Source organism: Hydrogenophaga luteola, from assembly GCF_042648585.1.
In the GTDB taxonomy this organism is placed as follows: domain Bacteria; phylum Pseudomonadota; class Gammaproteobacteria; order Burkholderiales; family Burkholderiaceae_C; genus Hydrogenophaga; species Hydrogenophaga luteola.
Window position 1 is genome coordinate 1 of the sequence record NZ_JBHRXX010000009.1, and the last position, 109292, is coordinate 109292.

At 68.1% G+C, this 109292-nt stretch carries 115 protein-coding genes and 1 riboswitch (1 of these 116 running past the window's edge); of the genes, 62 read left to right on the top strand and 53 right to left on the bottom strand.

From position 1 onward, the window contains the following. Window positions 1–133 precede the first annotated feature (133 nt). From ACFOPI_RS18750 to ACFOPI_RS18770, 5 genes are all read right to left on the bottom strand, one after another. On the bottom strand, window positions 134–514 hold the full coding sequence (locus ACFOPI_RS18750) for a DUF2314 domain-containing protein (RefSeq protein ID WP_382177246.1): 381 nt from the start codon (window positions 512–514) through the stop codon (window positions 134–136). Between the two features lie 108 nt (window positions 515–622). Next, on the bottom strand, window positions 623–949 hold the full coding sequence (locus ACFOPI_RS18755) for a hypothetical protein (protein WP_382177249.1): 327 nt from the start codon (window positions 947–949) through the stop codon (window positions 623–625). A 522-nt stretch (window positions 950–1471) separates the two neighbouring features. Further along, window positions 1472–1813 carry a hypothetical protein gene (locus ACFOPI_RS18760; protein ID WP_382177252.1) on the bottom strand — a complete coding sequence of 114 codons (342 nt, stop codon included), beginning with the start codon at window positions 1811–1813 and terminating at the stop codon, window positions 1472–1474. Window positions 1814–1904: 91 nt separating this feature from the next. Continuing rightward, complete coding sequence (locus tag ACFOPI_RS18765) at window positions 1905–2339, bottom strand: GNAT family N-acetyltransferase (protein ID WP_382177254.1); 435 nt, start codon at window positions 2337–2339, stop codon at window positions 1905–1907. A gap of 109 nt (window positions 2340–2448) precedes the next feature. Further along, a complete protein-coding gene (locus ACFOPI_RS18770) occupies window positions 2449–3024 on the bottom strand; it encodes a DUF3885 domain-containing protein (RefSeq protein WP_449272026.1) in 576 nt (191 codons plus the stop codon). A gap of 127 nt (window positions 3025–3151) precedes the next feature. On the opposite strand from ACFOPI_RS18770, the gene ACFOPI_RS18775 reads away from it, so the two are divergent. After that, window positions 3152–4189, top strand: coding sequence for an integron integrase (locus ACFOPI_RS18775; protein ID WP_382177260.1), 1038 nt, complete (start codon window positions 3152–3154; stop codon window positions 4187–4189). Window positions 4190–4478: 289 nt separating this feature from the next. Here the strand turns inward: ACFOPI_RS18775 and ACFOPI_RS18780 are convergent, their stop codons facing one another. The 6 genes from ACFOPI_RS18780 to ACFOPI_RS18805 are packed head-to-tail and all read right to left on the bottom strand — an operon-like array spanning window position 4479 to window position 8328. After that, window positions 4479–5204, bottom strand: a complete 726-nt coding sequence (locus ACFOPI_RS18780; protein WP_382177263.1) for a YkgJ family cysteine cluster protein — start codon at window positions 5202–5204, stop codon at window positions 4479–4481. Between the two features lie 13 nt (window positions 5205–5217). Beyond that, a complete protein-coding gene (locus ACFOPI_RS18785) occupies window positions 5218–5466 on the bottom strand; it encodes an FmdB family zinc ribbon protein (protein WP_382177265.1) in 249 nt (82 codons plus the stop codon). After that, window positions 5453–5896, bottom strand: coding sequence for an ArsC/Spx/MgsR family protein (locus ACFOPI_RS18790; RefSeq protein ID WP_382177268.1), 444 nt, complete (start codon window positions 5894–5896; stop codon window positions 5453–5455). Before ACFOPI_RS18790 ends, ACFOPI_RS18785 begins: the two co-directional genes overlap by 14 nt. Continuing rightward, a complete protein-coding gene (draG, locus tag ACFOPI_RS18795; protein ID WP_382177270.1) occupies window positions 5893–6864 on the bottom strand; it encodes an ADP-ribosyl-[dinitrogen reductase] hydrolase in 972 nt (323 codons plus the stop codon). The genes ACFOPI_RS18790 and draG overlap by 4 nt, the downstream gene beginning before the upstream one ends. After that, the gene (locus ACFOPI_RS18800; RefSeq protein WP_382177273.1) at window positions 6857–7702 is read right to left on the bottom strand and encodes an NAD(+)--dinitrogen-reductase ADP-D-ribosyltransferase; all 846 of its coding nucleotides are present in this window, start codon (window positions 7700–7702) and stop codon (window positions 6857–6859) included. The genes draG and ACFOPI_RS18800 overlap by 8 nt, the downstream gene beginning before the upstream one ends. A 17-nt stretch (window positions 7703–7719) precedes the next feature. Next, on the bottom strand, window positions 7720–8328 hold the full coding sequence (locus tag ACFOPI_RS18805) for a hypothetical protein (RefSeq protein ID WP_382177275.1): 609 nt from the start codon (window positions 8326–8328) through the stop codon (window positions 7720–7722). A 437-nt stretch (window positions 8329–8765) separates the two neighbouring features. Between ACFOPI_RS18805 and nifH the strand changes: the two genes are divergently transcribed. The 15 genes from nifH to ACFOPI_RS18880 all read left to right on the top strand — a co-directional run bounded on the left by nifH (window position 8766) and on the right by ACFOPI_RS18880 (window position 19996). Then, entirely contained in the window at window positions 8766–9647 is an 882-nt protein-coding gene (gene nifH, locus ACFOPI_RS18810; RefSeq protein WP_382177278.1) for a nitrogenase iron protein, read from the top strand. A gap of 94 nt (window positions 9648–9741) precedes the next feature. Beyond that, the gene (nifD, locus tag ACFOPI_RS18815) at window positions 9742–11205 is read left to right on the top strand and encodes a nitrogenase molybdenum-iron protein alpha chain (RefSeq protein WP_382177280.1); all 1464 of its coding nucleotides are present in this window, start codon (window positions 9742–9744) and stop codon (window positions 11203–11205) included. Window positions 11206–11238: 33 nt separating this feature from the next. Beyond that, entirely contained in the window at window positions 11239–12798 is a 1560-nt protein-coding gene (nifK, locus tag ACFOPI_RS18820; protein ID WP_382177283.1) for a nitrogenase molybdenum-iron protein subunit beta, read from the top strand. A 146-nt stretch (window positions 12799–12944) separates the two neighbouring features. After that, window positions 12945–13292 carry a 2Fe-2S iron-sulfur cluster-binding protein gene (locus ACFOPI_RS18825; RefSeq protein ID WP_382177286.1) on the top strand — a complete coding sequence of 116 codons (348 nt, stop codon included), beginning with the start codon at window positions 12945–12947 and terminating at the stop codon, window positions 13290–13292. A gap of 2 nt (window positions 13293–13294) precedes the next feature. After that, window positions 13295–13612, top strand: coding sequence for a hypothetical protein (locus ACFOPI_RS18830; RefSeq protein ID WP_382177288.1), 318 nt, complete (start codon window positions 13295–13297; stop codon window positions 13610–13612). Between the two features lie 10 nt (window positions 13613–13622). Beyond that, window positions 13623–14108, top strand: coding sequence for a hypothetical protein (locus tag ACFOPI_RS18835; RefSeq protein WP_382177290.1), 486 nt, complete (start codon window positions 13623–13625; stop codon window positions 14106–14108). Between the two features lie 10 nt (window positions 14109–14118). Beyond that, entirely contained in the window at window positions 14119–14475 is a 357-nt protein-coding gene (locus tag ACFOPI_RS18840) for a hypothetical protein (RefSeq protein WP_382177293.1), read from the top strand. Window positions 14476–14487: 12 nt separating this feature from the next. Next, window positions 14488–14967 (top strand): ferritin-like domain-containing protein, encoded by a 480-nt coding sequence (locus ACFOPI_RS18845; RefSeq protein WP_382177295.1) that lies wholly within the window; start codon window positions 14488–14490, stop codon window positions 14965–14967. 143 nt (window positions 14968–15110) lie between these two features. After that, window positions 15111–16604, top strand: coding sequence for a nitrogenase iron-molybdenum cofactor biosynthesis protein NifE (nifE, locus tag ACFOPI_RS18850; RefSeq protein ID WP_382177297.1), 1494 nt, complete (start codon window positions 15111–15113; stop codon window positions 16602–16604). A gap of 14 nt (window positions 16605–16618) precedes the next feature. Next, window positions 16619–18019 (top strand): nitrogenase iron-molybdenum cofactor biosynthesis protein NifN, encoded by a 1401-nt coding sequence (nifN, locus tag ACFOPI_RS18855; RefSeq protein WP_382177304.1) that lies wholly within the window; start codon window positions 16619–16621, stop codon window positions 18017–18019. A gap of 14 nt (window positions 18020–18033) precedes the next feature. Then, window positions 18034–18447 carry a nitrogen fixation protein NifX gene (nifX, locus tag ACFOPI_RS18860; RefSeq protein ID WP_382177306.1) on the top strand — a complete coding sequence of 138 codons (414 nt, stop codon included), beginning with the start codon at window positions 18034–18036 and terminating at the stop codon, window positions 18445–18447. Then, the gene (locus tag ACFOPI_RS18865) at window positions 18440–18937 is read left to right on the top strand and encodes a NifX-associated nitrogen fixation protein (protein ID WP_382177308.1); all 498 of its coding nucleotides are present in this window, start codon (window positions 18440–18442) and stop codon (window positions 18935–18937) included. The genes nifX and ACFOPI_RS18865 overlap by 8 nt, the downstream gene beginning before the upstream one ends. 2 nt (window positions 18938–18939) lie before the next feature. Further along, window positions 18940–19140, top strand: a complete 201-nt coding sequence (locus tag ACFOPI_RS18870; protein ID WP_382177311.1) for a CCE_0567 family metalloprotein — start codon at window positions 18940–18942, stop codon at window positions 19138–19140. A gap of 114 nt (window positions 19141–19254) precedes the next feature. Beyond that, complete coding sequence (gene fdxB, locus ACFOPI_RS18875; RefSeq protein WP_382177313.1) at window positions 19255–19560, top strand: ferredoxin III, nif-specific; 306 nt, start codon at window positions 19255–19257, stop codon at window positions 19558–19560. 10 nt (window positions 19561–19570) lie between these two features. Continuing rightward, window positions 19571–19996, top strand: a complete 426-nt coding sequence (locus tag ACFOPI_RS18880) for a nitrogen fixation protein NifQ (protein WP_382177316.1) — start codon at window positions 19571–19573, stop codon at window positions 19994–19996. Window positions 19997–20025: 29 nt separating this feature from the next. Here ACFOPI_RS18880 and ACFOPI_RS18885 read toward each other — a convergent pair whose 3' ends face one another. From ACFOPI_RS18885 to ACFOPI_RS18940, 12 genes are all read right to left on the bottom strand, one after another. Further along, on the bottom strand, window positions 20026–20376 hold the full coding sequence (locus ACFOPI_RS18885; protein WP_382177319.1) for a (2Fe-2S) ferredoxin domain-containing protein: 351 nt from the start codon (window positions 20374–20376) through the stop codon (window positions 20026–20028). Beyond that, window positions 20373–21401, bottom strand: a complete 1029-nt coding sequence (gene cobJ / locus ACFOPI_RS18890) for a precorrin-3B C(17)-methyltransferase (protein WP_382177321.1) — start codon at window positions 21399–21401, stop codon at window positions 20373–20375. The genes ACFOPI_RS18885 and cobJ overlap by 4 nt, the downstream gene beginning before the upstream one ends. A 40-nt stretch (window positions 21402–21441) precedes the next feature. After that, window positions 21442–22566, bottom strand: coding sequence for a 5,6-dimethylbenzimidazole synthase (gene bluB, locus ACFOPI_RS18895; RefSeq protein WP_382177323.1), 1125 nt, complete (start codon window positions 22564–22566; stop codon window positions 21442–21444). Further along, the gene (locus ACFOPI_RS18900; protein ID WP_382177326.1) at window positions 22563–23345 is read right to left on the bottom strand and encodes a cobalamin biosynthesis central domain-containing protein; all 783 of its coding nucleotides are present in this window, start codon (window positions 23343–23345) and stop codon (window positions 22563–22565) included. Before ACFOPI_RS18900 ends, bluB begins: the two co-directional genes overlap by 4 nt. After that, window positions 23342–24136: a precorrin-2 C(20)-methyltransferase gene (cobI, locus tag ACFOPI_RS18905; protein ID WP_382177328.1), complete on the bottom strand. Its 795-nt coding sequence runs from the start codon at window positions 24134–24136 to the stop codon at window positions 23342–23344. The genes ACFOPI_RS18900 and cobI overlap by 4 nt, the downstream gene beginning before the upstream one ends. Next, the gene (cbiE, locus tag ACFOPI_RS18910; RefSeq protein ID WP_382177330.1) at window positions 24129–25481 is read right to left on the bottom strand and encodes a precorrin-6y C5,15-methyltransferase (decarboxylating) subunit CbiE; all 1353 of its coding nucleotides are present in this window, start codon (window positions 25479–25481) and stop codon (window positions 24129–24131) included. The genes cobI and cbiE overlap by 8 nt, the downstream gene beginning before the upstream one ends. After that, window positions 25478–26677, bottom strand: a complete 1200-nt coding sequence (locus tag ACFOPI_RS18915) for a cobalt-precorrin-5B (C(1))-methyltransferase (RefSeq protein ID WP_382177333.1) — start codon at window positions 26675–26677, stop codon at window positions 25478–25480. Before ACFOPI_RS18915 ends, cbiE begins: the two co-directional genes overlap by 4 nt. Continuing rightward, complete coding sequence (locus ACFOPI_RS18920; RefSeq protein WP_382177335.1) at window positions 26678–27358, bottom strand: precorrin-8X methylmutase; 681 nt, start codon at window positions 27356–27358, stop codon at window positions 26678–26680. Continuing rightward, window positions 27355–28245: a sirohydrochlorin chelatase gene (locus tag ACFOPI_RS18925; protein WP_382177338.1), complete on the bottom strand. Its 891-nt coding sequence runs from the start codon at window positions 28243–28245 to the stop codon at window positions 27355–27357. The genes ACFOPI_RS18920 and ACFOPI_RS18925 overlap by 4 nt, the downstream gene beginning before the upstream one ends. Continuing rightward, the gene (gene cobM, locus ACFOPI_RS18930) at window positions 28242–29024 is read right to left on the bottom strand and encodes a precorrin-4 C(11)-methyltransferase (RefSeq protein ID WP_382177340.1); all 783 of its coding nucleotides are present in this window, start codon (window positions 29022–29024) and stop codon (window positions 28242–28244) included. The genes ACFOPI_RS18925 and cobM overlap by 4 nt, the downstream gene beginning before the upstream one ends. Window positions 29025–29037: 13 nt before the next feature. After that, window positions 29038–29715 carry an energy-coupling factor ABC transporter permease gene (locus tag ACFOPI_RS18935; RefSeq protein WP_382177342.1) on the bottom strand — a complete coding sequence of 226 codons (678 nt, stop codon included), beginning with the start codon at window positions 29713–29715 and terminating at the stop codon, window positions 29038–29040. A gap of 230 nt (window positions 29716–29945) precedes the next feature. Continuing rightward, window positions 29946–30186, bottom strand: a riboswitch (cobalamin riboswitch). Window positions 30187–30237: 51 nt separating this feature from the next. Further along, complete coding sequence (locus tag ACFOPI_RS18940) at window positions 30238–31989, bottom strand: phospholipase D-like domain-containing protein (RefSeq protein WP_382177345.1); 1752 nt, start codon at window positions 31987–31989, stop codon at window positions 30238–30240. 446 nt (window positions 31990–32435) lie between these two features. On the opposite strand from ACFOPI_RS18940, the gene ACFOPI_RS18945 reads away from it, so the two are divergent. After that, complete coding sequence (locus ACFOPI_RS18945; RefSeq protein WP_382177346.1) at window positions 32436–32696, top strand: hypothetical protein; 261 nt, start codon at window positions 32436–32438, stop codon at window positions 32694–32696. Between the two features lie 309 nt (window positions 32697–33005). On the opposite strand, the gene ACFOPI_RS18950 is transcribed toward ACFOPI_RS18945, so the two are convergent. After that, entirely contained in the window at window positions 33006–34088 is a 1083-nt protein-coding gene (locus ACFOPI_RS18950) for an IS110 family transposase (protein ID WP_382177349.1), read from the bottom strand. A 566-nt stretch (window positions 34089–34654) separates the two neighbouring features. Here ACFOPI_RS18950 and atzF point away from each other — a divergent pair. Genes atzF through ACFOPI_RS19030 form a run of 16 tightly spaced genes read left to right on the top strand, consistent with a single transcriptional unit; the run spans window position 34655 to window position 49869 of the window. Further along, complete coding sequence (atzF, locus tag ACFOPI_RS18955; protein WP_382177352.1) at window positions 34655–36352, top strand: allophanate hydrolase; 1698 nt, start codon at window positions 34655–34657, stop codon at window positions 36350–36352. 46 nt (window positions 36353–36398) lie between these two features. Beyond that, the gene (locus tag ACFOPI_RS18960) at window positions 36399–37412 is read left to right on the top strand and encodes an ABC transporter substrate-binding protein (protein WP_382177355.1); all 1014 of its coding nucleotides are present in this window, start codon (window positions 36399–36401) and stop codon (window positions 37410–37412) included. Window positions 37413–37417: 5 nt separating this feature from the next. Then, window positions 37418–38233, top strand: coding sequence for an ABC transporter permease (locus ACFOPI_RS18965; protein ID WP_382177358.1), 816 nt, complete (start codon window positions 37418–37420; stop codon window positions 38231–38233). Then, on the top strand, window positions 38230–39051 hold the full coding sequence (locus ACFOPI_RS18970) for an ABC transporter ATP-binding protein (protein ID WP_300232984.1): 822 nt from the start codon (window positions 38230–38232) through the stop codon (window positions 39049–39051). Before ACFOPI_RS18965 ends, ACFOPI_RS18970 begins: the two co-directional genes overlap by 4 nt. Beyond that, window positions 39048–39251, top strand: a complete 204-nt coding sequence (locus tag ACFOPI_RS18975) for a DUF4089 domain-containing protein (protein WP_300232986.1) — start codon at window positions 39048–39050, stop codon at window positions 39249–39251. Before ACFOPI_RS18970 ends, ACFOPI_RS18975 begins: the two co-directional genes overlap by 4 nt. An 8-nt stretch (window positions 39252–39259) precedes the next feature. Further along, window positions 39260–40663, top strand: coding sequence for an AtzE family amidohydrolase (locus tag ACFOPI_RS18980; RefSeq protein WP_382177362.1), 1404 nt, complete (start codon window positions 39260–39262; stop codon window positions 40661–40663). Then, a complete protein-coding gene (gene hpxZ, locus ACFOPI_RS18985; RefSeq protein ID WP_382177364.1) occupies window positions 40660–41034 on the top strand; it encodes an oxalurate catabolism protein HpxZ in 375 nt (124 codons plus the stop codon). The genes ACFOPI_RS18980 and hpxZ overlap by 4 nt, the downstream gene beginning before the upstream one ends. Before the next feature lie 47 nt (window positions 41035–41081). Then, the gene (locus tag ACFOPI_RS18990) at window positions 41082–42188 is read left to right on the top strand and encodes a BMP family ABC transporter substrate-binding protein (protein ID WP_382177366.1); all 1107 of its coding nucleotides are present in this window, start codon (window positions 41082–41084) and stop codon (window positions 42186–42188) included. Window positions 42189–42201: 13 nt separating this feature from the next. Beyond that, window positions 42202–43272, top strand: a complete 1071-nt coding sequence (locus ACFOPI_RS18995) for an ABC transporter permease (RefSeq protein ID WP_382177368.1) — start codon at window positions 42202–42204, stop codon at window positions 43270–43272. Continuing rightward, the gene (locus ACFOPI_RS19000; RefSeq protein WP_382177370.1) at window positions 43269–44189 is read left to right on the top strand and encodes an ABC transporter permease; all 921 of its coding nucleotides are present in this window, start codon (window positions 43269–43271) and stop codon (window positions 44187–44189) included. The genes ACFOPI_RS18995 and ACFOPI_RS19000 overlap by 4 nt, the downstream gene beginning before the upstream one ends. A gap of 10 nt (window positions 44190–44199) precedes the next feature. After that, on the top strand, window positions 44200–45243 hold the full coding sequence (locus ACFOPI_RS19005) for a formamidase (protein WP_382177372.1): 1044 nt from the start codon (window positions 44200–44202) through the stop codon (window positions 45241–45243). A 3-nt stretch (window positions 45244–45246) separates the two neighbouring features. Beyond that, window positions 45247–45936 (top strand): biuret amidohydrolase, encoded by a 690-nt coding sequence (gene biuH, locus ACFOPI_RS19010; RefSeq protein ID WP_382177375.1) that lies wholly within the window; start codon window positions 45247–45249, stop codon window positions 45934–45936. Continuing rightward, the gene (locus ACFOPI_RS19015; RefSeq protein WP_382177378.1) at window positions 45933–47501 is read left to right on the top strand and encodes an ABC transporter ATP-binding protein; all 1569 of its coding nucleotides are present in this window, start codon (window positions 45933–45935) and stop codon (window positions 47499–47501) included. The genes biuH and ACFOPI_RS19015 overlap by 4 nt, the downstream gene beginning before the upstream one ends. Before the next feature lies 1 nt (window position 47502). Then, entirely contained in the window at window positions 47503–48195 is a 693-nt protein-coding gene (locus ACFOPI_RS19020) for a cysteine hydrolase family protein (RefSeq protein WP_382177380.1), read from the top strand. Next, the gene (locus ACFOPI_RS19025) at window positions 48192–48914 is read left to right on the top strand and encodes a GntR family transcriptional regulator (RefSeq protein ID WP_382177382.1); all 723 of its coding nucleotides are present in this window, start codon (window positions 48192–48194) and stop codon (window positions 48912–48914) included. The genes ACFOPI_RS19020 and ACFOPI_RS19025 overlap by 4 nt, the downstream gene beginning before the upstream one ends. Before the next feature lie 46 nt (window positions 48915–48960). Continuing rightward, window positions 48961–49869, top strand: a complete 909-nt coding sequence (locus tag ACFOPI_RS19030; RefSeq protein ID WP_382177384.1) for an EamA family transporter — start codon at window positions 48961–48963, stop codon at window positions 49867–49869. An 18-nt stretch (window positions 49870–49887) separates the two neighbouring features. On the opposite strand, the gene ACFOPI_RS19035 is transcribed toward ACFOPI_RS19030, so the two are convergent. Genes ACFOPI_RS19035 through ACFOPI_RS19050 form a run of 4 tightly spaced genes read right to left on the bottom strand, consistent with a single transcriptional unit; the run spans window position 49888 to window position 54548 of the window. After that, window positions 49888–50343 carry an RNA-binding S4 domain-containing protein gene (locus tag ACFOPI_RS19035; protein WP_382177387.1) on the bottom strand — a complete coding sequence of 152 codons (456 nt, stop codon included), beginning with the start codon at window positions 50341–50343 and terminating at the stop codon, window positions 49888–49890. Then, window positions 50333–51772 carry a sensor histidine kinase gene (locus tag ACFOPI_RS19040; RefSeq protein ID WP_382177389.1) on the bottom strand — a complete coding sequence of 480 codons (1440 nt, stop codon included), beginning with the start codon at window positions 51770–51772 and terminating at the stop codon, window positions 50333–50335. The genes ACFOPI_RS19035 and ACFOPI_RS19040 overlap by 11 nt, the downstream gene beginning before the upstream one ends. A gap of 10 nt (window positions 51773–51782) precedes the next feature. Then, the gene (locus tag ACFOPI_RS19045; RefSeq protein ID WP_382177392.1) at window positions 51783–52472 is read right to left on the bottom strand and encodes a response regulator transcription factor; all 690 of its coding nucleotides are present in this window, start codon (window positions 52470–52472) and stop codon (window positions 51783–51785) included. 21 nt (window positions 52473–52493) lie between these two features. Then, complete coding sequence (locus ACFOPI_RS19050; RefSeq protein WP_382177395.1) at window positions 52494–54548, bottom strand: DUF1631 family protein; 2055 nt, start codon at window positions 54546–54548, stop codon at window positions 52494–52496. 177 nt (window positions 54549–54725) lie between these two features. Here ACFOPI_RS19050 and ACFOPI_RS19055 point away from each other — a divergent pair, with 177 nt between their 5' ends. The 3 genes from ACFOPI_RS19055 to ACFOPI_RS19065 all read left to right on the top strand — a co-directional run bounded on the left by ACFOPI_RS19055 (window position 54726) and on the right by ACFOPI_RS19065 (window position 57815). Continuing rightward, window positions 54726–55691: a Bug family tripartite tricarboxylate transporter substrate binding protein gene (locus ACFOPI_RS19055; RefSeq protein ID WP_382177398.1), complete on the top strand. Its 966-nt coding sequence runs from the start codon at window positions 54726–54728 to the stop codon at window positions 55689–55691. A gap of 78 nt (window positions 55692–55769) precedes the next feature. Continuing rightward, window positions 55770–56306 (top strand): tripartite tricarboxylate transporter TctB family protein, encoded by a 537-nt coding sequence (locus ACFOPI_RS19060; RefSeq protein WP_382177401.1) that lies wholly within the window; start codon window positions 55770–55772, stop codon window positions 56304–56306. Between the two features lie 18 nt (window positions 56307–56324). Further along, entirely contained in the window at window positions 56325–57815 is a 1491-nt protein-coding gene (locus tag ACFOPI_RS19065) for a tripartite tricarboxylate transporter permease (RefSeq protein WP_382178749.1), read from the top strand. A gap of 99 nt (window positions 57816–57914) precedes the next feature. Here ACFOPI_RS19065 and nfsB read toward each other — a convergent pair whose 3' ends face one another. From nfsB to ACFOPI_RS19090, 5 genes are all read right to left on the bottom strand, one after another. Beyond that, window positions 57915–58568: an oxygen-insensitive NAD(P)H nitroreductase gene (gene nfsB, locus ACFOPI_RS19070; RefSeq protein WP_382177404.1), complete on the bottom strand. Its 654-nt coding sequence runs from the start codon at window positions 58566–58568 to the stop codon at window positions 57915–57917. Window positions 58569–58600: 32 nt separating this feature from the next. Beyond that, window positions 58601–58978, bottom strand: a complete 378-nt coding sequence (locus ACFOPI_RS19075) for a hypothetical protein (RefSeq protein WP_382177406.1) — start codon at window positions 58976–58978, stop codon at window positions 58601–58603. 67 nt (window positions 58979–59045) lie between these two features. Next, window positions 59046–60062 (bottom strand): zinc-binding alcohol dehydrogenase family protein, encoded by a 1017-nt coding sequence (locus ACFOPI_RS19080; protein WP_382177409.1) that lies wholly within the window; start codon window positions 60060–60062, stop codon window positions 59046–59048. A 28-nt stretch (window positions 60063–60090) separates the two neighbouring features. Continuing rightward, window positions 60091–61185, bottom strand: coding sequence for an alkene reductase (locus tag ACFOPI_RS19085; RefSeq protein ID WP_382177412.1), 1095 nt, complete (start codon window positions 61183–61185; stop codon window positions 60091–60093). A gap of 28 nt (window positions 61186–61213) precedes the next feature. Beyond that, complete coding sequence (locus ACFOPI_RS19090; RefSeq protein WP_382177415.1) at window positions 61214–61396, bottom strand: hypothetical protein; 183 nt, start codon at window positions 61394–61396, stop codon at window positions 61214–61216. A 136-nt stretch (window positions 61397–61532) separates the two neighbouring features. Between ACFOPI_RS19090 and ACFOPI_RS19095 the strand changes: the two genes are divergently transcribed. Further along, window positions 61533–62444: a LysR family transcriptional regulator gene (locus ACFOPI_RS19095; protein ID WP_382177417.1), complete on the top strand. Its 912-nt coding sequence runs from the start codon at window positions 61533–61535 to the stop codon at window positions 62442–62444. Here ACFOPI_RS19095 and ACFOPI_RS24250 read toward each other — a convergent pair. Next, on the bottom strand, window positions 62383–62748 hold the full coding sequence (locus ACFOPI_RS24250; protein ID WP_449272027.1) for a hypothetical protein: 366 nt from the start codon (window positions 62746–62748) through the stop codon (window positions 62383–62385). The genes ACFOPI_RS19095 and ACFOPI_RS24250 overlap by 62 nt on opposite strands. Here ACFOPI_RS24250 and ACFOPI_RS19105 point away from each other — a divergent pair. From ACFOPI_RS19105 to ACFOPI_RS19135, 7 genes are all read left to right on the top strand, one after another. Continuing rightward, window positions 62651–64126: a sigma-54 interaction domain-containing protein gene (locus ACFOPI_RS19105; RefSeq protein ID WP_382177420.1), complete on the top strand. Its 1476-nt coding sequence runs from the start codon at window positions 62651–62653 to the stop codon at window positions 64124–64126. The genes ACFOPI_RS24250 and ACFOPI_RS19105 overlap by 98 nt on opposite strands. A gap of 163 nt (window positions 64127–64289) precedes the next feature. Continuing rightward, window positions 64290–65477 carry a substrate-binding domain-containing protein gene (locus ACFOPI_RS19110; RefSeq protein ID WP_382177422.1) on the top strand — a complete coding sequence of 396 codons (1188 nt, stop codon included), beginning with the start codon at window positions 64290–64292 and terminating at the stop codon, window positions 65475–65477. A gap of 36 nt (window positions 65478–65513) precedes the next feature. Continuing rightward, on the top strand, window positions 65514–66281 hold the full coding sequence (locus tag ACFOPI_RS19115; protein ID WP_382177425.1) for an ABC transporter ATP-binding protein: 768 nt from the start codon (window positions 65514–65516) through the stop codon (window positions 66279–66281). Then, window positions 66278–67015, top strand: coding sequence for an ABC transporter ATP-binding protein (locus ACFOPI_RS19120; RefSeq protein WP_382177428.1), 738 nt, complete (start codon window positions 66278–66280; stop codon window positions 67013–67015). Before ACFOPI_RS19115 ends, ACFOPI_RS19120 begins: the two co-directional genes overlap by 4 nt. Further along, on the top strand, window positions 67012–67998 hold the full coding sequence (locus ACFOPI_RS19125; protein WP_382177431.1) for a branched-chain amino acid ABC transporter permease: 987 nt from the start codon (window positions 67012–67014) through the stop codon (window positions 67996–67998). Before ACFOPI_RS19120 ends, ACFOPI_RS19125 begins: the two co-directional genes overlap by 4 nt. Before the next feature lie 10 nt (window positions 67999–68008). Next, window positions 68009–69109 (top strand): branched-chain amino acid ABC transporter permease, encoded by a 1101-nt coding sequence (locus ACFOPI_RS19130; RefSeq protein WP_382177433.1) that lies wholly within the window; start codon window positions 68009–68011, stop codon window positions 69107–69109. Beyond that, on the top strand, window positions 69106–69975 hold the full coding sequence (locus tag ACFOPI_RS19135) for an alpha/beta fold hydrolase (RefSeq protein WP_382177436.1): 870 nt from the start codon (window positions 69106–69108) through the stop codon (window positions 69973–69975). The genes ACFOPI_RS19130 and ACFOPI_RS19135 overlap by 4 nt, the downstream gene beginning before the upstream one ends. Here the strand turns inward: ACFOPI_RS19135 and ACFOPI_RS19140 are convergent. Next, window positions 69950–70240: a hypothetical protein gene (locus tag ACFOPI_RS19140; protein WP_382177438.1), complete on the bottom strand. Its 291-nt coding sequence runs from the start codon at window positions 70238–70240 to the stop codon at window positions 69950–69952. The genes ACFOPI_RS19135 and ACFOPI_RS19140 overlap by 26 nt on opposite strands. Before the next feature lie 835 nt (window positions 70241–71075). After that, window positions 71076–72167 carry a ferrochelatase gene (hemH, locus tag ACFOPI_RS19145; RefSeq protein WP_382177441.1) on the bottom strand — a complete coding sequence of 364 codons (1092 nt, stop codon included), beginning with the start codon at window positions 72165–72167 and terminating at the stop codon, window positions 71076–71078. Between the two features lie 19 nt (window positions 72168–72186). Between hemH and ACFOPI_RS19150 the strand changes: the two genes are divergently transcribed. Further along, complete coding sequence (locus tag ACFOPI_RS19150) at window positions 72187–72927, top strand: HAD family hydrolase (protein WP_382178751.1); 741 nt, start codon at window positions 72187–72189, stop codon at window positions 72925–72927. Between the two features lie 2 nt (window positions 72928–72929). Then, window positions 72930–73583, top strand: coding sequence for a glutathione S-transferase family protein (locus tag ACFOPI_RS19155; RefSeq protein ID WP_382177444.1), 654 nt, complete (start codon window positions 72930–72932; stop codon window positions 73581–73583). 16 nt (window positions 73584–73599) lie between these two features. Here the strand turns inward: ACFOPI_RS19155 and hpnE are convergent, their stop codons facing one another. Together hpnE and hpnD are read right to left on the bottom strand one after the other, a co-directional pair. Next, a complete protein-coding gene (gene hpnE, locus ACFOPI_RS19160; RefSeq protein ID WP_382177446.1) occupies window positions 73600–74928 on the bottom strand; it encodes a hydroxysqualene dehydroxylase HpnE in 1329 nt (442 codons plus the stop codon). Next, a complete protein-coding gene (gene hpnD / locus ACFOPI_RS19165; RefSeq protein ID WP_382177449.1) occupies window positions 74925–75791 on the bottom strand; it encodes a presqualene diphosphate synthase HpnD in 867 nt (288 codons plus the stop codon). Before hpnD ends, hpnE begins: the two co-directional genes overlap by 4 nt. A gap of 204 nt (window positions 75792–75995) precedes the next feature. On the opposite strand from hpnD, the gene ACFOPI_RS19170 reads away from it, so the two are divergent. After that, on the top strand, window positions 75996–76595 hold the full coding sequence (locus ACFOPI_RS19170) for a glycoside hydrolase family 25 protein (protein WP_382177452.1): 600 nt from the start codon (window positions 75996–75998) through the stop codon (window positions 76593–76595). Between the two features lie 78 nt (window positions 76596–76673). Next, the gene (locus ACFOPI_RS19175) at window positions 76674–76988 is read left to right on the top strand and encodes a high-potential iron-sulfur protein (protein WP_382177455.1); all 315 of its coding nucleotides are present in this window, start codon (window positions 76674–76676) and stop codon (window positions 76986–76988) included. Here ACFOPI_RS19175 and ACFOPI_RS19180 read toward each other — a convergent pair. From ACFOPI_RS19180 to ACFOPI_RS19205, 6 genes are all read right to left on the bottom strand, one after another. After that, a complete protein-coding gene (locus ACFOPI_RS19180; protein ID WP_382177458.1) occupies window positions 76970–77266 on the bottom strand; it encodes a hypothetical protein in 297 nt (98 codons plus the stop codon). The genes ACFOPI_RS19175 and ACFOPI_RS19180 overlap by 19 nt on opposite strands. 40 nt (window positions 77267–77306) lie before the next feature. Beyond that, window positions 77307–78518 carry a geranylgeranyl diphosphate reductase gene (locus ACFOPI_RS19185; protein WP_382177461.1) on the bottom strand — a complete coding sequence of 404 codons (1212 nt, stop codon included), beginning with the start codon at window positions 78516–78518 and terminating at the stop codon, window positions 77307–77309. Continuing rightward, window positions 78515–79945, bottom strand: coding sequence for a BCD family MFS transporter (locus ACFOPI_RS19190; protein ID WP_382177464.1), 1431 nt, complete (start codon window positions 79943–79945; stop codon window positions 78515–78517). Before ACFOPI_RS19190 ends, ACFOPI_RS19185 begins: the two co-directional genes overlap by 4 nt. Next, window positions 79942–80868, bottom strand: coding sequence for a chlorophyll synthase ChlG (gene chlG, locus ACFOPI_RS19195; protein ID WP_382177467.1), 927 nt, complete (start codon window positions 80866–80868; stop codon window positions 79942–79944). The genes ACFOPI_RS19190 and chlG overlap by 4 nt, the downstream gene beginning before the upstream one ends. Before the next feature lie 116 nt (window positions 80869–80984). Beyond that, window positions 80985–82433: a transcriptional regulator PpsR gene (gene ppsR, locus ACFOPI_RS19200; RefSeq protein ID WP_382177470.1), complete on the bottom strand. Its 1449-nt coding sequence runs from the start codon at window positions 82431–82433 to the stop codon at window positions 80985–80987. A 51-nt stretch (window positions 82434–82484) separates the two neighbouring features. Next, entirely contained in the window at window positions 82485–83426 is a 942-nt protein-coding gene (locus ACFOPI_RS19205) for a cobalamin B12-binding domain-containing protein (protein WP_382177472.1), read from the bottom strand. Between the two features lie 320 nt (window positions 83427–83746). On the opposite strand from ACFOPI_RS19205, the gene bchF reads away from it, so the two are divergent. Genes bchF through ACFOPI_RS19275 form a run of 14 tightly spaced genes read left to right on the top strand, consistent with a single transcriptional unit; the run spans window position 83747 to window position 100727 of the window. Then, on the top strand, window positions 83747–84259 hold the full coding sequence (gene bchF, locus ACFOPI_RS19210) for a 2-vinyl bacteriochlorophyllide hydratase (protein ID WP_382177475.1): 513 nt from the start codon (window positions 83747–83749) through the stop codon (window positions 84257–84259). Then, window positions 84256–85584 (top strand): ferredoxin:protochlorophyllide reductase (ATP-dependent) subunit N, encoded by a 1329-nt coding sequence (locus ACFOPI_RS19215; RefSeq protein WP_382177477.1) that lies wholly within the window; start codon window positions 84256–84258, stop codon window positions 85582–85584. Before bchF ends, ACFOPI_RS19215 begins: the two co-directional genes overlap by 4 nt. Then, the gene (gene bchB, locus ACFOPI_RS19220) at window positions 85585–87201 is read left to right on the top strand and encodes a ferredoxin:protochlorophyllide reductase (ATP-dependent) subunit B (RefSeq protein ID WP_382177480.1); all 1617 of its coding nucleotides are present in this window, start codon (window positions 85585–85587) and stop codon (window positions 87199–87201) included. It abuts the gene before it with no gap. After that, a complete protein-coding gene (locus ACFOPI_RS19225) occupies window positions 87176–91027 on the top strand; it encodes a magnesium chelatase subunit H (protein WP_382177483.1) in 3852 nt (1283 codons plus the stop codon). The genes bchB and ACFOPI_RS19225 overlap by 26 nt, the downstream gene beginning before the upstream one ends. Continuing rightward, window positions 91024–91947: a ferredoxin:protochlorophyllide reductase (ATP-dependent) iron-sulfur ATP-binding protein gene (bchL, locus tag ACFOPI_RS19230; RefSeq protein WP_382177486.1), complete on the top strand. Its 924-nt coding sequence runs from the start codon at window positions 91024–91026 to the stop codon at window positions 91945–91947. The genes ACFOPI_RS19225 and bchL overlap by 4 nt, the downstream gene beginning before the upstream one ends. Before the next feature lie 13 nt (window positions 91948–91960). Beyond that, window positions 91961–92662 carry a magnesium protoporphyrin IX methyltransferase gene (bchM, locus tag ACFOPI_RS19235; protein WP_382177488.1) on the top strand — a complete coding sequence of 234 codons (702 nt, stop codon included), beginning with the start codon at window positions 91961–91963 and terminating at the stop codon, window positions 92660–92662. Continuing rightward, window positions 92659–94095, top strand: coding sequence for a BCD family MFS transporter (locus tag ACFOPI_RS19240; protein WP_382177491.1), 1437 nt, complete (start codon window positions 92659–92661; stop codon window positions 94093–94095). The genes bchM and ACFOPI_RS19240 overlap by 4 nt, the downstream gene beginning before the upstream one ends. A gap of 30 nt (window positions 94096–94125) precedes the next feature. Continuing rightward, the gene (gene puhA / locus ACFOPI_RS19245) at window positions 94126–94887 is read left to right on the top strand and encodes a photosynthetic reaction center subunit H (protein WP_382177493.1); all 762 of its coding nucleotides are present in this window, start codon (window positions 94126–94128) and stop codon (window positions 94885–94887) included. Beyond that, window positions 94884–95579 carry a photosynthetic complex putative assembly protein PuhB gene (gene puhB, locus ACFOPI_RS19250; protein WP_382177495.1) on the top strand — a complete coding sequence of 232 codons (696 nt, stop codon included), beginning with the start codon at window positions 94884–94886 and terminating at the stop codon, window positions 95577–95579. The genes puhA and puhB overlap by 4 nt, the downstream gene beginning before the upstream one ends. A gap of 22 nt (window positions 95580–95601) precedes the next feature. Further along, window positions 95602–96051: a photosynthetic complex assembly protein PuhC gene (gene puhC, locus ACFOPI_RS19255; RefSeq protein ID WP_382177497.1), complete on the top strand. Its 450-nt coding sequence runs from the start codon at window positions 95602–95604 to the stop codon at window positions 96049–96051. Between the two features lie 31 nt (window positions 96052–96082). After that, complete coding sequence (gene acsF, locus ACFOPI_RS19260; RefSeq protein WP_382177500.1) at window positions 96083–97219, top strand: magnesium-protoporphyrin IX monomethyl ester (oxidative) cyclase; 1137 nt, start codon at window positions 96083–96085, stop codon at window positions 97217–97219. A 10-nt stretch (window positions 97220–97229) separates the two neighbouring features. Continuing rightward, a complete protein-coding gene (puhE, locus tag ACFOPI_RS19265) occupies window positions 97230–98018 on the top strand; it encodes a putative photosynthetic complex assembly protein PuhE (RefSeq protein ID WP_382177503.1) in 789 nt (262 codons plus the stop codon). Then, entirely contained in the window at window positions 98015–99625 is a 1611-nt protein-coding gene (locus ACFOPI_RS19270; protein WP_382177505.1) for a phytoene desaturase, read from the top strand. Before puhE ends, ACFOPI_RS19270 begins: the two co-directional genes overlap by 4 nt. Further along, window positions 99615–100727, top strand: coding sequence for a phytoene/squalene synthase family protein (locus ACFOPI_RS19275; RefSeq protein WP_382177508.1), 1113 nt, complete (start codon window positions 99615–99617; stop codon window positions 100725–100727). Before ACFOPI_RS19270 ends, ACFOPI_RS19275 begins: the two co-directional genes overlap by 11 nt. A gap of 10 nt (window positions 100728–100737) precedes the next feature. Here the strand turns inward: ACFOPI_RS19275 and ACFOPI_RS19280 are convergent, their stop codons facing one another. The 9 genes in view from ACFOPI_RS19280 to pufL are tightly spaced (at most 48 nt apart) and all read right to left on the bottom strand, a layout consistent with a single transcriptional unit that may run on beyond the window. Continuing rightward, window positions 100738–101118 carry a RidA family protein gene (locus ACFOPI_RS19280; protein WP_382177511.1) on the bottom strand — a complete coding sequence of 127 codons (381 nt, stop codon included), beginning with the start codon at window positions 101116–101118 and terminating at the stop codon, window positions 100738–100740. A 24-nt stretch (window positions 101119–101142) separates the two neighbouring features. Further along, a complete protein-coding gene (locus ACFOPI_RS19285; RefSeq protein ID WP_382177514.1) occupies window positions 101143–101859 on the bottom strand; it encodes a formylglycine-generating enzyme family protein in 717 nt (238 codons plus the stop codon). 48 nt (window positions 101860–101907) lie between these two features. Further along, window positions 101908–102699 (bottom strand): carotenoid 1,2-hydratase, encoded by a 792-nt coding sequence (locus tag ACFOPI_RS19290; RefSeq protein ID WP_382177517.1) that lies wholly within the window; start codon window positions 102697–102699, stop codon window positions 101908–101910. A gap of 44 nt (window positions 102700–102743) precedes the next feature. Continuing rightward, complete coding sequence (gene crtD / locus ACFOPI_RS19295; protein ID WP_382177519.1) at window positions 102744–104321, bottom strand: 1-hydroxycarotenoid 3,4-desaturase CrtD; 1578 nt, start codon at window positions 104319–104321, stop codon at window positions 102744–102746. Then, entirely contained in the window at window positions 104318–105127 is an 810-nt protein-coding gene (locus ACFOPI_RS19300) for a hypothetical protein (RefSeq protein WP_382177521.1), read from the bottom strand. The genes crtD and ACFOPI_RS19300 overlap by 4 nt, the downstream gene beginning before the upstream one ends. A gap of 1 nt (window position 105128) precedes the next feature. Continuing rightward, window positions 105129–106073: a 4-hydroxy-3-methylbut-2-enyl diphosphate reductase gene (gene ispH / locus ACFOPI_RS19305; protein ID WP_382177523.1), complete on the bottom strand. Its 945-nt coding sequence runs from the start codon at window positions 106071–106073 to the stop codon at window positions 105129–105131. A gap of 35 nt (window positions 106074–106108) precedes the next feature. Beyond that, on the bottom strand, window positions 106109–107551 hold the full coding sequence (gene pufC / locus ACFOPI_RS19310) for a photosynthetic reaction center cytochrome PufC (protein WP_382177526.1): 1443 nt from the start codon (window positions 107549–107551) through the stop codon (window positions 106109–106111). Next, a complete protein-coding gene (gene pufM, locus ACFOPI_RS19315; protein WP_382177529.1) occupies window positions 107551–108528 on the bottom strand; it encodes a photosynthetic reaction center subunit M in 978 nt (325 codons plus the stop codon). The genes pufC and pufM overlap by 1 nt, the downstream gene beginning before the upstream one ends. A gap of 23 nt (window positions 108529–108551) precedes the next feature. After that, on the bottom strand, window positions 108552–109292 hold the 3' portion of the coding sequence (pufL, locus tag ACFOPI_RS19320; RefSeq protein WP_066258978.1) for a photosynthetic reaction center subunit L. It continues 99 nt past the right edge of the window; the window shows 741 of its 840 coding nt (coding positions 100–840); its start codon lies off the right edge, out of view — the gene reads right to left on this strand; the stop codon is at window positions 108552–108554.

The window sequence follows — 109292 nt, forward strand, 5'->3', positions numbered from 1 at the left end:
ATCGCTTCGCGATGCATCACGAATGGATCGGTGTTTGACTTTCGGGGGGAAGCCCTTGTAGTTTGAGCTCAGGCCGCCCCCCCGTCAGGGCGGTCGCGCCTGCAGCGAATGGTTAGGTGTGCGACATCTCGAATCATTTCTTCTTGCCGGCCTTTTTCACGTAGACCTGAGCCACATGATTCCACTTGAACTCGATAACATCACCCGGCTCCAGGGACTCTATAAAGACGGGTTGGTTTGTAAGGTGCCCCAAGAAAACCCCGTCTTGCTCCAACCGGCAAACTTCAACCCACATTCTTTCTGCACGCGGGTTCTCCGGATCAGCTTTAACCTCCGGATCAGTGATAACAAAATGCAAGCGCAGGTTGTCGCCGATCTCGACTAGCGGGGCCTCCTTTGCCGAAGGAACCTTAAACGTTTTTGGACTTTCCTTGGCAGCGGCAACGCAGTCTTCCAGCTCCCAGCCGTCCCCATGAAATCCTTTTCTTACTGGATATCCGTCGAATTCTTCCATAGCACACCTAACGTTTGACGTGAGGGGCGGCCGGAGCCGCAGACGGAGGGAACCCAAAGCGAAGCTTTGGGCCGTCCCTCTTGACGGATTTGTTAGCCCGCTCTTCGCTCATGGCGCCCATTTTGCAGCCAGGGAATGAAGCGGATCAACGAGTGCTGCCACAAGCAAACAAACTCCCACCAACCAGCCTGCAGCCACCCGGTTTTCCCGCGGTCCACGAACCGCGAGTGCAAGTGCAGCAACGAGAGACGTGCCAAGCACGCACATAAGCCCCAACCCAAGGAGTAACTCAATTACGTCCGAAATTCCATGTGGTTCGTTTGGCGCGATGTACATGTGGCGGTACACGGCGAAGCGAAACAAAAGGAAAACGCCCAGCGCCGCAATTGTGGAGGTGCCGAGAAGCTTGGCGAGACGTGGGCGTAGGAAATTCATGCGGGCTAACGTCGAACGTGAATGGACCGCAACGGCGCACTCAGCATTGAAGAATGGCGACAACTATGGCCGCCGTTGTGGGGCCATTCGACGGCCCTGTTAGATGCGCCATCAGTAGATACACAGAGACTTAGAAACACTGCTGACTACCCCATCTTTCGTTTCCACACCGCATCGGCAAATTAAGTTCCAACCACTTGCGCCAACTCTACCCCGGTCTTTATTGGAAGCCCGATACCAGCCACCACCCTCGGTCGCAAATTGTTCAAGTTGTTGTGTTGTCATTCCGACACGTACGGCACTGCATATCTTTTCGGATTTCGAAGATGCGGCCGCATCAGTCACAGCCCCAAAAATGAAATAGCCTACGCCGATAGCGCAAAGGGCTATTGCGACGCGGATGATCGACTTTTTCATCAACATCTAACGACTAAGGCCAGCGGAGGCTCAAGGCCGTCCGTGCTGGGCCGACTTGTTAAGCCGCAGTGCTTGAGAGTGATACACCTGCATTTGCCTTGACCTCTACCTCTGGGCATCGACGTCTTTGCGATTATCGAAACTCGGTCTGTGCTTCAGAGCTGTTTCGCTTTCTATAACAAGCTCGACCCCGCGCTTGAAATCAAGAAACCGATAGTTCTCCGGGTTCGCGTTCTGTTCTTTCAGATAGCGAAGGGCTGATTTTTCACTATAGAAGCTCTCTCCCACGAGACGAAGACGCTCCGGAACTCGCGTATCTACCAGTGCAATAGCGTAGACGGGATCAAGCTCATCGAACGCTTTCGGGACGGCAATGCTGTGTTGCTCACAGTAGGCAAGTATTCGCTTGCGGATACTCACTATGCGCTGACCACTTGTGACGCTCATCTGATATGCGGCTTAACGTAGAGCTAACCGGCGCAGCGCGGCTTTATCGCGCAGCGTCCAGCAACCGTAGGGAGCGAGGTTGAGCGCCGGGTTAGCCCAGCTGCATGTGATAGGTAGCATCGTCCTCCCCCACAACCCTAAATCCTTGCCTATCGTAGAGGCTTTTGGCCGGATTGATCTTTATGACTTTGAGTGCCAACAATTTTTGAGCATTTCTCGCACGGGTAGCTTCTTGCGCAAGCAGTGCCGAGCCTACACCTAAACCTTGAAACCTTGGTTGTAGAAATACCGTCCGAATGAAGTGACACTTCTCGCTCTCTTCAATATACAACGCACCGGCTTTCGAGCCTGCGACATAAACCAACTTGAAGTTTTGCACAGGTAGGTGAGTCCAGAAACCGTTGCGCTGAAACTCTTCGTCCCACCCCCAAGCCCACGCCACATACTCGCGCATAGTGGTTTTGAATACCTCGAAGATGAATTCTTTGTCATCTTCAAAAGCAGCAAGAAGCGAAAATTCAACCATATGGGCTAACGCCCAAGTTCACCGGCGACCATGCGAAGCATGGGCGTCCGTGTGCAACGACCAGTTAGGCCGGTGAGCGAAGGCGTGATGTGTTTGAAAGACTTGACCATTACATCTTGTCCTCTCTGCTCGACATCCACGAGGAAAACTTGGCCTCAAGAGTGCTTGGACTGTTCGTGTGTGGGAAAACGTCCATGCCGCCGTCATATGGGCAGTAAATGTTCTTGGTGGACGGCGATACGAACGTGACGCCTGTCTCTTCCCAATCCGCTATTTTTTTAGTGAGCGCGCTGAAGAAGGTTGGAGCCCATGAAGTCACTAAAGCTCGTACGAAGTAGTAGCCGTCATCCTCTTCGCTAACGCTCAGCCCGCTAGGTAGCCTGACCATCTTTTCCCGTAGCTGGTTGCCGACGAGCATGTGTTTCAGCTTGCCTTTAAGCCTCCGTTCCATAAGGCGGCACCTGTAAACATAGATTGGCTCCCCGACCTCAAAGAGTTCACTTGCTACTGCAACGTGGCGCGTTTGGAGTTCCTGATGCTCAGCATCGCTTTCGGCGTATCGCTTGGATTCCGGCAAAGAGTGGAAGCGGGTCCATCTATCGTACATGTGCCTTCGAAGTACATGCCCGATCGGCGCGAATTCGGAGACTTCAGATGTCCACCAAGAGAGAGGGTCAATGTGCATTCTGTGAGGCCTAACTTTGATGTAGTTCGTGCTTCACCGAATACCCACAGTACCCGCGAGATAACATGGTTCGAAACATCCCAAAAATGTGTTTGATGTCATACAGTTACCTTGCAATACTGTATGAATGAACAGGTATAACAGATCCGACAAAGTCCGTGAGCCGGCGGCCGTCCCGTTGGTATCCAAACGCTTGCTGGATCAGGTCCGCGAGCGCATTCGGTACTTGCACTATAGCCTTCAGACAGAGAAGGCATATGTCTATTGGGTGCGCTTTTTCGTGCGCTGGTCCGGCATCCATGGCGGCATGCGGCACCCCCGGGAACTGGGCTCAGCGGAGGTGGAAGCATTTCTGACCATGTTGGCCGATGAGCGTCAAGTGTCACCGGCCACCCATCGGCAGGCGCTCAATGCCTTGTTGTTCCTGTATCGCCAGGTGCTGGGTATGGATTTGCCCTGGATGCAACAGATCGGTCGACCACCGGAGCGCAAGCGCATTCCGGTGGTGCTGACCCAGGACGAGATTCAGCGGGTGCTGAGCATGATGGCCGGTGAGGAGGCTGTGCTGGCCAGGCTGTTGTATGGTGCAGTTTTGCGCCTGAATGAAGGCCTGTCTCTGCGGGTGAAGGACTTGGACTTCGACCGCCATGCGGTGGTGGTGCGCAGCGGCAAGGGCGACAAGGACCGGGTGGTGATGTTGCCCCGATCACTGGTGGCACCGCTGCGCGAACAGTTGGCTCGGTCGAAGGCGCTTTGGACCCGTGATCGGGCAACGGAAGTGGCGGGAGTCTTTCTGCCCCATGCACTGGAGCGCAAATATCCGCGGGCCGGGCAAAGCTGGGCCTGGCACTGGGTTTTCCCCTCGCCCACTCTCTCGGTAGATCCTCAAACCGGGGTGGTGAGGCGCCACCACCTGTTTCCTGAGCGGATCTCCAAGCGACTCAAGCAGGCATGTGTGGCTGCCAGCATTGCAAAACCGGTGTCGGTTCACACCCTGCGCCATTCGTTTGCCACGCATTTGCTTCAAGCGGGCACCGACATTCGCACGGTGCAGGAGCTGTTGGGTCACTCGGATGTGTCCACCACCATGATTTACACCCATGTGCTCAAGGTGGCAGCAGGTGGCACGACCAGTCCACTGGATGCCTTGGCTCTGGGGTGTTGAGTGACCGGTTTTCGGAATGCGCGACCGACCGCAACGGGTCGAAACCACCAGTCCAGGTGAAGGGGAAGCGGTCAATCGCGCCTCGCCAGCGGGGTTGATGATGCCCTATGTCCGCTGTACCCCGTACAGCCAACATTCGAAATTTGGCGTGCGACCATGTCCCACGACTGCTCTGGTCGAATCAGCAAAGAAACACCCGCAGCCAGCGACCGGCTTCAACCGCTGCAGAACGGCTTTTCAACGCAACGCATTGACCTGCTCCAGGGGGCGGCGTCCGCAGCCCCAACCCTCAGTGCCGCATCTCATCAAACCCCGCCGCCATCGCCTCGCGCAGCTCCAGATCCGCCGCCGCATCGGCCAGCGGGTCTTCGCCCTGTTGCCACGCGGCCTGCGCGTCGGGCCGGTCCAGCGCCAGCACCAGGGCGTGGTTGAGTTCGTAGGCGCCCCAGGCTTTGCCCTGGTCGCGCAGCGCGGCCTGCAGGGCGGCCTGCAGCAGCAGGCGCACCAGGCGGTGCGGGCCGGAGAAGGGCACTTCGTCCACGCAGCCGGCCGCGGCGTCGGCGCAGGCGCGCCGGTCGTATGAGGCGTGGCCGCGGCAGGCCAGGGGCCGCGCGCGGTGGATGAGGCAAACGCCTTTGACGACGAAGGCACAGCGGCGGCGCGCGGCGACGCGCGCCGTTTCGTCCAGGCCGCGGGTGGCGGCGTCGGCGTCGCGCACGGCGGCAATCAGGTCGATGCCGTGGCGCTGCAGGGCGGGGGCGGTGGCGCGCAGGTAGTCGGCCAGCACAAAAACTTCGGGTGCCAGCGCGGTGACGCGCAGGGTGCAGCAGCTGGCGCAGCCTTTGGCGCAGTCCACCGAGGGCTGGCCTTCGCACTGGATGGCAAGGTTGCCGTCGAAACTGTCCCAGGCCTGCAGCAGCGCGGCTTCGCTGCCCTGGGTGGCCAGGGTGTGCGTGAAGGCGTCGCGCTGTTCGCGGAAGAAGGCGTCGGCGCCGTGCTCGGTGGTGTCGCTCATGGCGCCTCCCGGGTCAGACGCTCTTGCCCTTGAGCAGCCGCGCGCGTTCGGACGCGCTGTAGTGGTTGAAGTGGCCGGCCGCGTCGGCCGCGCGCCGGTGGGACATGCGGATCGCTTCGATCTTGCCGGCCGGGGCGATGCGGGAGACGCACTTGTCCAGCTCGGTGCTGGCGCAGTGTGGGCAGGTGGGCACAGTGCTGGCGCGCACCAGCAGCTCGAAGTCGGCGTTGCAGGCTTTGCAGTGGTAGTCAAACAGCGGCATGGTGGTCTCCGGTGCGGCAGGCGTGGGTGGGGGAGCTGCAGCCTTCGAGCGAGGCCGGGCGCTGGGCCGAGGGTTCGAGCCCGACCCAGGCGCTGACGGCGTCGGTGTCGAAGCCCACGTGGCGGCTGCCGTCGGTGGTGTTCTGCATGAGCGGGCGGCGGATGAGCAGGGGCTCGGCGATCAGCAGGGCCAGGGCGGCGTCGGCGTCCAGCGCTTCGGGCACCACCTCGCCGCTTTTGATGCGCGGGGCGGCGCGGTTGAACCAGTCGGCCATGGGCAGCGGTGCCAGGAAGGCCAGCAGGGTGTCGCGTGTCCACGGCGCGGTCAGCAGGTTGCGCCGCTCCAGCGTGTGGCCGGCGGCTTGCAGCGCGGCGCGCTGGCGGGCGTTGCCGCCGCAGCCGGGTTTTTCGAAGAAGACGAGGTGGGTCATGCGGGGGCTCCGGTGCAGACGGCGGGATCGGTCAGCTGGTCGGCCAGGGCCAGCAGTCCGCTGGTCTGGTCGGTGATGGCGCGCACGGTGGCCGGCTGCAGGCGGCTGAGCCAGCGCCAGGGCAGGCGCGCCGCGCCGCAGCGCGCGCCGGCCAGCATGCCGGCCAGTGCGCCGGTGGTGTCGGCGTCGTCGCCCTGGTTGACGGTGGCGACCAGGGCGTCTTCGAAGTCCTCGTGTTCGCTCACGAAGTGCAGCACGGTCTGCACCGTGTCCACCACATAGGCGGTGGCGCGGCCACGGTAGGGCGTGTGGCGGAAAGCCGGTTCTTCGTTCACCCAGCGGGCGATGCGTGCGCAGAGGGCAGCGTGGTCGTCGCCCGCCAGCAGGCCGCGCAGCAGACGGCCCAGGCCCAGCGTGGCGGCGTCGGACAGCGGGTGGTGGTGGGTCAGGCGGGCCTGCGCGAGCGACAGGCGCTCGAAGGCTGCGCGGTCGCCCAGGGTGGCCAGCACGGCGGGCAGGTTGCGCATGGCCGCGCCGTTGCCGCCGTCGCCATCGTTGGGCGGACCACTGAGGCTGCCCTGGTGCAGAAAACGCAGGATGCCGCGGCGGCAGGTGTTGCCGCAGTCTACGGGCCCGCCGCGCCACCAGGCCACATAGGCCTCGCCGATGCCGCGCACCAGGGTGTCGTCGGCCTGGTCGCGCAGGCGCGCAATGCCGTCGGCGCCACCGAGCAGCAGCGCCTCGCCCAGCGCCAGGCTCATGGTGGTGTCGTCGGTGACCTGGCCGCGCGCGAGTTTGAGCCAGCCACCGCCGACGATGTCGCGGTGGGTGCCGTGTTGCAGCAGGATCTCGCGCGGGCGCATGAACTCGACGGTGGCGCCCAATGCGTCGCCGATGGCCAGGCCCAGGTAGGCGCCCAGGGCCTTGTCGAAGCGGGCGTGGAAGCCCTTGGCGTGGGGCTCAGGCATAGCGCGCCACCACCTCGTAGTCGCCGCCGAGCGCCAGCACCTCCTGCTCGCCCTGCAGCACCTGGCCGGGCAGCAGGCCGGGGAAGACCAGCACCTTGCAGGCGGGCACCCGGGCCTCGAACACCCAGTCGCCAAAGCAGCCAGCGTCGTCGGCCGAGACACTGAACGAGACCAGGTTGTTCAGGCGCACGGTGCAGTGGCGCGCTTTCAGGCTGCCGGCCACCAGCTGTTCGTCGCAGCGGGTGCTGCCGCGCCACAGGCGCAGGTGCGTGGCCGGCGCTGCGGCGACGCCGGGCACACCCAAGCGCTGCAGCGCCCACTGGCAGAACTCGTACAGCAGGTCCAGCTGCTGGTGGATGTTGTTGTTGTGCAGGCGGCTGAAGGTCTTCTCTTCGAGGTAGGCGATCCAGCCCGGCGAGGGGAAGCGCTGCAGCGGCTGGCGGTGGTGCGTGGGCACCAGGCCGAACCGGCTCTCGACCCAGCCCTTGAGCACCGCGCCAGCCGGACCGCCGCTGTCCATGCCCCAGCCCTGCAGCAGCTTGCGCCAGCTGCTTCGCCAGCGTCGGCGTTCGGCCGGGTCGAGCGCCGCGGCCTCGTGGGCGGCCGGGGCGCGCAGGCCGAAGGCGATGTCCAGGTAGTGCACGAACACCTCCGACGCGTCGCTCAGGTGCTCGCAGCGTGCGAGCAGGCCGAACAGGCCGGGGTGCGTCTCGCGCGTGCCGGCGATGGACAAGGGAACCGGGTGCGCGTTGAACGCGGTGCCGGCCAGCACCCGGGACGGCACGCCGACCAGGTTGGTGCTGTACCAGCGGTGCGGCTGGACCGGTTCATCGTTCATCGGGTCCGGTCAGGCGTTCAGACCGGCCGGTTCTCGTTGACGTTGCGCACCGGCCCCATCAGTGCCAGGCCTTCGTCGTAGGTGATGGTGTCGAAGGTCACGTCGTACTTGAGCGCAGCGTCGGCCACGGCGTCGAGCTTGCCCGCGGTGTCCTTCTTCTTGAGGTCGCCCTTCTCCAGGTAGAGCAGCTCGAGCATCTCGTTGTAGACCGTGTTCTCCAGGATGGGCAGCACGTAGAACATGGCGCCCTTGTAAGGCACCTGGTACTTCTTGGAGAGGTCCATGTTGTCGCAGAACAGGAAGTACTTGCCACCGGCGCTGAGCGTGTCGCCCAGCGTCTCGGCCACGTCCTTGAGCGATTCGAAGGACAGCAGCCAGCCGCAGAAGAAGGGCAGGTGCTTCTCGCCGGCGCGGGCCACGGCCATGACCTGGTCGCAGGTGAGTTCGGGCGGGCGGGCCTCGTCGGCCATCTTGGCCGCAAAGCGCAGCGCCAGTTCGCCACGGAAGCCGAAACGGCCCTCGACGTGGGTCGGCGCCTTGAGCACCGGGTTGAGCATGCGGCCTTCCTGCTGAAGGCGGGCAAAGGCGGTGTCTTCAATCGCGACGGGGGCGGTCAGGGTGGTCATCACAGGTTCCTGGTGGGTTGGGAAAGAAAGTTCTCACCGGCCCTGTCTGCAATGAACGTACCAGCCCCTGCATGGCCCACGCGCGCGGTACGCGCGCGCGAAAGCGCATCAAACCCGACACAAACCCGTCGGCACCGGCCCCGCCCGGCGTGCCGTTTGCGACGCGCCAGGCGGGCTTTGTCGCATTCGGAACAAAGCCCGATGGCGCTGTTCAAGGGTCACAAAAAATGCCGGTTTTCCCTATGAAGAACAGGCACTTGCGGTGTGTTTGAAGCGGGCTGGAAAGGCATGGCACGGAAGGTGCAAAGGAGTGGCTGCGCGGACACAAGTCCGGCCGATGCGTGATCCAGATAAGAAGACCTATAGGCACGTCAGGCTGACCTGGTCGCGGTGTATCGCAACCTTGGTTTCAACCCTTCCTTGATTGGAGTACTGACATGGCTTCCCTACGTCAAATCGCCTTCTACGGCAAAGGTGGCATCGGCAAATCGACCACTTCCCAAAACACCCTGGCCGCCCTCGCCGAGATGGGCCAGAAGATCCTCATCGTCGGCTGCGACCCCAAGGCCGACTCGACCCGCCTGATCCTGCACGCCAAGGCCCAGGACACCATCCTCTCGCTGGCCGCAGAAGCCGGTTCGGTGGAGGACCTGGAGCTGGAAGACGTCATGAAGATCGGTTACCGCGACATCCGTTGCGTGGAGTCCGGTGGTCCCGAGCCGGGCGTGGGCTGCGCCGGCCGCGGCGTGATCACCTCGATCAACTTCCTGGAAGAAAACGGCGCCTACGACGGCGTGGACTACGTGTCCTACGACGTGCTGGGCGACGTGGTGTGCGGCGGCTTCGCCATGCCCATCCGCGAGAACAAGGCGCAGGAAATCTACATCGTGATGTCGGGCGAGATGATGGCCATGTACGCGGCCAACAACATCTCCAAGGGCATCCTGAAGTACGCCAACAGCGGCGGTGTGCGCCTGGGCGGCCTGGTGTGCAACGAGCGCCAGACCGACAAGGAACTGGAGCTGGCCGAGTCGCTGGCCAAGATGCTGGGTTCGCGCCTGATCCACTTCGTGCCGCGCGACAACATCGTGCAGCACGCCGAGCTGCGCCGCATGACGGTTCTCGAATACGCGCCGGACTCCAAGCAGGCCCAGGAGTACCGCACCCTGGCCCAGAAGGTCCACGGCAACGCCGGCAACGGCACCATCCCCACCCCCATCACCATGGACCAGCTGGAAGACCTGCTGATGGAGCACGGGATCATGAAGACCATCGACGAGTCCGAAGTCGGCAAGACCGCTGCCGAACTGGCCGCCTGAGCGCCAACTGAAAGAAGCGACGCTTCCACCCGACGCCTGCGTGGCGCCGGGGTGGGGCCCGCCCCCCCGATCCCCACATCCAATGGAGTGACCCATGACCGCCACCGTTGAAGAGCGCAAGGCCGCGAACAAGGCCCTGATCGATGAAGTGCTCAAGGCCTATCCCGAAAAGATGGCCAAGCGCCGTGCCAAGCACCTGAACACGTACGAAGAGGGCAAACCCGACTGCGGCGTGAAGTCCAACATCAAGTCGCTGCCCGGCGTGATGACGATCCGCGGCTGCGCCTACGCAGGCTCCAAGGGTGTGGTCTGGGGTCCCATCAAGGACATGATCCACATCTCCCACGGTCCCGTGGGATGCGGCCAGTACAGCTGGGCTGCGCGCCGCAACTACTACATCGGCATGACCGGTGTGGACACCTTCGTGACGATGCAGTTCACCTCCGACTTCCAGGAGAAGGACATCGTCTTCGGCGGCGACAAGAAGCTCGACAAGATCATCGACGAGATCCAGGAGCTGTTCCCGCTGAACAAGGGCATCTCGATCCAGTCGGAGTGCCCGATCGGCCTGATCGGCGACGACATCGAAGCCGTGTCCAAGAAGAAGAGCAAGGAGTACGAAGGCAAGACCATCGTGCCCGTGCGCTGCGAAGGCTTCCGCGGCGTGAGCCAGTCGCTGGGCCACCACCTGGCCAACGACGCCATCCGCGACTGGGTGTTCGACAAGACCGACCCGAACAAGCGCCCTGATTTCGTCTCGACCCCGTACGACGTGGCCATCATCGGTGACTACAACATCGGTGGTGACGCCTGGTCCAGCCGCATCCTGCTCGAAGAAATGGGCCTGCGCGTGATCGCCCAGTGGTCCGGCGACGGCACGATTGCCGAGCTGGAAAACACCCCTAAGGCCAAGCTCAACGTGCTGCACTGCTACCGCTCGATGAACTACATCAGCCGGCACATGGAAGAGAAGTACGGCATCCCATGGTGCGAGTACAACTTCTTCGGCCCGACCCAGATCGAGAAGAGCCTGCGCGAGATCGCCAGCCACTTCGACGACGCCATCAAGGCCAAGGCCGAAGAGGTGATCGCCAAATACAAGCCGCTGATGCAGGCCGTCATCGACAAGTACAAGCCGCGCCTGCAGGGCAAGAAGGTCATGTTGTACGTGGGCGGTCTGCGTCCGCGCCACGTGATCGGCGCCTACGAGGACCTGGGCATGGAAGTGGTCGGCACCGGCTACGAGTTCGGCCACAACGACGACTACCAGCGCACCACGCACTACATCAAGGACAGCACGCTGATCTATGACGACGTGACCGGCTACGAGTTCGAGCACTTCGTCGACAAGATCAAGCCCGACCTGATCGGCTCCGGCATCAAGGAAAAGTACGTGTTCCAGAAGATGGGCGTGCCCTTCCGCCAGATGCACAGCTGGGACTACAGCGGCCCTTACCACGGCTACGACGGCTTCGCCATCTTCGCCCGTGACATGGACATGGCGATCAGCTCGCCGATCTGGGGCCTGACCAAGGCGCCCTGGAAAAAAGCCGCCTGAGCCCACGCAACACCATTTGTTTAGGAGAGCGTCATGCCCCAATCAGCCGACAAGATCCTCGACCACGAACTGCTGTTCCGTGAGCCCGAGTACCAGGAACTGTTCAAGAACAAGAAGGAACAGTTCGAATACAACCACAGCGACGAGAAAATCGGCCAGGTCATCGAGTGGACCAAGACCGAGGACTACAAGCAGAAGAACTTTGCCCGCGATTCGCTGACCGTGAACCCGGCCAAGGCCTGCCAGCCGCTGGGCGCCGTCTACGTCGCCAACGGTTTCCACAAGACCCTGAGCTTCGTGCACGGTTCGCAGGGCTGCGTGGCCTACTACCGCTCGCACTTCTCGCGCCACTTCAAGGAACCGACGTCCTGCGTGTCCTCGTCCATGACGGAAGACGCGGCGGTGTTCGGTGGCCTGAACAACATGGTCGACGGCCTGGCCAACGCCTACAACCTGTACAAGCCCGACATGATCGCGGTCAGCACGACCTGCATGGCCGAGGTGATCGGTGACGACCTGAACGCCTTCATCAAGACGTCCAAGGAAAAGGGCTCGGTCCCGGCCGAGTTCGACGTGCCCTTCGCCCACACCCCGGCCTTCGTCGGCAGCCACATCACCGGCTACGACAACGCACTGCTGGGCGTGCTGCAGCACTTCTGGGACGGCAAGGCCGGCACCGCCGAGAAGCTTGAGCGCGTGCCCGACGACAGCATCAACTTCATCGCCGGCTTCGACGGTTTCGTCGTCGGCAACATGAAGGAGATGCGCCGCATCTTCAGCCTGTTTGGCGTGAAGGTGAACGTGCTGTGCGACCCGTCGGGTTCGTGGAGCACCCCGACCGATGGCGAGTTCCGCATGTACGAAGGCGGCACCACCAAGGAAGAGGTGATCGCCGGCCTGCACGCCAAGGCCACCATCGTGTTCCAGGAGTACTGCTGCGAGAAGACCAGCAAGTACATCGCCGAGAAGGGCCAGGAAGTGGTCGTGCTCAACGCGCCCGTGGGCGTGGCCGGCACCGACGAGTTCCTGATGGCCATCAGCCGCCTGACGGGCAAGCCGATCCCGGCCGAGCTGGAGCTTGAGCGTGGCCTGCTGGTGGACGCCATGGCCGACAGCCAGGCCCACCTGCACGGCAAGCGCTACGCCCTGTACGGCGACCCGGACCAGATGCTGGGCTACGCACAGTTCCTGCTGGAGCTCGGTGCCGAGCCGGCCCACGTGCTGGCCACCAACGGCAACGAAGCCTGGGCCGCGAAGGTGCAGGCCCTGTTCGACTCGTCGCCCTACGGCGCCGGCTGCAAGGTCTATCCCAAGCGCGACCTGTGGCACATGCGCAGCCTGCTGTTCACGGAGCCGGTGGACTTCCTGATCGGCAACACCTACGGCAAGTACCTGGAGCGCGACACCGGCACGCCGCTGGTGCGCATGGTGTTCCCGATCTTCGACCGTCACCACTACCACCGTTTCCCCACCTGGGGCTACGAGGGCGGCATGCGTGTCCTGGTGAACCTGCTGGATGAGTTCTTCGAGACCCTGGATGCGAACACCATCGTGCCGGGCAAGACGGACTACTCGTACGACATCATCAGATAAGGCCCCCCCGCGCCGCCTTCGGCGTCACCCCCCGGGGGGCGCCGCTGGCGGCCCGGCAAAGCCGGTTCCGCGGCGGCACTGGACGAGCTTCCCCTTGCTCGCTTGGGTCGCTGCGGTCTGCGGTCATTTCATTCAGTGAGGCTCTCATGGCCAATGTGACTTTCAGTTCGCCGCGCATGAAGAAGGACTTGACGGTCTATGCGGTGGCGGGTGACACGCGGACTTTGCTGGCGGTGGCGAAGGCGAACAACATTCCGGTGGACTTCGAGTGCGAGAACGGCGAGTGCGGTTCCTGCCAGCTCAAGGTGACGGTGCTGTCAGACAAGACGCCGATCGGTGTCGCGCTGACCGAGAAGGAAAAAACCGTGTTGCGCTTTGCCGGCAAGATCACGCAGCAGCAGATCGAGGACGCCGAGACCAAGGACCTGCCGCCGCCCTGGCGCCTGGCCTGCCAGTTCGTGGTGCGCAGCGAAGACATCCTGGTGGAGTTCTGATCATGACCAAGACCCTCGTCAAGACCACGCAGGACGGCCGACCGGTCGAAGTGATTGACGGTTGGGTCTGCCTGGCCGGCCTGAAAGAGGCCGACACCCTGGTGCCGGTGATCGAGCACCCGAACCGCCAGGCCATCCTCGCGGCCGTGCCCGGTGCCACGCACATGGCCGGACGCCTGCCGCTGACGCACGAGGAAGCCGCGATCGCGCAGGGCGCGATGACGGCCGAGCAGCGCACCATCGACACCAGCCCGATGGCGATTGCGCAGCGCCTGCGCCGTGCCATGTGGGCCAAGGCCGTCGCCGAGGGCGTGGAGTGAGCGCACGGCCATGATCTACGTGCTGCAGTGCCCGCCCGATGCCGAACCCCTGGCCTGGTTCGCCTACCACCCGGACGACCTGCTGCACAAGCTGGCGGCAGATGATCCGCTGGAGGCCTGGGAGATCCACGACGAGGTGACGCCGCGAGCGCTGCTGGAGGCACTGGGCCACGACACGGTGGACGCCGCCGCCCGGGCGGCCTTTCCGGCCGTCTGCGCGCTGGGTGACCAGTACGGCTGGGACACCACGCTGTACCGTGCAGACCACCTGCTCGGCCGTGGCGTGCTCAGCCCCGATCCGGTGGACGTGCGTGCGGCCACCGTGGCGACGCTGGCCGTGCGGCCGGGCGAATTCCGCGTCTACTGGAGCGACCAGGACGCCGTGCTCGCCACCGAAGGCGGGGATGAATGGCTCTGCGCCAAGGAGCGCTGGCGCGCCCGCCACGCGCTGCACCAGCAACTGCTGTCGCTGGAAGTCCTGGCCGACAACCTCTGAGGAGATCGCGATGTTGCATCGCATGCAGTGCGACATCGTGCGGACCGCGGGCCAGACGATCCAGACACTGCTGGCGGATCTGCAGAACGAAGACGAGCTGTTCGCCAGCACCGCCACGCTGCACGCCGTGGAGGCGCAGCTGCTGGTGATGTCGCAGACCCTGGCGCACCTGGCACCCGAGCTGCATGCCCGGCTGCACCGCATCGACTGGCAGGGCTGGGGGCAGCTGCACCACCTGCTGGAAACCGGTGGCCAGCCGCGGCGCGAAGCGGTCTGGTACGGCGTGCGCGCGCTGGTGCCAGCCACGCTGGAACTGATCGCCGAGTTGCGAAGAAGAGAACCTGCCTGGTTTGGCATTGACTACTGAAGAAAGCACACCATGGAATCCGTCGAAGCCTTTCTGGCCCACGCCATCCGCATCGAACAGGAGGCCGCCCTGCGCTTCGGCCAGCTGGCCGATGCCATGACCACCCAGGGCAACCGTGAGGTGGGGCGCCTGTTCCGCCAGCTCGCGGACTACTCGCGGCTGCACCTCGCCGACGCCCGTGAACGCGCCGGCTACCGTGAGCTGCCGCCGCTGCGGCCCGAGGACTACACCTGGCCCGACATCGAGAGCCCTGAGGCCGCGGCCATCTGGGCGGCCGACCCGATGCTGGGGCGCGAGCAGGCCCTGCAGGTCGCGCTGGAAGCAGAGCAGGGTGGCCTGGACTACTACAGCGAGGTCATGAAGAACACCATCGACCCCGAGCTGCGTGCGCTGGCGAAAGAGTTCGCCGACGAAGAGGCCGGGCACGTGGCCGAACTCCAGCGCTGGATCGAGCTGCACCGGGAAGGCAAGCCGCTGCCCACCGATGTCTGATCTCCCACGACCCGTCGCAAACCATCCGTCGCGATTGCTTCAAACCCTTCACAGAAGCGGCGCCAATCGGCCAAAAGCACCACCAAATCGCCTGGCATCAAACCTGCAAAGAGCCCCTCAACCCACGTTGACAGGAGCTCGCCATGTCGGTATCTCTGAAGGCCAAGATCGCTGAAGTGTTCGAAGAGCCCGGCTGCGACATCAACCAGGGCAAGAGCGAGAAGGAACGCAAGAAGGGCTGCACCAGGCAGCTCTCGCCCGGCGCAGCCGCCGGGGGCTGTGCGTTTGATGGCGCCAAGATCGCGCTGCAGCCGGTGGCCGATGTGGCCCACTTGGTGCACGGGCCCATCGCCTGCGAGGGCAACAGCTGGGACAACCGCCACAGCGCGTCCTCGCACTCGCAGATCTACCGCACCGGCTTCACCACCGACATCAACGAACTCGACGTGATCTACGGCGGCGAGAAGCGGCTGTTCAAGTCGATCCGGGAAATCATCGAGAAGTACGACCCGCCCGCGGTCTTCGTCTACCAGACCTGCGTGACCGCGCTGACCGGGGACGACATCGAGGCGGTGTGCAAACGCGCGGCCGAGAAGTTCGGCAAGCCGGTGATCCCGGTCAATGCGCCGGGCTTTGCCGGGCCCAAGAACCTGGGCAACAAGCTGGGCGCCGAGGCCATCCTGGATTACGTCATCGGCACCGTGGAACCCGAGTTCACGACGCCGTACGACATCAACATCATCGGCGAGTACAACCTGGTGGGCGAGCTCTGGCAGGTCAAGCCGCTGCTGGACGCACTGGGCATCCGCATCCTCTCGTGCATCAGCGGCGACGGCAAGTACAACGAGATCGCCTCGGCCCACCGCGCCAGGGTCAACATGATGGTCTGCAGCAAGTCGATGATCAACATCGCGACCAAGATGCAGCAGCGCTACGGCATCCCGTATTTCGAGGGTTCGTTCTACGGCATCAGCGACATGAGCGAGACGCTGCGCCAGATCGCGAAGCTGCTGGTGCAGCAGGGCGCCGACGCCGAACTGCTGGAGCGCACCGAGCGCCTGATCGAGGTGGAAGAGGCGCGGGCCTACAAGCGCATCGCCGAGTACAAGGCGCGCCTGGCCGGCAAGCGCGTGCTGCTGATCACCGGCGGCGTGAAGTCCTGGTCGGTGGTGGCGGCGCTGCAGGAAGGCGGCATGGAGATCGTCGGCACCAGCGTCAAGAAGAGCACCAAGGAAGACAAGGACAAGATCAAGGAGATCATGGGCGAGGGCGCCGACGCCCACATGATCGACGACATGACGCCACGCGAGATGTACGCGATGCTGCGCGACGCACGCGCCGACATCATGCTCAGTGGCGGCCGCTCGCAGTTCGTGGCGCTGAAGGCGCGCATGCCCTGGCTGGACATCAACCAGGAGCGCTACTACGCCTATGCCGGTTACGAGGGCATGGTCGAACTGGTGCACCAGATCGACCGCACGATCTCCAACCCGGTGTGGCAGCGCGTGCGCATCGCCGCGCCCTGGGGCGACGACGGCGAGACCCTGGGGGCGGTGGCCCCGACCGCATCGACGGCGCATCTGAGCGCAGTCGCGGCGCACGCCATGGGTCTTGAGCCCGAAGAGATCCCGGTCTGAGCAGGAGACACGACATGGCAAACGTTGTCGAGTCCAAGAAAGCCTGCACGGTCAACCCGCTCAAGATGAGCCAGCCGCTGGGCGCGAGCCTCGCTTTTCTGGGGCTGGACAGCTGCATGCCGGTGATGCACGGCTCGCAGGGCTGCACCTCGTTCGGCCTGGTGCTGCTGGTGCGGCACTTCAAGGAAGCCATCCCGCTGCAGACCACGGCGATGAACGAGGTGACCACCATCCTCGGGGGCTACGAGAACATCGAGGCGGCGCTGCTCAACATCCGCAAACGTGCGTCGCCCAAGCTGATCGCGATCTGCTCCACCGGCCTGACCGAGACCAAGGGCGACGACGTGAACGGCTTTCTGGCGCTGGCGCGCCAGAAGCACCCTGAACTGGCCGACACCGAGATCATCTACGTGTCGACGCCCGACTACGTCGGCGCGTTTGAAGACGGGTTCAAGCACGCCATCACCGGCATCGTGAAGTCGCTGGTGAAGCCGCTGCCGCCGGTGCAGGACCAGGTCACGCTGCTGCCGGGCAGCCACCTGTCGCCCGGCGACATCGACGAACTGCGCGAGACCATCGAGGCCTTCGGTCTCAAGGCCATCGTACTGCCCGACGTGTCGGGTTCGCTGGACGGTCACATCCCGCCCGACTGGCGCGGCACCACGCTGGGCGGCACCTCGCTCGACGAGATTCGCGCGGCCGGTGCGTCGTCGTGGACCATTGGCGTGGGTGAGCAGACCCGTGAAGGCGCGGAGGCGCTGCAGGCCATCAGCGGCGCGCCGTTCGAGATCTTCGAGCGGCTGACCGGCATCGAGGCCAACGACCGGCTGTTGATGCGGCTGTCGCAGCACAGCGGCCGCCCGGTGCCCGCCAAGTACCGCCGCCAGCGCAGCCAACTGCTGGACGCCATGCTCGACGGCCATTTCTACACCGGCGGCATGACGGTGGCCATCGGCGCCGAGCCCGACCTGTTGCTGGCCATCGGCGCGCTGCTGCACGAGATGGGCGCCGAACTGCGCTGCTGCATCAGCACCACCCAGTCCGCGTCGCACGCGCTGCTGCCGGCCGAGGCCGTGCTGCTCGGTGACCTGGAAGACCTGGAGCAGGGCGCGAAGGACTGCGACCTGATCGTGACCCACGCGCACGGCCGCCAGGCGGCGCAGCGCTTGGGCAAGCCGCTGCTGCGCATGGGCTTTCCGGTGTTCGACCGCATTGGCAACGCGCACCGCGTGCAGGTGGGTTACCGCGGGACGATGAACCTGATCTTCGAGATCGCCAACCTGATGATCGAACAGATCCCGCACCACCACGAAGGCGACTGGCCGCTCACACCCGAGGCGCGCCGTGCCGCCATGACGCGCAGCGGCACCGCCCAGGCCACACCCCCCAACCCGCTGGCCGAGGCCAGTGCCTGAAACAGGAGTCCACCATGAAGATCGCATTCGCCACCCAGGACAAGGAAAGCGTGAACGCGCATTTCGGCTGGGCCAAACACATCCTGGTCTACGAGATGGACGCCGACGGCTACCGCTTCGTGCAGAGCTTCGACTTCGGCGACAAGCTGCAGGAAGACGGTGACGAGGACAAGCTCGCACCCAAGCTGGACGCCATCCACGACTGCGCCATCCTGTACGTGGCGGCCATCGGCGGTTCCGGTGCGGCGCGGGTGGTGGCGCTGAAGATCCACCCGATCAAGGTGCCACAACCCGAATCCATCTCCGAGATCCTGGAGAAATTGCAGGTCGTGCTCAACGGCACGCCGCCCCCCTGGTTGCGCAAGGCCCTGCAGAAGGACAGCGCCCCCTCCTTTGACTTTGAAGACGACGAGGTGACCCATGGCTGAAACCGCCACCCCAGAGACAGAGACCACCGACGCCCCCAGCGACGAGGCCATGCTGGCCACGCCCTTCGTGCAGCAGCTGGTCAAGCAGATGCGCGCGCAGGACACCCACGGCCAGTGGGAAGGCAAGAGCGATCTGAAGATCCTCAAGCCCTTCATCCTCACCGCCGAAGAGCGGCGCGCGATTCCGATCATGGGCGACCCGGACCCCGAGACGCTGTGGCACCTGGAGATCTTCTACAACGCCATCGCCGTGGCCATCGAGCGCGAGACCGGCCAGATGGTCTCGCCCATGATGAAGATGAGCCACGAAGGCTTTGGCCGCATGGTGCTGATCGCCGGCCGCCTGGTGGTGGTCAACAAGCAGCTGCGCGATGTGCACCGCTTCGGCTTCCCGTCGCTGGCCAAGCTGGCCGAGGCCGGTGGCAAGTTCCTCACCGAGGCCGTGACCATGATCCGCACCTACCCCGACGTCGCGAACTACGGAGCCTGACCATGAGTGAATCCGCCGACGAACTCAAGCTGCGCCTGAAGAAGCTCAACGCCCAGGCGACGCAGGCCAAGATGGACCTGCACGACCTGTCCGAAGAGCTGCCCACCAACTGGGAAAACATCCTGTCGGTCGCGCAGCGCTGCCACGACGCCCACGCCGCGCTGATGGAAGCCCGAAAAGCAGCCGCAGCGGCAACAACGTAACCCCCCTGCGCCGCTTCGCGTCTTCCCCCCAGGGGGACGCACCTGGTGGCCCGGCAAAGCCGGTTCCACGGGTGCCCTGACCGATGCCGCTCACACCGCCAAGGAGTTTGTTTCATGAGCGCGTTTTCCGTCACCCTGCCCAGCGGCGCGACCTGGACGCCGACCTTTGTCGCGTCGCTGGATGAAGAGAAATGCATCGGCTGCGGCCGCTGCTTCAAGGTCTGCCCGCGCGGCGTGCTCGAACTCGTCGGCCTGAACGACGAGGGCGAGCGCATCACTGTCGACCTGGACGGTGATGACGACGACGAGTACGAAAAGAAGGTGATGACGATTGCGCACCAGGAGCTGTGCATCGGCTGCACCGCCTGCTCGCGCATCTGTCCCAAGAAGTGCTACACGCACGCCCCGGCCAACGCCTGAGGAGTCCGCCATGCTGCAGCCCGTCGCACCCCGCCTCGACTGGGCCACCCTCGAAGGGCGCATGCGCTCGCGCAGCGACGAGATCGACGACCTGATGGCGCTGCTGCTGGAACACGCCGAGCCGTCGGCCGGCCCCAAGGCCGACCGCTACCACGTGGCCTGGCTCATCGCCTGCGCCAGCCTCGGCGATCAGCACCTCTGGCAGGACCTGGGTTTGCCGTCCCGCGACGCGCTGTCCGCCTTGATGGCTCGCTGGTTCCCGGCGCTCAAGGCGCTGAACGTGGGTGACATGAAGTGGAAGAAGTTCTTCTACCGCCAGCTGTGCCTGAAGGAAGAGATCCTGATCTGCAAGTCGCCGACGTGCGATGACTGCGGCGACCGTGGCGCCTGCTTTGAGCAGCCCTCGCTGGAACACACCAGGGAGCGTGGCGTGTGATGGGCAGGCGGCCCGGGTTCGCTGAGCGGTCAATCCGCTTCGCAGGTCCCCGGCCCCTGGTGGAACACCAGATCGGCGACCACCTGTCCGCCCACCAGGTGCTGCCCGATGATGCGGTCCATGTTGTCGGGGGTCACGCCGTGGTACCAGGTGCCGTCGGGCTGCACGCACAGGATGGGACCACCCTTGCAGGCAGCAAAACAGCTCACGCGGCTGCGCTTGACGCGCAGCGCGCCTTCGTTCAGCCCGGCGGCCTTGAACTTCTCGCCCAGGCTGTCGAACAGCGCCTGCGCCGCGCCGTCCTGCGTGCAGCGCGTGCCGGTGCAGACCAGCAGGTGCCGGCGGTAGTCGCCGATGCGGGGTTTTTCCGTGCTGCTCATGCCTCGGTCTCCTCGGTGCCGGCCTCGGCCGGTGCGTGTTCGTCGGGTGCCGCCAGCACCTGTGCGATGTAGTCGGCGGGCAGGCGGTGTCGGCTGGCGAGTTCGGCCAGGCCCGCGCCGGCCGCTTGCTCGGCCCGCAGCCCCTCGATCCAGCCCAGCAGACCGCTGGAGAGCGAGCGGCCAGCCTTCTCGCCTTCGCGGGTCTCGAAGCCCTGGTCCACGTCGTACTTGTTGGCGTAGCCACGCGGGGTGACCATCAGCCCCTCGCGCAGGAAGGTGCTGCTGTTGCCGATCAGCACGGTGCTGAGCATGCCGATCTCCTGTTCGGCCATCTGGTCCAGGGTGGTGTGCACGATGTGCTGGCGGCGCCGGTAGGCGCTCTTGACGATCGCCACCGGCGTGTCTGCGCGGCGGTGGCGCAGGAAGAGGCGCTGCGCTTCGACGATCTGGCGCGTGCGGCGCCCGCTCTTGGGGTTGTAGAGCGCCACCACGAAGTCGGCCGCGGCGGCGGCGTCCAGGCGCCTGGCGATCACCGGCCAGGGCGTGAGCAGGTCGGACAGCGAGATGGAACAGAAGTCGTGCGTCAGGGGCGCACCGACCAGGGCGGCGCAGGCGTTGATCGCCGACGCACCGGGCACGATCTCCACCGCCACGTCGTCCTCCGGCGTCCAGCCGGCCTGGAACAGCACCTCGTAGGTCGGGCCGGCCATGCCGTAGACGCCGGCGTCGCCCGACGAGATCAGCGCCACCTTCTTGCCCGCGCGGGCCGCTTCCAGCGCATGCACGGCGCGGTCCAGCTCTTCGGTCATGCCCTTGCGCACGACTTCCTTGCCCTCCAGCAGGTCGGCCACCAGCTTGATGTAAGTGACATAGCCCACCACCACATCGGCCTCGGCGATGGCGGCCCGCGCACGCGCGGTCATGTGGTCGGTGTGGCCGGGGCCGATGCCCACCAGGCTGATGCGGCCGGCCGTGCCGGTGATGCCCGCGTCGTGCGGGGGGGGGACAGAGGTGTCGGTGGTCATTTCGTTCCTTGTGACAAGCGAGCGTTGAATGGCAAGGCGATCAGCCCTGCGGCAGGTGTTCCGGTGTGGCGCAACCGCCGGTGGTCCAGGACGGGTCCCAGGCGTTCTCGGTGAACACGGCCGGCGCCGGACGCGCCTGGCGCCACTGTTGCTGGATGAGCATGGGTGCTTCGTAGAAGCGGTCCACCGGGCCGATGCACAGCAGGCCCAGTGGCGCCGCTCCTTCGGGCAGCGCCAGCAGCCTGTGCAGGTCAGCGGGTTCGAACAGCGACACCCAACCAAGACCGAGGTTCTCTGCGCGCGCGGCCAGCCAGAGGTTCTGGACGGCAGCGCCGGCCGAGCACCACGCCATTTCGCTCGCCAGATTGCGGCGACCGAACACCGTGCCGTCGTCGGGCGCCAGCACCAGCGCCCACAGCTCGGCACATTCGCGCAGGCCTTCCACCTTCAGCGCCAGGAACTCGGCCGCACGGGGCCCCAGGGCCTGCGCGGTGCGCATGCGCTCCTCGTCCACGGTGGAGGCCAGCCGCTCGCGCAATGCGGGGTCGGTGATGCGCAGCACCCGCAGCGGCTGCATCAGGCCCACCGATGGCGCGGCGAGCAGCGCCGACTGCAGGCGGGCCCGGACGTCGTCGCCCATCTGCGCGCCTGGGCTGAAGTGGCGCATGTCGCGCCGCACCTGCATCAGCGACTGCACGGCTTCGCGTTCGCTGGCCGTGAAACGGCGCGCCGGATCGGGGTTGGCGACACAGGGCGGGATGGCTGTGCGCGGCATCACCCGCGCCACCGACACCGTGGCGTTGCGCCCGTCGCCGCCGCGCAGCCGGTGCTTCTCCACCCACAGGGCTGAGGCCTCGGTGGTGCCGGCGGCGAGCAAGGCGGCGGCTTCGGACACCGAGGGTGTGCCGGTGTGTCGGCGCACGGTCTCCGACGGGTGGGGCACCACCACCTCGGCCAGCTGGGTGGCGGGGTAGAAGTGCAGCGGCCAGCCGGCCTGCGCGGCCAGCGCCAGCAGCGCGGGTTCGTCGGCCTTGAGCGTGATGCTGCCCACGCCGGTCACCTGTCCGCGTTGAAGGCCGGCCACGGCCAGGGCTTCGTCGACCGCTCGCGCCAGCGTGACCAGCGGTGTGCCGCGGTCGCAGCCGATGCCCAGGGCCACCTTCATGCCGCGGCCCCGGTGGTGGCGTCGTTGCCCGCCGGCAGCGGCGGGCGGTACACCACCAGCCGCTCGTGCAGCGTCTGCCAGAGCGTGTCGTCCACCGGGCGGTGGGTGATCCACAGCACCGCGCGGTAGCGGGCCAGATCCACATCCTCCAGGCGCGTGTGGCGGTGGATGTTCGGCGGCAGCGGGGTGGGGCGGGTCCACCAGTGCGGGCTGCCGGCCTCCTGCACCACGGCCACCGGTTCCTCGTTGACCACCGCGGCCGAGACGCGGGTGATGTTGAGTTTGGGCGCCTCAACCTGCCAGCCCAGCTCACGGCCCAGGATGTCCACGGGAATGGTCTTGCCCACGTCCGACGCGGTGGTGAGCACCGCCGTGGCGCCCAACAGCGCGGCCACGGTCTCGGCCATGGCGTTGGCGCCGCCCACATGGCCCGAGAGCACGGGAATGACGAACTGGCCGGCGTCGTCCACCACCAGCACGCCGGGGTCTTCGTCCTTGCTCTTCAGGTGCGGCGCGATCAGGCGCACCACCGCGCCCAGCGAGACGAAGAACACGATCTGGTCGAACTGCGCGAACAGCTCGCCGATCCGGTCTTTGAATGCGCCCTCGTAGGTCTGCAGCGGGTTTGGCAGGCCGGCGCAGGCGTCGGCGAACCTGGCGGCGACACAGAGCGACGCCTGCGGCAGCTGCCGAGCCAGCGTGGCGGCCTGCGCGGCGCCGTGTTTGGTGATGGCGACGAGGACGGTGCGGGGAAGCGAAGGGGGATGGTCGGGGCTCATGCAACAGGTTCCGGGGTTTTCTTGAGGCAGCCCTTGATGCGCTCGCCGCGCACGCGGTGGGGGTTTTTCACGATCAGCAGCGAGAGGTAGCTGACCTTGCTACCGCGCAGCGTGAGCAGTTCGGGGCCGGACAGCCGGCGCTCGTCCTGCGCGCCCACACGCTCTACGAAATGCGCGCCGGCCAGCAGCTCGCGCGTCTGCAGCCAGTCCAGCAGGTCCTCGATCAGCGGCTTGATCTTCATCAGCACCAGGGTGTCGAAGTCGGGCAGCAACCGGTCGACCGCGCCCACGCCGTAGGCGGCCGGCACGATGGCCACGGTGTCGTCCTGTTCGGCGAAGGGTTCGCCCACGTCGGCGCAGGCGGCGGTGAAGGAATTCACGCCCGCCGTCACCCGCACCGGCACCTGCTCATCGAGCCCGCGCACGGTGCGCGCCAGGTGGCCGAAGGTGGCGTAGGTGGAGGCATCGCCCTCGACGAGGAACAGCACGTCGCGCCCGGCCTGCAACCAGGGTAGCACCGTGTGCGCGGCCTTCAGCCAGGCGCGCGCCAGCTTCTCACCGTCGTGCGTCATCGGGAACACCAGCGGGGTATGGGTCTCTGGCAGCGGCAACCCGGCGCGCTGCACGATGTCCAGCGCGTAGCTTGGCGTCTTGCCGCTGCGCACGGGGTAGACCCAGACCGCGTCGCGCCGCTGCAGCGCGGCCCAGGCCGCACGGGTGATCAGGCCAGGGTCGCCCGGGCCCAGCGAGATGCCGTGCAGCGTGCCCATGGGGGTGGCGGGTTCAGCCATGCGCCGTCTCCTCCGCCACCAGCGGCTCGGTCTGGCGGTGGCCCATGGGGCCCACACCGGCGCACACCAGCCACACCGGGTTCTCGGCCGCCATGCGGTGCATGTGCAGGATGGGCCGGCTGCGCGCGGCCTGCAGCTGCAGCACGTCCCAGTCGGCGTTCAGCGACTGCAGCGCCTGGGTGGCGGTGGCCAGGTTCTCCAGTGTCACGAAGTTCATCACCAGCCGGCCGCCGGGCCGCAGGCGCTCCAGCACCTGCTCGATCAGCCTGGCCAGCTCGCCGCCCGAGCCACCGATGAACACCGCATCGGGTTCGGGCCAGTCCTCCAGGCCCTCGGGCGCCTTGCCGTGCTGCAGCGTGTAGTTGCTGACGCCGAAAGCTGCATGGTTGCGCCGGGCGATGGCGTGGTCGGCCTCGTTCTTCTCGATGGCGAACACATGGCCCTGCGGGCACAGGCGGGCGGCCTCCAGGCCCACCGAACCGCTGCCGGCGCCGATGTCCCAGACCACGCTGTCGGCGCGCAGCTGCAGCCGCGCCAGGCTGACGGCGCGCACCTCCTGCTTGGTGATCAGGCCCTTCTCCGGCTGGCGCTGCTCGAAGGCGCTGTCGGCCAGGCCGAAGCGCACCGGGTGCGGTCGCGGCCGGGTGCGCCACAGCAGCACCACGTTCAGCTCGGCAAAGCGCATGCTGGCCGCCTCGGTGGGACTGAGCTGCGCATGCACCTGTTCGTCGGCCTGCAGCAGGTTTTCGGCCACGGCCATGTGGAAGTCGCTGCCCAGGCCTTCGGCCAGCAGCAGGCGGGCGATGCGGTCGGGGCTGTTGGCCGGGCTGGTCAGCAGCAGCAGGCGCTGCTCAGCGCGCAGCGCCTGGGCCAGGGCGTACAGGCCGTGCGAGGGCGGGGCGCCGCGCAGCCACTCGCCCGCGTCAGCGGCGTGCACGGAGACGATGCGTGCGTCCTGCCAGGCCAGGCCCACGCGGGCGCAGGCCAGTTGCAGGGTCGACAGGTTGGGCAGGATCTCCAGCGCGTCCAGGCACAGGTGCTGGGCCAGGTAGGGCGCGATGCCGTGGCAAAGCGGGTCGCCGGTGGCCAGCACCACGCAGGCCTGGTGGGCCTCGCGCGCGGCGCGCACCCAGCCGGGCACGGCCTTGAGCTGGCCTGTCAGGTCGTGGGTGAAGGCGCCGGGCTTGAGCGTGTGCCGCAGCAGCGCCAGCGTGCGTGCGCCGCCGATCACCACGTCGGCCGTGCGCAGGTGGGCCAGCGCGGTGGCGCCCAGGCTGGCCACGCCGTCGTCGAGCACGCCGATGACGCGGCAGCGGTTGGGATCGTGGGAGGGCAGGTCGTTCATTCGGTGTCGAAGTCGGAGTGGTGGGTGTGGCCGATGCCGGTGCGGCCGGCGGTGGCGGGGCGGGGGCGCGCCTCGGCGGGGGCCGAGCGCACGTCGGCCACCGGCTGGCCGCTGAAGTCGCACACCAGCACGCGCAGCGCAAACGCGTGGCCGTAGCGCTCGGGCGCGGTGAGGGTGTCGATGGCGCGCTGTGCGAGCGCCTGGTGAAAGGCCGGGCCCAGGCCGCGTTCGACCATCAGCTCGGCGCCGAAGCGCGCGGTCTCGGCGGCGGCGATGGCGGCGCAGTCTTCGTCCGTGGCGCCGATCTGCCGGGCGATGTCGGCGACCAGGTCGGTGTCCACCACGTTGCGGTTGGCGTGGGTGATGGTCTCGCCCTGGGCGATCTTGGTCAGCTTGCCCACCATCACACCCAGCACCACCTCGGGCAGGCCCTGGGCCACCACCTCATCCAACGCGTAGCGCAGGAAGTCGCCCATCTGCACGAAGCAGGCGGCGGGCAGGCCAGGGCGTTCCGCACGCAGCGTCTGCATGGCAAAGGTCTCGGTGCGGCCGCCGGTGGTCAGCGCCACCACACCGTGGTCCAGCGTGGCCGCCACCTGGATGCCCTGCACCACGCTGGCCCGCCAGGCGGCGGTGGAATAGGGTTTGACGATGCCGGTGGTGCCCAGGATGCTGATGCCGCCCAGGATGCCCAGCCGCGCGTTGGTGGTCTTCTTCGCCATCTCCTGGCCGCCGGGCACGCTCACGGTGACCTCCAGCCCGTGCTGCGCGAGCAGCCTCGGCGCGGCCTCGCGCAGGTTGTCGGCGATGTTCTGGCGCGGCACCGGATTGATGGCCGGACCGCCCACCGCCAGCCCGAGGCCAGGCAGCGTCACCGTGCCCACGCCGTCGCCGGCCACGAACGTGATCTCGCCCGCCTGGCCGGGTAGCAGGCGCAGGTCCACCGTGAGGTGGGCGCCGTCGGTGCAGTCCGGGTCGTCGCCCGCGAACTTCACCACCATGGCGTGGGCGCTGTGCGCATCGCAGCGCCCGTCGTGCACGTCAAAACGCACCCGCTGGCCGTTGGGCAGCAGGCTCTCCATGGCGTCGGGCACCTGCCCGGCTTCCAGCCCCTGCGCTGCGGCGCGAGCGGCCGCGGCAGCGCAGGCGCCGGTGGTGAAGCCGGTGCGGGTGCCGCGCGGGGAGGTGCTTTCCATTCAGGCGCCCTCGGCGCGTTGCTGTGCCTCGGCCAGCGCCAGCAGCGCGTGCAGGGCGGCGACCACCAGGGTGGAGCCGCCCTTGCGGCCGCGGATGACGATCCAGGGCACGTCGGCGATCTGCGCCATCAGGTCTTTCGACTCTGCGGCCGACACGAAACCCACCGGCATGCCCACCACCAGGGCCGGGCGCACGCCGTCCTCCATGATCAGCTGCACGAGTTCGATCAGCGCGGTGGGTGCGTTGCCAATGCCGACGATGGCGCCCTGCAGCAGGCCCAGGCGGTGCGCCTTGCGCATGGCCTGCACGGCGCGGGTGGTGTTCTGTGCCTGCGCCTGCGCAATCACGTCGGCGTCGCTGATGAACTGGTGCGTGGCCATGCCGAAATGCGCCAGGCGCGGCCGCGACAGGCCCGAGCAGATCATCTCCACATCGGCTACCACGGGGGAGCCTCCGCGCAGCATCGCGGCCACGCCCGCGCGCACCGCTTCGGGGTGGAAGTCGGTCAGGCCGTTGAACTCGAAGTCGGCGTTGGCGTGGATCATGCGCCGCACGATGGGCCACTGCTCGGCCGAATAGCCGTGCGGGCCGGCCTCGGCGTCGATGATGGCGAAGCTGTCGTGCTCGATGGCCTGGCCGGCGGCGGTGAGCTGCTCGGTGACGGTGTTGACCGTGCTCATGCGATAGCACCCTCGTGCGTATGGCTGTGCACATGCACCGGGGCGTGCGTGTGCTCGTGCGAATGTCCATGGCCCAGGTCGTGTGCAATCTCGCGGTAGCTGCAGCCGTCGCAGGGCAACTTGCTGTCGGGCACACCGGCCAGCAGGTCGAGCACGCGCTGTTCCACCAGTTCGAAGATTTCTTTCTCGAACCCGAAGTGCGTGCCGCAGGCAAAGCGGATCTGCGGGTACTGCGCCCGCAGGTGGTCCACCTGGCGGTGGATGCGCTGCATCAGCGTGCCGGTGTAGAGGTAGTAGGGCAGAACCACGATCTGGCGCAGACCGATCAGCACCTGCCGCTGCACCACGCGCTCCAGCCGCGGAAAGGTGATGCCGGTGAAGGCCAGGTCCACCAGCTCGTGGTCGCTTTCTTCCTGCAGCCAGCGCGCCATCTTGGCCATGTCGCCGTTGGCGCCACGGTCGGACGAGCCCCGGCCCAGCAGCACCACGCCGGTGGTGGTGGGGTCGGGCATGTCCAGCGTGGCCATGGCCTGGCGCAGGCGGCGCTTGAGGATGGCGAGGATGGGGTCGCAGGCGCTCAGGTGCGGGCCGTAGAGGAACTCGACGCCGGGTGCGTGCTCGCGGGCGTGTTCGATGGCCTCGGGAATCTCCATCTTGGCGTGACCGGCCGCGTTCAGGATCAGCGGCAGCACCAGCACGCGGCTCGACGACTGCGCCGCGGCCAGCAGGCCATCGTGCAGCGAGGGCGCGGCGAATTCGATGAAGCAGACCTCGATGCGCCAGGCCGGCTGGCGCGCGCGCCACTGGTCGACGAAGTCGCGGATTTCCTGGTTGCCGGTGTCCTCGCGCGAGCCGTGGCCCACCAGCAGGATCGTGGTGTGGTTCATGTCGTGGCTTTCCTGAAGCGGTGTGTGAAGCCCGGGTCGTAGAGCCGGGACCTGGTCAGCTCGGGCCAGTGGCGCGCGCCCAGCGTGGGGCTGGCGATCACCATGGCCTGGCTGACGATGCCGGCGTCGCGGCACTGTTGTTTGATGGTGGCCAGCGTGCCGCGCACGATGCGCTCTTCGCCGGGCCAGCTGGCCTTGTGCACCACCAGCACCGGCGCGTCGTCGGGCCAGCCGGCCTCGCGCAGGCCGGCTTCCACCTTGTGCAGCAGCGTGATGGACAGAAAGATGCACAAGGTCGTGCGGTGTGCCGCCAGCGCGGCGAGGTCCTCCCCGTCGGGCATGGGCGTGCGGCCCTCCACCCGCGTGAAGATGGTGGTCTGCGTGACCTCGGGCAAGGTGAAGCTCTCGACCGCAGCCGCCGCCGAGGCCATGGCCGAAGACACGCCCGGCACCACCGCCACCGGCACGCCCGCGGCGTCCAGCGGCTGCACCAGTTCGATGAGCGTGCCGTAGAGGGCCGGGTCGCCGGTTTGCAGGCGCACCACGGTGTCGCAGCGCGCCGCGTTTGCGATCAGCCAGGCCGACATCTGCTCCAGCGTCATGTCCTTGCTGTCAGCGATGAGGCAACCCGGCGGTGCCCAGCGGGTGGCCGCCTCGTTCACCAGCGAACCGGCGAACAGGATGGCCCCCGCGCGCGCGATCAGGTCACGCCCCTTGACCGTGACCAGGTCCGGGTCGCCAGGACCCGCCCCCACAAACCAGACCGTTCCGAGGCCCATGGTGTGCCCCCGGTCAGGCGGCCTGGTGCAGACGGCGCTCCACCACCGCGCTGCCCTGCAGGCCACGCAGCGTCTTGGCCAGTGCGAGCACGGCCAGATCGATCAGCGGCTCGGCCAGCACCACGCTCATGTAGGCGGCGCCGAAGCTGCCGATGCTCACCAGGTTCTCGGCGCCCAGGCCACGTCCATAGAGCGCCCAGAAACCCACCCACAGCACGATGCCGCCCTGGTAGGCCAGGGACAGCTTCAGGGCCTGGCCGTAGCGCAGATCCACGTAGGCCATTTGGTCGGGAATGACGCGCCGCGCCAGCGCCGCAGTGGCGAACAGCGGCACCAGCAGCGTGGTCACGTTCATGCCGTACTGCGGCAGGTCAAAAGGTGCAAAGAACAGGCCCTGGATCAGCAGGCCGCCCGCCAGCCCGACGGCCGCGGGCGCCGCGCCGAACAGCAGCATCAGCGTGGTGCCCAGGATCAGGTGCACCTCGGACACGCCCACCGGGTGGTGCGGCAGCACCTCGAAAAAGCAGAACACCAGCGCCGTGGCCAGCAGGGCCCGCAGCAGCAGGGCTGCCGCGCCGTCCTTTTTGAGCATGTCGGCCGACAGCTTGAGCGTGTAGCCGCCACAGGCGGCCGCTGTGGCGTAGCTCAGTGCGAGCTTGGCCCCGTCCACCAGACCTGGTTCGATGTGCATGAAGTGACTCCTTGGGTTGGGTGCGTTGGACACAACGCGGTTGAAAAGTCGGCAAAGACCCAAGGGGAAAGCGAGCACAGGTTCCAGCGGCGAACGGACAGCCCCCTGCGAGCGCACGCGCAGGCGCTGGCACAGACTCGCAAAGCAATGCGAAGGGACGACATGAGGACACCGACAAAGACCCCTCACCGCCTTCCCCGACGGTGTTTGGGTAATGCGGCTGCGCCTGGGGCGCAGCCTCCTTGTTGGCCGGTATCCGGGCTGACAGAACGTTTCTCAAAGCCTTCCCGGTGTGACCCAGTGGCGAAATTTTGAGAAATGGGGGCCTTGGCAATGCCTTGGACCACCCGTCTGCTTACCGTTGCGGGGGCAGCGCAGGTTAGGTTCGTCCGTGTGGGACTCTCCCTCCTGCTTCCCGTTGAACTGCAATGCCTGAACAGCACTGCGAGCACCAACAGCGGACCATTCTATACGCGCAAAAAAAGCCGCCCGAAGCCCGGGCGGCCATGTCGAGCCACCGCCTCAGCGCGCCCAGAACGCCAGCTCGGGCGCGGCCGAGGCCAGCCGGCGGCCCAGCCAGGCGCCGGTGGTGGCGAGGTAGCCGGTCTGTGAGCTGGTGCTCTGTTTGGCCTGCTGATCGCCCAGCAGCGACAGCCAGCGGTAGTGGTCGTACACGCCCATGATGTGCGCCGCGTAACTCGCCGCCAGCTGCGGGTTGTCGCGCACGATGACGAAGTTCTCGTCGTTCGCCGTGCTGGCGTTGCCCGAGAAGTTGTGGCTGCCGGTGATGACCACCGGGTTCGTGAATGGGTCGACCACGATGACCTTGGAATGCACGATGGCGAACCCGATCACGCCGCCTTGCATGGTCAGGAACTCGTTGCGCGCCACCGTGGCCGCCCAGTTCGCCATGGCGTGCACACCGCGCGGCTGCACCACGTCCAGCGCCATCCGTTTCTTCTTCGCGTCCATCTGCAGATCCACCTCCACCGCGCGCTCGTCGGCGGCCTCGGATGGAAGCGTGCTGACCACGCCGCGCACGTACAGCGCCGGGTTCGCCTTGGACAGGTCGCGGATGGTTTTCAGCGCGCCGCTGCCGCCCGGCTGGAACATCAGGAACAGCACGCCGTCCTGCGCCGCATTGATCGCCTCGTCGATGGCCTGCAGGTCGACCTTGCCCCGGGTGCGGGTGAACCAGATGTCCGCCGACGACTGGCGGGTCTTCACCACCAGGGCGCTGCTGTTGCTGTCCACCAGCGCTGGTGGGAACGCGCTGCCGGCATCGCGCAGCCGTTCCCACTGGTCCATGAACGCGCGGGCGAACCCGCGGTGGGTCACGCGCAGGCCGTTGTTGGTCTGGGTGCATAGGCCCGTGCTGGTCCAGTTGGTGCTGCCGGTCCACACGGTCTCCGGCTGGCCGGCCGGGTTGCTCACCACCAGGAACTTGTTGTGGCCGAGCGCGCCGGGCGACGTGAAGCGGTCGTGCACCACCACACCGGCGGCCTTCAGCGCCGCGCGGGCGCTCTCGTTCTCGTCGCGCTGGCGGGCCTGTGCCGTGGTCTCGGTGGGCTTCTTGGTGATCGAGCCATTGGCCAGCACCACATGCGCCTGTCCGCCCAGCGCGCACAGCGCGTCCACCAGCTCCTGGTCGGCCAGCTCGTACAGCGCGGCGTGGACCGGCTTGCCGTGGTCCTTCGCGTCCTGCAGCAGCGCCAGCATCTCGTCGCGCAGCGCACCCGAGAGGAACTTGCGGATCGGCAGCTCGTGGTCGCCCAGGCTGTCCTTGAACGCCTTCAGCGCCTGCTTGAGTGTGGACAGGCCCTGGTCCTTGCGCAACTGCTCCAGGTAACGGGCCATGAACTGGGAGATCACCAGGCCACGGTTGAAGAACGCCGCGTAGCCATCGCGTGTGCCGCCGCTGAGCGTGGCCCAGGGTGTCCAGCGGCTGCGTTCGGAATTCAGCGGCCGAAGGGCCGCACCGTCTTTGACCATCGGCGTCACGCGGTAGCGCACCGTGTCGCCGAGGTTCACGCCATGGTCGGTCCACCACAGTCGCTGCAGGGGCCACTCCGTCGACGGCCGGTGCTCACCGGGCTTGGGCTGGTCGGCCTTGAACCCCATGCGGTTCTCGAGCACGTCCGAATGAATCGATCCGTCGCTGCGCCTGCGCTGCCGTTCGACTGCGAAGCCCAGGCAGTCCGTGATCGGCCCGTCCACGGTCCAGAACAGCAGGGCATCGTCGCAATTGACGATGAGGTTCGTCTTGACGGTCATGCTCGTCCTCCCTGCGGGCCGGTGTTGGCGCGCGTGGCGGATTCTTGCCCAGTTGCCGGGGAGGCGCAATCGTGGGGCGGTGCCGTTTGTCTGGGGGCGGGTTGCGTGATGACTGCTAAAGGCTTGCAGCCGCCTCTCCACGACGTTTGCCCGGGCGGAAGCTTTCGACCCGGAGGCGTCATTCGCGACGGTGCGAAAGCCCGGCGGCCCTGCGACCGCCTGTAGCCGGGAGGTTCCATGGCAGAGTGGGCGGCACGCCGCTAGACTGCCTTGCGATGGCGACCGTGTGTTGCCGGAATTGCCGATTCTGTTATACCTGCACATACATACAGTAATGCGCGATATGTGCATGACATTAAACACATTTTTTGGATGTGCCGAGCCATGGTATCTCGCGGGCACTGTGGGTATCCGGTGAAACACGAACTACATCAAAGTTAGGCGTCATGGCCACGACCGTATTCCTCGTCGAGCACCTTCACTTGCTGTCGCATGGTGAGGAAGACATAAAGCGTATCGGTGTCTACACCTCACGGGCACTTGCTGTCGCCGCAACCGAGCGTCTGGCAAAGCAGCCAGGGTTTTGCGACTTTCCGACCATCGTCGACCCAGCAGTGAGCGTGAGCAATGCTCAAGGCTTCTACATCAGCGAGACCGTCCTCGACCTTGACTACTGGAGCGAGGGTTATGTCACCACCACCGAGTAGTCGTGCTAGCGGTCCACGCATGCCGCCTAACCCTTCGTATATGGACTCCCCCTCAACAGTAAGAGCCTGACCGATTGGGGACCGTGGGGTAGAGCACCTGCAGTCGTATATCCGGCATCTGAAGTGGGATCGTCAATGTCCCGTGCCGACATGGAATCTGCGTCACTGCATCGCCACACGCTGCAAGCGGCAGGCAAGCTGCCGGAAGAGTTATCGGCGTATAGCGGTGTGGGAGGAACCCGGTTGGCCATGATGGTCGATCAGACCCGTCGCAAGGTGAGATGGGGTGGGTGAAGAGATCGGGTGGAATCAGGCCGGCATGACGAAGCTCTGCCGGCTTTGTTTTTTGTTCAGCCGGGCGGCCTCGTCAAACGGGGCGTGGTCGCGCAGCGTGGCGTAGCAGATGCGCGCGAGCTTGTTAGCCAGGGCGCAGGTGGCTTTGTTGTGGTTGGAGCGACCCTGCACATCCAGCGCCCAGCGGCGGATGCCGCAGACGTCTTTGCCCGCGCCCTCGGCCACCTTGGCCGCTCGTAGCACGCTGCGCGCGCCGTGGGTGAGCAGCATGCGCAGGTAGCGGTCGCCCTTCTTGGAGATGCGCCCCAGGTACCGGCTCGATCCCGAGCTGTATTCGCGCGGTGTCAGACCGAACCAACTGGAGAAGTGGCGCGCGTCCTGGAAGTGCGTCACATCGCCCGAGGTGGCCGCCACCAGGGCGGTGGCGGTGAGCAGGCCAATGCCAGGGACTGAGAGCAGCAGCGTGCAGGCCGAGCTGTGGCGGGCCACGCTGGCCAGTTCGCGCTCGACCTGGGCGATGCGCGCTTCGAGCAGGCGAATCTCTTCGAGCAGCATGCCGGCGGTGTGGCGGATCAGATCGGGCACGGCCGAGCGCGGGTCGGCCAGCACTCGGCCGATCGCCTCCACGCCGGTGCGTGCGCCTTGCGGGATGGTGATGCCGAACTCGCGACAGAAGCCGCGCAAGGCGTTGATGCGCGAAGTGCGCGTGCCCATCCAGAGCGAGCGGATGCGGTGCAGACCCTGTAGAGCTTGCTGCTCCACCGACTTCACGCGCACCGGGCGAATGTCAGAGGCGCGTGCGGCTTCGAGCAACGCGGCAGCGTCGGTGGCGTCCGTCTTGTTGCGCCGGACGTAGGCGCGCACGTACTGGGCGGGCAGCAGGCGAACGGAGATGCCCAGGCCATTGAGCCAGCGCGCCCAGTGGTGGGCCGAGCCGCAGGCCTCCATGATGACCAGGGATACAGATCGGTTGGCAAACCAGCGCTCGAACTGGGTGCGCGTCAGGCGCTGGGTTTCAACGATGCGCCATTGATCGTCGGCAACAGCGATCTGGAAAACGGATTTGGCCAAGTCGACGGCCACGGTAGTAGCATGCATCTCGGACTCCTTTCGTTTGGATGAAGACCTGATCCCCACGCCAATGAAGACCAGTGCGCGTTTCTCGCGCAAACAAACGGGGGAGTCCATCCCATCACTGCGCCTGACGTTCGCCAGCCGGCTACGCCGTCTGTCGCCCGCAGGTGAGCTCAAAAGTTGAGCGTCAGCTCCCGGCCGTGGAGGGGCGGTGAAGGGCTTGCCCTCGGGAGGCCGCTCTCGCTGCACAGCCGCCATCCGTTCTCCAACAGCCCGCTACATACATATATATATGTGTAGCGAGGGCCCTGGCCGAGACTGCCTCTGGCCACTCAAGGCGGTCCCTCCATCACAGCGATCCCCGGTCAGCCCTAGCGGCCCAAAGCTAGCCACCGCGGTTTTGACGCTCTGAAGTTGCACCCAGCCGCAGGGGGTAAGCCTGTGGATATCTCCCGGACACCTGCGCCAAGTCGGCGCCGCACAAGGCTTGCGGCAGCTTTGCCTGCTTTTTGGGCAGGGCGGGTAGGGCGCGCCTGGCATCTGGCATTCATCTTGCATCACAACTTGTATCCAAGATGGGATGAATCGAAATGGTGCAAGACCTCGACCGATCCGCAGCCTGGCTTTTCCAGCCGCCCCAGCCCGTTCAGACGACGGTGGCCGGGCCGTTGGGTGGGCTGACGTTTGCTGTCAAGGACAACATCGACGTGGGCGGCTGGCCCACCACCGCCGCCTGTCCCGCGTTCACCTACACCGCCGCCGCTCACGCTGCCGTGGTGCAGACGCTGCTCGATGCTGGTGCGTCGCTGCACGGCAAGACCAATCTGGACCAGTTCGCCTGCGGCCTGAACGGCACGCGCTCGCCCTACGGCGCGGTGCCCAACGCGATCAACCCGCTGCATGTGTCGGGCGGTTCCAGCTCGGGCTCGGCCTATGTGGTGGCCACCGGCCAGGTGGACTTCGCGCTCGGCACCGACACGGCGGGCTCGGGCCGCGTGCCGGCGGGGCTGAACAACATCGTGGGCCTGAAGCCTTCGCGCGGACTGATCAGCGCCCGGGGCGTGGTGCCGGCTGCGCAGGCGGTGGATTGCGTGTCCATCTTCGCCACCACGGTGGCGCGCGCCGCACAGGTGCTGGCCGCCGCGCTGGGGCACGATGCGGCGGATCCTTACTCGCGCACGCTGTCGCTGGCCAGCACGCCGTTCGGCGCGCGCTTCCGCTTCGGCCTGCCGGCCTCGCCCGAGTTCTTCGGCGACGAGAACGCTCGCGCCGCATTTGACGAGGCGGTTCAGCGCCTGCAGGACCTGGGCGGCGAGGCGGTGCCCGTCGACTTCGGCGTGTTCACGGCCTGCGCCGACATGCTCTACGGCAGCGCGCTGGTGGCCCAGCGCTACGAAGCCATTCGCGGCTTCTTCGATGCGCACGAGGCCGAGGTGATCGAGCCTGTGCGCAGCATCGTCGGCGCCGGCCGCCCCTACAGCGCGGCCGATCTGGTGGCGGCGCAGACCCGCCTGGCCGCCCTGGCCCAGCAGGCGGAGCCGCTGTGGCGCGGCCTGGACCTGATGGTGGTGCCGACCGCGCCCACGCACCCGACCATCGAAGCGATGCGGGCCGACCCGGTGGCGCTGAACCGCCAGCTCGGGGCCTACACCAACTTCGTCAACCTGCTGGACTACGCCGCGCTGTCGGTGCCCAGCAGCTTCCGACCGGACGGCCTGCCGTTCGGCATCACGCTGATCGGCCGCTGCGGCAGCGACTGGCAGCTCGCCGAGCTGGGCCAGCGCTACCACCACGCCACCGGCCTCACCCAGGGTGCCACCGGTCAGTCGCTGCCCGAGCCGCAGCCCATCGCAGGCCTGACGCAGGCCGCGCCGCCGCGCGTGCGCGTGGCCGTGGTCGGTGCCCACCTTTCCGGCATGCCGCTCAACGGCCAGCTCACCGAACGCGGCGCCACGCTGGTCAGCCGCACCCACACCGCGCCGGTCTACCGCCTCTACGCGCTGCCCAACACCACGCCGCCCAAACCCGGCCTGCTGCGCGTGGCGCCGGGGGAGGGCGGGCGCATCGAGATCGAGGTCTGGGAGATGCCGCTCTCCGAATATGGCAGCTTTGTCGCGCTGGTGCCCGCGCCCCTGTCCATCGGCAGCCTGCAGCTGGACGACGGCAGCAGCGTGCAGGGCTTTCTGTGCGAGCCGCTGGCGCTGCAGGGCGCGGCCGACATCACCCACCTGGGCGGCTGGCGCGCCTACCTGGCTTCCACCGCGCCGGCGCGCCTGGCCTTTCCCTGAACCCCACCCAACCACCGGTCATCTTTCAACCCGCAGGAGTCTTCCGATGAAACACCAACCCGCCGCCCCCACCGCCTCGCCCCAGCGCCGCCAGCTGCTGCAACTCGGTGCAGCCGGCGCCGCCCTGGGCCTGCTGGGTGCGCCCGCCGTGTTGCGCGCACAGACCGGCCCCAAGATCCGCATCGGGTACTGGCCCATCGCGGCGGGCCTGCCGTTCTATTCGGCGATCGAACTGGGCTACTTCAAGGAAGCCGGCCTCGATGTTGAGCCGCTCAAGTTCGCTGGTGCCCAGCAGGTGATGGAGGCCGTGCTCTCGGGCCGCGCCGACGGCACCGCCAACGGCACGGGTTCGGCCAACATCGCCATCGGCGAGATCGCCCAGCCCGGCACCTTCAAGATCTTCTGCTCCAACCCGAGCAATGTGAAGAACGTGCTCGACGAGGTGATCGTGCCCGCGGCCAGCCCGGCCAAGGTGATGGCCGACCTCAAGGGCAAGCGCATCGGCTCCGGCCCCGGCATCCAGAACGTGACCCTGGCCAAGACCGTGCTGGAGCGCGGCGGCGCCACCGGTGCCACCGTGGTCGAGCTGCCCATCGGCCAGCACGTGGCCGCGCTCGCGGCGGGCCAGATCGATGGCGCCTACACGCTCGAACCCACGGGCACCATCGGCCGCATGAACGGCACAACCAGGGTGCTCGAAGCCGGCGTGATTGCGAAATACGTGCTGGGCGACCCGATGGCACCGTGGTTCGGTGGCTCGGCCTCGCTGTCCTCGGAGTTCATCCAGAAGAACCCGGAGGCCGCAAAGAAATTCGTCGCCGCCTACGGCAAGGGCGTGGCTTATGTGCGCAGCAGGTCAGTGGAGGCGCGCCAGTACCTCAAGGGCTACACCGCCATCGAAGGCGCGCTCACCGGCGAAGTGCCTCTGGCCGCGTACACCATGTACAACGAGTTCACGCCCGCCGACGTGGCGCACTTCCAGAAGTTCTTCGACCTGTTCGCTGAGAAGGGGATCTTCTCCAAGCGCCTGATGGTCGACTCGATGCTCTACAAGGGTTGAGCGCGATGGAAGCGACCAAGCCCTGGAGTCCGCCGGCCTCGGCCGGCGCGCCCACGCCACCGAAGAAGGCCGACTGGGGCAAGGCCCTGCCGTTCGTGGGCCCGGTGGTGCTGTTCATCATCTGGGACCTGGTGGTGCGGCTGGGCTTCATCAAGCCCATCCTGCTGCCGCCGCCCATCGACGCGCTGGGCGCGCTGATCGGTGGTCTGGCTGGTGGCCCGCTGATGACGGACTTCCTGGTCACGGTGTGGCGCACGGTGCAGGCCTTCCTGATCGCCGCCATGCTCGGCATGCCGCTGGGCGTGCTGCTGGGCAGCAACGAGAAGGCCTACCGAAGCGTGGAGTTCCTGATCGACTTCTTCCGCTCCACGCCTTCGTCGGCGCTGATCCCGCTGTTCCTCATGATCTTCGGCGTGAGCGACATCAACAAGGTCGCCATCGCCGCCTTCGGCGCGCTGCTGATCGTGGTGTTCAACAGCGCCTACGGCGTGATCAATGCGCGCAAGCAGCGCGTGATGGCGGCCAAGGTGATGGGCGCCACGCGCTGGCAGGTGTTCAAGGACGTGCTTATCTGGGAAAGCCTGCAGCCCAGTTTCGTCGGCCTGCGCTCGGCCGTGTCCATGGCGCTGGTGATCGTGATCGTGGCCGAGATGTTCATCGGTGCCGACAGCGGGCTGGGCAACCGCATCATCAACTCGCAGCAGGTGATGAACGTGAAGGACATGTACGCGTCCATCCTCGCGGCCGGTGCGCTGGGGTATGCGCTGAACGTGTTGTTCCTTCTCATCGAACGAAAGATCGTTCACTGGAGCGGCCGATGACCACTGTTCTGAATGCCCCTGTGTTCGCCGACGTGCCAGTGCCCGAATTCAGGCCCGGGCCGGCGGGCACGCACATCACCATCCGCGGCCTCACCAAGTACTTCGCGGGCTGGCCGCTGTATGAGAACTTCGACCTGGACATTCCGAAGCACAAGATCGTTTCGGTGTTCGGCCCCAACGGCTGCGGCAAGAGCACGCTGATCAACATGATCGCGGGGCTCATCCCCATCGACAGCGGCGAGATCCTGTTCGACGGCAAGTCGCTCAAGGACACCAAGATTGGCTACGTGTTCCAGAACTACCGCGAAGCGATGTTCCCGTGGATGCGCACCATCGACAACATCGCCTACCCGCTCAAGCTCGAAGGCAAGAGCAAGGCCGAGGTGGACCGCCGCATGGCCGAGCTGGTGGCCTCTTTCGACGTGAAGTTCGACCTCAACCGTTACCCCTATGAGCTTTCGGGCGGACAGCAGCAGACGGCGTCGATCATGCGCGCGCTGGCGCCCAACCCGGAGGTGCTGTTCCTCGACGAACCCTTCTCGGCGCTGGACTTCGAGATGACGCTGTTCATCCGCGAAAAGCTGCAGGAGGTCTTCATGCAGACCGGCACCACCATGATGCTGGTCTCGCACGATCTGGAAGAGGCCGTGTACCTGGCCGACCAGGTGCTGCTGCTGACCAAGCGGCCGACGAAAGTGGCCGAGATCCTGCCCTACGACGACCCGCGCCCGCGCACCACGGCCACGCTGTCCGAACCCAGCTTCGTCAGCGCCAAGAAGCGCAGCCTGGAGATTTTTCAGCGCGAGGTGCGGCGATGACCGACGAGCAGACCCTGGCCTATGTGAAGGCCGTCGCCGTGGTGGTGGGCCTGCCGCTGGACGAGGCGCAGATCGCGCGCGTGGCGGTGCACCTGCAGCGCACGGCCGGTCTCGCGGCCACGCTGGAAGACATCCCGCTGACCCCGCACGACGAGCCGGCCGAGCTGTTCTGCCCGGCGCCTTTTGACTCGCCCCGTTGAGCCGCGCCATGCCCGTGCTTTCACTTTCTCAAACCGTGCAGGCCATCGCCAGCGGCGAGCGCAGCGCCGCCGAGGTGCTGGAGACCTGCATCGCCCGCATCGAGGCCACCGACGCCCGCGTGAACGCCTTCACCGGCACGCGCTTCGACGCCGCCCGCGCGCAAGCGGCGCAGGTGGACGCCCGGCGCGCGCGCGGCGAAGCCCTGGGGCCGCTGGCCGGTGTGCCGTTCGCGGTGAAGAACCTGTTCGACATCGCCGGCGAGGTGACGCTGGCCGGATCCAAGGTGAACCGGTCCCGCCCGCCCGCGACCGACGACGCGGTGCTGGTGCAGCGCCTGCAGGCCGCGGGCGCGGTGCTGGTGGGCTCGCTCAACATGGACGAGTTCGCCTACGGCTTCACCACCGAAAACACCCACTACGGCCCGACGCGCAACCCGCACAACCTGGACTGCACGGCCGGCGGGTCTTCGGGCGGTTCGGGCGCGGCGGTGGCCGCCGGCCAGGTGCCGCTGACGCTGGGTTCGGACACCAACGGCTCGATCCGCGTGCCTTCGTCGTTCTGTGGCATCTGGGGCCTCAAGCCCACCTTTGGGCGGCTCTCGCGGCGCGGCAGCTTCCCCTTCGTGCACAGCATCGACCACCTCGGCCCCTTCGCCGACGACCTGCCGGGCCTGGCCCTGGCCTACGACGCTCTGCAGGGCCCCGACCCGCTGGACCCGGGCTGCTTCGCGACCGCGTTGGAGCCCACCACCGGCTCGCTCGCCCAGGGCGTGGAGGGCCTGCGCGTGGGCGTGCTCGGGGGCTACTTCGAAGCGATGGCCACGCCCGCGGCGCGCGAAGCAGTGGCCCTGGCGGCCGACGCGCTGGGCGCTCACACCGCCGTGCAACGCGGTGTCGAATGGCCCGACGCCGCCGCTGCGCGTGCCGCGGCCTTCATCGTCACCGCCAGCGAAGGCGGGCAACTGCACATGGACAGCCTGCGCACGCGGGCCGAAGACCACGAGCCGCTGTCGGTGGACCGCCTCATCGCGGGTGCGCTGCAACCGGCGGCCTGGTATGTGCGCGCCCAGCGCTTCCGCCGCCGCTACCGCGACCAGGTCAATGCCCTGTTCCGCGACTGGGACGTGCTGATCGCGCCCGCCACGCCGTTGGCCGCGCCGGCCATCGGCAGCGAGTGGGTCTACATCAACGGCCAGCGCCTGCCGTGTCGGCCCTCCATCGGGCTGCTCACGCAACCGGTGTCGTTCTCCGGCTGCCCGGTGGTGACAGCGCCCCTGTGGCCCGGCGGCACCGGCGGCCTGCCGATTGGCGTGCAACTGATTGCCGCGCCCTGGCGCGAAGACCTGGTGCTGCGCGCCGGCTGGGCGCTGGCGCAGTCGGGCGTGGCCCAAGTGAAGGAGACCTCCCTGTGATCATCAATGAGCCTGATGTGTTGGCCGAAGTGACGGCCGTCTTCGAGCGCTACGAAACCGCCCTGGTGGGCAACGACGTGGCCGTGCTCGATGAGCTGTTCTGGAACAGCCCGCACACGCTGCGCTATGGCGCCACCGAAAACCTGTACGGCTACGACGCCATCCGCGACTTCCGCGCCGGCCGTCCCTCGGCCGGGCTGGCGCGCACGCTGGGCAAGACCGTCATCACCACCTACGGCCGCGACTTCGCCACCGCCAACACCGAGTTCTTCCGCGCCGGCAGCGACCGCACCGGCCGTCAGAGCCAGACCTGGATGCGCACGCCGGAGGGCTGGCGCGTGGTCGCTGCCCACGTGAGCCTGCTGGCTTGATTTTTTTGTTCCCCACCCACTCCCACCACCCCAACAGGAGCCTTCCCATGAGCCACTTCATCTCCAATCGCCGCGATTCGATCAAGACCCTGGCCGCGCTCGGCGCCGCGGCCAGCAGCCCCTTCGCCTTCGCGCAGAAGCCCATCACCGTGGGCGTGATCTACGTGGGCCCGCGCGACGACTACGGCTACAACCAGGCCCAGGCCGAAGCCGCGGCCATGCTCAAGAAGATGCCGGGCGTGAAGGTGGTGGAGGAGGAGAACGTGCCCGAGACCGCGGCCGTGCAGCGCACCATGACCGGCATGATCGCGCAGGACGGGGCGAGCCTGGTCTTCCCCACGTCCTTCGGCTACTTCGATCCGCACATGCTGGCGGTGGCCGCCAAGCACCCCGATGTGCGCTTCGCCCATTGCGGTGGCATGTGGACCGAAGGCAAGCACCCGAAGAACACCGCCAGCTTCTTCGGCTACATCGACGAGTGCCAGTACCTCAACGGTGTCATTGCCGGGCACATGAGCAAGAGCAAGAAGATCGGCTTCATCGCCGCCAAGCCGATTCCGCAGGTGCTGCGCAACATCAACGCCTTCACCATGGGCGCGCGCTCGGTCGACCCGAAGATCACCTGCAGCGTGATCTTCACCGGCGACTGGTCGATGCCGGTCAAGGAGGCTGAGGCCACCAACAGCCTGGCCGACCAGGGCGTGGACGTGTTCACCATGCACGTGGACGGCCCCAAGGTGATCGTGGAGACCGCGGCCAAGCGCGGCAAGATGGTCTGTGGCTACCACGCCAGCCAGGCCAAGCTCGCGCCCCAGGCCTACCTCACGGGCGCCGAGTGGAACTGGCTGACCGCCTACACCACCTTCATCGAGGCGGCGCGCAGCGGCAAGCCGCACCCCAACTTCGTGCGCGGCGGGCTGAAGGACGGCTTCGTGAAGATGTCGGCCTACGGCCCCGCGGTCACCGACGCGGCCAAAAAGCAGGCCGACGGCGTGAAGGCGCAGATGATGGCCGGCAGCTTCGACATCTTCAAGGGCCCGCTCAAGGACAACAAGGGCGCCACCATCATCCCGGCCGGCAAGGCGTTCAAGCAGACCGACCTGGAGCTGGAGAAGATGAACTACCTGGTCGAAGGCGTGATCGGCTCCGTCTGAAGGCTCCGTGGCCATGCGCAACGTTCTCCTTCCCGTCGGCGCCATCGCCGTGGCCCTGCTGCTGTTCGGCTTCATCGTCTCGTTTGCGGGGGTGAGCCCGGTCGAGGTCTGGGTGCTGCTGTTCAAGGGGGCCTTCGGCGACTGGTACTCGTGGCAGAACACGCTGCAGCGCGCCGCGCCGCTGATGTTGGCCGCGTTGTGCGTGGCGATTCCGGCGCGCGCCGGGCTGGTGGTGATCGGCGGCGAGGGCGCGCTGGTGCTGGGCGGCCTGGCCTGCGCGGCGCTGGCGCACGCGGTGCCGCTGCCGTCCAGTCTGCCGGGCACGGTGGCGATCTGCATGGCCGGGGCGCTGGCCGGCGGGCTGTGGGTGGCGCTCGCGGGCTGGCTGCGCCAGTACCGCGGCATCAACGAGACCATCAGCAGCCTGCTGCTGGCCTACGTGGCCATCGGCCTGTTCAAGCACCTCGTGGAAGGGCCGCTGCGCGACCCGGCCAGCCTGAACAAGCCGTCCACGCCCGCCCTCGATGAGGGCCTGCTCATCGGCACCATCGCCGGCTCCGACGTGCACTGGGGCCTGGTGATTGGGGTGGTGGTGTGCGTGGTGGCGGGGCTGTGGCTGCGCCTGACACCTTCGGGTTTTGCGGTGCGCGTGGTCGGCGGCAACCCGCGCGCGGCTCAGCTGGTGGGCCTGCCCGCCACGCGGCTGGTGGTGCTGGCCTGCGCGCTCGGCGGCGCGGCCGCCGGACTGGCCGGGGCCATCGAAGTGGCTGCCGTGCACACCAGCGCCAACGCCGCGCTGATCGCGGGTTACGGCTACGCCGGCATCCTGGTCTCGTTCATGGCGCGGCACCACCCGCTGGCGGTGATCCCGGTGGCCATCCTGTTCGGTGGTTTCGGTGCCGCCGGCAGCCTGCTGCAGCGCCGCCTGGGCCTGCCCGATGCGTCGGTGCTGTTGCTGCAGGGCATCGCCTTCGTGCTGATCCTGGCCAGCGAAGCGCTGCGCGACACCGACTGGAAGGCCTGGTTCGCCAAGCTCACCCGTGTCCCCTCGGTTGAGCCGGCGCCACAAGGAGAGAGAGCATGACCGCCGATCAAATGATCATCTTCCTCTCCGGCATCGTCGGCGGCGCGTTGCGTGTGGGCGTGCCCTTTCTGTTCGTGAGCCTGGGCGAGTGCCTGACCGAGAAGTCGGGTCGCATCAACCTGGGCCTCGAAGGCGTGCTGGTGCTCTCGGCCATGACGGCCTTCGGCGCCTCGTACCTCAGCGGATCGCCCTGGCTGGGCGTGCTGGCCGGGGCCGTGGCCGGTGCGCTGCTGGCCACGCTGCACGGCCTGCTGTGCTCGCTGCCGCGGGTCAACGACGTCGCCACCGGCATCGCGCTCATGCTGCTCGGCATGGGCCTGGCCTTCTACCTTGGCAAGCCGCTGATCCAGCCGCAGGCGCCGCAGCTGCCCGCGCTGTCGCTGGGCGGCTGGAGCGACTCGCCCGCGGTGCGCGCGGCGCTGGAGGTCAACGCGCTGTTGCCGCTCGGTCTGCTCATGGCCGTCCTGTTGTGGTGGGCGTTTGCGAACACGCGCCTGGGCCTGCTGGTGCGGCTGGCCGGTGATTCGGCCAATGCCACGCGCGCGCTGGGCTATTCGGTCTCGGGCATCCGCATCGCCGCCACCGCGGCGGGCGGCTTTATCGCCGGGCTGGGCGGCGCCTCGCTCACGCTGTTCTACCCCGGCAGCTGGAACGAGGGCATCTCCAGCGGCCAGGGCCTGATCGCCGTGGCGCTGGTGATCTTCGCGCGCTGGAGCCCGCTGCGCTGTGTGGGTGCGGCGTTGCTGTTCGGTGGCGCGGGGGCCATCGGCCCGGCGCTGCAGTCGGTCGGCATCGGCTGGGGCTACCACCTCTTCAACATCGTTCCGTACGTGCTCACGCTGCTGATCCTGGTGCTCACCTGCCGCCCCGGCGTGGTGGTGCCGGGCAGCCCGGGCGAACTGTCCTCAACACGCTAGGAGAAACACCATGAGCGGACTCGGCGGTCTCAACAAATCGAAGCACGGCGTGGTCGTGGGCCTGGTGCAGCTGCAGCTGCCGGTGGTGGAAACGCCCGCGCAACTGGCGGCGCAGGCGCAGCGCATCTGCGAGCTGGTGGGCAAGGCGCGGCGCAACCAGGGCACCATGGACCTGGTGGTGTTCCCCGAGTACGCGCTGCACGGCCTCTCCATGAGCACGGCGCCCGAGCTCATGGTGTCGCTGGACGGCCCGGAGGTCGCGGCGTTCAAGCAGGCTTGTGTGGACCACCGCATCTGGGGCTGCTTCTCCATCATGGAGGCCAACCCCGGCGGCAATCCGTACAACAGCGGGCTGATCATTGACGACACCGGCGCCATCCGCCTCTACTACCGCAAGCTGCACCCCTGGGTGCCGGTGGAGCCCTGGGAACCCGGCAACCTGGGCGTGCCGGTGTGCGATGGGCCCAATGGCAGCAAGCTCTCGCTCATCATCTGCCACGACGGCATGTTTCCCGAGATGGCGCGCGAGGCGGCCTACAAGGGCGCCGAGATCATCCTGCGCACCGCCGGCTACACCGCGCCCATCCGCCACGCCTGGAAGATCACCAACCAGGCCAACGCCTTCCAGAACCTGGCCATCACCGCCAGCGTGTGCCTGTGCGGCAGCGACGGCAGCTTCGACTCCATGGGCGAGGGCATGTTCTGCAGCTTCGATGGCACCGTGATCGCCGAGGGCGGCGGGCGGGTGGACGAGATCATCACCGCCGAACTGCGGCCCGACCTGGTGCGCGAGGCGCGCCAGGGCTGGGGCGTGGAAAACAACATCTACCAGCTCTACCACCGGGGTTATGTGGCGGTGAAGGGCGGGGCGCAGGACTGCCCCTACACCTACATGCACGACATGGCTGCCGGCACCTACCAGCTGCCCTGGAAGGTGGACGTGACCGACGGCACGCCCTGCGGGTTCGATGCCCCGACGCGCCAGTACAAAGGTCCCGAGGCCCATCCCCTGGTGCCCGACGCCGCCGTGCTGCCCTTCAAGAAAGTCGCCTGACCCATGGAACGCTTCATCGACGCCAACCCCTACGCCTGGCCCTACAACGGCGACCTGCGGCCTGAGAACACGGCGCTGATCGTGATCGACATGCAGGCCGACTTCTGCGGCATCGGCGGCTATGTGGACCAGATGGGCTACGACATCTCGCTCACGCGCGCGCCCATCGCGCCGCTGCAGACGCTGATGGCCGCCATGCGCGGGGCCGGCTACACGGTCATGCACACCCGCGAAGGCCACCGGCCCGACCTCTCGGACCTGCCGGCCAACAAACGCTGGCGCTCGCGCCAGATTGGCACCAACGGCGTGGGCATCGGTGACGACGGGCCCTGCGGGCGCATCCTGGTGCGCGGCGAGCCGGGCTGGGAGATCATTCCTGAACTCGCGCCGCTGCCGGGCGAGGTGGTGATCGACAAGCCGGGCAAAGGGTCGTTCTACGCCACCGACCTCGAACTGCTGCTGCGCACGCGCGGCATCAGCAACCTCCTGCTCGCCGGCATCACCACCGACGTCTGCGTGCACACCACCATGCGCGACGCCAACGACCGGGGCTTCGAGTGCCTGCTGCTGTCGGACTGCACCGCCGCCACCGACCGGGGCAACCACGAGGCCGCGCTGAAGATGATCACCATGCAGGGCGGGGTGTTCGGCGCGCACGCTCCTTCAACCGCTGTACTGGACGCTTTGACATGAACGACAACGCCCCCATCGGCGGTCTGCCGCCCGGCACCGGTGCGCTGGCACTGGACACCTACGACATGGGCATGCGCTTCGGCAGCTTCCAGGCGCTGCAGGGTGTGAACATGAAGGTCGCCCCGGGCACGGTGCACGCCCTGCTGGGCGAGAACGGCGCCGGCAAGAGCACGCTGGTGAAGTGCGTGGCGGGTTTCCAGCGGCCCACCAGCGGCAGCATCCTGATCGACGGGCGCGAACAGTCCATTCCCAACCCGGTGGTGGCGCGCGCGCTGGGCATCGGCATGGTCTACCAGCACTTCACGCTGGCGCCGGGCATGACGGTGGCCGAGAACCTGCTGCTGGCCGGTGGCCAGACGCCGGGCGTCATCGACTGGAAGCGCCAGCGCGTCGACCTGGCGCAGTTCCTCAAGACCACGCCGTTCCAGCTCGACCTGGACGCGCGCCCGCAGGAGCTGGCAGCCGGCGAAAAGCAGAAGCTGGAACTGCTCAAGCAGCTCTATCTGAAACCGCGCCTGCTGATCCTGGACGAGCCCACCTCGGTGCTCACGCCGCAGGAGGCCGACGAGGTGCTGGGCCATGTGCGCGAGTTCGCACGCAGCGGCCAGTGCACGGTGCTGATCATCACGCACAAGTTCCGCGAGGTGATGGCCTACGCCGACGACGTGACGGTGCTGCGCCGCGGTCAGGCGGTGCACCACTGCGCCGTGGCGGACACCACGCCGGCGCTGCTGGCGCAGGCCATGGTGGGTGGCGCGGCGGAGGGCGCGGAACCCACCGCGGTTGCCGCTGCAGTCCAGGACGACACCCCGGCCGGCGGCGAGGTGTCGCTGGCGGTTGATGGCCTGCAGGTGATGGGCGACCGCGGCACGCTGGCCGTGCAGGACCTGAGCCTGGCCGTGGCCCGCGGAGAAATCCTGGGCGTGGCCGGCGTGTCGGGCAACGGCCAGCGCGAGCTGGTGGAGGCGCTGGTGGGGCAGCGGCCGCGCTCGGCCGGCACGGTGTCGGTGCAGGGCCAGCCCTACGCCGCCCGGCGCGAGGAGAACCACCGCCTGAAGGTGCGCAGCCTGCCCGAAGAGCCGCTGCGCAACGCCTGCGTGGGCGATCTCTCGGTGGCCGAAAACATGGCGCTGCGCGACTTCGACCGCCCGCCGCTGTGCAGCGGGGGGCGCCTGCGCTTTGGCCAGTGGCGCAGCCGCGCACGCGAATGGATCGCCGGCTACGGCATCAAGACACAGGGCGAAGACGCGCCGATCCGCAGCCTCTCGGGCGGTAACGTGCAGCGCGCGGTGTTGGCGCGCGAACTGCACGGCGACATCAACGTGCTGATCGCGGCCAACCCGGTGTTCGGCCTGGACTTCGCGGCGGTCAAGGAAATCCACACCCGGCTGCGCGGTGTGCGCAACCAGGGCGGGGCGGTGCTGCTGATCAGCGAGGACCTGGACGAACTGATGGAGCTGGCTGACCGCATCGTGGTGATGAGCGAAGGCCGCATCGTGTTCGAGACACCGGCTGCGAGCGCCGATCGCCATGAAATCGGTGCCCACATGGGCGGAGGACATTGACATGCAGATTCCCGCCCAACCCTTTCCCTACCAGTTCGACCTGGCGCACACTGCGCTGGTGATCATCGACATGCAGCGCGACTTCATCGAGCCCGGCGGCTTTGGCGAAACGCTGGGCAACGACGTGTCGCTGCTCGCTGCCATCGTGCCGGCCTGCCAGGCGGTGCTGCAGGCCTGGCGCGGCGCCGGTGGCCTGGTGGTGCACACGCGCGAGGCGCACCAGCCCGACCTCTCGGACTGCCCCCCGGCCAAGCGCCTGCGCGGCAACCCCGCACTGCGCATCGGGGACGAAGGGCCGATGGGCCGCATCCTGGTGGCGGGCGAGCCGGGCAACCAGATCATTCCCGAGCTGGCGCCGGTGGATGGCGAGATCGTGATCGACAAGCCGGGCAAGGGCGCCTTCTACGCCACCGGGCTGCACGAGATGCTGCAGGACCACGGCATCAGCCACCTGCTGTTCATGGGCGTGACCACCGAGGTCTGCGTGCAGACCAGCATGCGCGAAGCCAACGACCGGGGCTACGACGGCCTGCTGCTGGAAGACTGCACCGAGAGCTACTTCCCGCACTTCAAGGCGGCCACGCTGGACATGCTGCGCGCCCAGGGCGGCATCGTGGGCTGGACCGCACCGAGTTCGGCTGTGTTGACCGCCATCAGGCCGGCAGCCGGTGACGCTGCTAGAGTTTCTCCGTGAGCAACACCACCGCGACCGTCCACCCCATCGAACCCGTTTCTTCGCAGCCCTCGCGCGCCGAAGAGGTCTACGCGCAGCTCAAGCGGGACATCGCCGATTTCCGGCTGGTGCCCGGCGACCGCTTCAGCGAACACGACATCTGCAACCGCCTGGCGGTCTCGCGCACGCCGGTGCGCCAGGCCCTGTTCCGCTTGCAGCAGGAAGGTCTGGTGGAGGTGATGTTCCGCAGCGGCTGGCGCGTGCTGCCGTTCGACTTTGACCGCTTCGACCAGCTCTACGACCTGCGCATGGTGCTGGAGACCGCCGCCGCGCAGCGCCTGTGCCAGCAGGCCTCGACCGAATCGTCGCCCTTGCTGGAGGGCCTGAAGGAGCGCTGGCTGGTACCGGTGGGCGAACGCAGCAGCGACGCCGCACAGGTGGCGGCCTGGGACGAGGCCTTCCACGAGACCCTGGTGCAGGCCGCGGGCAACCCCGAAATGGCGCGCGTGCACCACGAGGTGACCGAGCGCATCCGCATCATCCGGCGGCTGGACTTCCTCAAGCAGATGCGCATCGACGCGACCTACGAGGAACACGCCAAGATCCTGCGCGCCATCCTGGCGCGCAAGGCCGATCGCGCCGAGTTGCTGCTGCGCTCGCACATCCAGTCCAGCCAGGTGGAGGTGCGCAAGATCACGCTGCACCAGGTGTTTCTTGCCCGCCAGGCGGTGGCGGGCTGACCTGTGTGGTCCGGCTGCTGCTGGGCAGGCCGCGCACAATCGCCCGATGTCTGCTCCATCCACCCAGTCCCTCTCCGGTTCCGCTTTTGCCACCCTGCTGCTCATCGCTTTCATGATGGGCGCCAACCACGTCGCGGCGCGGCTGGCCTTTGACCACGGGGTGACCGTGTCCACCGCGGTGCTTTTCCGCAGCGGCGTCACGGCCCTGGTGGTCTGGCTGATCGTGCGCATGGCGGGGGTGCCGGTGAACCTGACCGCAGGGCAGAAGAAGGCGCTGCTGAAGATCGGCCTGCTGATCAGCGTGCAAAGCCTGTGCCTGTATTCGGCTGTGGCGCGCCTGCCGGTGGCGCTGGCGCTGCTGGCGTTCAACACCTACCCGCTGTGGACGGCGCTGTGGGCGCGCACGCTCAAGGCCGAGCGGGTAGAGCCCGCCCTGCTGCGCGCCATGCCGGTGCTGCTGCTGGGGCTGGCACTGGCCCTGGATGTGGCGGGCGCGGCGTCGGGGCTGGGGGCTGCGGCGCACTGGGGTCGCATCGGCGCCGGGGTGGCGTTCGCGCTGGCGGCCGCGGCCTCGTTCGGTCTGGCGCTGGTGTACACGCAGCACGAGACACCGGGGCTGGACGGGCGCGTGCGTACCGCGGCCACCATGGCCATCGTGGCACTGGCGGCGCTGGCCGGTGTGGCGGGGCAGGGTGGATGGTCGCTGCCGCAGGCACCGGCCGGCTGGTGGGGCCTGCTGGGGCTGACCGTGCTCTACGGCACCGCCTTCACCATCATGTTCACCGTGCTGCCCAAGCTGGGCGTGGTGGGCGGCTCGCCCATCATGAATGTGGAGCCGATCTTTGCGCTGCTGCTGGCCTGGGCGGTGCTGGGGCAGCAGGTGGCGCCGGTGCAGGTGCTGGGCGGCGTGCTGGTGGTGGCCACCGTGATGTGGCTGGGGCTGCGCCGCCGTTAGTGGCGGCGCTTGTGGGGCCTATTCGTCGCCGTCATTGTCGAGAGAGGCGCTCCAGCGGTCGTTCCATTCGGCTGGTGGCTTCTGCCAGGCGTCGAGTTCGCGGCGGTCGCGTTTGCTCGGTCGGCCCTGGGTGATGCTGTCGGCCGGTTCGGGCGCCAGGCGCCGCCGCTCGGCCGCGGCCTGGCGCTGCGCCACCGACTCGGCGGTCTCTTCGTACAGCAGGGCCGCGGCCGTGGCCGGGCCGCGCACACCGCTGAGCGCCCTGACGACCAGGGTGCGCTGCACGCTGCCGCTGCGAAGCTCGACCACATCGCCGATGCGCACATCACGCGCCGGCTTCACTGGGGCGCCGTTGACCCGCACGCGACCCTTGTCGATCTCTTCGGCGCTGAGCGAGCGGGTCTTGTAGAAGCGCGCGGCCCAGAGCCACTTGTCCAGCCGGACCCGGCCGCCTTCGGGCGTGTTACTGGCCATGAGCGGCCACCGTTTCCTGATGCGCCAGGGGCAGGCGCACTGTGGCGTCCAACCCACTGACGCGTCCTCGTACCACGCGGTTTTCCAGCTCGATGCTGCCGCCCAGCGACTGCACGATGCCGTGGCAGATGGCCAGCCCCAGGCCCGATCCGGCGCCCGAGGGGCGCGCGCCGTGGTCGGTGGCGAAGGGCTGGAACAGGCGCTCGCGCAGGTGGTCGGAAATGCCCGGCCCGCTGTCGCTGATGGACAGCGCGGCGGTGCGCTCGTCGCAGACCATGCCCACCGCCAGGCGCGATTCGGGTGGGCAGTGCTTGATGGCGTTGTGCAGCAGGTTGCGCCCGAGTTCGCGCAGCGCCCATTCGTGCGAGCGCACCGGGGCGCTGCACACGTCCAGCGAAAAATCCAGTCCGCGGTCGGCGATCAGCGGGGCCAGGTCCAGCGCGACGGCGCGCACCACCTCGCCCCAGTCGACCACGGGCGCGTCCCGGTCCTGGCGCAGCTGTTCGACCTTGGCCAGGGCCAGCATCTGGTTGGCCAGTTCGGTCGCGCGGTCGACGGTGTGGCCGATCTCGTCCAGCGCCTGCAGCGGGGGCACGTCGCCGCGCCGGGCCGACTGCACCTGGGTCTTGAGCACGGCCAGCGGGGTGCGCAGCTGGTGCGAGGTATCGCGCACGAAGCGCTTCTGGTGGTCCAGCAGCTGCGACAGGCGCTGCATGTGCTGGTTGGTCGCCTCCAGCAGGGGCAGCAGCTCGCGCGGGGCGCTGTTGGTGGGCAGGGGCGAAAGGTCGTTCTCGCTGCGGTGGGCCAGCGCATGGCTGATGGAGCGCACCGGACGGGTGGCGCGCTGCACCACCAGCACCACCACCAGCACGATCACCACCACCAGCGCCGCCTGGCGCCACAGGGTGTCGATCAGGATCTGCCGCGCCAGCGTCTGGCGCAGCTCCAGGGTCTCGGCCACCTGGATGGTGGCCATGCCCTGGCCGGCTTCGCCCGCCACTGGCTGCAGCAGAACGGCCATGCGGACGGGCGCACCCTGGTACACGTCGTCGTAGAAGTGCACAAGGGCGGCGTAGATCTTCTGGTCGGGCAGGCGCGTTCTGGGCGGGGGCAGGTTTTCAAAGCCCGAGACCATCTCGCCGCGGAACCCGCTGACGCGGTAGAAGAGCCGGCTGCGGTTGTCGGCCTCGAAGGCCTCCAGTGCGGAATAGAGCAGGGACGAGCGCACGCTGGCCTGGTCACCGTTGCGCACCACCTCCAGCTGTTCGCCCAGCGACTTGGCGGTGGCCAGCAGGGTGCGGTCGTAGGCGGTGTCGGCACCCGCCAGCGCCTGCCGGTAGAGCACCACGGTGTTGATGATCACAAAGCCGAACAGCGGCAGCAGGATGCCCAGCAGCAGCGTGCGGCGCAGCGACAGCGGTGCGCTCAAGGCGGGTTCCTCAAGCAGCCGCTTTCAGCAGGTAGCCCAGCCCGCGCAGCGTCACCAGCTGGGCACCGGTGTGGCCGATCTTCTTGCGCAGCCGGTAGGCCACCACCTCGATGGCTTCGGGCTGCACATGGGCCTCGCCGGGGAACACCAGCTCGAACAGGCGCTCCTTGGTGATGGCCTGACCAGGCTGGGAGAGCACGGCGCGCAGCAGGGCCAGTTCGCGCGGGGCCAGCTCCAGCGGCTCGCCGTCGTGGTAGACCGCGCCGCTGTCGCGGTCGATCTGCATGCCGCACCAGCCGGCGCTGCGCGCGGGCAGATGGCCCGGGCTGTCGGTGGCGTCGGCCGAGCGGCGCACCAGGGCGCGCACGCGGGCCTCCAGCTCGTCGAGGTCAAACGGTTTGGGCAGGTAGTCGTCGGCGCCGGTGTTCAGCCCGATGATGCGGTCGCCCACGGTGCCGCGCGCGGTGAGGATGATCACCGGCGTCTTCAGGCCTTCGGCGCGCGCATCGCCCAGCACCTGCAGGCCGTCGCGCCCCGGCAAGCTCAGGTCGAGCAACACGACGTCGGGCAGGCTGGAGCGCCACAGCGACAGGGCCTTGTCGCCGTCGCCGCAGGTGAGCACCTGCATGCCGCGGCGTTCCAGCGTGCGCTGCAGGGTGGCCTGCATGGTGGGGTTGTCTTCGACCAGAAGCAGTTTCATGCGGACAGAGGAGGCGCCGGCTCACAAGCGACCGGAATTGAGGAAGGCCTGGCGGGTCACTTCGTTGAGGGCGTCGTCGACCAGGCCGTGGTCGGCCACCACCGTCAGGCGCCCCAGCTCGCGCAGGCGTTCCAGGCCGCGCAGCGTCAGCGAGATGCTGCGCCCGTTGGCTGCGTTGAACAGGAACATGGTGCCGTGCGGGCTGGCCCAGGTGAGCTGGCAGCGCAGGTCTTCGTTGCCGTCGCGCAGGTCCACCCAGGTGCCCACGGTCAATGGGCGGGGTTTTGCGCTGGTCTCCGTCTGGCGCTGGCGCAGCCACTCGGGGTCCATCGGCTCGGTGTCCTGGAAGCCCGGCTGGCTCTCGATCTGCAGGTCGTCCATGAACCCCGAGTCGCGGGCCTCCGCCGGATGGACCCAGGTATCGGACAGCTCCAGACCCGCGTCGTCCTCGTCGCGTCTGGGCTTGTAGGCGGGTTCCTGCAACTCCATCAGGGCTTGGAAGAACGAGTCGGCCTGGGCGCGCGGGTAGTCGATGGATTCCAGTCCTTCGCGCAGCGTGCGCAGCAGGCCGGGGATGACCTTCACCAGCCGCGGCCGGTTGAGGCTGGCCAGTTCGTGTTGGCTTGACCACAGCAGGTCGGGCAGCACGTCCATGTAGCGCAGCGCCGGCGCATCGCCCGGGGTCAGGCTGTTCACGGCCTGCGCCTGGATGCGCGCCTGCGCCACGACCTGGGCCCAGGGACCGGTGAGGAAGCGGCGCACCACGCCTGGAGCCCGGGCGAAGTCATTGCGGGCCTGGATTTCCGACGCCACTCTCTCGGCCAGCAGGTTGCGCTGCTCCACCTTCACCAGGGTCTGCATGGCCAGGCCCCGGGCGGGCGCCTGCGTCACGGGATCGGTGCGCCCCAGCCGCGCCAGCACGTCGCTGATGCGCTGCGACAGCTGGCCGGCCGGCACCTGCAGGTCCTGCTCGATCTTGCGCAACTGCTGCACATAGGCCTGGAAGCCGGTGTCGTGCTCGCTCTTGAAGGCCAGCGCGCGCTCGGTCAGCACGTCCAGCAGGCGCCGCGCCGGATTGCTGCGGTCGGCGAAAAAGCGCGGGTCGTTGCTCGCCAGCGCCAGCAGCACCGGCTTGAGCCGCAAGAGCATGTCCCGCACCGGCGCCAGCAGGCGGTGGTCGTCGGCGATGCGGCGCAGCATCAGCGTGACCACTTCCACCGCCAGGGACCGCACCATGCCGTTGGCCTCCAGCGCCTGGGCCGGATCGGTGGCTTCGTTCGCGCCGCGCGCCACGTTGCCCACCAGCAGCTGGTGCAGGTGATCCAGCGTCAGCAATTCGTTCTTGGCGGTCAGAGCCCCCACGGGCAGGCTGTCTTCTCGGGCGCGGGCGGCGGGCTTGCCCACCGGGGTCTGCACCACCTTGTAGCCTGCGGGCTGCACGCCCCAGCGGTCCAGCAGGTCGACCAGCTGGCGGTAGAAGCGCCGCAGTTCCTGGCCGAGGGGCAGGGCGCCGATGTGCAGCCACTGCACCCGCACCTCCTCGTCGATGTGCAGCTTGGACAGCGCACGTATCAACGCGCCGATGATGGCATCGGGGTGCAGCGGGTTGGCCTTGCTGCTCACCACGGAGAGTCCGCGGGCGGTGCTCAGGCGCGCGTCGAGCAGCACCAGCTCTTCTTCGACCGCCATCTTCACCACCTGCTGGATGCGCGCCAGCTCGACGGTGTGCTGCACCTGCTGGTGGTCCATCAGCTCCAGGTCGTCCAGGCTGAGCGTGTCCAGTCGGCGGGCCGGGGCCTTGCCGCTGACGGGGTCGAGATCGCCCTCACCGGAAGCGGTGCTGCCTAACAACTCCGACAGCGCCGTCAGAAAGTGCTCGGTGATGCGCGGCTGGTAGGCGGCCAGGGTGGCGCGCGCCAGGCCGGCGCTGCGCTGCTCTGAGGCGCCGACGGCGGCCGCCTCCTTCTGTTGCAGTGCGTTGCCCAGGGCCGCCAGCCAGCGGGGCACCCAATCGGCCGACAGCGCCAGCGCCTCCTTCAGGCAGGCGTCAAACACGGGATCGGCGTATGCATTCATGAGCGATGGGCGCTAGGCCAACGGCCCTGCGCGGTTGAGGGGGCTGGTGCGATTATGGTCCTCCTTGTGTTGGGCGGCCCAGCCGGGTCCTAGGGTTTTTCCTGACAGCGGCGACAGCCGATTGACAGCGGCCGACAGGAACATCACCCCGTCGATCAACCTCCCACGGAGACAAACATGCGTCGCGATACCTTCCTCAAGTCCCTGGCCGCTCTGGCCGCCGCCGGTGCCCTGCCCAACGCCGCCTGGGCCCAGGGTGCCAACGTCAAGATGATGATCCCCGCCAACCCGGGTGGTGGCTGGGACGGCACCGGCCGTGCGCTGGGCGAGGCCCTGCGCGATGCAGGCGTGGCCGCTTCCGTGACCTACGAGAACAAGGGCGGCGCCGCCGGCGCCATCGGTCTGGCCCAGTTCTACAACTCCGCCAAGGGCGACCCGAACGCCCTGATGGTGATGGGCGCCGTGATGCTGGGCGGCATCATCACCGGCAAGCCGCCGGTCTCGATCACCCAGGTTACCCCGATCGCCCGCCTGACCACCGAATACAACGTGTTCGTGCTGCCGGCCAGCTCTCCCTTCAACACCATGAAGGACGTGGTCGAGGCCCTCAAGAAGGACCCGGGCAGCGTCAAGTGGGGCGGCGGTTCGCGCGGCTCCACCGAGCACATCGCCGCTTCGCAGATCGCACAGGCCGTGGGCGTGCCCGCTGCCAAGATCAACTACGTGCCGTTCCGTGGGGGCGGTGAGGCCGTCGCCGCCATCCTGGGTGGCAACGTGACCGTCGGTGGCTCGGGCTACAGCGAGTTCCAGCAGTACATCGAGAGCGGCAAGATGAAGGCGATCGCCATCACCTCCGGTCAGCGCGTCAAGGGCCTGGACAAGATCCCCACGCTCAAGGAGCAGGGCATCGACGTCGAGATCGGCAACTGGCGCGGTGTCTATGGCGCCGCCGGCATCACCCCCGAGCAGCGCGCCGCGCTGACGGAGATGATCGTCAAGGCCACCAAGAGCAAGGCCTGGCAGGAAGCCCTGGTCAAGAACAACTGGACCCCGGCCCTGCTGACCGGCAAGGAATTCGACGCCTTCGTCGACAAGGACTTCTCCACCCTGCGCGCCACCATGGTCCGCGCCGGCATGGTGTAAGCCCACGGTCTGGTCTGTCCGATCCAGCGGCCGCGGCGTTCGCGTCGCGGCCGCATTTTTTTACGAGTGGAGCACGTCATGAATGCCGACACCACCCCTGCGCAGCAAGAGCGCCCCGATCACCGTCCCGGTCAGCTGGCCATGGGCATCGCCGCCGTGGTGGTGGCCGCCTTGCTGGCTTACGGCGCGGCCCACATCCCGTCCGACGCCGGCTACGCGGGCGTGGGTCCCGACTTCCTGCCCTGGCTGGTCGCCGGCGCCCTGGGCCTGTGCGGTGTGATGCTGATTCTGGAAGTGCGCTCCGGCGGCTACCGCAACATGGAGGAGCCCTCGGGCGCCCCGCGCGGTGACTGGCACGCGCTGGCCTGGGTGTCGGCCGGCATCCTGGGCAATGCGGCGCTTATCACGACCATCGGCTTCGTGCTCAGCTGTGCGCTGTGCTACACGCTCGCGGTGCGCGGCCTGCGCATCAGCGAAGGCAAGTCCGGAGGCAACGCCATGCAGGCGGTGCGCGACGTGGTTACCGGTGTCGTGATCGCCGCGCCGACCTACTGGCTGTTCACCAAATTCCTCGCCGTGAACCTGCCGGGCCTGACCGGCACCGGCTGGATCTGATCAGGGAGCACGACCATGATGGACACTTGGAACCAGTTGCTGGGCGGCTTCGCCACCGCAGCCACCCCCCTCAACCTGCTGTGGGCGCTGGCCGGCTGCGCGCTGGGCACCGCCATCGGCGTGCTGCCCGGCCTTGGCCCGGCGGTGACCGTGGCCATGCTGCTGCCGATCACCGGGCAGGTCGAACCGACCGCCTCGATGATCTTCTTCGCCGGCATCTACTACGGCGCCATGTACGGCGGATCGACCACCTCGATCCTGCTCAACACCCCGGGCGAGACCGGCACCATGGTCACCGCGCTCGAAGGCTTCAAGATGGCCAAGAACGGCCGTGCGGGCGCTGCGCTGGCCACCTCGGCCATCGGCTCCTTTGTGGCCGGCACCATTGCCACCGTGCTGGTGACGCTGTTCGCGCCCATCCTGGCCGAGTTCGCCGTCAAGCTGGGTCCGCCCGAGTACTTCTGCCTGATGCTGCTGGCCTTCACGACCGTCTCCGCCGTGTTGGGCCAGAGCACGCTGCGCGGCCTGACCTCGCTGTTCGTCGGTCTGGCCATGGGCCTGGTCGGCATGGACCAGATCACCGGCCAGGTGCGCTACACCGCGGGCGTGATCGAACTGATGGACGGCCTGGAGGTGGTGCTGGTGGCGGTGGGTCTGTTCGCTGTGACGGAAGCGCTCTACAACGCCCTGTACGAGGGCAAGAGCGAAGCCAGCATGAACAAGATGAACAAGGCGCACATGACCAAGACCGAGTGGCGCCGTTCCTGGCCCGCCTGGCTGCGCGGCACCGTCATTGGATTCCCCTTCGGCACGATCCCCGCAGGTGGCTCCGAGATCCCGACCTTTCTGAGCTACGCGACCGAGCGCAAGCTGGCCGACCCGGAGCACAAGAAGGAGTTCGGCACGGTCGGCGCCATCGAAGGCGTGGCCGGCCCCGAAGCTGCCAACAACTCGGCGGTGACGGCGACCCTGGTGCCGCTGCTCACCCTGGGTATCCCAACCTCGGTGACCGCCGCCATCCTGCTGAGCGCGCTGCAGAACTACGGCATCAACGCCGGCCCGCAGCTGTTCCAGACCTCGTCCGACCTGGTCTGGGCGCTGATCGCCTCGCTCTACATCGGCAACGTCATGCTGCTGGTGCTGAACCTGCCGATGGTGGGCCTGTGGGTCAAGCTGCTGAAGATTCCGAAGGCGCCGCTGTACGCCGGCATCCTGATCTTCGCGACCGTGGGCGTGTACGGCATGCGCCAGAGCTCGTTCGACCTGTTCCTTATGTTCGGCCTGGCGCTGGTGGGCGTGGCGATGCGCCGCTTCGACTTCCCGACCGCGCCGGTGATCGTGGGTCTGATCCTGGGCCCGCTGGCCGAGGCGCAGTTCCGCAACGCCATGTCGATTGGCGAGGGCAGTTTCACCGTGTTCTTCGAGCGCCCGATGTCGGCCACGTTGCTGACCATCGTGCTGCTGGTGCTGATCACGCCGCGCCTGCTGGCCTGGCACCGTCGCAGCTGAAGACCAGAGCTCCCACGTTCCGCCGCATTGAGCGGCGCCTGAAAGCCGGACGAAGATTTCGTCCGGCTTGGCCCATCGAACCTGGTGCCGGCTCGACACTCAGCAGTCTGTGAAGATCTCTGCCTCGGGCAGGCGCGACTTCGGCAGCTTGGCATTGAAGTCCTGCTCGCTGCGGTATCCCAGGGCCACCAGCGCGACACTGTGCAGGCTGCGGCTGGGCAGATCAAACTCGGCGTCCAGAATGGCGCTGTCGAAACCCTCCATTGGGCAAGCGTTGATGCCGAGCGCCTGAGCACCCAGCAGCAGCGTGCCGAGTGCCAGGTAGACCTGCTTTTCCATCCACGCGTTCAAGCCCTTGGGGCCATTGCGGTTGAGTTCGGTATAGAAGCGCCTTCCCTTGTCCTGTCCGAGTTTCGCCTCATCGGACACAAAGCGTCCATCGCACTGCTCTTGCGCCAACAACGCCTGGAGATGGGCCTCGTCCATGTCGTTGCGGGCGCAGAACACGACCACGTGTGAGGCGTTGGCGATTTTGGGTGTGTTGTACACAAAGTCCGGCTGGGTGGCCTTGGCCACGCGCGCCTTGCCTTGCGCACTGCCGGCCATGACGAAATGCCAGGGCTGCGAGTTCACCGACGAAGCGCTGTGGCGCAGCAGGCTGCGGATCTGCGCCATGTGTTCGTCTGCGATGGTGCGTGCGGGGTCGAAGGCCTTGGCGGAATGGCGGCCAGTGGCCAGCTGGGAAATGTTCACTGCGTTCTCCATGGTGTGCGGTGTCGATCGGTTCACGGACGAGGACTGGCCTTGACGGTCAGTTCGGTTTGCCCGATGCGGTGCTGCCTAAGAAAGAAACCGATCAGCGCAGGGCTGGCGCCTTTGTCCATAGAAAGCTTGTCGACCTTGCAGTGCCAGAAGCCGCTGCCGGTGGGGGCGTCCTTGTCGTAGAAAGTCACGGCGAAGCTTTTGGTTCCGGTCGGTGCCCCGCTCCAGTTCAGGTCGGGCATCTGGTTCTTGCCTTCGCAGCCGAAGTTGTTCCAGTAGAGGTCGGCACCGATGGTGGCGCCCGCCTGGATGGTTTTGCTGGACACGGTGAAGTCAGCCGCCTGGGCGCTCAGGCCTTGAGCGGCGATGACAGCGGCGGCGATGGTGTGGTGGAGTTTCATAGGTGGGTCCTGATGGCATGGGGTTGAGGAGGGTGCCGTGAACGCAAGACGGGTCGGTGCAATGGGATCAAAAGCCAGCGAGCACCACCTTGCCACGCGACTTACCCGATTCGATGTGGGCGTGGGCGCGCTTGAGGTTGGTCGCGTTGATGGCACCCATCTGCTCGGTGGCGGTGCTGCGGATCACACCCGCGTCCACCAGCGATGCCACTTCGGACAGAAGGTGGTGCTGGGCCTGCATGTCGGGGGTTTCGAACAGCGAACGTGTGAACATCAGTTCCCAGTGGAGCGAGAGGCTTTTGGCCTTCAGCTTCATGATGTCCAGTGGCTGATCGGGGTCGTCGATCAAGGCCAGTCGGCCTTGCGGAGCCAGCGACTGCACCAGTTGGTCGTAGTGTTGTACGGTCTGTGTGAGGCTGGCCACATGCGTGACCGCCGGTATGTGCAGCCGCTGGAGTTCCGCGAACAGGGGCTGACTGTGGTCGATCACATGGTGTGCGCCGAGGTCCTTGACCCAGGCTTGGGTCTCGGGACGCGAGGCGGTTCCGATCACGGTGAGGCTCGTGAGCTTGCGCGCCAGCTGTGTGAGCATGGAGCCCACGCCGCCACCGGCCCCGACGATCAGCAGGCTGTCCCGTGTCTGGCGCTTGCCCGGCGCCACGCCCAGTCGGTCGAAGAGAAGTTCCCAGGCGGTGATGGTGGTCAGCGGCATGGCGGCCGCTTGTGAAAAGTCCAGGCTCCGGGGCATGTGTCCGACGATGCGCTCGTCCACCAGCTGCTGTTCGGCATAGCTGCCCGGGCGGCGGATGTCACCCGCGTACCAGACGCGGTCTCCGGGCTTGAACAGGGTCACATCCGGCCCGACGGCGCGGACCACACCCGCCGCGTCCCATCCGATGACCTCCCACCGGCCGGGTTGGGGCTGGCGCGAGGCGCGCACCTTTACGTCCACAGGATTGACCGAGACCGCGTGCACGTCGACCAGGAGGTCGCGTCCGCCCACCTGTGGGGAGGGCAGTTCCACGTCCAGCAACGAAGCTGGGTCGTCGATGGGCAGCGGGTGCTGGAAGGCAATGGCTTTCATGGGTTTCTCCTGAAGTTGGCAGGGACCGTCAGGCGGTCCGGGGGTAGTCGGTGTAGCCACGCGCGTCGCCACCGAACAGCGTGCTGGTGTCGGGTGTGGCAAGGGGAACCTGCTGACGCAGCCGTTCCGGCAGGTCCGGATTGGCGATGAAGGGGCGGCCGAACGCCACCCAGTCGGCCCAGCCGCCCTGGATCACGGCCTGGGCGCGGTCCAGCGTGTAGCCGCCGGCCACCCCGATGGCGCCACCGAACGCGTGGCGCACGTCGCGCCTGAAAGCTTCCGGCACCAGTGGCGCATCCTCCCAGTCGGCTTCGGCAAAGTGCAGATAGGCGACACCTTTCTCGGAAAGGCGGCGTGCGGCCAGCAAGGTGGTGGCGACCATGTCGGGGCAGTCCATCCCGCGCTGTGTGATGTGCGGTGACACGCGCACACCCACGCGGTCGGGGCCCACGACGCCAATCACCGCGTCCACCACCTCATAGAAGAAGCGCAGGCGCTTCTCGATGGAGCCTCCGTAGATATCCGTGCGACGATTGCTGCCGGAGCGCAGGAAGGAGTCGATCAAGTAGCCGTTGGCCGCGTGGATCTCGACGCCGTCGAAGCCCGCCGCTGCGGCTCGCTCGGCAGCCCGGCGGTAATCGTCGACGATGGCCTGGATTTCGGGGAGGGTGAGCGCGCGGGGCACCGGGCACTCCACCATGCCGCCCAGACCGTCTTCGCCCACGATCCACACCTTGGCATTTGGCGCGATGGCCGAAGGCGCCACTGGGGCGTGCCCCTGCTGGAACACCGGGTGGGACATGCGACCCACGTGCCACAACTGCAGCACAATGCGGCCGCCGGCAGCGTGAACGGCGCGCGTCACGCCTTGCCAGCCCGCCACCTGTTCGGCGCTGTGGATGCCGGGCGTGAAGCTGTAGCCCTGGCCCTGGGGCGAAATCTGGGTCGCTTCGCTGATGATCAGGCCGGCGCTGGCGCGCTGGGCGTAGTAGTTCGCCATCAGCGCGGTGGGGACATTCCCCGGCTGGGCCGTCCGGCTGCGGGTCATGGGAGCCATGACCACGCGGTGTGGCAGTTCGAAGGCGCCGAACTTCAAGGGTGAGAAAAGGGTGGGGGCGGTCATGTGATTGCTCCTGCGATTGAGATGGGGGTCAGAACTGATCACCCATCGGGGCGGCCCGATCGGTGTCGTAGTGGAGGTCGAGTGCGACACCGTCGTCGGGAACGTCCAGCTCGATGACGGTCAATGCAGGCTCATCGCTGCGGAATGCCACGTGCGCCAGCTGGAGCTCGCCCGCAGTCGGGCAGACGTTCGGTCGTGTGGGCGGAGGCATTCATGGGGCAATCCGTTGGCGTTCTGGAATGCCTCCATGTTGTTGTGCTTTCTATTTTTTAAAAAGGCCTTATCTTTTGATTCCGTTTTCAATCGAATCAATAAAATCAAACGACCAACACGCCCTCCATCACCCCATGAAAGCACTGCAAGACCTGGAGATCTTTGTCCGCACGGTCGACACCGGCAGCCTGTCGGCGACCGCCCGGGCCATGGACCTGACCCCGGCGGCGGCCAGCGCAGCGCTCAAGCGCCTCGAAGCCGAGCTTGGCGCGGAGCTGTTGGTTCGCTCCACCCGCAGCCTGCGTCTCACGCCGGCCGGTGAGCAGTTCTTGGAACACAGCCGACAGCCGCTGATGGCGCTGCAGCAGGCCGCGCGCCTGATGTCGCAGGGCGAAGCGGCGATGGAAGGGGTGCTCAAGCTGTCCGCACCGTCCGATCTGGGGCGCAACGTGCTGCTGCCCTGGCTCGATGACTTCCAGCGCCTGCACCCAGGTGTGAGCCTGCGCCTGCAGCTCTCCGACCGGCTGGCCAATGTGTACAGCGAGCCGGTGGATGCGGCGCTTCGCTACGGCCTGCCTCCGGACTCGAACCTGGTGGCTTTGCCGCTGGCCCCGGACAACCGGCGCGTTCTGTGCGCTTCGCCGGCGTACCTGGAGCGACATGGCGAACCAGCGAGCCCGCATGAGCTGGCAGACCGCGACTGCCTGTGCTTCATGCTCGGTGACGAGGTGCGAGATCGCTGGAGCTTTTCGCTTGCCGGCTCGAGTTCGTTCACCGTGCGCGCGCGGGCGGTGAATGTGTCCAACGACGGCGGCGCGGTGCGCCAATGGGCGCTGCTCGGTCGGGGCATCGCCTACAAGTCCCATCTTGACGTTGCCAGCGACCTTGCCGAGGGGCGCCTGCGGGCACTCTGCACGGCATGGACCACCGAGCCCGCACCGCTCTATCTGGTGGTCCCCAGCCGTGGACAGCTCACACCGTTGCTCAGGTGCTTGCGGGAGTTCCTGGTGGTGTGCATTGGTCGCTTGCCCGCCAGTGGGGGGTGAGCAGCTGGGGTGTCCGAGGTGTCGAGCGCCGACGCATGCGCTGGAAGCAGAACACCGATTGGGAGTTGTAGAAAGGCGGCGTGGCCAGACCGTGCACGTTGCCGCTGGTGGCTGCAGCCGTCCGGCAGGCGATCGCCCCGGCTTCGCTGATGCCGTCTTTGAGGTGACGGGGGCCGCGGACCAAGGTCAGGCCGTACCATCCGGCCATGACGCCAGACACCCGCCTTCCGCGCGACGCCCAGAGCATCCTGGAGCTGGCCGCGCGCTCGATGTTCGACCTGTTCGCCAACGCCAGCGAAGGCATGCTGCTGGTGGACCGCAAGGGGCGGGTGGTGTGGATCAACGACCAGTACCGCCGCTTCCTGCCCGCGCTGGGCTACGAGCGCGAGGAGGACTTCGTCGGCCACCCGGTGTCGAACGTGGTGCAGAACACGCAGATGCATCAGGTGCTGGAGACCGGCAAGCCGATCCTGATCGACCTGCTCACCAACAAGGCCGGCACCTTCGTGGTCAGCCGCATTCCGCTGCGCGACGAAACGGGCGAGGTCATCGGGGTGCTGGGCATCGTGCTGTTCGATCACCCGGAGACCACGCTGCAGCCCTTCATCGCCAAGTTCGCGCGGCTGGAGCAGGACCTGAACGACGCGCGGCGCGAACTCGCCAGCCAGCGCCGCGCCAAGTACACCTTCGCCAGCTTCGTCGGCAGCAGCGCCGCCGCGCAGGAGGTCAAGCGCCAGGCGCGGCGTGCGGCGCAGTCGGCCAGCCCGGTGCTGCTGCTGGGCGAGACGGGCACGGGCAAGGAGCTGCTGGCTCACGCCATCCACGCCGCCTCGCCCCGCGCCGGTCGATCCTTTGTCGGCGTGAACATGGCGGCCGTGCCCGAGTCGCTGATGGAGGCCGAGTTCTTCGGTGTGGCGCCCGGGGCCTACACCGGCGCCGACAAGAAGGGGCGCGATGGCAAGTTCAAGCTGGCCGACGGCGGCACGCTGTTTCTCGACGAACTGGGCGACATGCCGATGGCCGTGCAGGTCAAGCTGCTGCGCGCGCTGCAGGACGGCGAGATCGAGCCGCTGGGTTCCAACAAGCTGATCCGCTGCGACGTGCGCGTGGTGGCCGCCACTTCGCGCGACCTGGCCCAGCTGGTGCGCGAGGGCAAATTCCGCGAAGACCTGTTCTACCGCCTCAACGTGCTGCCGATCCGCGTGCCGCCGCTGCGCGAGCGCCAGGGCGACATCCCCTTGCTGGTCGAGACGCTGTGCGAGGACATCGCCGCCCGCGGCGCCAATGTGCATCTGGAGCTGCTGCCGCCCGCGCTGGACCTGCTGGCCGCGCAGCCCTGGCGCGGCAACACCCGCGAGTTGCGCAACGTGCTGGAGCAGCTGGCGCTGCGCAGCGACTCGCCGCAGATCGGCGCCGAACAGGTGGAGCAGGTGCTGCGCGACTCTGGGCTGGATCGCATCGAGCCCGCGCTGTCGCGGCCTGCCGCCCCTGTGCCGGCGATGGCCGCGGACGACGACCTGCGGCCGCTGCCGGTGCAGATCGCCGAGCTGGAGCAGCGCGCCATCGCCGCCGCCCTGGCGCGCACCGGGGGCAACCGGGTGGCAGCGGCGAAGCTGCTGGGCATCTCGCGCGCCAGCCTGTACGACCGCTTGGCTGTGTCTGAAAATCAGGCAGGTGTCTGAAATTCAGACAATTCGGTGCTCTCAGATGTGTCTGAACTTCAGACATGTGAACACCCGGTTGACCGCAGGCCGTTGATTCAAAAGGCCTTTTCCTCCTGGCACGGACCATGCAAAGTGGGCTGGCGTTCACCGGCCCGGTGATCCCACAACCAGGAGACAAGACATGTTCCAGACCACGCGCCGCGTTGCGGTGATGGCCCTTGCCTGCGGCGCTGCCGCTGCCTTTGCCCAGTCGGGCGGCGAAATCCGCATCGCCCACGTCTACAGCAAGACCGGTCCGCTGGAGGCCTACGGCAAGCAGACCCAGACCGGGCTGATGATGGGCCTGAACTACGCCACGGGCGGCACCATGATGGTGGCGGGCAAGAAGATCGTGGTGATCGAGAAGGACGACCAGGGCAAGCCCGACCTGGGCAAGAGCCTGCTGGCCGCGGCCTACGCCGACGACAAGGCCGACCTGGCGATCGGCCCGACCAGCTCGGGCGTGGCGCTGGCCATGCTGCCGGTGGCCGAGGAGTACCAGAAGATCCTGCTGGTCGAACCCGCGGTGGCCGACTCCATCACCGGCGACAAGTGGAACAAGTACATCTTCCGCACCGGCCGCAACTCCTCGCAGGACGCGATCTCCAACGCCGTGGCGCTGGACAAGGCCGGCACCACCATCGCCACCCTGGCGCAGGACTACGCCTTTGGCCGCGACGGCGTGAAGGCCTTCAAGGACGCGGTGAAGACCGCCAAGATCGTCCACGAGGAATACCTGCCCACCAGCACCACCGACTTCACCGCCGGTGCGCAGCGCCTGATCGACAAGCTCAAGGACCAGCCGGGCCGCAAGGTGATCTTCATCATCTGGGCCGGCGCGGGCAACCCGTTCAAGATCGCCGACCTCGACCTCAAGCGCTACGGCATCGAGATCGCCACCGGCGGCAACATCCTGCCGGCCATGGCCTCGTACAAGAACTTCCCCGGCATGGAAGGCGCCACCTACTACTACTTCGGCATCCCCAAGAACCCGGTGAACGAGGCCCTGGTGGCCCAGCACTACAGCCAGTTCAAGACCCCGCCGGACTTCTTCACCGCCGGTGGTTTCAGTTCGGCCATGGCTGTGGTGACGGCGCTCAAGAAGACCAACGGCGACGCCAAGGCCGCCACGCTGATCAAGACCATGGAAGGCATGAGCTTCGAGACGCCCAAGGGCACCATGACCTTCCGCAAGGAAGACCACCAGGCCATGCAGAGCATGTACCACTTCAAGATCAAGGTGGACCCGGCCTTCCCGTGGGGCGTGCCGGAGCTGATTCGCGAGATCAAGCCCTCCGAGATGAACGTTCCCATCCGGAACAAGAAGTAAACCCCCTGCGCCGCGCTCGCGGCGCCAGGAGTCCCCATGCTTGAAACCACTGATCTCACGGTCCGCTTCGGCGGGCACGTGGCGGTGAATGCTGTGTCCTGCGCGTTCGCGCCGGGCACGCTCACCGCCATCGTCGGCCCCAACGGCGCGGGCAAGACCACCTACTTCAACCTGATCTCGGGCCAGATCAAGGCCACGGCCGGGCGCGTCAAGCTCAACGGCGTGGACATCTCGGCCCAGGGGGCGCCGGCGCGGGCGCAGGCCGGGCTGGGTCGGGCCTTCCAGCTGACCAACCTGTTCCCGAACCTGACCGTGCGCGAGAACGTGCGGCTGGCGGTGCAGGCGAGGGCGGGCGCCGGCCTGAACCTCTGGAAGATCTGGAGCGACCGGCGCGACCTCGTGGTGCGGGCCGACGAGGTGCTGGAAGCGGTGGCGCTGGCCGACAAGGGCGACCAGCTCGCGGCCAGCCTGCCGCACGGCGACCAGCGCAAGCTCGAGGTGGGCATCCTGATGGCGCTGGAGCCGCAGGTCTTCATGTTCGACGAACCCACGGCCGGCATGAGCGTGGACGAGGTGCCTGTCATCCTGAACCTGATCCGCCAGCTCAAGGCCGACCGGACCAAGACCATCCTGCTGGTCGAACACAAGATGGACGTGGTGCGCGAACTCTCGGACCGCATCATCGTGCTGCACAACGGCGAACTGGTGGCCGATGGCGACCCGGCGACCGTGATCGCCTCGCCCGTGGTGCAGCAGGCCTACCTCGGCATCAACCCCGAAGAAAAAGAAGAGGCCGCGGCATGAGCGAAGCACTGCTGAAGCTTGAAGGCGTACACACCCACATCGGCGCGTACCACATCCTCCACGGCGTGGACCTGGTCGTGCCCAAGGGCGAGCTGACCATGCTGCTGGGCCGCAACGGCGCCGGCAAGACCACCACGCTGCGGACCATCATGGGCCTGTGGCACGCCAGTCAGGGTAGCGTCACGCTGGCCGGGCAGGACATCACTGCGCGCCAGACGCCCGAGATCGCGACCAGCGGCGTGGCCTACGTGCCCGAAAGCATGGGCATCTTTTCCGACCTGTCGGTGCGCGAGAACATGCTGCTTGCCGCGCGCGGGGCGCGCACGCTGGACGACATCGACACGCAGCGCCTCGAATGGATCTTCGGCCTGTTCCCGGCCATGAAGAAGTTCTGGAACCATCCGGCCGGCAAGCTCAGCGGCGGGCAGAAGCAGATGCTGGCCGTCTCGCGCGCCATCGTCGAGCCGCGCCAGCTGCTGCTGATCGACGAGCCCAGCAAGGGCCTGGCGCCCGCGATCATCCAGAACATGATCGAGGCTTTCCGCCAGCTCAAGGCGGCGCAGACCACGATCCTGCTGGTAGAGCAGAACTTCAACTTCGCCAAGCAGCTGGGCGACAGCGTGGCCGTCATGGACGACGGGCGCGTGGTGCACAGCGGGTCGATGGCCGAACTCGCCGCCGACGAAGCGCTGCAGGGCAAGCTGCTCGGCCTGAGCCTGGGAGCCCACCAATGAGCGCGCTCAAAGAACTCGACTGGAAGCCCATGGCCCTGGTGCCGGTGCTGGCCCTGGCCGCGTTGCCGGCGATCGGCAGCCCCGCGACCTGGCTCACGCTGACCGTGGCGGGTCTGGCGATGGGCATGATCGTCTTCATCATCGCCTCGGGCCTGACGCTGGTGTTCGGCCTGATGGATGTGCTGAACTTCGGCCACGGCGTGTTCATCGCGCTCGGCGCCTTCGTGGCGACCACGGTGCTGGGCAGCATGGGGGCCTACACGGCGGCCGACAGCCTCTGGATGAACCTGCTGGCGCTGCTGCCGGCGATGCTGGTCGCGATGGCGGTGGCGGGTGCGCTGGGCCTGGTGTTCGAGCGCTTCATCATCCGCCCGGTCTACGGCATGCACCTCAAGCAGATCCTGATCACCATGGGCGGCATGATCATCGGCGAGGAGATGATCAAGGTCATCTGGGGCCCGGAGCAGATTCCGCTGCCGCTGCCCGAGGGCCTGCGCGGCTCGCTGCTGATCGGCGACGCGGCGGTGGAGAAGTACCGCATCGTCGCGGTGCTGGTGGGCGCCGCCGTGTTCGCCGCCATGGTCTGGACGCTCAACCGCACCAAGGTCGGCCTGCTGATCCGCGCCGGTGTGCAGGACCGCGAGATGGTCGAGTCGCTGGGCTACCGCATCAAGCGCCTGTTCGTGGGCGTGTTCGTCGCCGGCAGCGCGCTGGCCGGTCTGGGCGGCGTCATGTGGGGCCTGTACCAGCAGAACGTGGTGCCGCAGATGGGCGCGCAGGTCAACGTGCTGATCTTCATCGTCATCATCATCGGCGGCCTCGGCTCCACGCTGGGCGCGCTGATCGGTGCGCTGCTGGTGGGCCTGATGGCCAACTACACCGGCTTCCTGGTGCCCAAGGTGGCGCTGTTCTCCAACATCGCGCTCATGGTCGCCATCCTGCTCTGGCGTCCGCAGGGTGTGTACCCCGTCACCAGTCGTTGAGGTGCCGCCCATGCTTGCACGACTCCTCTCCAAAGACCTGCCGCGCAGCCCCTGGCTGGCGGCGCTGCTGGTCGTCCTCTTCCTTGGCCTGGCGTTCGCGCCCTTTCTGTTCCCGGGCGTGAAGGCGCTCAACGTGGCGGCCAAGATCCTGATCTTCGTCGCGCTGGTCGCCAGCTTCGACCTGCTGCTGGGCTACACCGGCATCGTCAGTTTTGCGCACACCATGTTCTTCGGCATCGGCGCCTACGGTGTGGCGATTGCGCTCAGTTCGGTGGAAGAGGCCTCGTTCGGCACCATCGGGCTCGGCGTGGTGTGCGCGCTGCTCGTGTCCACGCTGCTGTCGTTGCTGATCGGCCTGTTCTCGCTGCGGGTGAGGGCGATCTTCTTCGCCATGATCACGCTGGCCGTGGCCTCGGCCTTCCTCACGCTGGCCTCGCAACTCTCGGACTTCACCGGCGGCGAGGACGGCCTGACCTTCAGCGTGCCCGAGCTGCTCTCGCCCGGTTTCGAGCTGAGCGAAGAACCGCTGACCCTGCCTTGGGGCGAGGTCAACCTCAACGGCAAGCTGCTCACCTACTACCTCATCTTCGCCAGCGTCTGCGCCATCTTCCTCACCCTGCTGCGCATCGTGAACTCGCCCTTCGGCCGCGTGCTGCAGGCCATCCGCGAGAACGACTTCCGCGCCGAGGCGCTGGGCTACCGCACCGTCGTCTACCGCACGCTCTCCAACGTGCTCTCGGCCCTGTTCGCCACGCTGGCCGGCTGCCTGCTGGCGCTCTGGCTGCGCTACAACGGGCCGGACACCTCGCTGTCCTTCGAGATCATGCTGGACATCCTGCTCATCGTCGTCATCGGCGGCATGGGCACGCTCTACGGCGCACTCATCGGCAGCGTGCTCTTCGTGCTGGCGCAGAGCTACCTGCAGGACCTGTTGCGGGCGGCCGGCGAGGCCACGGCCGGGATCCCGCTGCTGCCCGCGCTGCTCACACCCGACCGCTGGCTGCTCTGGCTGGGCCTGCTGTTCGTGCTCTCGGTCTACTACTTCCCCACCGGCATCGTCGGCAAGCTGCGCGAACGCGCCGTGCTCGCGCGGCTGAAAGGCATGAAATGAACGACCTCGCTGTTGTGCCCCAGTCGCGCTACCTGACTTGCGAGGGCCGCGAAATCCACTTCATGGACTGGGCGCGCGCGTCCGGCACCACCGACCACGGCACCGTCATCGCCTGGCACGGCCTGGCCCGCACCGGCCGCGACATGGACCCGCTGGCCGCGCACCTGAGCGCGCTGGGCTACCGCGTGATCTGCCCAGACACCATCGGCCGCGGCCTCTCGCAATGGAGCCCGGAGCCCAAGGCCGAGTACTGCCTGGCCTTCTACGCCAGGCTCGCGCGCGCGCTGGTCGACCAGCTGGCGTTGGACCAGTTTCACTGGGTCGGCACCTCCATGGGCGGCGCCATCGGCATAGTGGCCGCCGACGGCCTGCTGCGCGGGCGCATCCTGCGCCTGGTGCTCAACGACAACGGCCCCAAGCTGGCCGACGCCGCCATCGAACGCATCCGCAGCTACGCCGGCAACCCGGCCAGCTTTGCCACGGTGAGCGAGCTGGAGCAGTACTTCCGCACCGTCTACAAACCCTACGGCTGGCTCAGCGACGCGCAGTGGACGCTGCTGACCGAAAGCTCGGTGCGCCGCCTGCCCGACGGCCGCGTCACCCCGCACTACGACCCGGCCATGGTGATGCAGTTCACCGAACACCCGGGCGACTACGACCGCTGGCCCGAATACGACCGCATCGACATCCCGGTGCTCTGCTTGCGCGGCGCCGAGTCCGACCTGCTGCTGGCCGACACCGCGGAACAGATGCGCGACCGCGGACCGCGCGCGCTGGTGGTGACGATTGCCGGGTGTGGCCACGCGCCGGCGCTGAATGTGCCGGAGCAGTTGCTGCTGGTCAGCCGGTTTTTGGCGGGGCAGTGAGGTTCAGGACGTCAACGTGAATGGTCCTGACGTGAAGCTTGGCTGCCTGAACGAGACGCTCCCATTCAGTGGCGGGACGGCTTGAAACCCCGTTTTCCAAGAGCGTACTCTCGAACAGGTCTTCGAGTGCCCAAATTGCTCTCTGTTCGTCTTCGTTCAGGCTGTTCAGGAAATCCGTTCCAGCCAGCTTGTTGGAAAAGATGTCCCATGTCGCAATCAGATGCCCTACGGACATGTTCAGCTGAGCTTCTTTGGTGAGGTCCATGTTTGCCATGTCTGGGACTTGAAGCTGGAGGGGACTCACATGCCGGGTTGAGTCGTTTCATCGCGTTCGATCTGGCTTGCTGGACCTCTGCGGCGGGCCCACACGTAGGTGCCGATCTCAAATGCCCATGCGAGTAGCACGAGGGGGGCGACAAGCCCCAAGAGAGCAGGCCATGTCGGCGACACGAGAGACAAGCAGCCAACCAAAAAAAGACCAGATTGAACTGCGAGAGGGCCTCTGAGTGTTGTGGGCGATGTGCGCCGCAATCGCTGTCGATAGGTGGACATCGTCCGATAGAGCAGGTATAGGGCAGCGACGGCTAGGGCGAGTTCTATTGCCCAGTAGACAATCACGTCGGCTAGAGAACGATGAGCCTTATTCGTCCATTCCTCACGCAACTGCGTCATACCTGTGTCAGCGGGAAGAGGAGCAAGTCGGACGCTTAGAGCCCTGAGTTCGGGTGCATCCAGCGCTTGCGTTAGCTCCTGTGCACTCACTGGTGGCTCAGCGTAGTACCGATGAGTTAACGTTATTTCGTAGTCGCCGGACATCAGCTCCTTGGAAACGCGAGAAAGAAGTACCTCGGCCAACGCGGTAGGAACGGCCTCGACCACCGTTCGTCTTGCACACGCACCCGGTGCGGGAACATCACGAGCCCGGAACGCAACGCTGCATTGACCGCTCGCACACGTCGTGAAAAACCGATCATCGATCCCGACGCAGGAAAGGGCATGGGCAGATTCCGTTGCCACCAGCGTGCAACTTACGCAGGCAGCGACGAGGAATCTACGGAGAAGCAGACCGAACGTCATGGACAACTGGTTTGAACCACGCCTCAATCTTTCGCCCCCCGCGCCAACGCCCGCTCCCGGCTCGCCACCAACTGCATCGGATCGTCCGCCTGTTTCGTCGGCCAGCCCTGCAGATGCTTCTCTGACAAATCTGCCAGCGCGCGGATCCAGTCCGGGCTGTCGTTGAGGCAGTCGATGTATTCGAAGCGCTGGCCGCCCGCGTGTTTGAAGGCTTCCTGCGCTTCCATCCGGATTTCTTCCAGCGTTTCCAGGCAGTCGCTGGTGAAGCCGGGGCAGACCACGTCCACGCTCTTGAGGCCTTTCTGCGCCAGCGCGACCAGGGTCGGCTCGGTGTAGGGCTCCAGCCACTTGGCCTTGCCGAAGCGCGACTGGAAGGTGACGGTGTAGTCGTCCTTGGCGAGGCCCAGCTTCTCGGCCAGCATGCGCGCGGTCTTCAGGCACTCGCAGTGGTAGGGGTCGCCCAGGTGCAGGGTGCGTTCGGGCACGCCGTGGAAGCTCATCACCAGGTGGTCGCCCTGGCCGTGGTGCATCCAGTGCGCGCGGACCTTGCGGTGCAGCGCGTCGATGTAGCCCAGGTCGTCGTGGTAGCGGTTGACGAAGCGCAGTTCGGGGATGTGGCGGATCTTCTGGCTCCAGGTGGAGACGGCGTCGATCACGCTGGCGGTGGTGGTGCCGCTGTATTGCGGGTAGGCCGAGAGCACGAGCACGCGGGTCACGCCCTGGGCCTTGAGTTCGTCGAGCACGGAGGGGATGGACGGATTGCCGTAGCGCATGGCGTAGCGCACGGTGACCTGGTGGCCGCGTTCGCCGAGGTAGCCGCGCAGCAGCGTGGCCTGCTTCTCGGTCCAGACCTTCAGCGGCGAGCCTTCGGGCGTCCAGATGCTGGCGTACTTGGCGGCCGACTTCTTGGGCCGCACACGCAGGATGATGCCGTGCAGGATGAGCATCCACAGCGCGCGCGGAATCTCCACCACGCGGGGGTCGCCCAGAAACTCGGCGAGGTAGCGGCGCAGGGCCGGTGCCGTGGGTTCGTCGGGGGTGCCGAGGTTGCACAGCACGATGGCCGTGCGGGGCGCCTGGCCATGTTTGAAAGCGGGTTCGGTCTGGAAGGGCATGCGCTATTCTCCCGCAGCCATGAAGACCCCCGAGCGCCAGCACCACCACATATCTGACCGGGGTCTCGACCTCGGCCGCATCCGCGCCATCACGCTCGACCTGGACGACACGCTCTGGCCGATCTGGCCCACCATCGAACGCGCCGAGCGCGTGCTGCAGAACTGGCTGGAAGCGAACGCACCGGCCACGGGCGCCCTGTGCCGCGACCGCGCGGTGCTGCGCGAGGTGCGCGAACGGCTGAATGCCGAGCGGCCCGACCTGGCGCACGACATGACGGCGCTGCGGCGGGAGGCGATCCGCCGGGTGCTGAGGCGCGGTGGCGACGACCCTGAGCTGGCGGAGCCGGCCTTCGAGGTGTTTTTTGCCGAGCGCCAGCGCGTGGACCTGTTCGACGATGCGCTGCCGATGCTGGCCTTCCTGAGCGAACGTTTCCCGGTGGTGGCGCTGTCCAATGGCAACGCCGACGTGCACCGCGTGGGCATCGGGGCGCACTTCCGGGCCTCGGTGAGCGCGAAGGAGTTCGGCGTCGGCAAGCCCGACCCGCGCATCTTTCACGCCGCCGCCGAGGCCGCAGGCGTGGCGCCGCACGAGGTGCTGCACATCGGCGACGACGCGCACCTGGACGGTGTGGGTGCGCTCAACGCCGGCATGCAGCTGGCCTGGGTGAACCGCGCCGGCCACGCTTGGGAACACGCGCCGCTGGTGCCGCACCTCACGGTGGGCGACCTGCACGCGCTGTGCCGCGCGCTGGGGAGCTGACCATGGCGGTGAGCATCCACGGCATTGCGGCCTCGCGCGCGCTGCGGCCGCTGTGGGCGGCGACCGAGCTGGGCCTCGATTTCAAACACGTGCCTGTGCCCTACCAGGGCGGCGCGACGCGTACGCCGGCGTTCTTGGCGCTCAACCCCAACGGCCACATCCCGGTGGTGGTGGACACGCGGCCGGAGGGTGAGGTGGTGGTGTGGGAGAGCATGGCCTGTGCGCTTTACATCGCGCGCCACCACGGCGCCGCAGACGGGGCGTCGATCACACCGGCCACGCCGCGCGAGGACGCCGAGGCGCTGCGCTGGAGTTTCTGGGTGATGGGCGAGTGCGAGGCCGATGCGCTGAGCGTGCTGATGCACCGTGTGGTGATGACTCCGGACCGGCGCAAACCCGAGCTGGCCGACGCTGCCGAGCGCCGGCTTGCGGTGCCGCTGCGGGTGCTGGAGCAGCACCTGGCTCGGCAGCATGAACGGGGCGAGGCGCACCTGGCCGCCGCGCGTTTCACCGTGGCCGACCTGTGCGTGGCCAGCGTGCTGCAGTGGCTGCGGCCGGCGCGGGAGCTGATGGCGGGTTATCCGCTGACGAGCGCCTGGCTGAAGGCCTGCGTGCGCCGGCCGGCGTTCGCGGTGGCCCAGGCGCTGGACCGTTGAATCGTCGGGTTCGCGCTCACTGCGCGCAGGCCAGCCGCGCGGCGGCCAGGCCGCTGCGCACCGCGCCTTCGAGCGTGGCCGGGTAGGGGCCGTCGACGTAGTCGCCCGCCGCCCAGAGGCCGGGCGCGATGGCGCTGGCTGGGCGCTGCAGCGCGGGCGTGCAGGCGAAGGTGGCGCGTTTTTCCACCACGGTCTGAATGGCTTGCAGGTTTGACAGCCCCAGTTGCCCGGCCGCCTGGGCCAGCACACGCTGCTGCAGTTCGTCGCGCTCGCCTTCGCTGGCACTGATCACGAAGGCCAGCACGCCTTGCATCGACGCGTCGTCGGGGCGCAGCTGGCCGCGGTCGAACACGAACTGCGCGGGTGCGGCCGGGCTGCAGCGCAGCGCGACCATGGGGGCGCTCAGGTGCGCGCCCGGTGCCCAGGCGTAGACCGTGGTGATGGCGGTGAAGTCGAGCCGGCGCGTGGTGGCGGCCCAGTCGCGCCGCTGGGCGTCGTGCGCGCCGACGCCGCTGCTGTCGCCGATGGCGGACGCCGCCGGGCTGGCGGCAGTGGCCCAGATGACGCGGTCGAACGTGTCCGTCCAGCCGTCGCCCGCGAGCGTCCAGCCCGATGCGGTCTCCTGCAGGGCCGTGACCCGGGTGCCGAGCCGCATCCGCTCGCCGAGGTGGCGGCAGGCGGCGTCGGGCAGCAGTGCGCCGAGGTCGTCGCGCGGCAGCAGCAGGGCCGAGGCCGACCAGCGCCCGAAGCCCTGGCCGAACAGCGCGTCGCGCATCACCGTCAGAAACACCTGTCCGCTGGCCTGCGCCGCGGGCAGGTTGAGCGCCGAGACGCAGAGCGGTTCGATCAGCTCGTCCATCACGCGCGCGGGCAGGGTGCTGCAAAGTTCGCCCACGGTGAGCGAGGGTGCGCAGGCAAAGCCCGAACCCTGCCACGCCAGCGAGGCCCGCACCAGCGCCAGACGTTCGCCCCAGCGCCAGCCGCGCGCGGTCAGGATCGCGGCCACCGCGTCCAGCGGCGCGGGCCAGCGCGCGGCCCAGGCGGGCGTCTGCAGGCCGCTGCCATCGGGGTAGGGCAGGGACAGCGGAGTACCGAGCAGGGCCTGTTCCGGGTCGACGCCCAGGCGGTGCATCAGGCCCAGGGTTTCGCGGTAGGCACCGATCAAGATGTGTTGTCCGTTGTCCAGCCGCAGCGGCACGCCGTCGGGTCGCGTGGCGGGCAGGGCGCGGGCGCGACCGCCGGGGGTGCGGGTGGCTTCGAAGAGGGTGACGTCGGCCCCCAAAGCGAGCGCTTCGACGGCGGCAGCAAGGCCTGCCCAGCCGGCACCGACGATGCCGATCTTCACAGGCGCCCCAGCGCCTGGACTTTCCACGCCAGCCAGAACTTGCGCAGCGGGGTCAGGCTCACGCGCTGGGTCAGCACCAACAGCGGGTCGGCGGCGATCTCCTGCAGCAGGGTGCGGTAGATGCTGGCCATCATCAGTCCCGGTTTCTGGGCTCGGCGGTCGGTTTCGGGCAACAGGCCCAGGGCCTCGTCGTAGGTCTTGAGCGCGCGCTCGCACTGGAAGCGCATCAGCTCGCGGAAGCGCCGATGGAAGTCGGCGGTGTCCATGCCCGGGGCGGCGCCGCGCTTGATCAGCTCGTGTGCCTTCACGTCGAAGCGCTGCAGCTCGTTGACCGGCAGGTAGATGCGGCCGCGTGCGGCGTCCTCGCCCACGTCGCGCACGATGTTGGTCAGCTGGAAGGCCAGGCCGAGCTTGTGCGCGTAGTCGGTGGTGCGCGGATCGGTCTGGCCGAAGATGCGCGCAGCCACCTCGCCCACGATGCCGGCCACCAGGTGGCAGTACTGCTGCAGGTTGGCGAAGTCGAGGTAGCGGCTCTGGTCCAGGTCCATCTGGCAGCCGTCGATCACGGCCAGCAGGTGGCGCGCCTCGATGCCGAAGGTGGCGGTGTGCGGCATCAGCGCCTGCAGGGCGGGGTGGTCGGCCCGGCCACCGAAGGACTGGGCGACCTGCTGGCGCCACCAGGCCAGCTTGGCCTGGGCCACGCCCAGGTCGCTGACCTCGTCGACCACGTCGTCGACCTCGCGGCAGAAGGCGTAGAAGGCCGTGATGGCGGCACGGCGCTCGGGCGGCAGGAACAGGAAGGCGTAATAGAAGCTGCTACCGGAGGCGGCGGCCTTCTGCTGGGCGTAGTCTTGCGGGTTCATGGGCATGGTGTGGGCGCCAAGTGTACGCAGGCGCTCTGCTCCTGTTTAAAGATGTGGCGGCAAGACCCGATACAGGGAGGCATGTGGTCCGTACACCTGTTTCTCCCCGTTCTCCGCCAACTCGTTTCCCGATGGAGTCTGCTGCTCGCTTGGTGCATTGTCAGTTTTGCCAGCGCGGCGACGCCAGTCGAGCAGCCGCGCGGTGTGGACACCTCGCACCACAACATGGCGGTCGACTGGACCGCTTTGCGCGCGAGCGGCTTGCACTTTGTCTTCATCAAGGCGACGGACGGGATGGACTACCTCGACCCCGCTTTTGCCGACAGCTTCAAAGCCGCGAAGCAGGCTGGCCTGCTGCGTGGCGGCTACCACTTCTACGAAACCAACGACGATGGCGCTGCGCAGGCGGCGTGGTTCATCCGGAACGTCGATCTGCTACCAGGTGACCTGCCCCCGGTGGTGGACATTGAGCGCATCAAGGGACCAGTCGAGGGCGACCTGCACACCCAGTTCGCTGCCTTCCTGGCCGCGCTGGAGGCGCACTATGGCCGGCCAGCCATCATCTACACCGGCCCCAACTTCTGGAACCACGCGATGCGCCAACATTTCCCGGGGCGTCCGCTGTGGGTCGCCCAGTACGGAGTGTCCGCGCCGACGGTGCCCGAAGGGTGGTCCACCTGGACCTTGTGGCAGTACACCGAAACCTTGCAAACCCCGGGTGCCCAGGCGCCGATTGACGGCAATGTGTTCAATGGCGATGCCGCGAGCCTGCGTTCCTTGCTGTTGCCGGCTGTTGCCAGGTGAGCTGGCGCTTTAAGTGCTTCTTCAGTCTTCGTGTCTACGCTGCGAAAGCGATTTCGCACACAACCCCACGAGGTATCCATGAAGAACTCCAATCGTCGCGTGTTCATGATGCAGGTGGCCGCCGGTTCGGCCCTGCTGTCCACCGTCGCGGCACAGGCACAGACCTTGCCCATGGTCAACGAGAAGGACGCCCAGCCCATGGCCCTGGGCTACGTTGCCGACACCAACAAGGCCGACGGCAAGAAGTTCCCCAAGCACGCCGCCACGCAAAAGTGCGGCAACTGCACGCTCTACACCGGCAAGCCCGACGCGCCCTCGGGCCCCTGCGGCATCTTCCCGGGCAAGGCGGTCGCTTCCGGCGGCTGGTGCAGCGCTTACACCAAGAAGGCCTGACGGCTCGCGCGCTGGCGTTGCCAGCGCTGTCGCAGGTAGGCCAGGTGTGCAGCGCCCGATGCGGCCAGGCACCCTGCGCCCCAGATCCAGGCCAGGTCCAGCAGCGCACAGCGCAGGGCCGCCATCAGGCACAGCCCGGACACCAGGTTCCATTGAAAAGACCGCGGCGTCAGCCCGCGGCCTGTGAGGCGGTGGTAGATCACCAGCCCCAGCCACTCCACCAGGGTGATGACAATGGCGGCGTCGACCAGCCAGGCGCTGCGCCAGAGCGAATCCAAGGTCAGCCTCCAGCCGACCGGCCCTGTGTGCAAGCGGGCCTCATACCCGCGCCAGGCCCAGCAGGTGGCCCACGTCCTTGAGGAAGATGCGCACGTGCGCCATGGGCTTCTTGCGCACCAGCCGCTTGTTCATGTACGACTCGAAGGTCAGCTGCTGCACATCGCGGTCCTCGCAGATCTTCACGAAGCGCTCGCGCCGCCGTTCGCTGCTGTACCAGAACCACTGCATCACGCCCAGCACGCGGAACACCGTGCCGTGCAGCTTCATGAACTTCTTGCGCGCCAGCCGCAGCGCGGCGGGGTTGCCGCTGACGAGCATCGCCTGGGCCGCCTCTGCCGCCAGCTGGCCGCCCACCATGGCGTAGTAGATGCCTTCGCCCGAGGCCGGCGCCACCACGCCCGCGGCGTCGCCGGCCAGCACAACGTCGCGGCCGTTGTCCCAGCGCGGCAGCGGCTTCATGGGGATGGGCGCGCCCTCGCGGCGCAGCGTCTCGGCGCCGGCCAGGCCGCAGACCTCGCGCATGCGCTGCACGGAACTGCGCAGCGAGAAGCCTTTGTCGGCGCTGCCGGTGCCGATGCTCAGCGTGTCGCCGTGGGGGAACACCCAGCCGTAGAAGTCGGGTGAGAAGCGGCCTTGGTAGTAGACGTCGCAGCGGCTGTCGTCGTAGTCGGCCGGTCGCTGCGCGGGCGGCGGTGCTTTGAGGATCTCGTGGTAGGCGAACACATACCGCGTGCGTTCCGCGCCAGGTACGCCGCCCTGGCGGGCCACTTCGGAGCGCGCACCATCGGCGCCGACGACGCAGCGGGCGCGCACCCGCCGGGGCAGGCCTTCGTCCTGCGCGTGGCGTTCGCGCACCGTGTAGTGCACCTCTGCCAGACCATCTGCGTTCAGGCCCAGCGAAACGAATTTGCCGATGCGCCGCACCGCGCCCGCGGCCTGCGCCCGCACGCGCAGCCACTCGTCGAAGCGGTCGCGGTCGACCATGCCGACGAAGCCGTTGTCGATGGGGATGTCCACGCGGTGGCTGGACGGCGCGACCATGCGCGCGCACCGGGCCTTGGCGACCAGCAGCTCGTCGGGGATCTGGAAGTCCTGGATCAGGCGCGGCGGGATCGCGCCGCCGCAGGGCTTGACCCGCCCGGCTCTGTCGAGCAGCAGCACCCTGCGGCCCCGGCGCGCCAGTTCGTGGGCGGCTGTGGCGCCGGCGGGGCCGCCACCGACCACCACCACGTCAAAGATCTCGTCGTTCATGTGTGTACCGGAATCCCTTCGCCCTGCGGGCTGCGGTGCGAGCTTGCTTGGGAGCGGCCCGGCGCTGCGCTCAACCGAGTGGGTGCTCCGATGGCGGCGCCATCGGCACGGGTGGACGGGACCGCCGCCGGTTGGGGTGGGGGTGCGGAAATGCGCCAGGCCAGCAGGGCCGAGGCGATGAAGGTCAGCGCTTCGAGCGCGAACACGAAGGCGTAGGCCGTGCCGGGAGAGGCAATCAGGTGGTGGGCGATGTCGCTGGCGCCGGTACCGACCAGGCCGCCGAGCCCGAACGCGATGGCCTGGGCTGCGCCCCACAGGCCCATGCGCACGCCTTCGCGCGAGCCGTGGCCCTCATTGGCCAGCCGCATCATCGAGCCGATGGCGCCGATGGAAAAAGCCCCATTGGCCGCGCCCAGTGCGAACACCGTGGCCTTGAGCGCGTCGCCATTGCCGCTGACGCCCGCGACCACCAGGCCCAGCAGGGCGAGCGCCGAGGCGACGCAGCCGCCGATGGTCCAGCCTCGCAGGGAGCCGAGCCAGCGCAGCGCGGCGAACCGCGCCGCCAGCGCGCCCGAGAACGCCACCAGCAGCATGCCGCCGAGCACGCCGCCGTGCTGCACGCCCGAGAGCTGGGTCGAGGCGCCGGGGCTGTAGCCGAACACGGTGCCGGCGAACGGTTCGAGGATCAGGTCCTGCGCGCTGTAGGCGAGCATGGAGACGAACACGAAGACGGTAAAGCGGCGTGCCACGGGCTCCTGCCAGACCTCGGCCAGGGCCAGCCGGAAGGCGGGTTTGGCGGGCTCATCCTGTGTGACAACAGGTGTGCCGGCCGGGTGACCTTCCAGCCCGCGCAGGGCCAGCAGCGTCAGCCCGAACGCCAGCAGCGAGACCGTCGAGGTCACGAGCAGCAGCCGCTCGGGCGAATAGGGGTCGAGGAAGTTGCCCGCCAGTCCGGCCGTGATGGCGAAGCCCGCGATCATCATCATCCAGACCAGGGTGGCGGCACCGCCCCGGCGCGCATCGGGCACGCGCTTGGCCAGCATCACCAGCAGCGAGGTGCCGCTGGCGCTCACGCCCAGCCCGACCAGAGCGAAGCCCAGCACCGCCAGCGCGATGCCCGCAGGCCGGTTGGTCGCCATCCAGACCGTGGCCAGCGCAGCCACCACGCCGCCCGCGCCCAGCACCGCCATGCCGCCGACGATCCAGGGCGTGCGCCGCCCGCCGACGTCCGAGCCATGGCCCATGCGGGGCCGGGCCATCTGCACCAGGTAGTGCAGGGCGACGAGAACGCCGGGCAGCAGGGCGGGCAGCGCGAGTTCGACCACCATCACGCGGTTGAGCGTGGATGTTGTCAGCACCACGATGGCGCCGAGTGCCGCCTGCACCAGACCCAGTCGGGCCACGCTGCCCCATCCGAACGGTTTCATGCCATTCCCCTCAAGGCGAAGGCGCTGACCATCATGCCGGCCACGAACAGCGGCACGCCAAAACCGCTGTACCAGAGCGCCCGCGCCGACGGGGCGGCCAGGAAGCGGCGCATCAGCACACCCTGCGCCAGCAGCAGGGCTGCCACGCCCGCCGCGTGGGCCGGCTGGTCCCAGTGCAGCAGCAGGCCGATCACCACCACCTGCGGCAGCACCATGAACCAGCAGGCCACGCGCGCGGCCCGGTCCACGCCCAGCTGCACCGGCAGCGAACGCACGCCCATCTGGCGGTCGCCCGCGACGGCCTTGAAGTCGTTGAGGGTCATGATCCCGTGGGTGCCTGCGCTGTAGAGGGCGGCCAGCGCCAGCGATTCGCCGCCAGGCATGGCGCCGCCGGCCATGACCGCCGCGCCGGTGACCCAGGCGATGCCTTCGTAGCTGATGCCGCAGGCGGCGTTGCCCCACCAGCCGTTCTCTTTCAGGCGCACCGGCGGTGCGCTGTAGGCCCAGGCCAGCAGCAGGCCCAGCGCAGCAGCGCCGAACCCCCAGGGGCCGAGCGCCAGCGCCACGAGCAGGGACACACCGGTCCAGGCGATGGCGAGGTAAAGGCCCCACTGGCCCGGCATGCGCCCCGAGGGGATGGGGCGCTGGGGTTCGTTGATGGCGTCGACGTGGCGGTCAAACCAGTCGTTGACGGCCTGGCTGGTGGCGCAGACCAGCGGACCGGCCAGGGCGATGCCGATGATCGCCAGCCACCAGCGTTCCTGCAGCGACACCCCCGAAGCCACCACCCCGCACGCAAAGGCCCACATGGGCGGGAACCAGGTGATGGGTTTGAACAGCTCGGTGACGGCCGACAGGGCGGGGCGTTCCATCCGATGGGTTGTACGCTTTACACTTTGTAATGTCAATAAAAATAGACACAAGCTGCCCGTTGTCCATGCCGGTCCCGTTCCATCGATCCCAGGGTGGTTTGCCAGCCGCCAAAAAAATCGAGCCCACCAGGGGCTCGATCGTTCGCATGCAGGGGCGGCGGGCGGGCTCAGTGCACGTCGTCGCTGGAGCCTTCGATGATGCCGAAGCGGCGCAGCTTGATGTAGAGGCTCTGGCGCGAGAGCCCCAGCATCTCGGCCGCCGACGCGCGGTTGTCGCCCGTGAGTTCCAGCGCCGCCTCGATGCACAGCTGCTCGATCAGGTCGGTGGTTTCGCGCACGATGTCCTTGAGCGGCAGCCGGCCCACCAGCTCGGTCATCTGGCTCGCCGAGCGCGGCAGTTCCTTGGTGGCGCGCAGGTCGGTGCTCAGCCGCCGGCCCATGTCGCGAATGGTGAAGCCCAGGCAAGGGTGGGCGCCGCCCATCACCGACACGGCCGACACCTCCACCTCGGAGTGGGAGCCGTACTCGCCGCGCAGCTGTGTGGCAAACAGCCGCACCGTGCCGTGCTGGCGCAGGTTGGACAGCAGCACGCGGAAATCGACGCCAGTGCGGCCCAGCCACCGGTCGAGCAATTCGCCGCGCGCCTGCTCTTCGGTGCTGAGCTGGCCCAGGTCCAGGAACGCGCGGTTCACGCTGAGGATGCGGCCGTCGGTGTCGGTGACGACCAGCGCGTCCGGTGCCGACTCCATCACGTGCATCAGCTGCTGGCGCGCGGCGGGCATGTTGAGTTCCGCCGCTTCAGGTCGCGTCACGCGAACCAGGAAAAACAGGCGGTTGTCCTGGCGGAACTGCGTGGCCGCGAGGAACATCAGTTCGCCGCTGCCCACCAGGCGCACCTGGCAGGGCTCGGACCGGCCGGTCGCACGCAGCCGCTCCATCATGGTCTGCACGTCCTGCAGGCTGTCGGGGTGCAGACTGTCGGCGAGCGACCAGCCGTGCTGGCGCGCCCCATCGCCCAGCAACTCATAGGCCGCGGGGTTGGCCTCTTCCAGTTTGTCGAGGCCGCCCTCGAAGATCAGCACGGGCTCGGAGGCCATCTGGAACAGCAGGCGGTATCGGGTTTCGATCTGCCGCAGGCGCCAGTAGTCGCGCTCCATGGTCTGCTGGGCGGTCACCAGCCGCTGCTGCAACACCACCTGCGGCCGCAGGTCGCGACCGAAGGCGACGCTGCTGATGCCACGGTCGCTGCGGATGGGGGCCACCGAGTAGGCAATCGGCAGGTCAGCGCCGTCGGTGAGCAACTGGTTCACCTGGCGCCAGCGCACGCCGTCGTTGGTCAGTGCACCCTGGGTCTTGAGCAAGGCCTCGATCTTGGGCTGGCTTTCGATGGTGACGGTCTGTGCCCACGATTTGCCCAGCCACTGCTGACAGCCGCTTTCGAGCATGTCCTCGCTGCCCAGGGCCATGTCGCGGATGATGCCGTCGTGGTCGAGGATCAGCACCACGTCCGCGGCAGCGGTGATCAGGTCGGCAACGGCATCCCCGCTCATGTCGGCCAGTAGCGGGGCGGGGTTCAGGAACTGCCCCTTCACCATCGCTGGAATGCCCTGGGTCATCTGTACCTTCCGGTGATTGAACGCGAGTGCGTCTTGTTGTTTGCCAGTAGCCTAGGGGCGCAAGCGGCTGGCGGCCACCAGTTTGTCGGCTTGCGATGGAGCATGCGCGCCGTTGGTGATGATGGCGTCGGCCTGGATTTGTTCCCCATATTCGGGGTGCAACAGAAAAATGGGCCCGCCGGCGATTATAGGTAGGCGGGGGTTCTGGCTGACCTTACGGACCAGCTCCATGGCGGCCCGCAGCCGGGGCACGCCGGCCTCGCTGCCCAGGGAAAAGCCCACCACGTCGTACCAGTCTTTCTGCACCATGGTGGCCGCCGCGTCGGTGGCCAGGAAGCAGGTCACCACGTCCCAGCCGGCGCGGTGGAACAGCTCCGCCACGAGCGACAGGCCAAAGGTGTGCTGCTCGCCAGGGCAGGGCATGAGAAGGATGCGCTGGCTCTGCTCGCCGCGGCCGCCGTGACCGAACTGGCTGCCGGCCGAGCTGTTTTCCCGCAGCACCTTCTGCAGGCGGCCCAGGCCCACGGTGACCTCGGTGAAGGTGCACAGGTCGCGTTCCCACATCTCGCCCAGGTGCCGGGCCACGGGGGACAGCAGCTCAAGAAAGATGGCCTCGGTCGGTACGCCGCGGTCTCGCAGGGCGATCACGCAGTCGCGCACCGCGCGATCATCCTCGTGCAGCACAAGCTCGGCGAACACGGCCACGTCTTCGGGCGTGACCCGCCGGTTGGTGCCAATGGGGGAGGAAGCGCATTCCTCGGGCACGCGGTGGGCGAGCATGAGCCGGGGAATGATCTCGTACTCGACCGCCTTGGACAGCAGGACTGCCCGCAGGCCGTCCTCGTTGACCGGCATGTCGATGGAGGAGCGCAGCAGGTCCTCGATGCCTGGTGGAATGCCCACTGGGGCGGTTTCTTCGATCCAATCGTCAGAAAAACGATTGGCCTGGGCGTCGGTCTCCCGTGGAGACCTCTGCCTGGAAAAAGAGCCCATCCATGTCTCCTTGCGCTGGTGCGCGGCTGCCGGTTCACGCAGGGGCCACGGTACTTTTGCCGGTGCTTTCTTACGCCACTCGAATTATTTGCGTCGGGGCATTTCCGAGTCGGATCAGCGCCTTTTTCGAGCCCTGGGTGTCTCCGACGGTCCCGCGTTTGTACTGCTGGTCACTGCGGTCGTCAAAACATTTCCGATGAAACCTGAACGCACTGTAGCCGGCGCGAACTGGATGTCAACAAAAATATACGTCAATATAAATTGACACTTCAATCCGGAAGTTCTAAATTGGGTCCCAGAGCAACCAGGAGACACGACCGATGATTGCCGAGAACCCCGGGTTGACGCCGGCTCGTCCACCGCTTTACACGCCTCTGCAGCGCCAGCGCCGCGACGGGTCGGTGTGGACCCTGGTGCAGGGCATCCTGGCCCCGGTGCAGTTCCTGGTGTTTCTGGTCAGCCTGGCGCTGGTGCTGCGCTTCCTCCTCACCGGAGAAGGCGAGCAGGCGGCCACGCTGTCGGTGGTGGTCAAGACGCTCACGCTCTACACCATCATGCTCACGGGCTGCATCTGGGAAAAGGTGGTGTTCGGCCAGTACCTGTTCGCCCCGGCCTTCTTCTGGGAAGACGTTTTCAGCATGGCGGTGCTGGCGCTGCACACCGCCTACCTGCTGGCCCTGTTCAAGGGCTGGCTCGACGCACGCGGCCTGATGGTCCTGGTACTGGCGGCCTACGCGGCCTACGTGGTCAACGCCGGTCAGTTCCTCTGGAAGCTGCGCATGGCCCGCCTGCAGGGCGAACCGCCGGCGGGTCCGGACGGGGTGGCGGCATGAACGCGGCACCGGTGATCCCGATCCGCGCCGCATCGACGGGTTGCAGCGACGCGCCTGTGCTGCGGGAGCGCGGACAGCGCGAGGTGTTCTGCGGCCTGACCGGCATCATCTGGTTGCACCGCAAGATCCAGGACGCGTTCTTCCTCGTGGTCGGTTCCCGCACCTGCGCGCACCTGATCCAGAGCGCGGCCGGCGTGATGATCTTTGCCGAGCCGCGTTTTGCCACCGCCATCATCGACGAGCGCGATCTCGCCGGGCTGGCCGACTGCAACGACGAGCTCGACCGCGTGGTCGCCCGGCTGCTGGAGCGCCGGCCCGAGATCAAGCTGCTCTTCCTGGTGGGGTCCTGCCCGTCCGAGGTGATCAAGCTCGACCTGTCGCGCGCCGCCCAGCGCCTGTCCGCGCGCTTCAACCCCGGGGTTCGGGTGCTCAACTATTCCGGCAGTGGCATCGAGACCACGTTCACCCAGGGCGAGGACGCGTGTCTGGCGGCGCTGGTGCCGGGCCTTCCCGCCACCACGGCGGGCGCGCCGATCGAACTGATGGTGGTCGGCGCGCTGGCCGACGTGGTCGAAGACCAGTTCGCACGCCTGTTTCGCCAGCTGGGCATCGGCCCGGTGCATTTCTTTCCACCGCGCCAGGCGAACCGCATGCCGCCCGTCGGGCCCAACACCCGGTTCCTGCTGGCCCAGCCCTTCCTCGCGGACACCGCGCAGGCCCTGCAGGCGCGCGGTGCGCGGCGACTGGCGGCGCCGTTTCCGCTCGGCGTGGAGGGCACCACCGCCTGGCTGCAGGCCGCAGCCGCTGCGTTCGGCACGGAGGGCCAGATCTTCGACGCGGTGACCGCGCCAGCCCGCCAGCGCGCCACCGCCGCGCTGGCCCGCCACCGGGCGCAACTCGGCGACCGTTCGGTGTTCTTCTTTCCCGACTCCCAACTTGAGATTCCCCTGGCCCGGTTTCTCTCGCGCGAACTCGGCATGCGGCTGACCGAGGTTGGCACGCCCTACCTGCACCGCAGCCACCTGGCCGAAGAACTGGCGCTGCTGCCCGAGGGCACCACGTTGAGCGAAGGCCAGGATGTCGAGAAGCAGCTGGACCGCTGCCGCGCCGCCCGGCCGGACATCGTGGTCTGCGGTCTGGGCCTGGCCAACCCGCTGGAAGGGGAGGGCATGACCACCAAGTGGGCGATCGAGCTGGTGTTCACCCCCATCCAGGGGTACGAGCAGGCGGGCGACCTGGCCGAGCTGTTTGCGCGGCCGCTGGTGCGGCGCGCGCGCCTGGCCCGGGCGCCCGAGCGCCCGGCGGTGCTGCAGGAGGTGACCTGAATGCAGCTGACGCTCTGGACCTACGAAGGCCCACCCCACGTGGGTGCCATGCGCATCGCGACCGCCATGACCGGCGTGCACTATGTGCTGCACGCGCCGCAGGGCGACACCTACGCCGACCTGCTGTTCACCATGATCCAGCGCGACGCCCAGCGTCCGCCGGTGACCTACACCACCTTCCAGGCGCGCGACCTGGGCGGCGACACCGCCGAGCTGTTCAAGAACGCGGCGCGCGAGGCCTTCGAGCGCTTCGCGCCGCAGGCCATGCTGGTCGGGTCCTCCTGCACCGCCGAGCTGATCCAGGACGACCCGGGCGGACTGTGCTGCGCGCTGGGTCTGCCGGTGCCGGTGGTGGCGCTGGAGCTGCCGTCCTACCAGCGCAAGGAACACTGGGGCGCGGCCGAAACCTTCTACCAGCTGGTGCGCCAGCTCGCCGACCCGTCGGTGCGCCGCGCGCCGCGCGCGCCCGGACAACGCGCGCGCTGCAACATCCTCGGCCCGGCCGCGCTCGGTTTCCGCCACCGCGACGACCTGCGCGAGATCCGCGGCCTGCTGGGCGAGATGGGCCTGGAGATCAACGTGGTCGCCCCCCAAGGCGCCTCGCCCGCCGACCTGGCGCGCATCGGCGATGCCGACTTCAACGTGGTGCTCTACCCCGAGATCGCATCGGTCGCGGCCGGCTGGCTCCAGCGCACGTTCGGTCAGTCGTCGACAAAAGTGGTGCCGATCGGCAGCGGTGCCACGCGCGACTTCATCCGCGAGGTGGCCCAGCTCGCGGGCATCGACCCGTCGCCGTTCCTGGACGACACCCGGGCCCGCGCGCCCTGGTACGCGCGCTCGGTCGATTCGACCTACCTCACGTCCAAGCGCGTGTTCGTGTTCGGTGACGCCACCCACGTGGTCGCCGCGGCCCGCGTCGCGCAGGACGAGATGGGCTTCACCGTGGTCGGCCTGGGCACCTACAGCCGCGAGTTCGCCCGCGAGGTGCGCGAGGCCGCCGCGCGCTACGGCGTCGAGGCACTGATCAGCGACGACTACCTCGAGGTCGAGGCGCGCATCGCCGAGCTGCAGCCCGAGCTGGTGCTGGGCACGCAGATGGAGCGCCACATCGCCAAGCGCCTGGGCATACCGTGCGCGGTGATCTCGGCGCCGGTGCATGTGCAGGATTTCCCAGCGCGCCATTCGCCACAGATGGGCTTCGAGGGCGCCAACGTGCTGTTCGACACCTGGGTACACCCGCTGATGATGGGGCTTGAAGAGCACCTGATCGGGATGTTCCGCGGCGACGCCGAGTTCCACGAAGACGCCGCGCCGTCGCACCTGGGCGGCAACGGGTCGCGGCTCGCCCCGGCGCCCGCGCTCGAGGACGAACCGCACGAGGCCGAGGTGCCCGAAGCGGTGACGGCGCAGGCCGACGCACTGATCGCCGCCGCCGCCGGCCGTTCGACGGAAGCGGTGGCCACCTGGGCCGCCGACGCCGAAAAAGAGCTTCGCAAGATTCCGTTTTTTGTTCGCGGCAAGGCCCGTCGCAACACCGAAACCTACGCCAGGGACAAAGGCCTGCCCGTCATCACCCTGGAGACCCTCTACGATGCCAAAGCCCACTTCAGCCGCTGAGACGCGGTCGCTGTCGCCCGGCATGCGGGTCGTGCTGGTCACCATGGACAGCCACCTGGCCAGCGCCGCCGGGCGGGCGCACCGCAGCCTCGCCAAGGCGGTGCCGGGGTTGTCGCTGGTGGTGCATGCGGCGTCCGAATGGCGCGACGACCCGGCCGCGCTGCAGCGCTGCACCGACGACATCGCCCGCGGCGACATCGTGCTGGTGAGCATGCTGTTCATGGAAGACCACTTCCTGCCGGTGCTGCCCGCGCTGCAGGCGCGGCGCGCCGCCTGCGACGCCATGGTCTGCCTGATGTCGGCGACCGAGGTCACGCGCCTGACCCGCATGGGCAAGTTCGACATGAGCGCGCCCAGCACCGGGCCGATGGCGTTTCTGAAGAAGCTGCGCGGCAAGAGCAGCGCCGACGTGGGCGCCTCGGCCGAGGAAAAGACCACCGCCGGCGCGCGCCAGATGCGCATGCTGCGCCGCCTGCCCAAGATCCTGCGCTTCATCCCCGGCACGGCCCAGGACGTGCGCGCCTATTTCCTGACCATGCAGTACTGGCTGGCCGGCTCCGAACAGAACATGTTCAACCTGGTGCAGTTCCTGGTCGACCGCTACGCCGACGGTCCTCGCAAGGGCCTGCGCGGCAGTCTCAAGCCGGCCGCGCCGCTGGACTACCCCGAGGTCGGCGTCTACCACCCGCGCATGGCGCAGCGCCTGTCGGAAGCGCTGGACGACCTGCCGCGCGTGGCCACCAGCGGCAGGCAGGGCACGGTGGGCCTGCTGGTGATGCGTTCCTACCTGCTGGCGGGCAACACTGGCCACTACGACGGTGTGATCACCGCACTGGAGGCGCGTGGCCTGAAGGTGATCCCGGCGTTCGCCACCGGGCTGGACAACCGCCCGGCCATCGACGCTTACTTTTTCCGGGACGGCCAGCCCGCCATCGATGCGCTGGTATCGCTGACCGGCTTCTCGCTGATCGGTGGCCCGGCCTACAACGACGCCCACGCCGCCGAAGACATCCTGGCGCGGCTGGACGTGCCCTACCTGGCCGTCACGCCGGTGGAGTTCCAGACGCTGGACCACTGGGGCGCCTCCAAGCGCGGCCTGCTTCCGGTCGAGTCGACCATGATGGTGGCGATCCCCGAGCTGGACGGTGCGACTGGGTCGATGGTCTACGGCGGACGCGGCGGACCGCAGCGCGTGAGCTGCCAGGGCTGTGGCAAGGGCTGCACCTTCGACAGCCCCGACGGCGTGCACGACATGCAGACCTGCAGCGAGCGCGCCGACGCGCTGGCCGCCCGCGTGGGCAAGCTGATCGCGCTGCGCCGGTCCGAGCGCGCGCAGCGCAAGGTGGCGGCGGTGATCTTCAACTTCCCGCCCAACGCCGGCAACACCGGCACCGCCGCCCACCTGGCCGTGTTCGAGTCGCTCCACAACACCCTGGCCGCGATGCAGCGCCAGGGCTACACGGTGGACCTGCCCGCCAGCGTCGACGCGCTGCGCGAGCGCATCATCGGCGGCAACGCCGCGCAGTACGGCGCGCCGGCCAACGTGCACACGACGGTGTCGGTGGACGACCATGTGCGGCGCGAACGCCACCTGCGCCAGATCGAGGCGCAGTGGGGCCCGGCCCCGGGGCAGCTGCTCAGCGACGGGCAGCAGATCTTCATCCTGGGCGAGCGCTTCGGCAACGTGTTCGTCGGCATTCAGCCGGGCATGGGCTACGAGGGCGACCCGATGCGGCTGCTGTTCGAGCAGGGCTTCGCCCCCACCCATGCGTTTTCTGCGTTCTACCGCTGGATCCGCGAGGACTTCGGCGCCCACGCCGCGCTGCACTTCGGCACCCACGGCGCACTCGAGTTCATGCCCGGCAAGCAGAACGGCCTGACCGCCGACTGCTGGCCCGACCGGTTGATCGGCGACATGCCGAACATGTACCTCTACGCCTCCAACAACCCGTCGGAAGGCACGATCGCCAAGCGCCGCGCCGCCGCCACGCTGATCAGCTACCTCACGCCCCCGGTGGCGCAGGCCGGTCTCTACAAGGGGCTGATGGAGCTCAAGGGTTTGCTCGAACGTTTCCGCAGCCTGGAGCCCGAGGCCCAGGCCGAGCGCGAGGAAATGCTGCCGATGATCCGGTCGCTGGCCCAGGAACTGGAGCTGTGCAACGCCGACGCCGCCTGGGACGACCCCGAGGCGCAGATCGTGCGCCTGACCGACGCCGTGCTGGAGCTGGAATACACGCTGATTCCCTGCGGCCTGCACGTGGTGGGGCAGACGCCCAATCACTGCGAACGCGTCGAGCTGCTGCTGGCCTGTGCCGAGGCGGCCCACGGCGAGGCATCGGGCGAACAGCGCCTGCGGCCGGCGGTTGAGGCGATGGTGCAGGGCGCATCGCCCGAGGCGGCGCTGGCCCAGGTGCCCGCACTGGCCGACCTGTCGGGCGAGCCCCGGGCGCAAGCCCTGGCGACGCTCCAGGCGCTCGCCGCCACCGACGCGCTGCTGTGCCAGGACCATGAGATGGACGGCATCCTGCGGGCACTGGACGGCCGCTTCCTGCGCCCCGCGCCGGGCGGCGACCTGCTGCGCACGCCGGCGATCCTGCCCACGGGGCGCAACGTGCACGGCTTCGACCCGTTCCGCATCCCCAGCGCCTACGCGGTGATCGACGGCGCCCGCCAGGCCGAGCGCCTGATCACCCGCCACATGGCCGACGGCAACGCCTTTCCCGATTCGATCGCGATGGTGCTCTGGGGCACCGACAACCTCAAGAGCGAGGGCGGGCCCATCGGCCAGGCCCTGGCGCTGATGGGAGCCCGCCCACGCTTCGACAGCTACGGCCGCCTGGCCGGGGCCGAGCTGATCCCGCTGGCCGATCTGGGCCGTCCGCGCATCGACGTGGTGATCTCGCTCTCGGGCATCTTCCGCGACCTGCTGCCGCTGCAGATCCGCCTGCTGGCCGAGGCCGCGTTCCTGGCCGCGAGCGCCGACGAATCGGCCGACCAGAACGCGATCCGCCGCCATGCGCTGGCCTACCAGGCGGAACACGGCGTCGACCTGGAGACTGCGGCACTGCGCGTGTTCGGCAACGCCGAAGGCGCTTACGGCGCCAACGTCAACAGCCTGATCGACAACAGCCGCTGGGAAGACCCGGACGAACTGGCCGAGACCTACAGCCGCCGCAAGGGCTTCGCCTACGGTCGCGCCGGCCAGCCGGTGGCCCAGGCGCAGCTGCTCAAGAGCGTGCTGGCCGACGTGAAGCTGGCCTACCAGAACCTTGACTCGGTGGAGCTGGGCGTGACCACGGTCGACACCTATTTCGACACCCTGGGCGGTGTCAGCCGCGCGATCCAGCGAGCCAAGGCGCAGCGCGACGGCGACGCCGCCGCGGTGGCGCCGGTCTACATCGGCGACCAGACCCGCGACAGCCTGGGTGGCGGCACGGTCCGCACGCTGGGCGAGCAGGTGGCGCTGGAGACGCGCACCCGCATGCTCAACCCCAAGTGGACCGAAGGCATGCTCAAGCACGGCTTCGAGGGCGTGCGCCAGATCGAGGTGCACCTGACCAACACCATGGGCTGGTCGGCCACCACCGGCCAGGTGCAGCCCTGGGTCTACGAGCAGCTGACCCAGGCCTTCATGCTTGACCCCGACATGCGCCGGCGCCTGGCCGAGCTCAACCCCACCGCTTCGGCGCGGCTGGCCAGCCGTCTGCTGGAAGCGTCCGACCGCCAGTTCTGGCAACCCGATCCTTCGGTTCTGAAGGCGCTGCGCGAAGCCAGCGAAGAGCTGGAAGACCGGCTCGAAGGCGTGTTCGAAGGAGCCCCCGCATGATCACCGAAACCAGCGTTCCCCTGACCGACCTGAGGCGTGCCGCGGGCAGGGCCCAGCGCGCCGACGGCGAGGGCAGCGTGCAGGTGCAGATGGACGGCTCGGTCAAGATCGGCAACGCCAAGGTGTTTGCGATCTACGGCAAGGGCGGCATCGGCAAGAGCACCACCAGCTCCAACCTCTCTGCCGCGTTCTCGCACCTGGGCAAGCGGGTGCTGCAGATCGGCTGCGACCCCAAGCACGACAGCACCTTCACGCTCACCAAGAAGATGTTGCCGACGGTGATCGACGTGCTGGAAACGGTGGACTTTCACGCCGAAGAACTGCGCCCCGATGACTTCGTCTTCCCCGGCTACAACGGCGTGATGTGCGTCGAGGCCGGGGGGCCGCCGGCCGGCACCGGCTGCGGCGGCTACGTGGTCGGCCAGACGGTCAAGCTGCTCAAGGAGCACCACCTGCTGGAAGACACCGACGTGGTGATCTTCGACGTGCTGGGCGACGTGGTCTGCGGCGGTTTTGCCGCTCCGCTGCAGCACGCCGACCGCGCGCTCATCGTCACCGCCAACGACTTTGACTCGATCTTCGCGATGAACCGCATCGTGCAGGCGATCGGCGCCAAGGCCAAAAACTACAACGTGCGACTGGGCGGCGTGATCGCCAACCGCAGCGCCGCGACCGACCAGATCGACAAGTACAACGACCAGATCGGCCTCAAGCTCGCGGCGCACTTTCCCGAACTCGACGTGATCCGCCGCAGCCGCCTCAAGAAGAGCACGCTGTTCGAGATGGAGAGCTCGCCCGAGCTGGAGGCGGTGAAGACCGAGTACCTGCGGCTGGCCGCGGCGCTGTGGGCCGGCGTGGAGCCGATGGCGGCGGTGCCGATGAAGGACCGCGACATCTTCGACCTGCTGGGCTTCGACTGATCCGGGAGACACCATGCCCAACACCTCGTACCTCGAACGCCGCGAGCAGATCGAAACCTATTTCGACCGCACGGCCGCGCAGGCCTGGGAGCGCCTGACCTCCAACGCGCCGGTCGGCCGCATCCGCGCCACGGTGCGCGCCGGCCGCGACCAGATGCGCGGCACCCTGCTGTCCTGGCTGCCCACCGACATGCGCGGCCTGCGCCTGCTGGACGCCGGCTGCGGCACCGGCGCGCTGGCGGTGGAGGCGGCGCAGCGCGGCGCTGAGGTGGTCGCAATCGACCTCTCGCCCACGCTGGTCCAGCTGGCGCGCGAGCGCCACGGCAGCGGTGGCAGGCAGGGCGGCCGCATCCACTTCACCTCCGGCGACATGCTCGACGAAGCGCTGGGCCACTTCGACCACGTGGTCGCGATGGACTCGCTGATCCACTACGACACGCCCGACATCGTGGCCGCGCTGCACCGGCTGGCGCTGCGCACGCGCGGCAGCCTGCTGTTCACCTTCGCTCCGCGCACGCCGCTGCTGGCAGCGATGCACCGCGTGGGGCGCCTGTTCCCGCGCAGCGACCGCTCGCCCGCGCTGACGCCGGTGGCGCAGCCGCGCCTGCGCCTCGGGCTGGAGCTCGGCATCGGTGCCAGCGGCTGGCGCGAAGGGCGCAGCCAGCGCGTGGCCAGCGGCTTCTACACCTCGCAGGCCTGGGAGTGGACGCGGTGAACCTCACACGCCTGCTGTCCCCCGCCTGGGCGGTGCGCCTCACCCAGCGCTACGTGCCGTTTGCCGACGCCGCGTCGGCCGAGCTGCCGCTGGGCCGGCTGCTGCGCCTGTCGCTGTTCCAGCTGTCCATCGGCATGACCATGGCGCTGCTGGTGGGCACGCTCAACCGCGTGATGATCGTGGAGCTGGGCGTGCCGGCCTGGTGGGTGGCGATGTCGGTGGCGCTGCCGCTGGTGTTCGCGCCGCTGCGGGCGCTCATCGGCTACCGCAGCGACACCCACCCGTCGGCGCTGGGGCTCAAGCGCATGCCCTATATGTGGATCGGCACGCTGCTGATGTTCGGCGGCCTGGCGATCATGCCCTTTGCGCTGCTGCTGTTGTCGCTGCCGCAGGAGCAGGGGGTGGAAATCTGGGCCGGCCGCATCGGCGCGGCGCTGGCCTTCCTGCTGGTGGGCGCGGGCATGCAGATCACGCAGACCGCCGGTCTTGCGCTGGCCAGCGACATCGCGCCCGAGGACAAGCGCCCGCGCGTGGTAGCGCTGCTCTACAGCGCGCTGCTGGCCGGCATGATCCTGGGCAGCGGCCTGCTGGGCTGGGTGCTGACGGATTTCAGCCCGACACGCCTGGTGCAGGTGGTGCAGGGCGCGGCCGTGGTGGTGGCATTGCTGAACATCGTCTCGCTGTGGAAGCAGGAGGCGCGCGGCGCCAAACGCGGTGCGAGAGCGGCCGACGGTTTCAGCCGCAGCTGGGCGCGCCTGATGGCGATTCCGAAGATCCGCCGCTTCCTCTGGACCGTCGGGCTGGGCACGGTGGCATTCAGCATGCAGGACGTGGTGCTCGAACCCTTCGGCGGACAGGTGCTGGGCATGGACGTGGGCCTGACCAGTTCCCTCACCGCGATGAGCGCCGGCGGCGCTTTGCTGGCGTTTGCGCTGTCCTCGCGCATCCTGGCCGGCGGCGTGGACACCATTCGGCTGGCCGCCCGCGGTGCGCTGCTGGGCCTGCCGGCTTTTGCCTGCGTGATCTTCTCGGCGCCGCTGCAGGCGCCGTGGCTGTTCCAGCTGGGCGCCGCGCTGATCGGCTTTTCCGGCGGCCTGTTCTCGGTCGGCATGCTGCTGACCGCCATGGACCTGCCCGAACGCGAGCTGACCGGCCTGGTGCTCGGCGCCTGGGGCGCGGTGCAGGCCACGGCGGCCGGTGTGTCCATGGCCATCGGCGGCGTGCTGCGCGACATCGTCGGCGGCCTGGCCACCGGCGGCTGGCTCGGCACCGCGCTCAACTCGCCGGTCACTGGCTACAGCTTCGTGTTCCACCTCGAGATCTACCTGCTCTTCGTGGTGCTGATTGCGCTCGGGCCCCTGGTCCGCCGCCGTCAGACCCACAGCCCATCACGCCCCGCCCAACCGCTCGGCCTGGCCGAGCTCCCCGGCTGAACCGATCGCCCACCCCAAAGGAGAACCACCATGGAAACCGGCGCCATCACCCAGTACGTCGATGTGGCACAGCTCGTGCTCTACGCGTTCTGGATCTTCTTCGCAGGACTCATTTACTACCTGCTGCGCGAAAACCACCGCGAGGGCTATCCGATGGACCCCGGTCGCGCCAACGGGCCCAAGACGGACGGCTGGCCGGCGGTGCCCAAGTCCAAGACCTACCGGCTGGCCAATGGCCACGAGGTGCTCTCGCCCGATCCGGCGCGCGCCGACGGCGACTACCAGGGCGAGCCGGTCAACGGCTGGATCGGTGCTCCGCTGGAACCGGTGGGCGACCCGCTGCTGGCCGGCGTCGGTCCGGGCGCCTGGGCCCGACGGGCCGACGTGCCCGACATGACCTACGAGGGCGAAGCCAAGATCGTGCCGCTGCGCGTGGCCGGTGACCACGGCGTGGCGGTGCAGGACATCGACCCGCGCGGCCTGCCGGTGATCGGCGCCGACCGCGAGCAGGCGGGTGTCGTCAGCGACCTCTGGGTCGACAAGTCGGAAATGATGTTCCGCTACCTGGAGGTGGCGCTGCCCGTTGGCGGTTCGGTGCTGCTGCCGATCAACTTCGCGCGCATCCGCAAGGACGGCGTGCAGGTGCACGCGCTGCTGTCCGATCAGTTCGCGCGCGTGCCCGCCACCCGCCACCCCGAGCAGATCACCCTGCTGGAAGAGGAAAAGATCACCGCCTACTACGGCGCGGGCACGCTGTATGCCACGCCGCAGCGCCAGGAGCCGATGCTGTGAACGCGCACCACGAGCACGAGTTCGAGGCGGCCCCCGGCCTGCCCGAGCCGCTGCCGCGCGGCGAGTCCCTGCTCTGGCAGGGCAGCCCCGACTGGGTGCCGCTGGCGATCCACGCATTTCATGTGCGCAAGCTGGCGATCTATTTCGCGGCCATGCTGGGCCTGCAGGCGATCTACCTCTCGGGCAACCCGCAGGCGGCCCTGCTCAAGCCGCTGCTGACCAGCGCGGTCATGGCGCTGCTGGCGCTGGCGCTGCTGGCGGCCACCGCCTGGTTCGCCGCCCGCACCACGCTCTACACCCTGACCGACCGGCGCATCGTGATGCGCATCGGCGTGGTGCTGACGCTGACGCTGAACCTGCCGCTGCGCCAGATCGCTGGCGCCTCGTTCAAGCCGCTGGCCGGGGACCACGGCGATATCGCACTGAGCCTGGCCGGCAAGGACCGCATCGCCTACCTCAACCTGTGGCCGCACGCGCGCCCCTGGCAGCTGAAGAACCCGCAGCCCAGCCTGCGCTGCCTGCCCGGCGCTGCCGCCGTGGGTGAACGCATCCAGCGGGCCTGGCTCGCCGCCAACCCCCAGGTGCAGGCACGGGTGGGCGCGGTCGAACCGGCACCGGGGGTCCCGGTCGCGCCGGTCTCCGCGCCGATCACCCGCCCTGTGCGCGAGCACAGCGTGGCCAGCGCCGCCTGAGCACCCATCGCCGGAGCCCACCATGCAGACCCACCACGAATCCCCGCTCGGCCAGGGCACGCCCTGGCCCATCTGGGCGCTGGGCGCCTTGCTGTTGCTGACCCTGGCGGCCGTGGCCTGGCAGAGCCGGATCGGCGGCGGGCCGGTGGCCCAGGAGACCGCCTCGGTGCAATGGCAGCGCAGCCTGCGCTTCGAAGATCGGCCCAACGGCGACATCGCCGTGATCGACGCCGCGAGCCAGCGCGAGGTCGCCCGGTTCCAGGGCGAACAGGGCTTTCTGCGCGGCAGCCTGCGCGCGCTCGCACGCGAGCGGCAGCGCCGCGGGCTGGGGCCGCAGGCGCCGTTCGAACTCACCGGCCACGTCGATGGCCGCGTCACCCTGCGCGACACCGCCACCGGGCAGCGCATTGCCCTCGAATCCTTCGGTCCCACCAACTCGGCCGTGTTCTCGCAGCTGCAGTGGGCCCGCTGACCTCCTTTCGACGTTCCACCGGAGTCGCGCCATGAACCCCACCGAATCCCCCGTCGCCGAAGCCCGCACCGACGTCGACACCGACCACGTCGCCCTGCTGATGGACGGCCTGAAGAACACGCAGACCGCCACCGAACGCGCAGCCAAAAGCACCATGCTCACGCCGCGCTTCTACACCACCGACTTCAAGGCCATGGACGCGCTCGATGTGTCGCCTGTGCGTGCCGAGTGGGACCGGATGATGGCCGAGTACGAGGGCGACAACAACCAGGACCACTTCAAGCGCGACGCCGCCTTCGGCGAGGAGCTCAAGGTGCTGATGCCCCAGCTCTCGCCCGAGCTGCGCCAGGAGTTCATGGACTTCCTGATCAGTTCCTGCACCTCGGAGTTCTCGGGCTGCATCCTCTACAACGAGATCCGCAAGAACGTCAGCAACCCCGACATCAAGCAGCTGATGGCCTACATGGCGCGCGACGAATCGCGCCACGCCGGCTTCATCAACCAGTCGCTCAAGGACTTCAACCTCGGCATCGACCTGGGCAGTCTCAAGCGCGTGAAGGCCTACACCTACTTCAAGCCCAAGTACATCTTCTACGCCACCTACCTCAGCGAGAAGATCGGCTACGCGCGCTACATCACCATCTTCCGCCAGCTCGAACGCCACCCCGACAAGCGCTTCCACCCGATCTTTCGCTGGTTCGAGCGCTGGTGCAACGACGAATTCCGCCACGGCGAATCCTTCGCGCTGATGATGCGCGCCCAGCCCCACCTGCTGACCGGCCTGAACAAGCTGTGGATCCGCTTTTTCATCCTCGCGGTCTACGCGACCATGTACGTGCGCGACCACACGCGCCCGATGCTGCACCAGGCGATGGGGTTGGAGTCCACCGAGTACGACTACGAGGTGTTCCGCATCACCAGCCAGATCGCGCGCCAGGTGTTCCCGGTGGAGGTCGACATCGACCACCCGACCTTCCGCGCCTGCATGGCGCGGCTGCTGGCGATCTCGCAGGCCAACGACCGAGCCGTCGCGCGCGGCGGCCTGGTCGGCACGCTGCAGCGCGGCTGGCACGCCGCACGCGCCTTCTTCACCTTCGGCCGGCTGTTCCTGGTGCCGGTGAAACAGCACGCGCTGCCCAAGGACATCCGCCTCGACCCGGTCTGGTGAAGGGGTCTTCATGACCGACCTGCCCAGCTCCCTCGCAGCGCCCGCGCTGTTCGCGCTGCTGTGCTGGTGGTTCGGCACCGGGGCGATTCTCTGGCTGGTGCGGCGCCCGCCGGCGGCGTTCCGGCGCAGCCTCGTCCTGTTCAGCACGCTGCTGGCGCTCAGCCTCTGGACCACGCAGCAGAGCATGCAGGCGCAGACGGTGGCGAACGCCTACCTCGGTTTCGCCAGCGTGATCGTGATGTGGGCCTGGCACGAGCTGGCGTTCCTGACAGGCTGGCTGACCGGGCCGCGCCGCGTGCCACTGACACCGGGCGCGCACGGCTGGCGTCGGTTCGGTGAATCCACCCGGGTCGTGATCTGGCACGAACTCGCGCTGCTGCTGAACTTCGGCGTGCTGCTGGCGATGCAGCAGGGCCAGCCCAGCCATGTGGCGCTGTGCACCTTTGCCATCCTCTGGTGCATGCGTTTCTCGGCCAAGCTCAACCTGTTCTTTGGGGTGCCCGAGGTCGGGGAGCAGTACCTGCCGCGCCACCTGGCCTACCTGGGCAGCTACTTCCGCAAGGGGCGGCTCAGCGCTTTCTTCTACCTGAGCGTGGCGGCGTCGATGGCGGTGTGGGTCTGGATCGTCTGGGAGGTGGTCAGCGGCCGCGTGGTGGTGTCCACAGGCTGGGTGCTGCTGGCCAGCCTGCTCGGCCTGGCCATCGTCGAGCACCTGATCATGGCCTTCCCCACGCCGATGCAGAAGCTCTGGGGCTGGGCGATGTCGCGCAGCGCCGCGGCCGAAAGGGTGCACCCATGATCGCCACCGGCACCCTGCGCACCTCCGCCGAGTTCTGGCCGCCGCGCGAGGACGGCCCGGGCCCCGGCGGTCCGCCGCCGCCCGGCTCGCGCCCGGCCGCCAACGCCCCGCACGCCATCGTGATCGGCAGCGGCTTCGGTGGCCTGGCCTCGGCCGTGCGGCTGTCGGCGAAGGGCTGGCGCGTGACCGTGCTGGAGAAGCTCGACGCGCCTGGCGGCCGTGCCTACGTGCACCACCGCGACGGCCATGTGTTCGACGCCGGCCCGACCATCATCACCGTGCCCTTTCTGTTCGACGAGCTGTGGACGCTGGCCGGCAAAAAGCTGAGCGACGACGTGGAGCTGCGCTCGCTCGATCCGTTCTACCAGATCCGTTTTCACGACGGCGATGTCTTCAACTACAGCGGCGACCCCGACAAAATGCGCGCCGAGGTGCGCCGCATCAGCCCCTCGGACGCCGCCGGCTACGAGCGCTTCATGGCCGAGGCCGACCACTGCTACCGGCTGGGCTTCGAGGCGCTGGGCGCCCAGGCCTTCGACACCGTCGGCGACCTGCTGCGTGCCAGCCCGGCGATTTTCCGCATGCGCGGCTGGCGCAGCCTGCACGCCATGGTGGCCAGCCACCTCAAGCACCCCAAGCTGCGCACCGCGATGAGCCTGCAGAGCCTGCTGATCGGCGGCAACCCGTTTTCGGTGACCTGCATCTACAGCCTGATCAACGCGCTGGAACGCCAGTGGGGCGTGCATTGGGCGGTGGGCGGTACTGGCCGGCTGGTGCAGGGACTGGCGGGCCTGCTGCAGGGGCAGGGCGGTACCTTGCGCTGCAACGCCGAGGTCCAACGCATCGAGGTCGACCGGGGCCGTGCCACCGGCGTCACGCTGGCCAGCGGCGAGCGCCTCGCGGCCGACATCGTGGTCTCCAACGCCGACACCGCCTGGACCTACCGGCACCTGGTCGAGCCGCAGCACCGCCGCCACTGGACCGACCGCCGCATCGACCGGGGCCGCTATTCGATGAGCCTGTTCGTCTGGTACTTCGGCACCCGCAAGCAGTACCCCGGGGTGCCGCACCACATGATGCTGCTCGGGCCGCGCTACAAGGAGCTGCTCAAGGACATCTTCCGCCGCCACCGGCTGGCCGACGACTTCAGCCTCTACCTGCACCGGCCCACCGCCACCGACGCTTCGATGGCGCCGCCCGGGCACGACACCTTCTACGCGCTGGCCCCCGTCACCCACCTGGACAGCGGCACCGACTGGTCGGTCCAGGCCGAGCCGATGCGCCGCGCCATCGCCGAGGTGCTGGAGCGCACCGTGCTGCCGGGCTTCCAACAGCACCTGAGCACCTCCTTCGTCACCACGCCGCAGGACTTCCACGACCGCCTGCTCAGCCTCAAGGGCGCCGCCTTCGGGCTGGAGCCGCTGCTGATGCAGAGCGCCTGGTTCCGCCCGCACAACCGCAGCGAGGACGTGGACGGCCTGTACATGGTGGGCGCCAGCACCCACCCGGGCGCCGGCGTGCCCGGTGTGCTGATGTCGGCCAAGGCGCTCGACTCGGTGGTGCCCGATGCGGCCACCTTTCTTGCGAGGACCGCCCATGAACGATAGCGTCGCTGAGGCCCTGGCGCCGTTCCCGCACACCGCCCCCGCCGGGCTGGCGCCGGGCACTTCGGGCGGGCTCGACCTGGACGCCTGCATCGCCCTCATGCGCACCGGCTCGCGCACCTTCTTCGCCGCCAGCCGCCTGCTGCCGCAGCGGGTGCGCGCCTCGTCCATCGCGCTGTACGCCTTCTGCCGCGTCGCCGACGACATGGTCGACAGCGGCCAGCACAGCCTCGGGCAGGCCATGGCGCTGCTGTCGCAGCGGCTGGACGCGGTCTACGCCGGCCGGCCGCAGGAGCATGTGGAAGACCGGGCGCTGGCCATCGTGGTGCAGCGCCACGAGCTGCCGCGCGCGCTGCTCGATGCGCTGCTTGACGGCTTTGCCTGGGACGCCGAAGGCCGCCGCTACGAGACGCTGGAAGACGTGCACGACTACGGCGCGCGCGTGGCCGGCAGCGTCGGCGCCATGATGTGCTGGATCATGGGCGTGCGGTCGCCACAGGCCCTGGCCCGCGCCTGCGAGCTGGGCGTGGCGATGCAGCTGACCAACATCGCCCGCGACGTCGGCGAAGACGCCCGCAACGGCCGGCTCTACCTGCCGCGCCAGTGGCTGGCCGAGGCCGGCATCGACCCCGAGGCCTGGCTGCGCCACCCGGTCTGCACGCCCGCGCTGCAGGGTGTGATCGAGCGCCTGCTGCAGGAGGCCGATCGGCTGTATGGCCAGTCGACCGCGGGCGTGGCGATGCTGCCGCGCGACTGCCGCTCGGCAATCCTGGCGGCGCGCTACATCTACGCCGAGATCGGCCAGCAGCTGCGCCGAGACGGCCTGGACCCGGTGAACCAGCGCGCTGTGGTACCGACCTCGCGCAAGCTGGTGCTGCTGGCCTGCGCGGGCGTGCAGTCGGGCTGGATCGGTCGGCCCGGCGTGCCGGTGCCGCCGCTGGCCGCGATCGCCTACCTGGTGGAGCACTGCGGCGGGGCCGCGGACGGCGCCGGGGGGGCCAGCGCGCGCAGCCTGTCGCAACGGGTGGAGTGGATGCTGACCCTGTTCGAGCGCCTGGAAGCGCAGAAGATCGAACAGCGCGCCCGCACCCGGGTCTCGCACTGAAGCGACCGGCTCAGCCCTTGAGGGCGGTCACCTCGATTTCGATCTTCATGCGCGGATCGGCCAGTCCGGCCGAAATCATCATCGCAGCCGGTCGCACCTCACCGAAATACCGCCGCAGCACCGGCCAGCAGGCCTCGAACTCGCTGGCGTCCGGCAGCACATAGGTCACGCGCACCACGTCGGCCAGCGTCGCGCCAGCCTGCGCCAGCGCGGCCTCGATGTTTTTCAGGCACTGCTCGGCTTGCGCCACCACGTCATCGGCGATGGTCATGGTCGTGTAGTCGAAGCCGGTGGTGCCGGAGACGAAGACCCAGGGGTCGGCGACGACGGCGCGGCTGTAGCCGATCTGGGCCTCGAAGGTGGAGCCGGAGCTGATGAGTTGGCGTTTCATGGGGGCGGGCTGGAGAGGTGGGGGTCAGCGAAGGTCCTGGGCGCAGCGAAAGCCGATGTACACCGCGTAAAAGTCGGCCGCCTTCCAGGCGCTGACATCGGCGCGCATCTGCGAGGGACCATACCACCACGACCCGCCCATGGTGCGGCGCTCGGCGCCCTGCGCGTCGCTCACCCACTCCCACACGTTGGCGCCCATGTCGTGAAGTCCGTTCACACCCGCAGTGGTGGCGCCCGCGGGCGCGGCGCGGGGCCAGGCATCGCGTTCGCTGGTGTTGGCGCCGGCCGGCGAATCGCCGGTGGGGTAGGGGTAGACCTTGCCGCGCTGCCAGGGCGCGGGCGGCGACGCGCGCTGCTCGGTGTACGCAGCCGACAGCCACTCGGCCGCGGTGGGCAGGCGCGCGCCCGCCCAGCGGCAGTAGGCTGCCGCTTCGGCGTGGGTCAGGTGAACCGCCGGCAGCTGTGGCGAAGCCGGTGGGGTGCCGTCGGGTGTGCGCCAGGTCCAGCCCGGGCGGCGCTGCCAGCCACCGACGTATTCAAAGCCGCCACCGCTGCGTTCGGCCTCGGTCACCGTGCCGGTCGCCTGCACGAAACGGGCGAACTGCGCGATGGTGACCTCGGTGCGGTCAATGGCGAAGCCGGGCAGGGCGACGCGGTCGGTCACGGCCGGTTGCGCCCAGGCGGTCGCGACGGTGGCCAGACTGGCGTTCAGGGTAGTGAGCAGAGCGTACGGGGCGCGCATGACGCGCATCTTGCGGCAGGGTCCGTGTCCCCGCAGCGCCTCCGGTTTTCAACCCCGCCGCGGCATGCGCCAAGGCAGCATGGCCTGCACGACCGGTGACACCAGGCGCGGCACGTTCAGCGTTTCGTGGAAGCTGGTGACCTTTTCGCCCAGCAGGTGGCTCTGCAGCACGGCGCGCTGGTAGAACGGCGTGTCTTCCAGTTGCTGCAGCACGCTCACCGGGCTGTCGCTGCGCATGCGCCTCGGCAGGCGCCAGGCGGTGTGGGCGAGCTTGCGCTGTGGCGGCGCGTCGAAGGGTTTGACGCTGCCGTCGGGACCAAAGCGCAGCGCCAGCAGGCGGCCACCCGCCTGGCCCGGCTCGACGTCGTAGAGCACCGCGGTGCTGCCGTCGGCCAGCTGGCAGCGCGACCAGTCCCACTCGCGGAACCCGCGCGCCACCGGTTCCTCGCCCTCGTTGCTGTCCAGATAGGCATGCCCGTGCCAGCGCTGGGCCGGCTGTTGAAGTTCTACCTCGACCCGGGCGCTGGGCGCGATGGGGCCCCAGTGGTGGCGGCCGTCCGCGTCCAGCGGTGTGCTGAAGCCGAACAGGCGGTCGGGCGTGACGCGCACCGTGCCGCGGATGCGGCGCGGCAGCGGCACGCCGATCTCGTCGATGTGGATGGTCAGGTGCCGGCCGTCCCATTGCAGCTGGCTCGGGCCGATGGTGAAGCAGTCGGCCTCTCGCGCGCAGTGGCGCGCACCGCGCTCGGTCATGCTCCAGCGCTTGCCGCCGCGGCCGTAGAGCGCCACGTTGAGCGCGTTGTGGTCGTTGGGATCGGCCACGCCGCGGCGGCGCGCCAAGGCGTAGTAGGGCGAGAAGACGCTGCCGACGAAGGCGATGATGCTCAGGCCGTGTTGGCCGTCGTCGCTGAGGGCGTCGAGGTACCACCAGAGGTAGCCGCCGGGTGGGACTTCCTGGTCAAAGCGGGGCTGGCCATCAGGGCCTCGGCCGCGAAACCCCCGGACAGCGTGGCCATCGGCACCCCCGGCCCCGGGTGCACGCTGCCCCCCGCCAGGAACAGCCCCGGCACCGGTGTCGTGGCCACCGGGCGCGAGAAGGCCGAGCCCCAGCCGTGACTCGCCTGGCCGTACAGGGCCCCGCCCGTGGCCGGGAAGCGGCGGTGGAAGTTCGCCGGCGCGGTGCGCCGTGTGGCCGGGCCCTGTGGTGTGAGCGTCAGTCCGCAGCGGTGGAGCAGTTCGAAGGCTTGGGTCTCGCATCGGTCGAGGTCCTCGGTGGTGATGGTGTCGCCGTCGCCGGTGGCGGGCGCGTTGACCAGCGCGAACAGGCGTTCAGGTGCGGTGCCGGTGGCCGTGGACCCGGCGGTGCCGCGGTCCTGCGCACAGACGTAGACGGTGGGGGCGGCGGGCAGGCGCCCGCGCGCGAAGATGTCTGAAAACTCGGCCGCGTAGGGTGCGCGGTCGGCGCGCTGGAAGAACACGTTGTGGCGGTCCAGCGGGCAGTCGCCGGGGCTGGCGTGCAGGGCCCAGGTGAGGGCCGAGAGCGAGCGCTGCGGCGCCTGGCTTGGCACGGCGCGCCGCAGCGGTTCGCCCAGCAGGCCCTCGCGCAGGGCGGCGCTGTCGCCGTTGAAGACCACGCTGTCGGCGGGCAGCCGTTCGCCGTCGGCCAGGTGCACGCCGGCCACCCGGCCTTGCCGCAGCTCGATGCGCTCGCAGTCAGCGCCGTAACGGAACACGGCGCCGCGCGCGCGGGCCAGCCGCTCCAGGCAGCGGGCAAGCGCGTGCATGCCGCCGTCGACCGACCACACGCCGTCCATCTCGACCTGCGCGATCAGCATCAGCGTGGCCGGGGCCTGCCAGGGGGACGAGCCGGTGTAGGTGGCGTAGCGGGCGAACAGCTGGCGCAGGCGCGGGTCGGCGAACTGGCGGCCGAGGCTGCGCCACAGGCCATACAGTGGGCCAAGCGCGGACAAGGTGGCCAGACCGCGCAGGCCGATGTCCCAGGTGAGCTGCGCCGCGTTCGGCGTGGCGTGGCGGATGTAGGGCTCTTCCAGCGTGCGGTAGACCGCGCGGGCGCGCTCGCAGAAGGACTGGAAGCGGCGGGCCTCGGCCGGGCCGGCGAAGCGGGCGACGGCGTCCACCGACACGGCCGGGTCGGCGTGCAGGTCGAGCCGGCCGCCGTCGTCCCACCAGTGCCGCGCCAGCACGGCCAGCGGCGCGATCGACAGCTCGGCCTCCAGCGTGGTGCCGACCTCGCCCATGAGCTGGTCGAACACCCAGCGCATGGTGAACACGGTGGGGCCGCTGTCGATGGGCACGCCGCCCACCATCGGCTGGCACAGCTTGCCGCCGGGCGCGTCCGAGGCCTCGACCACGGTCACCGACAGGCCGCGGTGGGCCAGCCGCAGCGCGCTGGACAGGCCGCCCATGCCGGCGCCGACCACGACCACCTGGTGCGCGCTCATGGTGGTGGCCCCGGCAGGTGGTAGACGTTGCCGCCCTCGACGCGCACCTCGGGCGCGCGGTGCGGCGAAGGCCAGCGCCCCTGGTGCTCCAGCAGGCGCATGCGCACGAACAGCGATTCGGAAAAGTACTGGTGGCGGTACGCCTCCTCTATGGCCTGCTGGTGGGCGCCCTTGTGCGCGTAGTCGAGCATCGAGGGCGTGTCCTTCCAGAGGCTGAAGGTGCACTGGCGGATCAGCGGCGCCTCGCCCAGGCCCATGGCCAGGGTGCAGCCGCGGGCGTGCTGCATCGCGGCCTGGGCGGCGGGGGCGTTGCGCCAGAACTCCATCGCCCGCGCGGGGCGGATGCTGGCGCGCGTCAGCGCGGCCAGCGGCCGGTGGTCGGGGGGCGGGTCGTCGTCGTTGGCCGCGCGGGCCAGGGCGCCGAGCTGGGTGGCCTGGGTGGCGCCCCAGGCCTGGCCGTCCCACGAGCCGCGCGCCGACTCCACCTCCAGCAGACCGCACCAGAAGTCCGCTGCGCGCTCGCGGTAGGCGCCCACCGTCGGCCCGGCCAGGAAGGCACGCGCCTGGTCGGCGTGGTCGAACAGGGTGACTACGCCCTGGTGGCTGGCGCTGGGGCGCAGGCCGAAGCCGCCACCGGCGCCACTGCCCATGACCTTGCTGAACATCAGGCCCGGTGTGTCCCGCAGCGAGGCCGGCCCCTGCACCAGGCGCATCCAGGCCCAGGTCTGGTGCTGGCGCCGCACGTTCACGAGCACCACCGCCACCACGCCGGTGAGCGTGATGAGGCCGGGCAGGGCGGCGACCATGTCAGCCCGCCGGAGCGACCAGCTCCGCCGGCAGGCGAAAGTGCGCGCGCTCCTGCACGCCCGGCAGCTGCACCACCGGTCCGGCGTACCGCTGTCGCAGGGCGCTGACGACCTGCTGCACCAGCAGCTCGGGCGTGGAGGCGCCGGAGGTGATGCCCACGCGCAGGGGCTGCGGCGCTGGCGAGTCCAGCCATTCGCTGGCGATGTCGCTCGCGTCCTGCACCAGGTGGGCCGGCACGCCCGCGTGTTCGGCCACCTCGCGCAGGCGGTTGGAGTTGGAGCTGTTGCGCGCACCGACCACCAGCACCACGTCCACCTGCGCGGCCAGCGCGCGCACCGCCACCTGGCGGTTCTGGGTGGCGTAGCAGATGCCGTCCACCTCGGGGCCGACGATGCGCGGGTAGCGGGCGTGCAGCGCGGCGATGATGTCGCGCGTGTCGTCCAGGCTCAGGGTAGTCTGCGTCACGTAGGCCAGCGGGGTGTCGGCCGGCAGCCGCAGGGCCTGCACGTCCTCGACCCGGCTCACCAGGTGCACCGGCGCGTCGACCTGGCCCATGGTGCCGACCACCTCTTCGTGCCCCGCGTGGCCGATCATCAGCAGAGTGTGGCCCTGGCGCACGAAGCGCTGCGCCTGCTGGTGCACCTTGCTCACCAGCGGGCAGGTGGCGTCCACCGCGTGCAGGCCCAGGCGCCGGGCCTGGTCCACCACGCGGGTGGCCACGCCATGTGCGCTGAACACCAGCTGCGCGCCCTCGGGCACCTCGTCCAGCGCGTCGACGAACACCACCCCGCGCGCGCGCAGGTCGTTCACCACCCACTGGTTGTGGACGATCTCGTGGAAGACATAGACCGGGGCACCGTGTTGCTCCAGCACCCGCTCGACGATCTCGATCGCGCGCGTCACGCCGGCGCAGAAGCCGCGGGGCTGGGCCAGCAGGACCGGCATGGTGGCGACCTCATGGGCGGGTGTGGGTGGGGGCTTCAGCGCGCCGCGTTGATCTCGACTCGGCGTGCGTCGGCGCTGGCGCCGGCCACGGCCAGTTCGGGCTTCCTGAGCTCGATGCGGTCTTCGGCCACGCCCGCGGCCTTGAGCGCGTCGCGCACGCTGAAGGCCCGGCGCTTGGACAGCTCCATGTTGGCGTCCATGTTGCCGCGCTGGTCGGCAAAGCCCGAGATCGTCACTTTCACGCCCGGCTCGGCGGCCAGCAGCTTGGCGGCGTCGGCAATCACTTTTCTCGCCTCGTCGGTGAGGTTGTCCTTGCCCACAGCGAACAGCACTTTGGCCGGCAGCAGGGCGGCCAGGGCTTCGGACGGTGCGGCGGCTGCCGCGGCCGCAGCCTCACCAGCGGCTGGCACGCCGTCGGCCGGTGCCGCCGGTATGGCGGCCGTCTTCTCGACCGCCTCGCGCAGCGCCGCCAGGCCCGGGTAGTCCTTGACCATGGGCGCGCCGAACAGCGGCTTGTAGGCGCCCTGGTGGCAGGTGGCGCAGTTGAGCTTGGCCACGTCGCCCAGCTCGCCCTTGCGGTTGGCCGGGAAGGTCGGCGTCAGCGGCTCCATGTGCTGGTTGTTCAGGTCGCGCACCATGCGGATTCCGTGGAAGGCCGTCAGCCGCTGCGGCGGGCCGCCATCCCATTTGCTGAACGACTGCGTGTTGTGGCAGAAGGTGCAGTTCACCCCCAGCGAGGCCGACATGTGCGTCATCAGGCTGTAGGTGGTTTCCGTGCGCGCAATGCTGGCCACGTGGTCTGTCGGCAGCGCCTTGGTGGCTTGCACGCGGATCGGTTCGCTGCCCGAGAGGTAGGGCGTGAACGGGTCGTAGGGCAGCGAGGCGAGCTTGACGCTGGGCGCGGGCGTGTTCTGCGCCATCTTGTTGCCGATGAAGTCGGCCCCCTTGTCCTGCACCGGTGGCTTGAACCACACGAACTTGGGCACGGGCTGGCCGCGGTGGCAGGTGAAGCAGGTGACGCCGGTGGTGGAGACGTGGTTCTTCCAGTCGCTGTTGATGGTCTGCGTCATCTTCACCATGTTGCGCGCGACCAGCTTGGTGTAGAGGCTGTCGTCGGCGAAGTTGGCCGGGTTGTGGCAGTAGTTGCAGCCCTGTTCGGGCGGCGCCACCCACGCGGTCATCGAGACCATGAGGTTGGTGAAGTCGCCCACGCTCAGGTGGCCCAGCACCTTCACGTTCTGGTAGACCTCGCTGGCCTTGGGGCCGTCGGGCGCCGGGGCCGGCGCGGGCGGTGGTGGCTGGTTGGCCTCGATCACGCCTTCCATGGTGCGCGGGTTGTAGACCTGGACCATGCCGGTGCCGCGGTAGCCGTGCTGCACCGTGTCCATCGGCGGGCGCTCGCAGGCGCTCAGCAGCACCAGGGAACCCAGGGCCAGCAGCTTGAGCCAGCCGGCGCGTGCGGTGTGTCGTGTGAGCATCATTGGCCTCCTGGAGTGAGGGCCGGGTCCATCACGGCCGGGAACACGTCGGGGTACGGGGGCGCCACGCCATGTTTGATGGCCCAGAGGTACCAGTTGTCGACCACGGTGCCGGTCAGCAGGATGCCGATGCCGCCCACCAGCGGGCACAGCACGGCGAACCACCAGGCCCAGCGGTGGATGGATTCCATGGTGGCGTTGAAGCCCATGGTCCAGCGCCAGAACAGGGCCGCGCGCTCGCTGGCGGTGCCACGGTCAACGATCTGCTCGATCTCGCGCTCGCCACCGAAGCGGCTGACCGCCAGGATGGTGGCGCCGTGCATGGCAAACAGCAGGGTGGCGCCATACAGGAAGGCGATCGAGAGTGCGTGGAACGGGTTGTAGAACAGGTTGCCGTAGCGCAGCGAGAAGGCGGCCGTCCAGTCCAGGTGCGGGAAGATGCCGAAGGGCACCGCCTCGCTCCACGAACCCATCAGCACCGGGCGGATGAAGCCCAGCACCAGGAACAGCCAGATCGCGGCGGCAAAGGCCCAGGCCACGTGCGTGCCCATGCCGAGCTGGCGCGCGCGGGTGTAGGTGCGGGCCCACCACAGCAGCATGGAGATGGTGAGAAAACCGCCGGCCATCAGCCACCAGCCGCCGTCGTTGAGCGGCGGCAGCGACAGGCCGTACTGCGCGGGCGGCGGCTCCAGCGAGAGCCAGAACAGCTGGCGCACGAACTGGATCGGGTCCCAGTTCACCGAGGCCAGCATGTTGAAGCCCATGATGTTGATCGCCAGCACGCCGAAGATCAGCGAGGCGATGCCCATCGCACCCAGGTAGATGGGACCGATCTGGGCGTTGCCCAGGCGGCCCAGCAGGTGGAAGATGGCCGGTTCCTTGCCGGTGCGCGGGCTGTTGCCGCGCGGCAGCGGCACGCCGTGGTGCAGCGGGCCGGTGGCCTGCACGGTGGTGAAGAGGTTCTGGTATTGCGCCATGGTGGTTCTCCTCGGGTTGCTTCTTATTTCAGAGGCCACTGGGCCCAGATCGGCATGTTCAGCCACCAGCCCCACCACTCGGGCCAGCCGCGGCTCCAGAAGGGCCCGCTGATGACGATGCACAGGGCGCTGAACAGCACGGCGGCCAGCGCCAGGAACAGGCCCAGACGGTGGATGCCCAGGGTGCCGATGGAGTAGCCGATGGTGTCGCGAAAGAACGTGTCCTCGTGCTCCGGCGTCTTGACCACCTCGCCCTTTTTCGGGTTGGTCGCCGAGAGGATCAGCGAGCCGTGCAGCGAGAGCGCGAAGGTGGTGGCGAAGAAGAAGCTCACCGCGATCATGTGCGCAGGGTTGTAGTGGAAGTGCAGGTACTGATAGCCCACGTTGGACACCCAGTCCAGGTGGCTGAAGATGCCGTAGGGGAAGCCGTGGCCCCAGGCGCCCAGCAGCACGGGGCGGATCACCACCAGCGTCACATAGGCCAGGATGGCCACGCTGAAGGCGGCGGGCACGTGGTAGCCCATGCCCAGTTTTCGGCAGATCTCGACCTCGCGCAGCGCCCACGACCCGAAGGCGCCGATCGCGCACACGGTGATGAGCTGCCACAGGCCGCCTTCCATCAGCGGCGCGAAGCGCAGGCCGTAGGACAGGTCGGGCGGCGCAATGCTGATCTGCCAGAGGTTCCAGGTGGGGCCCTGGGAGGCGCCCCAGAGGATCATGGCGGTGCCCAGGAACGCGAAGAACAGGGTGGTGACGCCGAAGAA

Bases quoted from the DNA above. Each gene is read 5' to 3' on its own strand.
- puhC (WP_382177497.1), top strand. From the start codon at position 95,602: ATGCAGACCCACCACGAATCCCCGCTCGGCCAGGGCACGCCCTGGCCC.
- ACFOPI_RS18765 (WP_382177254.1), bottom strand. From the start codon at position 2,339: ATGGTTGAATTTTCGCTTCTTGCTGCTTTTGAAGATGACAAAGAATTC.
- ACFOPI_RS19105 (WP_382177420.1), top strand. From the start codon at position 62,651: ATGACGCCAGACACCCGCCTTCCGCGCGACGCCCAGAGCATCCTGGAG.
- ACFOPI_RS18990 (WP_382177366.1), top strand. From the start codon at position 41,082: ATGAGCCACTTCATCTCCAATCGCCGCGATTCGATCAAGACCCTGGCC.
- ACFOPI_RS19015 (WP_382177378.1), top strand. From the start codon at position 45,933: ATGAACGACAACGCCCCCATCGGCGGTCTGCCGCCCGGCACCGGTGCG.
- ACFOPI_RS18800 (WP_382177273.1), bottom strand. From the start codon at position 7,702: ATGAACGATGAACCGGTCCAGCCGCACCGCTGGTACAGCACCAACCTG.
- ACFOPI_RS18805 (WP_382177275.1), bottom strand. From the start codon at position 8,328: ATGACCACCCTGACCGCCCCCGTCGCGATTGAAGACACCGCCTTTGCC.
- ACFOPI_RS18835 (WP_382177290.1), top strand. From the start codon at position 13,623: ATGATCTACGTGCTGCAGTGCCCGCCCGATGCCGAACCCCTGGCCTGG.
- ACFOPI_RS18915 (WP_382177333.1), bottom strand. From the start codon at position 26,677: ATGGAAAGCACCTCCCCGCGCGGCACCCGCACCGGCTTCACCACCGGC.
- ACFOPI_RS18755 (WP_382177249.1), bottom strand. From the start codon at position 949: ATGAATTTCCTACGCCCACGTCTCGCCAAGCTTCTCGGCACCTCCACA.
- bchF (WP_382177475.1), top strand. From the start codon at position 83,747: ATGATTGCCGAGAACCCCGGGTTGACGCCGGCTCGTCCACCGCTTTAC.
- ACFOPI_RS19020 (WP_382177380.1), top strand. From the start codon at position 47,503: ATGCAGATTCCCGCCCAACCCTTTCCCTACCAGTTCGACCTGGCGCAC.
- bchL (WP_382177486.1), top strand. From the start codon at position 91,024: ATGATCACCGAAACCAGCGTTCCCCTGACCGACCTGAGGCGTGCCGCG.
- ACFOPI_RS19080 (WP_382177409.1), bottom strand. From the start codon at position 60,062: ATGAAAGCCATTGCCTTCCAGCACCCGCTGCCCATCGACGACCCAGCT.
- ACFOPI_RS18790 (WP_382177268.1), bottom strand. From the start codon at position 5,896: ATGACCCACCTCGTCTTCTTCGAAAAACCCGGCTGCGGCGGCAACGCC.
- ACFOPI_RS18950 (WP_382177349.1), bottom strand. From the start codon at position 34,088: ATGCATGCTACTACCGTGGCCGTCGACTTGGCCAAATCCGTTTTCCAG.
- nifK (WP_382177283.1), top strand. From the start codon at position 11,239: ATGCCCCAATCAGCCGACAAGATCCTCGACCACGAACTGCTGTTCCGT.
- ACFOPI_RS19190 (WP_382177464.1), bottom strand. From the start codon at position 79,945: ATGAAACCGTTCGGATGGGGCAGCGTGGCCCGACTGGGTCTGGTGCAG.
- ACFOPI_RS18770 (WP_449272026.1), bottom strand. From the start codon at position 3,024: ATGCACATTGACCCTCTCTCTTGGTGGACATCTGAAGTCTCCGAATTC.
- ACFOPI_RS19030 (WP_382177384.1), top strand. From the start codon at position 48,961: ATGTCTGCTCCATCCACCCAGTCCCTCTCCGGTTCCGCTTTTGCCACC.
- ACFOPI_RS19125 (WP_382177431.1), top strand. From the start codon at position 67,012: ATGAGCGCGCTCAAAGAACTCGACTGGAAGCCCATGGCCCTGGTGCCG.
- nifE (WP_382177297.1), top strand. From the start codon at position 15,111: ATGTCGGTATCTCTGAAGGCCAAGATCGCTGAAGTGTTCGAAGAGCCC.
- ACFOPI_RS19205 (WP_382177472.1), bottom strand. From the start codon at position 83,426: ATGGGCTCTTTTTCCAGGCAGAGGTCTCCACGGGAGACCGACGCCCAG.
- ACFOPI_RS19275 (WP_382177508.1), top strand. From the start codon at position 99,615: ATGAACGATAGCGTCGCTGAGGCCCTGGCGCCGTTCCCGCACACCGCC.
- ACFOPI_RS18785 (WP_382177265.1), bottom strand. From the start codon at position 5,466: ATGCCGCTGTTTGACTACCACTGCAAAGCCTGCAACGCCGACTTCGAG.
- ACFOPI_RS18935 (WP_382177342.1), bottom strand. From the start codon at position 29,715: ATGCACATCGAACCAGGTCTGGTGGACGGGGCCAAGCTCGCACTGAGC.
- ACFOPI_RS19225 (WP_382177483.1), top strand. From the start codon at position 87,176: ATGCCAAAGCCCACTTCAGCCGCTGAGACGCGGTCGCTGTCGCCCGGC.
- ACFOPI_RS18845 (WP_382177295.1), top strand. From the start codon at position 14,488: ATGGAATCCGTCGAAGCCTTTCTGGCCCACGCCATCCGCATCGAACAG.
- ACFOPI_RS19045 (WP_382177392.1), bottom strand. From the start codon at position 52,472: ATGAAACTGCTTCTGGTCGAAGACAACCCCACCATGCAGGCCACCCTG.
- ACFOPI_RS18775 (WP_382177260.1), top strand. From the start codon at position 3,152: ATGAACAGGTATAACAGATCCGACAAAGTCCGTGAGCCGGCGGCCGTC.
- ACFOPI_RS19055 (WP_382177398.1), top strand. From the start codon at position 54,726: ATGCGTCGCGATACCTTCCTCAAGTCCCTGGCCGCTCTGGCCGCCGCC.
- ACFOPI_RS19000 (WP_382177370.1), top strand. From the start codon at position 43,269: ATGACCGCCGATCAAATGATCATCTTCCTCTCCGGCATCGTCGGCGGC.
- fdxB (WP_382177313.1), top strand. From the start codon at position 19,255: ATGAGCGCGTTTTCCGTCACCCTGCCCAGCGGCGCGACCTGGACGCCG.
- nifD (WP_382177280.1), top strand. From the start codon at position 9,742: ATGACCGCCACCGTTGAAGAGCGCAAGGCCGCGAACAAGGCCCTGATC.
- ACFOPI_RS18965 (WP_382177358.1), top strand. From the start codon at position 37,418: ATGGAAGCGACCAAGCCCTGGAGTCCGCCGGCCTCGGCCGGCGCGCCC.
- ACFOPI_RS18830 (WP_382177288.1), top strand. From the start codon at position 13,295: ATGACCAAGACCCTCGTCAAGACCACGCAGGACGGCCGACCGGTCGAA.
- nifH (WP_382177278.1), top strand. From the start codon at position 8,766: ATGGCTTCCCTACGTCAAATCGCCTTCTACGGCAAAGGTGGCATCGGC.
- ACFOPI_RS19120 (WP_382177428.1), top strand. From the start codon at position 66,278: ATGAGCGAAGCACTGCTGAAGCTTGAAGGCGTACACACCCACATCGGC.
- ppsR (WP_382177470.1), bottom strand. From the start codon at position 82,433: ATGACCCAGGGCATTCCAGCGATGGTGAAGGGGCAGTTCCTGAACCCC.
- ACFOPI_RS18920 (WP_382177335.1), bottom strand. From the start codon at position 27,358: ATGAGCACGGTCAACACCGTCACCGAGCAGCTCACCGCCGCCGGCCAG.
- puhE (WP_382177503.1), top strand. From the start codon at position 97,230: ATGACCGACCTGCCCAGCTCCCTCGCAGCGCCCGCGCTGTTCGCGCTG.
- ACFOPI_RS19135 (WP_382177436.1), top strand. From the start codon at position 69,106: ATGAACGACCTCGCTGTTGTGCCCCAGTCGCGCTACCTGACTTGCGAG.
- ACFOPI_RS18925 (WP_382177338.1), bottom strand. From the start codon at position 28,245: ATGAACCACACCACGATCCTGCTGGTGGGCCACGGCTCGCGCGAGGAC.
- nifX (WP_382177306.1), top strand. From the start codon at position 18,034: ATGAAGATCGCATTCGCCACCCAGGACAAGGAAAGCGTGAACGCGCAT.
- ACFOPI_RS19060 (WP_382177401.1), top strand. From the start codon at position 55,770: ATGAATGCCGACACCACCCCTGCGCAGCAAGAGCGCCCCGATCACCGT.
- ACFOPI_RS19005 (WP_382177372.1), top strand. From the start codon at position 44,200: ATGAGCGGACTCGGCGGTCTCAACAAATCGAAGCACGGCGTGGTCGTG.
- ACFOPI_RS19285 (WP_382177514.1), bottom strand. From the start codon at position 101,859: ATGCGCGCCCCGTACGCTCTGCTCACTACCCTGAACGCCAGTCTGGCC.
- cobI (WP_382177328.1), bottom strand. From the start codon at position 24,136: ATGGCTGAACCCGCCACCCCCATGGGCACGCTGCACGGCATCTCGCTG.
- atzF (WP_382177352.1), top strand. From the start codon at position 34,655: ATGGTGCAAGACCTCGACCGATCCGCAGCCTGGCTTTTCCAGCCGCCC.
- ACFOPI_RS18865 (WP_382177308.1), top strand. From the start codon at position 18,440: ATGGCTGAAACCGCCACCCCAGAGACAGAGACCACCGACGCCCCCAGC.
- ACFOPI_RS18995 (WP_382177368.1), top strand. From the start codon at position 42,202: ATGCGCAACGTTCTCCTTCCCGTCGGCGCCATCGCCGTGGCCCTGCTG.
- ACFOPI_RS19155 (WP_382177444.1), top strand. From the start codon at position 72,930: ATGGCGGTGAGCATCCACGGCATTGCGGCCTCGCGCGCGCTGCGGCCG.
- ACFOPI_RS19280 (WP_382177511.1), bottom strand. From the start codon at position 101,118: ATGAAACGCCAACTCATCAGCTCCGGCTCCACCTTCGAGGCCCAGATC.
- hpnD (WP_382177449.1), bottom strand. From the start codon at position 75,791: ATGAACCCGCAAGACTACGCCCAGCAGAAGGCCGCCGCCTCCGGTAGC.
- ACFOPI_RS18940 (WP_382177345.1), bottom strand. From the start codon at position 31,989: ATGACCGTCAAGACGAACCTCATCGTCAATTGCGACGATGCCCTGCTG.
- hemH (WP_382177441.1), bottom strand. From the start codon at position 72,167: ATGCCCTTCCAGACCGAACCCGCTTTCAAACATGGCCAGGCGCCCCGC.
- pufM (WP_382177529.1), bottom strand. From the start codon at position 108,528: ATGGCGCAATACCAGAACCTCTTCACCACCGTGCAGGCCACCGGCCCG.
- cobJ (WP_382177321.1), bottom strand. From the start codon at position 21,401: ATGACCACCGACACCTCTGTCCCCCCCCCGCACGACGCGGGCATCACC.
- ACFOPI_RS18880 (WP_382177316.1), top strand. From the start codon at position 19,571: ATGCTGCAGCCCGTCGCACCCCGCCTCGACTGGGCCACCCTCGAAGGG.
- ACFOPI_RS18870 (WP_382177311.1), top strand. From the start codon at position 18,940: ATGAGTGAATCCGCCGACGAACTCAAGCTGCGCCTGAAGAAGCTCAAC.
- pufC (WP_382177526.1), bottom strand. From the start codon at position 107,551: ATGCTCACACGACACACCGCACGCGCCGGCTGGCTCAAGCTGCTGGCC.
- ACFOPI_RS19115 (WP_382177425.1), top strand. From the start codon at position 65,514: ATGCTTGAAACCACTGATCTCACGGTCCGCTTCGGCGGGCACGTGGCG.
- ACFOPI_RS18840 (WP_382177293.1), top strand. From the start codon at position 14,119: ATGTTGCATCGCATGCAGTGCGACATCGTGCGGACCGCGGGCCAGACG.
- ACFOPI_RS19175 (WP_382177455.1), top strand. From the start codon at position 76,674: ATGAAGAACTCCAATCGTCGCGTGTTCATGATGCAGGTGGCCGCCGGT.
- ACFOPI_RS19065 (WP_382178749.1), top strand. From the start codon at position 56,325: ATGGACACTTGGAACCAGTTGCTGGGCGGCTTCGCCACCGCAGCCACC.
- ACFOPI_RS18760 (WP_382177252.1), bottom strand. From the start codon at position 1,813: ATGAGCGTCACAAGTGGTCAGCGCATAGTGAGTATCCGCAAGCGAATA.
- ACFOPI_RS19090 (WP_382177415.1), bottom strand. From the start codon at position 61,396: ATGCCTCCGCCCACACGACCGAACGTCTGCCCGACTGCGGGCGAGCTC.
- ACFOPI_RS19110 (WP_382177422.1), top strand. From the start codon at position 64,290: ATGTTCCAGACCACGCGCCGCGTTGCGGTGATGGCCCTTGCCTGCGGC.
- ACFOPI_RS19035 (WP_382177387.1), bottom strand. From the start codon at position 50,343: ATGGCCAGTAACACGCCCGAAGGCGGCCGGGTCCGGCTGGACAAGTGG.
- puhA (WP_382177493.1), top strand. From the start codon at position 94,126: ATGGAAACCGGCGCCATCACCCAGTACGTCGATGTGGCACAGCTCGTG.
- ACFOPI_RS19140 (WP_382177438.1), bottom strand. From the start codon at position 70,240: ATGGACCTCACCAAAGAAGCTCAGCTGAACATGTCCGTAGGGCATCTG.
- ACFOPI_RS19150 (WP_382178751.1), top strand. From the start codon at position 72,187: ATGAAGACCCCCGAGCGCCAGCACCACCACATATCTGACCGGGGTCTC.
- ACFOPI_RS19300 (WP_382177521.1), bottom strand. From the start codon at position 105,127: ATGGTCGCCGCCCTGCCCGGCCTCATCACGCTCACCGGCGTGGTGGCG.
- ACFOPI_RS18970 (WP_300232984.1), top strand. From the start codon at position 38,230: ATGACCACTGTTCTGAATGCCCCTGTGTTCGCCGACGTGCCAGTGCCC.
- crtD (WP_382177519.1), bottom strand. From the start codon at position 104,321: ATGAGCGCGCACCAGGTGGTCGTGGTCGGCGCCGGCATGGGCGGCCTG.
- ACFOPI_RS18980 (WP_382177362.1), top strand. From the start codon at position 39,260: ATGCCCGTGCTTTCACTTTCTCAAACCGTGCAGGCCATCGCCAGCGGC.
- ACFOPI_RS18975 (WP_300232986.1), top strand. From the start codon at position 39,048: ATGACCGACGAGCAGACCCTGGCCTATGTGAAGGCCGTCGCCGTGGTG.
- ACFOPI_RS19215 (WP_382177477.1), top strand. From the start codon at position 84,256: ATGAACGCGGCACCGGTGATCCCGATCCGCGCCGCATCGACGGGTTGC.
- acsF (WP_382177500.1), top strand. From the start codon at position 96,083: ATGAACCCCACCGAATCCCCCGTCGCCGAAGCCCGCACCGACGTCGAC.
- bchM (WP_382177488.1), top strand. From the start codon at position 91,961: ATGCCCAACACCTCGTACCTCGAACGCCGCGAGCAGATCGAAACCTAT.
- cbiE (WP_382177330.1), bottom strand. From the start codon at position 25,481: ATGAACGACCTGCCCTCCCACGATCCCAACCGCTGCCGCGTCATCGGC.
- ACFOPI_RS18825 (WP_382177286.1), top strand. From the start codon at position 12,945: ATGGCCAATGTGACTTTCAGTTCGCCGCGCATGAAGAAGGACTTGACG.
- cobM (WP_382177340.1), bottom strand. From the start codon at position 29,024: ATGGGCCTCGGAACGGTCTGGTTTGTGGGGGCGGGTCCTGGCGACCCG.
- bluB (WP_382177323.1), bottom strand. From the start codon at position 22,566: ATGAAGGTGGCCCTGGGCATCGGCTGCGACCGCGGCACACCGCTGGTC.
- ACFOPI_RS19050 (WP_382177395.1), bottom strand. From the start codon at position 54,548: ATGAATGCATACGCCGATCCCGTGTTTGACGCCTGCCTGAAGGAGGCG.
- ACFOPI_RS18750 (WP_382177246.1), bottom strand. From the start codon at position 514: ATGGAAGAATTCGACGGATATCCAGTAAGAAAAGGATTTCATGGGGAC.
- ACFOPI_RS18900 (WP_382177326.1), bottom strand. From the start codon at position 23,345: ATGAGCCCCGACCATCCCCCTTCGCTTCCCCGCACCGTCCTCGTCGCC.
- ACFOPI_RS18780 (WP_382177263.1), bottom strand. From the start codon at position 5,204: ATGAGCGACACCACCGAGCACGGCGCCGACGCCTTCTTCCGCGAACAG.
- ACFOPI_RS19130 (WP_382177433.1), top strand. From the start codon at position 68,009: ATGCTTGCACGACTCCTCTCCAAAGACCTGCCGCGCAGCCCCTGGCTG.
- ACFOPI_RS18960 (WP_382177355.1), top strand. From the start codon at position 36,399: ATGAAACACCAACCCGCCGCCCCCACCGCCTCGCCCCAGCGCCGCCAG.
- ACFOPI_RS19075 (WP_382177406.1), bottom strand. From the start codon at position 58,978: ATGAAACTCCACCACACCATCGCCGCCGCTGTCATCGCCGCTCAAGGC.
- ACFOPI_RS24250 (WP_449272027.1), bottom strand. From the start codon at position 62,748: ATGCCTTCGCTGGCGTTGGCGAACAGGTCGAACATCGAGCGCGCGGCC.
- ACFOPI_RS19085 (WP_382177412.1), bottom strand. From the start codon at position 61,185: ATGACCGCCCCCACCCTTTTCTCACCCTTGAAGTTCGGCGCCTTCGAA.
- ACFOPI_RS19095 (WP_382177417.1), top strand. From the start codon at position 61,533: ATGAAAGCACTGCAAGACCTGGAGATCTTTGTCCGCACGGTCGACACC.
- biuH (WP_382177375.1), top strand. From the start codon at position 45,247: ATGGAACGCTTCATCGACGCCAACCCCTACGCCTGGCCCTACAACGGC.
- bchB (WP_382177480.1), top strand. From the start codon at position 85,585: ATGCAGCTGACGCTCTGGACCTACGAAGGCCCACCCCACGTGGGTGCC.
- draG (WP_382177270.1), bottom strand. From the start codon at position 6,864: ATGCCTGAGCCCCACGCCAAGGGCTTCCACGCCCGCTTCGACAAGGCC.
- ispH (WP_382177523.1), bottom strand. From the start codon at position 106,073: ATGCCGGTCCTGCTGGCCCAGCCCCGCGGCTTCTGCGCCGGCGTGACG.
- ACFOPI_RS19185 (WP_382177461.1), bottom strand. From the start codon at position 78,518: ATGAACGACGAGATCTTTGACGTGGTGGTGGTCGGTGGCGGCCCCGCC.
- nifN (WP_382177304.1), top strand. From the start codon at position 16,619: ATGGCAAACGTTGTCGAGTCCAAGAAAGCCTGCACGGTCAACCCGCTC.
- ACFOPI_RS18945 (WP_382177346.1), top strand. From the start codon at position 32,436: ATGGCCACGACCGTATTCCTCGTCGAGCACCTTCACTTGCTGTCGCAT.
- ACFOPI_RS18885 (WP_382177319.1), bottom strand. From the start codon at position 20,376: ATGAGCAGCACGGAAAAACCCCGCATCGGCGACTACCGCCGGCACCTG.
- ACFOPI_RS19270 (WP_382177505.1), top strand. From the start codon at position 98,015: ATGATCGCCACCGGCACCCTGCGCACCTCCGCCGAGTTCTGGCCGCCG.